We start from the raw sequence: 101,686 nt of genomic DNA, 5'->3' as shown, positions 1-101,686 counted from the left end.
CGGCGATCACACCCCACCCACAGAGTCGGCGGTCCGAAAATCACCCAGCCGCCGGAGCACCCCCCCCCGGAACCGCCCCCGGACCCACCCACCCTCCCGAAAGCCCCCCCGCCCCACCCCAGCCCCGCGCAGCGGCCCCCTCACCCCCACAACGGCACCCGCTAGGGTGCCGAGGTGGATCTGGATCTGGCACAGGTAAGAGCCTTCACCGCAACCGCCGAAGAACTCCACTTCGGCCGCGCCGCCGGCCGCCTGGGCATCACCCAGCAGGGCCTGTCGAAGCGGGTGGCCCGCCTGGAGGCCGCCCTCGGCGTCCGCCTGCTGGAACGCGGCGCCCGCGGGGTGACCCTGACCGCCCCGGGCACCCGGTTCCTGGAGCCCGCCCGCCGCCTGCTGTCCCAGGGAGAGCGGGCCGTGGCGGCGGTGGCAGGTGCCGGGCGGCCCCTGCGGATCGACGTGTGGGGCCACCTGTACGCCCCGATGCGCACCCTCGCCCAGGCGGTGGACGCGGCGCCGGGCCTGGAGGTGGAGCCGGTGCCGGGCCGCGACCTGCCCTCCGTGGCGGCCGCGGTGCTGCGTGGCGAGTCGGATGCCGGGTTCGGCCGGGTGCACGCCCTCCCCGGCGGCACCGATGCCGGTCTGACGCACCGCCTGGTCCGCCTGGAGCCGGTGGACGCCCTGCTGAGCGCCGACCATCCGCTGGCGGGCCGCGACGCCCTGGCCCCGACGGATCTGCGCGGCAGCGTGCTGCGCTACCCGGCGGCGGTGGACCGCCTGGACTTCCTGACCCGTTTCGCCACCCGGTTCGGCATCGACGGCCGGGTCGGTTCGACCAACCTCGGCCTGGAGCACTTCCTGGACCAGGTCGCCGCGGATCCGACCTGCTTCTCGCTGGTGCCGGCCGACGGCCCGCTGCCCGGCCGCCCGGGCGTGCGGACCGTTCCCCTGGCCGGCCCGACCCCCCTCTACGCCTGGTCGCTGCTCTGGCGCTCCGACCGGGACGCCGACCGGGGCCGCCAACTGGACTTCCTGCTGAGGGCGTTCACCGCGGAGGCGGCCCGCAGCCGGTGGCTGGAGTACGACCCGGCCCGGGACTGGCTCCCGGACGCCGACGAGGCCGCGCTCCAGCCCTGAGCTCCGGCCCCGCTCACCACCAGGCCTTCTGGGTCCGCAGCACCGATCCGTCGGCCGCGTAGGAGACGACGGTGTTGTTGCCGGGTGCCGGGATGCGGATGACGGCGTACCAGCGGACCGGGGAGTCGCCGACCGCCACCGGCTCCGTCTCGATGACCATGCCGCTCTCCCACTTGACCACGACCCTCTCGACCTCGGGCCGGGCCTTGACGACCACCATCTGCGGGCTGCCCCCCGTGTCGACGACGCGGTTGAGCCCGCGGCTGCCGATCACGGCACCCTGATCGTCCTGCGCCGTCCCGCCCGGGCCGGGAACCGGGTCGACGAAGTCGCCCGGCTGCCGTTTGCCGTCCACGGTCAGATAGACCTCGGCCCGGTCGGTGTTCGGGGTCCAGGGCTGGAGGCCGCCCCCCTGGGGGTCGTCCGGCAGGCGCGGGTCGACGGTTCTCCGCTCCTGCTGGATCAGCCGGGCCTGGGCCAGGCCGTCCGCCGCGGTGGGCGCGGCCGGCCACAGGGCGATCCAGGCTTCCAGGGCGTGGCCGCTCACCGTGCCTTCGTTGATCTTGACCCGCAGCGGCGAGAACGGGTCCCGGGCCGGCCGGGACGGCGAGGGCGTCGCGGAGGCCGTCGGGGCGGCTCCGGCCGAGGAGACCGTCGGGGACACCGGGGCCACCCCGGGCCCCGGCAGCTCCGGCGCCGACGGGGCGCCCGGAGCCGCCGGGGAGACGGCCGCCGGCGGGACCGCCGCCACCGAGGCGCTGCCGGCGCCCCGCCCGTACCCGCCGAACACCGTGCCCGGGCCGCCGATCAGCGTCCCCGCCCCGCCGACCGCGACGACCAGCCCGGCGACCGCCGCCCCGGTCAGCAGCCGGCGCCGCCGCAGCCGCCGCCGCCCGCCGGCCAGCAGCCGGTCGTACGGCACCGGCCCGGCCTCGACGCTGTCCGCCAGCTCGCCCAGCTCCCACGAGACCACGGCCTCGGCCGCCTCCACGTCCTCGTCCCCGGGCATGGACTCCGTGCTCATCTGCTGCTACCTCCGATGCTGGCCAGTCCGTTGAGTGAGGAGGACTCCCGCAGTTTGGCCAGCCCCCGGGCGGCCTGGCTCTTCACCGTGCCGACCGAGCAGTTCATCGCGGCCGCGGTCTGGGACTCGCTGAGGTCCTCCCAGTACCGCAGGACGACGGCCTCCCGCTGGCGCGGCGGCAGGGCGGCGAGGGCGCCGAGCAGCACGGCCCGGTCGTCCGGGTCGGGGCCGGCCGGGGCGGGCCGGTCGGGGAAGGCCTCGACCAGGTACTCGACCGGTCTGCGCCGGTACCGCCGGGCGTGCTCGTTGATCAGGATGCGGCGCACGTAGGCGTTCGGGTCGTCGGCAGCCCGGACCTTGTTCCAGTGCACGTAGGCCCGTTCCAGCGCCTGCTGGACCAGGTCCTCGGCGCCGTGCCGGTCCCCCGCCAGCAGGTAGGCCGTCCGCAGCAGCCGTGACCACGCACTGCCGGTGAACGCCCGGAACTCCTCGTCCCGTGCGGTCTCGTGGGCTCCCATGAGCACCTCCTCCCCCTCCAGAGTCCGGAACCGCCGTGGATCGTTGCCCGGCCCGTCGAACGCGTTCCGCCCGGCCCGTCGGACGCGTTCCGCGCGGCCCGCGCGACCGGGGCGCCCGGCGTTCGCGATTGGGCACCGGCGGCTGTGACACTGGAGGGGCTCGAAAACCGAGGTGCGCTCCGCCGTGCCTCCTTGCGAACCTAGAGGGATGCCCGCAGTGAGTTCTCCCGCAGTCCAGTCCGCCTCCGTTCCCGCCGAGGGTCCCGGAATCGGTGAGCTGGCCGCCCGCCTGCCCGAGCTGACCCTTCGCGACGAGGTGCGGATCGGGCGCCGGCTGGAGGGGGCCCGCCGGGTCCGCAAGCCGGAGGCCCGTCAGCAGGTCGCCGCCGAGATCGCCGCCGAGATCGACCGCGCCGAGCTGCTGGTCGAGCAGCGCCGGGCCGCCGTGCCGAAGATCACCTATCCCGCCGAGCTCCCGGTCAGCCAGAAGAAGGACGACATCCTGGCGGCGATCCGGGACCACCAGGTGGTGATCGTCGCCGGTGAGACCGGTTCCGGCAAGACCACCCAGATCCCGAAGATCTGCCTGGAGCTGGGCCGCGGCGTCCGCGGTCTGGTCGGCCACACCCAGCCGCGCCGGATCGCCGCCCGCACGGTGGCGGAGCGCGTCGCGGAGGAGCTGGACACCCCGCTCGGCGAGGCGGTCGGCTGGAAGGTCCGGTTCACCGACCAGGTCGGCCGGGACACCCTGGTCAAGCTGATGACGGACGGCATCCTGCTGGCGGAGATCCAGACCGACCGGGACCTGCGCCAGTACGACACCCTGATCATCGACGAGGCGCACGAACGCAGCCTCAACATCGACTTCCTGCTCGGCTACCTCAAGCAGCTGCTCCCCCGCCGCCCCGACCTCAAGGTCGTGATCACCTCCGCGACCATCGACCCGGAGCGCTTCGCCCGGCACTTCGGCGACGCCCCGGTGATCGAGGTGTCCGGCCGCACCTACCCGGTCGAGGTCCGCTACCGCCCCGTCCTGGACGACGGCGACGACGAGGCCGACGAGGCGGACCGCGACCGCGACCAGATCCAGGCGATCTGCGAGGCCGCCCAGGAGCTCCAGGACGAGGGCCCGGGCGACATCCTGGTCTTCCTCTCCGGCGAGCGCGAGATCCGCGACACCGCCGACGCCCTCACCAAGCTGAAACTGCGCGGCACCGAGATCCTCCCGCTGTACGCCCGGCTCAGTTCGGCCGAGCAGCACCGGGTGTTCCAGCGCTCCAGCAGCCGCCGGATCGTGCTGGCCACCAACGTGGCCGAGACCTCGCTGACCGTCCCCGGCATCAAGTACGTGATCGACCCGGGCAACGCCCGGATCTCCCGCTACAGCCACCGCACCAAGGTGCAGCGGCTGCCGATCGAGGCGATCAGCCAGGCCAGCGCCAACCAGCGCAAGGGCCGCTGCGGCCGCACCTCGGACGGCATCTGCATCCGGCTCTACTCGGAGGAGGACTTCCTCTCCCGCCCGGAGTTCACCGACGCCGAGATCCTGCGCACCAACCTGGCCTCGGTGATCCTGCAGATGACCGCGGCGGGCCTGGGCGACATCTCCGCCTTCCCGTTCCTGGACCCGCCGGACTCGCGCAACATCAAGGACGGCGTCCACCTGCTGCACGAACTGGGCGCGCTGGACCCGGAGGAGAAAAACCCGCGCAAGCGGCTGACCGCGCTCGGCCGCAAGCTGGCCCAGCTCCCGGTCGACCCGCGGATGGCCCGCATGGTGCTGGAGGCGGACCGGAACGGCTGCGTCCGGGACGTCATGGTGATCGCCGCCGCGCTGTCCATCCAGGACCCGCGCGAGCGCCCGGCCGAGAAGCGCCAGGCCGCCGACGAACGGCACCGCCGGTTCACCTCGGAGACCTCCGACTTCCTGTCCTACCTGGCGATGTGGCGCTACGTCCGGGAGCAGCAGAAGGAGCTCTCCTCCTCGGCCTTCCGCCGGATGTGCAAGTCCGAGTTCCTCAACTACCTGCGGATACGGGAGTGGCAGGACGTCTACACCCAGCTGCGCACCGTGGCGAAGCAGTTGGGCGTGACGATCGAGGAGCCGCATCCCGACGCCGAGCCGGACGCGGACCGGATCCACCAGTCGCTGCTGGCCGGACTGCTCTCCCACATCGGCCTGTTCGACGTGGAGAAGCGCGAGTACGGCGGCGCCCGCGGCGCCCGTTTCGCGGTCTTCCCGGGCTCCGGCCTGTTCAAGAAGCCGCCGCGCTGGCTGATGTCGGCCGAGCTGGTGGAGACCTCCCGGCTGTGGGCCCGGATCAACGCGAAGATCGAGCCCGAGTGGGTCGAGCCGCTGGCCGGGCACCTGATCAAGCGCAGCTACAGCGAGCCGCACTGGGAGAAGAAGTCCGGTGCCGTGCTGGCCTACGAGAAAGTGACCCTCTACGGGGTGCCGATCGTCGCCCAGCGGAAGATCAACTACGGCCGGATCGACCCGGAGCTCTGTCGCGAGCTGTTCATCCGCAACGCGCTGGTCGAGGGCGACTGGGAGACCCACCACAGGTTCTTCGCCGAGAACCGCAAGCTGCTCGGCGAGGTCGAGGAGCTGGAGAACCGGGCCCGCCGCCGGGACATCATGGTGGACGACCAGACCCTGTTCGACTTCTACGACGCCCGGCTGCCCGAGGAGGTCGTCTCCACCCGGCACTTCGACTCCTGGTGGAAGAAGGCCCGGCACGAGCAGCCGGACCTGCTGAACTTCGAGAAGTCGATGCTGATCAACGACGCCGCGGACGGCGTCACCGAGGCCGACTACCCGGACCACTGGCAGCAGGGCAAGCTGCGCTTCCGGCTGACCTACCAGTTCGAGCCGGGCAGCGACGCGGACGGCGTGACCGTCCACATCCCGCTGCCGGTGCTCAACCAGGTCACCGCGGAGGGCTTCGACTGGCAGATCCCCGGTCTGCGGGAGGAGCTGGTCACCGCGTACATCAAGTCGCTGCCGAAGGCGATCCGGCGCAACTTCGTGCCGGCCCCGGACTTCGCCCGGGCGGCGCTGCGCGCGGTGAAGGACCGCCAGGAACCGCTGCTGCCGTCCCTGGAGCACGCCCTCAAGCGCCTGACGGCCGTCACGGTGCCCCCGGAGGCCTGGGACGACGAGCGGGTCCCGGAGCACCTCAAGGTGACCTTCCGGGTGGTGGACGGGAAGCGCCGGCTGGCCGAGTCCAAGGACCTGGAGGAGCTGCGGCTGAGGCTCAAGCCCAAGCTCAAGGAGACGCTCTCCTCGGCCGCCTCCGGGCAGGGCATCGAGCAGAGTGGGCTGACCGCCTGGCCGGCCGGGCTGCCGGTGCTCCAGCGCACCTTCGAGCAGCGCTCCCGCGGCCACTCGCTGCGCGCCTACCCGGCGCTGGTGGACGAGGGCGCCACGGTCGGCGTGAAGCTGTTCGACACCCCGCCGGCGCAGGCGCAGGCGATGTGGGCGGGCACCCGCCGGCTGCTGATGCTGACCACCACCTCCCCGGCCAAGTCGATCCAGGGCCGGCTGGGCAACCAGGCCAAGCTGGCGCTCTCGCACAGCCCGCACGGCTCGATCGCCGCCCTGTTCGAGGACGTGGTCGCCGCCGCGACGGACCGGCTGATGACGCTGTCCGGCGGCCCGGCCTGGGACGAGGCGGCCTTCGCCAAGCTGCACGACAAGGTGCGGACGGACCTGTACGACCTGTCCGCGGACACCACGCTCAAGACGGCCACCGCGCTGATCGCCTTCCACAAGGCCTCGACCCGGTTGAAGTCGGTGAGCAGCCCGGTGCTGCTGAACGCGGTGAACGACGTCCGGCTGCACCTGGCCTCGCTGGTGCACCCGGGCTTCGTGACCGCCACCGGCTGGCAGCGGCTGCCCGACCTCAAGCGCTACCTGCTGGCGGTGGACCGCCGGCTGGAGGCGCTGCCCAACCACCCGCAGCGGGACGCCCAGCAGCTACTGAAGGTCCAGCAGGTGCAGCAGGCGTACGGGGAGCTGCTGGCCGCCGTGCCGGCCGGGCAGCAGCCCTCCGCGGAGGTGCTGGCGATCCGCTGGATGATCGAGGAGCTGCGGGTCAGCTTCTTCGCCCAGGGGCTGGGCACGCCGAGCCCGGTCTCGGAGAAGCGGATCACCAAGGCGATGGAGGCGGCCCGGGCCACGCTGTGACCCGGGCGGCACCGCTGAGCTGCGGGTGCGCCGTGGGGCCCTCAGGAGCCAGTTCGACCTGGGGGCCCACCATGGGCTACAGTCTGTCTTGTTCGCAGCGCGGCAAGCGGGTGAACGAGATCAGAACACTCTGGTCCTGTGGAGCAGTTGGTTAGCTCGCCACCCTGTCAAGGTGGAGGTCGCGGGTTCAAGTCCCGTCAGGATCGCCGCAGTGCGAGAGGCCCGGAATCGTCAAGGTTCCGGGCCTCTTGCGTTTGGCCGTACGGCCCTTACTCCGCACCGGATCCGGACCACAAGTGGTTGAACGCGTGACGGTCGTCACCCGCACCCCCGTGAAACCGCCCTCGAAACGACCCGTTCCGGACTCCACTAATTTAATATGTAAAATTGCACTGTTATTCACTGTAAATCCCCCCCGCACCATGCGCACCGAATCGTTATCCGGAGTTCAGCATTCCGACCGTTGGGGGGCCGTCGCCGGGTATGACAAAGGGGCCGCTTACCGGACCCGGCGGAGTCCGGTAAGCGGCCCCTTCGAAAGAGCCTTTGGCCTATCAGGCCTCAGTGCGCTGAGCGGGAATCCCCGCCAGCAGAGCGCGCACCTCCGCCTCACGGTAGCGGCGGTGACCGCCGAGCGTGCGGATCGACGTGAGCTTGCCGGCCTTGGCCCAGCGGGTGACCGTCTTCGGGTCCACGCGGAACATGGTGGCAACCTCTGCCGGCGTCAGCAGCGGCTCAGCATCAGGGGTACGAGCGGTCATGAGCGGCCTCCTCGGGAGAACCGAACCAGGGCGGTTCTATCCTTCAAATTCTGCACCTTGGCCCGCGATGCCCGAAATGGCATAGACGGGCCGAGTCGGTTATAGGACGAACGGCTTGTCCTGGTGTCTACAACTACACCATCCGTCCAGCCCTATCGACCAAACCGCCAAAATTGACCCCTCACGGGTTCAAGGCCGACGGATGGCGATGGACCACCCCATAACGGACAGTCACACGGCCGTGACATCCGGTTACGAGGGGACCAGACCCTCCGTTTCCCCGCAAAGCACGCATCGACTCCAGAACCACCCAAAAGTGGGCACGCTCACGTGAAGTTGGGCTGGTTGTCCCATTTTTGCACATAGGGGTTAGTTCGCGTCAACGGTGAGTAGTGTCACGTTCGACAGCTATTGACCCGAACCGGGACCTTGGTCGGCACCGTTGTGGACCAAAGACCTCTGACAGTCATACACGGGAGGTCCGACGTCAGTTCGCGTGCCGCAGCGCCAGCACCCGCTGCCACCGCCCCGTCAGCTCCCCGTACGCCCGCAGCGCCTCCGCGGTGTCCCCGGCCCGCAGCGCGCGCAGCCCGTCCTCCAGCTCCCCCGCCGAACGGTCCGCCAACAACCGCTCCGGCCCCAACAGATGCACCAGCCCCCCGTAGTCCAGCTCCACCAGCGAGCGCGGATGGAACTCCTCCAGCCACCGCCCGACCCGCTCCGCCCCGCGCACCAGCTCCCCGTCCGGCACCGCCTCGCGCAGCGCCCGGTAGGCCCGTGCCACCCGGCGCCGCGCCTGGGCCATCGGCACCAGGTAGAACAGCGCCGCCGGCCTCCCCCGCTCCCCCTCCTCCGTGCCCGCTCCCCCCGGAACGAAGCACCGGTCCTCGTCCCCGAACGGCAGGAACCAGCGCACCGGGACCTCCCACCGGCTGGTGAGGATCCACGGCCGGGCGTCCGGGTGCCCGGCCAGCCAGCGCTCCCGGTCCGCCTCGGCGGCCGCCCGGGTCACCGGCGGCACCGCGGTGTCCACCAGCGCCACCGGGGCCCCCGCCCGCAGCTCCTCCAGCGCCTGCCAACTGCGCAGCCTGGTCGCCCACGGGCACACGTACAGTACGCCGTCCACGGTCCGCAGGTACGCCCGGCCGCTCTCCTGCTCCGGCAGCGCCCGGGGCGTGCGGGCGGCCAGCTCCACCAGGGCGGCCCGCTGCTCCTCCAGCACCGCCGCCGCGACCGACTGCTCCGCCGCGGCGGCGTCCGGCCCGTGCTCCGCGGCGTAGGCCTGCCAGTGCGCCCGCTCGGGCTCCGGATAGGCCGCCAGCGGCTCGTAGACCCGCAGGTGGGCCGCGTAGGGCGGCAGTACGGAGGTGCGCACGACGGTCACGTCCTGCATGGTCGCACGCGCCGCCCGGCCCCGGGAGGGCGCGACCCCGAACCGTTCGCGCCCGGACTCCGGCCCCCTCGCGTCTCACTCCTCGGACAATGGGCACAAGCTCGGACAAGAGGGCCGGTCGGGCCCGCGCGCGCGACTACGCTTTCGCCCCAGACGCCCGCACCACAGCAGCGGGCCCTCGATACTGGAGTCACCACAGTGACCGACGTACAGACCCCCGCCACGCACCCCGCACCCGGTGTGCTCAGCAGGATCTTCCGGACCGAGCAGGACGGCGCCCCCGGCGACGGCCACGAGCAGGTCGTCCTCTGCCACGACCGCAGCTCCGGTCTCAAGGCGATCATCGCCATCCACTCCACCGCGCTCGGCCCCGCCCTCGGCGGCACCCGCTTCTTCCCGTACGCCTCCGAGGAGGCGGCCCTGGAGGACGCGCTGAACCTGTCCCGCGGCATGTCCTACAAGAACGCGCTGGCAGGGCTCGACCTCGGCGGCGGCAAGGCCGTCATCATCGGCGACCCGAACAAGGACAAGAACGAGGCGATGCTCCGCGCCTACGGCCGCTTCGTCGAGTCGCTGCGCGGCCGCTACATCACCGCCTGCGACGTGGGCACCTACGTCCAGGACATGGACGTCGTCGCGCGCGAGACCGAGTTCGTGACCGGCCGCTCGCCCGAGCACGGCGGCGCCGGCGACTCCTCCATCCTGACCGCCTTCGGCGTCTTCCAGGGCATGCGCGCCAGCGCCCAGGCCCGCTGGGGCCAGCCGACCCTGCGCGGCAAGCGGGTCGGCGTCGCGGGCGTCGGCAAGGTCGGCCACTACCTGGTCGGCCACCTGGTCGCGGACGGCGCCACCGTCGTCGTCACCGACCCGTTCGAGGCGGCCGTCAACCGGGTGCGCGCCGCCCACCCCGAGGTGGAGGTGGTCGCCGACACCGCCGCCCTGCTCCGGGCCGAGCTGGACGTCTACGCCCCGTGCGCCCTCGGCGGCGCGCTGACCGACGACGTGGTCGCCGCGCTCGGCGGGTTCGGCACCTCGATCGTCTGCGGTGCGGCCAACAACCAGCTGTCCCACCCGGGCGTCGAGAAGGACCTGGCCGACCGCGGCATCCTCTACGCCCCCGACTACCTGGTGAACTCCGGCGGCGTGATCCAGGTCGCCGACGAGATCGACGGCTTCAACTTCGAGCGGGCCAAGAACAAGGCCACCAAGATCTTCGACACCACCCTGGAGATCTTCACCCGGGCCGCCTCCGACGGCATCCCGCCGGCCGTCGCCGCGGACCGCCTGGCCGAGAAGCGGATGCGCGAGATCAGCGCGCTGCGCACGGTCCTGCTGCCGGGCTCGCGCCGCGGCTGATCCGGCGGGCCGGTCCGGCTCCGCCCGGACCCCCTCCGGACCCCTCCCGGGCGCCTGACGCGCGGGGGGCCGCCACCTCCGGCCCCCCGCGCATCACGATGTGGAACCGGATTCTCACTTCTGCGTCCGATCAGGTGATCCAACGCCCCCGTAGGGGGGATAATCAGTCCTGGAACGACGGACCCGAGACACCTCTGGACAGCGTGCAAATCGCCGCAAAACCTCCCCTGACCTGGGAAGACCTGGTCTCGGGTGCGGTCAGTGCGCGCCACGTCACAACCACGACGTACCGTCCAGCGGCGGAAACAGGTACCGTTAATGCTCCAAGGGACGGTCCTCCCATTCGGGCAGGCCGGTCCTGATCATGAACACGTGTCAGACTCGGGGCCGTGAGCCCCATCGTTGAGGGGGTCGACCCATGGGGCGCGGCCGGGCCAAGGCCAAGCAGACGAAGGTCGCCCGCGAGCTGAAGTACAACAGCGGCGGGTTCGATGCTAACCGTCTGTCCAACGAGCTGGGCGCATCGCCGTCCACCGCTCCGATCGACCCTGAGCCGATCGAGGAGGTGGAGGACGACGACCCGTACGCGGAGTACGCCGCCCGCTACGCCGACCTCGACGACGAGGACGACAGCGAGCCGGGCACCGGGCCGTCGCAGGCCTCCCGCCGCTCGTAACCGCAGCTTCGCCTGACCGGTCCTGACGCCCCTGGGCGCCGGACCGGTCTTCGGCGTTGCTGTGTTGGTCGCCCCTCGCCTCCGGGGCGCTCCGACCCGGTGCCGACGGTCGGCGCTCCCTCGCTCGTTCCTCGCTCCCTCGCTTCTCCCTTTCGGCACCGGCGCGCCCCTTCGGCTCGGGGCGGATGGGGGCACCGCTACGTGCGAGAGGGCCCCTCCGGTGCTCCGGAGGGGCCCTCTGCGCGTCCGACCGGCCGTCAGGCCGTCGTGAAGCCCTCGTAGGCGTTGTACAGGGCCGCACCGGCCTCGTGCTCGTCCGTGCGGTCGACCACGTCGCCGAGCAGCCAGGCCTCGACGCCCCGGTCCTCCAGGATCGACAGCACCACGTCCACCGAGTGCGGCGGGACGACGGCGACCATGCCGACGCCCATGTTGAGCGTCTTCTCGATCTCCAGGGTGGCCACCTTGCCGACCTCGGCGACGGTCCGGAAGACCGGCAGCGGGGTCCAGGTGCCGCGGTCCAGGCGGGCGTGCAGGCCCTCCGGGATCACCCGGGCCAGGTTGGCCGCCAGGCCGCCGCCGGTGACGTGCGAGAAGGCGTGCACCTCGGTGGCCCGGGTGAGCGCCAGGCAGTCCAGCGAGTAGATCCGGGTCGGCTCCAGCAGCTCCTCGCCGAGGGTGCGGCCGAACTCCTCGACCTTGCGGTCCAGCTTCCAGCCGGCCTCGTTCAGCAGCACGTGGCGGACCAGCGAGTAGCCGTTGGAGTGCAGGCCGGAGGCGGCCATCGCGATCACCACGTCGCCGGCCCGGACCCGCTCGGCGCCCAGCAGCGCGTCGGCCTCGACCACGCCGGTGCCGGCGCCCGCGACGTCGTACTCGTCCGGGCCGAGCAGGCCCGGGTGCTCGGCGGTCTCGCCGCCCACCAGGGCGCAGCCGGCCAGCGCGCAGCCCTCGGCGATGCCCTTGACGATCGAGGCGACCCGCTCGGGGACGACCTTGCCGACGCAGATGTAGTCGGTCATGAAGAGCGGCTCGGCGCCGCACACCACGAGGTCGTCCACGACCATGCCGACCAGGTCGTGGCCGATGGTGTCGTGCTTGTCCATGGCGGCCGCGATGGCCACCTTGGTCCCCACGCCGTCGGTGGCCGAGGCCAGCAGCGGCCGCTCGTAGTTCTTGAGGGCGGACACGTCGAAGAGGCCGGCGAAGCCGCCGAGACCGCCGACCACCTCGGGGCGGCTGGCCTTCTTCACCCACTGCTTCATGAGCTCGACGGCGCGGTCGCCCGCCTCGATGTCGACACCGGCGGCGGCGTAGGTGGCGCCGTTCTGGTTGCTGGTCACTGCGTGCGGCCCTTTCGGGTCAGGTGGGGGTGGTTCGGAAACAGCGGTGGGGCCCCGGTTCGCGGGACCCCACCGTGGATTCGCTACGGGCGGCGCAGCGCGTCGGCCGCGCCCGCCCCGCCGAGCAGCGACTGGACGCCGTCCAGGTCGCTGCCGCTGGTCGGCTTGCCGCGGACGGCCGGCTGCTGCTGGCCGCCCTTGATCTCGGCCTCCAGCAGGAGCTTGCCGAGCAGCGCCGGGTCCGGCAGCTCCATCGGGTACTCGCCGTCGAAGCAGGCCCGGCAGAGCCTGTCCTTGGGCTGCTTGGTGGCCTCGATCATGCCGTCGATCGAGATGTACGAGAGCGAGTCGGCGCCGAGCGTGCGGCCGATCTCCTCGATGGTCATGCCGTTGGCGATCAGCTCCGCGCGGGTGGCGAAGTCGATGCCGAAGAAGCAGGGCCACTTCACCGGGGGCGAGGAGATCCGGATGTGCACCTCGGCGGCGCCCGCCTCGCGCAGCATCTTCACCAGCGCGCGCTGGGTGTTGCCGCGGACGATCGAGTCGTCCACCACCACCAGGCGCTTGCCGGCGATGACCTCGCGCAGCGGGTTCAGCTTGAGCCGGATGCCGAGCTGGCGGATCGTCTGGCTGGGCTGGATGAAGGTGCGGCCCACGTAGGCGTTCTTCACCAGGCCGGAGCCGTACGGGATGCCGCTGGCCTCGGCGTAGCCGATCGCGGCGGGGGTGCCGGACTCGGGCGTCGCTATCACCAGGTCGGCCTCGACCGGGGCCTCCACGGCCAGCCGACGGCCCATCTCCACCCGGGAGAGGTGCACGTTGCGGCCGGCGATGGAGGTGTCGGGGCGGGCCAGGTAGACGTACTCGAAGACGCAGCCCTTGGGCTTGGCCTCGGCGAAGCGCGAGGTGCGCATGCCGTTCTCGTCGATGGCGATGAGCTCGCCGGGCTCGACCTCGCGGATGAAGGAGGCGCCGCAGATGTCCAGCGCCGCCGTCTCGGAGGCGACCACCCAGCCGCGCTCCAGCCGGCCGAGCACCAGCGGGCGGATGCCCTGCGGGTCGCGGGCGGCGTAGAGGGTGTGCTCGTCCATGAAGACGAGCGAGAAGGCGCCCTTGACCTTCGGCAGCACGACCTTGGCCGTCTCCTCGATGGAGAGGTCCGGGTGGCCGGCCAGCAGCGCGGTCACCAGGTCGGTGTCGTTGGTCGCGGCGGTCCGGCCGGAGCGCGAGACGTGCTCCTCGCCGGGCAGTTCGGCGACCATGGCCGCCAGTTCGGCGGTGTTCACCAGGTTTCCGTTGTGCCCGAGGGCCAGCGAACCGTGGACGGTCGCCCGGAAGGTCGGCTGGGCGTTCTCCCAGACCGAGGAACCGGTGGTCGAGTAGCGGGCGTGTCCGACGGCGATATGCCCGTGCAACGACCCCAGGGAGGCCTCGTCGAAGACCTGGGAGACGAGTCCCATGTCCTTGAAGACGAGAATCTGGGAGCCATTGCTCACTGCGATGCCCGCGGATTCCTGACCGCGGTGCTGCAGGGCGTAAAGGCCGAAGAACGTGAGCTTGGCGACCTCCTCGCCGGGAGCCCAGACACCGAAGACGCCGCAAGCGTCCTGGGGGCCTTTCTCACCGGGAAGAAGATCGTGGTTGAGTCTTCCGTCACCACGTGGCACGCCTTCGAGTCTAGGGCAGTTGACCAGGGCTTCCGGTACCCGGGAGGTCCGCTCCGGGCGGAGATCGCGGAGTAACGCGCGTAGACAAAACCCCTTACGGAGCCGGGAATTCGGGTGGGGGAATTCCGGCGGGCGGCGGTTGGCCTTGCGGTTCGCGCCCGTTGGGGCTTTCCGTGTGCGCAGCGGTGGTCGCCGGGCGGCTCCGAACGTGAGCCTGCTCACCCGGGGTTCACCCGGAGGTCACGCGGCGGGCAGCAACAGGCCCCAGGCGCCCGGGTGCACCGTCCAGGTCCGGGCCCGGACCGGGCCGACCGGATGGCCGTCCGCCTCGTAGCCGAAGCCGCGCCCGACCACCGAGACGCTGGCCGCCCGCGCCCGCACCAGCGCGCCGGGCGCGCGGACCACCACCTCCAGCACGCCGGCGCCGTCCGCGCCGGCGCCGGTGAGGGTCAGCTCGACCAGCCGGACCGGGCGGTGCACGTCGGCCAGCAGCCGGCCGTCCGCCTCGACCCGGACCCGGGGGCTGTGGTCGACCGCGTCGGAGGTGAGTGCGTTCGCCTGCTCGGCCGCAGCCAGTTTCGCCCATAGCGAACGCCAACCACCCGGACGGCCCTCCGAGCGGGGCGCTCCGCCGCCGGTGATCCGCACCCCGCCGAGCGCCACCCCGCCACCGTCGTCCACCAGCAGGTCGAAGGTGCGCGGCGACCCCGACAGCACCGCCCGCGCGGCCCGCACCGGCTCCTCCGGCACACCCAGTGCGCGGGCCGCCGCCAGCTCCTCCGCGCGGCCGACCGGAACCATGCCCACCGGATCCGCGCCCAGCTCACGCTGGCGGTGCAGGGCCTGGAGCACCCGCTGCAGGGCGAGGTCGGAACCGATCACCACCGGTCGCCGCCGACCCCGGTGCGAAAGCATCCGGTCGAGTTCGGTCGGGTTGTCCGGATAGGCCACCTTGACGTCCGCACCCCCGCAGAGCACGTCCCTCGCGATCCGCACCGACTCCCCGTCGGTCCGCCGGGCCACCGGGTCGAGCAGCAGCAGAAGGGGCTCGGGACCGCCGGTTCCAGGCGTGGACAGGGACGACACGACCGGTCCTTCCTCAGGTAATCTCTCGGTGCAAGAGCCCCTTGCGCCATTGCGCCAGGGGCTTCGTCTATCTCGGGGCAGACTGCGGCCTACGCAGGATGCCCCAACCGGAAGGGGTGTACGCCTGTGCCGGCACTCGTGCTCGTTGGCGCTCAGTGGGGGGACGAGGGCAAGGGGAAGGCCACCGACCTCCTCGGCGGCTCCGTCGACTACGTCGTCCGCTACCAGGGCGGCAACAACGCCGGTCACACGGTGGTCATCGGCGACCAGAAGTACGCCCTGCACCTGCTCCCCTCCGGCATCCTCAGCCCGAACGTGACCCCGGTCATCGGCAACGGCGTCGTCATCGACCCGGGCGTGCTGCTCTCCGAGCTGGCCGGCCTGAACGAGCGCGGCATCGACACCTCGAAGCTGCTGGTCTCGGGCAACGCCCACCTGATCACCCCGTACCACCGGACCATCGACAAGGTCACCGAGCGCTTCCTCGGCAAGCGCCGGATCGGCACCACCGGCCGCGGCATCGGCCCGACCTACGCGGACAAGATCAACCGCGTCGGCATCCGGGTCCAGGACCTGTTCGACGAGTCGATCCTGCGCCAGAAGATCGAGGCGGCGCTGCACGACAAGAACCAGATCCTGGTCAAGCTCTACAACCGCCGCGCCATCCCGGCCGACCTGGTGGTCGAGGAGTACCTGGGCTACGCGGACAAGATCCGGCCCTTCCTCGCCGACACCACCCTCGTCCTGGACGAGGCGCTCAAGGCGAACAAGGTCGTCCTGCTGGAGGGCGGCCAGGGCACCCTGCTCGACGTCGACCACGGCACGTACCCCTTCGTGACCTCGTCGAACCCGACCGCGGGCGGCGCCTGCACCGGCGCCGGCATCGGCCCCACCAAGATCGACCGGGTCATCGGCATCCTCAAGGCCTACACCACCCGCGTCGGCTCCGGCCCGTTCCCGACCGAGCTGCTCGACGAGGACGGCGAGGCGCTGCGCCGGATCGGTGGCGAGCGCGGTGTCACCACCGGCCGCGACCGCCGCTGCGGCTGGTTCGACGCCGTCATCGCGCGCTACGCGACCCGGGTCAACGGCCTCACCGACTTCTTCCTCACCAAGCTCGACGTGCTGACCGGCTGGGAGCAGATCCCGGTCTGCGTCGCGTACGAGATCGACGGCCGGCGGGTCGAGGAACTCCCCTACAACCAGTCGGACTTCCACCACGCCAAGCCGATCTACGAGACGCTGCCGGGCTGGACCGAGGACATCAGCAAGGCGAAGACCTTCGCCGAGCTGCCGAAGAACGCCCAGGCCTACGTGAAGGCGCTGGAGGAGATGTCCGGCGCGCCGATCTCCGCCATCGGCGTCGGCCCGGGCCGGGACGAGACGATCCAGATCAACTCGTTCATCTGAGCCCGTTCCTCCGGAGGGCCCCGCGGGACGCACCGTCCCGCGGGGCCCTCCGCTTTGCCCTCGACTCATTGCACTAGTACGTAAATCCATTGCATCTAGTGCAGAGGCGCGCTACGTTCGGGGGCATGACCGCGAAGCCGCCCACCGCCATCACCCTCACCGGCCGCCACATCCGCCTGGAGCCGCTGGGGCGCCACCACCTCGCCGACCTGTGGGCCGCCATCGGCTCCGACCCCGAGGTCTGGCGCTGGACCATGGACCTCCCGCCGGCCTCCGAGGAGGAGCTCGGCCGCATCCTGGACCTCCGCATCGCCGGGGCCGAGCGGGGCGACTCGGTCTGGTTCGCCGCCGTCGACCTCGCGGCCGGCACCGCCGTCGGCATCACCGGCTACCACGACATCAACCCCACGGACGAGTCCGTCGAGATCGGCGGCACCCTGTACGCCCGCTCCGTCTGGCGCACCGCGGTCAACAGCGAGGCCAAGCTGCTGCTGCTCACCCACGCCTTCGAGGACCTCGGCACCGGCCGCGTCTACTGGAAGACCGACGCCCTCAACGAGCGCTCCCGCAACGCCATCCTGCGCCTCGGCGCCCGGTTCGAGGGCGTCCTGCGCCGCCACCGCCTCCGCCCCACCGGCACCTGGCGCGACAGCGCCTACTTCTCGATGCTCGCCGACGAGTGGCCCCCCGCCAAGGCCCGCCTGACCGCCCGCCTCGCCCGCGGCTGACGGCGGGCCCCGGGCCGGGGCTATTCGTGCTCGGCACGGGTGGAATGACGGGGGATCAACTCCCGTTTTGTCGAGCGGAGTTCCCGGGGCTGCATGTTGACCAGCCAGACCAGCCAGCCGACGAAAAGGACGGCGAGGAGGAGGGCGGACAATCCGGCGACCAGAAGGGCATTCACCGGGGTACGGAAATGCGCTGGGGGAGGTGGGGGCGGTGGGGGCGCGGGTGCGGGGGGCCGGGAGGGGGAGGAAGGGGCACGGCTGTCTCCGGTCGGTGATGCCGAACGCCCTGACCGTGCATCTGGGTGTATTTACGGCTGATTGGCAGGGCCGATAGGCGACTTGGCGACTGTTTAGGGGACAACAAGTCAGCGAGTGACACGGACGACCATAGGGTCAGGGTGCCAGAGTTGCTACCGAGGGACTGGACGTTCACTCCATCGTGGGGTATCCCCCAATTCGCTAGCTAGGGCCCGGTGTGCACGTCACACTTCACCGGAAGCATCGACCGAAGCCGCGATCCGGAGAAGAGAGTCATGCCACCCCGCTTGTCGCCGACCGTCCGCCAGCAGCGCCTGGGGATCGAGCTGCGCAAGATGCGCGAACGCGTGGGCGTGACGCCCAAGAGCCTGGCCGCCACGATCGGCACCGACCTGCCCAAGATCTCCCAGATGGAGAACGGGAAGTCGGGCATCAGCGCCGAACGGCTCCGGACCTGGGCGCGCACCTGCGGCTGCCCCGACGGCCCGTACCTGGACGCGCTGCTCGCCATGACCCAGGACCGCCGCAAGTACTGGTGGGACGGCTACCGGGGCCGGATGCCCGGCGGGATCATCGACATCGCCGAGATGGAGCACCACGCCGCGTCGCTCTCCATCCTCAACAGCACCTTCATCCCCGGGCTGCTGCAGACCCCGGACTACGCGGCCGCGGTGTTCGAGCGGCTCCCCGCCCAGCACCGCCAGGAGGCGCAGGTCCGGAAGGAATTCCGGATTCGGCGCCAGCAGATCTTCGTCGACCGCCCGAAGCCGTACACCGCGATCCTGCACGAATCCGCGCTGCGGATGCAGTTCGGCGGCCCCGCCGTGCTGCGCGACCAGTTGCACAGCCTGCTGCTGAATTCCGAGCGGCCCGGACTGGAGATCCGGGTGATCCCGTTCAGTGTGCCCACGTACACCGGCTCCTCGGAGAGCCCGTATCTCGCGCGCGGGCCCGTCCCGGAGCTGGACACCGTCCAGATCGAGCTCGTGCACGGGCCGAAGTTCGTGCACTCCGAGGCGGAATTGTCGTCCTACCGACGGATCAAGGAGAAGACCGCGGCGATCGCGCTGGGGGCGGCGGAGTCCCGGGAGTTCATCCGGGCCTTACTGAAAGACTTCTCATGAGTACGTGGCGCAAGGCGTCGACCAGCGGCGAGAGCACCGACTGCGTGGAGGTCAGAACCTACGCCGGGCAGGTGGAGATCCGCGAGTCGGACCTGCCCGAGGTGGTCGTGCGGACCACGCCGCGCAAGTGGGCGGCGTTCGTCCGCGGGGTCAAGGCCGGGGAGTTCGACCGGTACGCCGACTTCACCCGTCCGTGAGGCCGCGCTGCCCCCGTCGCGGGCCGGTCGGCGGAGCGGCCGACGGTAGGCTTGGCAGCCCACAGTGGACCCCTGCGCCTGGCACCGCACTCCGGGTGGGGTGCGCGTGCGGGAGAAATCGGAGCATCCGAGGATGGCTCGGCACCTGATCACCAGCGCCCTTCCGTACATCAACGGGATCAAGCACCTGGGCAACCTGGTCGGGTCGATGCTCCCGGCGGACGTCCACGCCCGCTACCTGCGCCAACGCGGCCACGAGGTGCTGTACATCTGCGCCACCGACGAGCACGGCACGCCCGCCGAACTGGCGGCGCAGGAGGCCGGGTTGCCGGTCGCCGAGTTCTGCGCCCGGGCGCACGACGCCCAGCGGGCGGTGTACGACGGCTTCGGGCTGTCCTTCGACCACTTCGGCCGCAGCTCCTCGCCGCAGAACCGGGAGATCACCCAGGAGATCGCCCGCGAGCTCCAGCGCAACGGCTTCGTCGAGGAGCGCGCGGTCCGCCAGGTGTACTCCAACGCCGACGGCCGCTTCCTGCCGGACCGCTACATCGTCGGCACCTGCCCGCACTGCGGCTACGACAAGGCGCGCGGCGACCAGTGCGAGAACTGCACCCGGGTGCTGGACCCGACCGACCTGCTGGAGCCGCGCTCGGCGATCAGCGGCAGCGCCGACCTCGAAGTCCGGGAGACCAGGCACCTGTTCCTGCTCCAGTCGAAGCTGACCGAGGAGGTCGAGGCCTGGATCGCCGCGCACGGCGACGACTGGCCGGTGCTGGCCTCCTCGATCGCCCGCAAGTGGCTGACCGAGGGCCTCCAGGACCGCTCGATCACCCGCGACCTGGAGTGGGGCGTCCCGGTGCCGGCCGACGTGTGGCCCGAACTGGCCGCCGAGGGCAAGGTGTTCTACGTCTGGTTCGACGCCCCGATCGAGTACATCGGCGCCACCAAGGAGTGGGCGGACGCCGCCCCGGCCGGGCAGCCGCGGGACTGGAGGTCCTGGTGGTACGAGGCCGACGACACCGTCCGCTACACCGAGTTCATGGCCAAGGACAACGTCCCGTTCCACACCGTGATGTTCCCGGCGACGATCCTCGGCTCGCGCCGCCCGTGGAAGAAGGTCGACTACGTCAAGGCCTTCAACTGGCTGACGTACTACGGCGGGAAGTTCTCCACCAGCCAGAAGCGCGGCATCTTCACCGACGTCGCGCTGGAGCTGCTGCCCGCCGACTACTGGCGCTACTTCCTGATGGCGCACGCCCCCGAGTCGGACGACTCCAGCTTCACCTGGGACCTCTTCGCCTCGGTGGTCAACAAGGACCTCGCCGACACCCTCGGCAACTTCGTGAACCGGGTGCTCTCGTTCAGCCGCAAGCGCTTCGGCGACGAAGTCCCGGCCGGGGCCGCGCCGGGCGGGGCCGAGGAGCGGCTCGGCGAGCAGACCGCCGGCCTGCTGGCCGAGTACGAGGCCCAGCTGGAGGCGCTCAACTTCCGCAAGGCGGCGCAGGCGCTGCGCGCGCTGTGGAGCGCCGGAAACGCCTACCTGGACGAGAAGGCGCCCTGGCTCCAGGTGAAGACCGACCCGGAGGCGGCGGCGCTGACCCTGCGGACGGCGATGAACCTGATCCACCTGTACGCGGTGGTGTCCGAGCCGTTCGTCCCGACCGCGGCGGCCGCGATGCGCGGCGCCTTCGCGCTGCCCGGGGACACCCGGACCTGGATCGACGGGGACGCGGCCCGGGCGCTGGACCTCGTCCCGGCCGGGACGCCGTTCACCGTGCCGCCGGTGCTGTTCGCGAAGGTCACCGACGAGGACCTGGCGGCCTGGGCGGCGCGCTTCGGCGGCGCGCAGGCCTGAGCACGCCACGAGGGCCCCGACCGCGGTCACGGCGGTCGGGGCCCTCGTCGGTGGTGCCGGGCCCTTCGTGGGGGGGCGGGCCCGGGGTCGGCGGGCCCGGTGGGGCGGGCCCGGGGTGGGGCTACCAGCGGGTGGTCTCCGCGAAGAAGCCGGGGATCTCGGTCGCCCGGCCGGCCGCCACCGCCTCGTCGTGCACCAGCGCGCCGACCGCCAGGTCGAGCACGCCGAGGCCGAAGGGCGAGAAGACCACCGGGCGGTCGGTGCCGACGGCGACCTCGCCCTCGATCACCTGGGCCAGCGTGCCGGTGACGAACTCCCGGTTGCCGTAGAGCTGTTCGGCCAGGTGCGGAGAGGTGTTCGCCTTCATGCAGTGCTCCACGTCGTCGAGCACGTTGTACGCGCCGCCGATGATCTCCGGCGCGAGGTCGCGCAGCGAGATGTTGAGCACCAGCTGCCCGGGGGCGAAGGTCTCCGGGTCGAGGATGTACGGCTCGCCCGCGGTGGTGGCCAGCACCACCACGTCGGCGCCCTTGAGCGCCTCGTGCAGGTCCTCCACCACCTGGGCCGGGTAGCCGAGTTCGGCGTCGGCGTGGTCGACCAGCGCCCGGGCGTACTCGGCCTTGCGGTCGTGCACCACCAGCTCGTCGATCTCCCACTGCTGGGCGCCGAAGAACTCCAGGATGTTGCGGGCGATGATGCCGGCGCCGACCACCGCCAGCCGGCCCGCCGTACGGCCGCCGCTGAGCACCTCGGCGGCGAGCACGGCGGAGGCCGCGGTGCGGGCCGCGCTGATCTGCGAGGCCTCCAGGACGGCGAACGGGTAGCCGGTCTCGTAGTCGTTCAGCAGCAGGGCGGCCGAGGCGCGCGGGAAGCCCCGCTCGACGTTGGCCGGGAAGCTGCTGATCCACTTGATCCCGGCCAGTCCGACGCCGCCGCCGAGGTAGGCCGGCAGGGCGATGATCCGGGCGTCCGGCTTGGCCGGGAACCGCAGGAAGTAGCTGTCGGGGTTCACGGACTCGCCGGCGCCGTGGGTCAGGTAGGTCTCCCGGACCTCCTGGACGATCCTCGGGCGGGCTCCCGCGATGAGCTCGCGGGCGGTGGTGCCGTCGATGACTCTGAACTCGAACACGGTGGTGGCTCCAGTCGGGTCCGCCCGGTGCGGGCGGGGGTCGGGCGGTGCTGAGGGGCGGGCGGGGCCGGGTCAGCCGACGTAGGCGGTGCCGGCCGGCTCGTGCTGGCCGGCGGCGTGGTGCGCCCCGGCGGCGTGCGCGGCGCGGGTGGTGCGGCCGCCGCCCAGCCAGCGCGGCAGGTACCAGTTGGCGTCGCCGAGCAGGGCCATCACCGCGGGCAGCAGCACCGCGCGGACCAGGGTGGCGTCCAGCAGGACCGCGACCGCCAGGCCGATGCCGAGCTGCTTGAAGTCCTGCATGCCCAGGGTGCCGAAGACCGCGAACACCGCGACCATGATCAGACCGGCGCTGGTGACCACCCCGGCGGTGTTGCGGATACCGAGGCCGACCGCCTCCCGGCTGGACCTGCCCGAGAGGTAGGCCTCGCGGATCCGGGAGACCACGAACACGTGGTAGTCCATCGAGAGGCCGAAGAGCACCACGAAGACGAACAGCGGCATCCAGGACTCGATCGCCCCCGGCGCCTTGGTGCCCACCAGCGAGGCGCCCCAGCCGTGCTGGAACACCGCGGTCATCACGCCGTACGCGGCCGCCACCGAGAGCAGGTTGAGCAGGATCGAGGTGATCGAGATGGTCAGCGAGCGGAAGGAGACCAGCATCAGCAGGAAGGTGACGCCCATGACGAAGGCGAACACCGGGACGATGCTGCGGTCCAGCTGGTTGTTGTAGTCGACCGAGAAGGCGAGGTCACCGGCGACCAGCGCGGTGGTGCCCGGAACGGTCTTGAGGGTCTGCGGGACGATCTGCCCGCGCAGCGCCGACAGGGCCGCCTTGGAGGTGGCGTCGGTGCCGTTGCCCGCCAGCGGAACGCTGATCTGGGCGATGTTCTTGTCCTTCCAGTACCGCACGTCGATCTGGTTGCCGGTCTTCCCGGAGGCCAGGGCGGCCTGCTTGAAGTCCTCGATGCTCTTGGCGACCTGCGGCGAGTCGATGGAGTCGGCCTTGACCACCACGGTGGCGGGCGAGGGCGACCCCGGGAACTCGCGGTCGATCCGCTGCGAGACCGAGACCAGCGGGTTGTCCGAGGGCAGCAGCTTGTCCATGCCGAGCTTCTCGGTCTTCATGCCGAGCGCCGGCAGGGCCAGCACCAGCAGCACGGCGGCGGACAGCAGGGCGAAGATCCCCGGGCGGGCCAGCACGCCGCGCAGCAGCGCGTTGGCGGGCTTCGGGCTCGCCGCGGCGGTCTGACGGCGCTTGCTGATCCACGGGATCCGGCCGGCCGCGACCTTGTCGCCGAGCATCGACATCAGGGCCGGCAGCACGGTCATCGAACCGACCACCGCGACCGCGACGACCTCGATGGTGGCCATCGCGAAGCCCTCGAAGACGGTCAGCCCGGAGAGGAACATGCCGGCCATCGCGACCATCACGGTGAGGCCGGAGACCATCACCGAGTGGCCCGAGGTGTGGGCGGCGATCCGCAGCGCGGTCGCCTTGTCCCGGCCGGCCGCCCGCTCCTCGCGCTCGCGGCGCAGGTAGAACAGGCAGTAGTCGACGCCGACGGCGAGGCCCATCAGGAACATCACCGAGTTGGTCATGCCGTCCACCGGCACCGCCTGGCTGCTCAGCGCGAGCAGCCCGAGCGCGCCGATGCAGGCGGTGACCGCCAGGGCCACCGGCAGCACGGCCGCCACGAAGGCGCCGAAGACCACCAGCAGGATGCCCAACGCGACCGGCAGGGCGGTCAGTTCGGCGCGGGTGAAGTCGTCGCCGAGGCTGTCGTTGATGCCCTTGAGGGCGGTCGCGCCGCCGAACTCGCCGAGGGTCACCTGGGGGTGGGCCTTGGCGGTGTCCTGGACGGCGGTGATCACCGGGTCGATCCGGTCGGCCGCGGTGTCCGGGTCGCCGGTGACGGCGAACATGATCAGCGCCGAGTGCTTGTCGGCCGAGAAGGCCTGGGTGGTGTACGGGTCCCGCAGGTTCTCCGCGAGACCGGTCTTGTTGACCGCGTCGGCGGTGGCCTGGACGGCGCCGCGGAACTCCGCGGAGTCCGCGGTCAGCGCGTCGCTGTGGACCAGGATCAGCTCGTTGACCGGGTCGTTGATCCCGGCGTCCTTGAGGATCTGGGCGGCCTTGCCGGACTCCCCGGTCCCGTAGTCGGCCTGGGTCAGGCTCTTCTGCCCGACCATGCCACCGAGCACGGTGACCAGGATGACCAGGATGATCCAGCCGAAGACGGCTGTCTTGCGGTGCTGGGCACTCCACTCGCCCAGCCGGGCCGCGAAATTGCTTTGACGTGCCATTACCTCTCCTGCGATCGGCGGCAATGATCAAGCCGCGGTGGCGACAGACGGGTTGGATGTGTCCTGACCGGCTCGAGGGGGACCGGCGGAATAACCATGACCGTAGGCCCTCGCGAACGGCTTTGGAGCCCCTGGGAGTTGCAGCATCCTGCGGTGGCAAGCTGCTGCCAGCGGAGGCGGGCCGGAGCCCCTTACCGGCCTCGTTTCCCCGGTGCTACGGTCGGTCCCCGTTGAGGGACAACCATTCGAGCGGACCACATTCGAGTGACGCCGGGCCGATGATTCGGGAAAGTCGGCCGGCCGCCCCGAGCGACCGACCGGTCGTCGAGTGCGCGAGTACCCGACCGGGCCCGCGGGCCGACCCGAACGATTCCACCGAATTTCACGATTCCGCGCCGGAATGTGCTCCGGCGTCTGCTTTCCGAACGATCCACAGACCTCCGTGGAAGGGGGAATGAATGATGGACACCGCAATCAGGGCGACCGGACTCGGCAAGAGATACGGCGATCACCACGCGCTCAAGGGCGTGGACCTCGAGGTCGCGGCCGGCACCGTGCTCGGCCTGCTGGGCCCCAACGGCGCCGGCAAGACCACCACCGTCCGACTGCTCGCGACCCTGCTCGAACCGGACCAGGGGCGGGCCGAGGTGGCCGGCTTCGACGTCGTGCGCCAGCAGCGCCAGGTGCGCCGGCGGATCGGCCTGGCCGGTCAGTACGCCGCCGTCGACGGGCTGCTCACCGGTCGCGAGAACCTCGAACTCCTGGGCCGGCTCCTGCACCTGGGGCGCAAGGGCGCCCGGGAGCGGGCGGCCGAGCTGCTCGCCCGGTTCGAGCTGGAGGACGCCGCCGAGAAGCCGGCCCAGACCTACTCCGGCGGCATGCGCCGCCGGCTGGACCTGGCCGCCGCGCTGATCGGCCGGCCCGAGGTGCTGTTCCTGGACGAGCCGACCACCGGGCTGGACCCGGCGAGCCGGCTGGTGCTCTGGGAGATGGTCCGCGAACAGGTCGCCCAGGGGGTGACCGTGCTGCTCACCACCCAGTACCTGGAGGAGGCCGACTTCCTGGCCGACCGGATCCTGGTCATCGACACCGGCACGGTGATCGCCGAGGGCACCCCGGACGAGCTCAAGCGCAAGGTCGGCGAGGAGTGGCTGGAGGTGGGCGTCGGCACCGACGCGGCCATCGCCCAGGCCCTGGCCGTGCTCGCCCCGGTGGCCGCCGCCCAACCCGAGGTGGACCGCACCGGGCGCCGGATCACCGTCCAACTGGCCGACGGCATCGGCACCATCGCCGCCGCCGCGGTCGCCCTGGAGACGGCCCGGGTGCCGGTGACGGACTTCGCGCTGCGCCGTCCCTCGCTGGACGACGTGTTCTTCCACCTGACCGGGCGCGGCACCCAGATCGGCCGGGCCCCCGAGGAGGGCGCACCCGCGCTCGCACCGGGCGCACCGCAGCCGCGGACCGGGCAGGGCGAAGGGCCCGGGCAGGGCGAAGAGGCCGAGCAGGGCGAACGGGAACCGGTGGCGGCCGCCGCCGGACGGACGGGAGACGAGCAGTGAGCGACATCGGCGCCTCGGCCGGCCTCGGCACGGCCATCGGAGACACCGCCGCGCTGATCGGCCGCCACCTGCGGCACCTGCGGCGCACTCCGGAGAAGATCATCGCGATCACCCTGACCCCGGTGACCATGGTGGTCGTGCTCGGCTACCTGTTCGCCAGCGTGGTGACCGTGACCGGCTCCGGCGAGTACCACGACTACGTGATGGCCGGGGTGTTCGCCCAGGTCGGCCTGACCTGCGTCGGCGTCGCCGCGCTGGGCGTGGCCACCGACCTGCGCACCGGGCTGATCGACCGCTTCCGCTCGCTGCCGATGGGCCGCTCCGCCGTGCTGGTCAGCCACACCGCGGCCGACCTGCTGACCGCCGCGGCCGCCACCTTCGCCGTCACCCTGGCCGGCCTGGGCGTCGGCTGGCGGATCCACAAGGACGTCGGCTCGGCGGCCCTGGGCTTCGTCCTGGTGCTGGCCTTCGCCTACGCGATGCTCTGGCTGGGCGCGCTGGTCGGCATGCTGATGCGCAACGCCGAGGCGATCAACGGCATCTCGGCGCTGTTCCTGGTCGTGCTGTCGTTCCTGTCCAACTCGTTCATGCCGCTGTCCGGGCTGCCCGCCTGGCTGCGCGCGGTGGCCGAGTGGAACCCGGTCAGCCTGGTGGCCGCGGCCTGCCGGGAGCTGTGGGGCAACGCCCCGTCGGTGGTCGGCAGCAGCCTGCCGGACCGGCACCCGGTGCTGCTCGCGGTGATCGTGGTGGCGGCCCTGATCGCGGTGCTGATCCCGGTCAACCTGCGGGTCTACCGCACCGCGGTGACGCGTTGACGCACCACCCGGCCGGCCGGTTCGCACGGGACGGCAGTCGTCCCGTGCGAACCGGCCGGCCGCGTCCGCGCGCCGCCGGGCAGCTGCCCTCAGTCGCCCTCGCGCGGCGGCGCGCCGCCCTGGAGCAGGCCGCGCTCGCCGGCGATCACCCCGGCCTGGAAGCGGCTGCGGCCGCCGAGCCAGGCCATCAGTTCCGCGGTGATCCGGCGCGAGGTGCGCACCGAGACGCCGAGCTTGCGGGCCACCACCTCGTCGGTGTGGCCCTGGGCGAGCAGGCTGAGCACGGCCATCGCCTGCGGGTTGAGGCCCTCGGCCCCCTTGGCCGGGGCCTTCCCGTACGGGGCGGCGTTCTCCCAGACGTACTCGAACAGCGCGCAGAGCGCGGAGACCAGTCCCGGACCGGACAGCACCAGGGCCCCCACGCTGGTGTCGTCCGGATCGGTCGGGACGACCGCGACCTTGCGGTCGAAGATCACCAGGCGCATCGGCAGCGACGGCGCTATCCGCACCCGGGCGCCCCGCTCGGTGAGCCACTCCAGGTGGGCGATGGTGCCGCCGTCGTTGGCGGCGCTCTCCAGGTAGATGCTGCGCATCTGCACGCCCCGGTCGAAGACCTCCTGGTCGGCGACCTGGCCGGCTCTTCGGGCGGCCGGCGACTGTCCGCCGCCGGTCGCGAAGCCCATGATCTCGCTGGCGCAGGAGTGCGAGAGCTCCTCCAGTCGGAGCCGGATCTGGTCGACGCCCTCCAACTGCTCGACGCCCAGGCCCCGTTCGCCCTTGCGGCTCTCGGCGTACTGGGCGACCAGCTTGGCCGCCTCCAGCCGGCTGTGCGCTATCTGGCGCTGCCGCTCGGCGAGTTCGACCTCCTGGCGGCCGATCAGCATGGCCAGGCTGACCTCGGGGTTGACCAGGAGGAGGTGTCCGGGCTCCAGCTCGGAGTGCCTGATCAGGGTGAGCCGGGCCAGTCCGTCCAGGGCGTCCCGGACCCGTTGTTCGGGCCAGTCGAGGTCCTGTGCCACTCCTGGGATTCCGAGTTCAGGCCTGGCCAGCACCGTCCGGTACACGGCCTCGGCGTCGGGATCCAGTCCTAACACTGACAGCACCGCCTGCCCCCCCGATATTGCGAACCTGATGACGCCACGTCATTGCCGGATCTCGGGGGCATGCTACGACACCCTGCCCACAACCACCCACCGTTCGGGCCCAGGCCCTTTCCTGCGGACTTCGAGCGGGTCCACCCACGAGAGGATTTGACATGTATATCACTGTCGGACGTCTGGTTCGGGGTATCGTCGAACCGGAACAGGTCACGCCCGACAAACTCGTCGAACTGCTCCGGAACGCCGCCGAGCCGGCCGACGGACTGGAGCACGTTTACGTCGAGATCGACCCCCTCGGTGCCGATCTGGTCTTCTTTCTCGGCCCTCCGAAATCCGGAGAGTCGGATTCCGCCGCTCACCGGATCACCCGCCGTTGCCTGCGGGACGCGCCTGAACTGCGCGGATGGCGGCTGGCGACCGAATTCAGCGACGACCGGCTGCCGTTGTTGGAGGAGTGACCCGCGGGGCGGGCGCTCTGCAGGGTGCTGCCAGGGCAGGACCCTGACATGGAGAACTGTGGCACGGAACGTGTGTGCGAGACAGACTTGGTCATGCCGAAGGGGGCCGGAACCCCCTCCCGCAGGATTCGAGAGCCGGTCCCGCGCGGTCATTCACCGCGGGAATTGAACCAGGCACAGCACTCATCCGTTTCGTCTGTCTCGCCGCCGCCGATTTAACGGCCCGCGGCTCCATTGCCACCGGGGGTTCACCATGAGCAGCATCACCCTTGTCGCCGCCCGCACCGCCGCCGTCCTCGGCCTGCTGGTCGCCGGCGCCGCCCTCACCGCGCCGGTCGCCGGCGCCGCCACCTCGGTGGCCGCCCCGGTCGCCAAGGGCGCCGGCTCCGTGCACGGCGACGACATCATCTGGGACGGCCCGGCCGCCAAGGCCGCCCCGGTCCACGTGACCACCGCCTCCGCCTCCGTGCACGGCGACGACATCATCTGGGACTCCCCGGTCGCCCACGCCCCGGTCGCCAAGGGCACCGGCTCCGTGCACGGCGACGACATCATCTGGGACTGACCTCCCGGCGGTCCGGCACGGGGACCGGGCCCAGCAGCACACCCATCCGCCCACGCCGTTCCCGCCGCCGCCGATTCCACGGCCCGCGGCTCCATCGCCACCGGGGGTTCACCATGACCAGCACCACCGCCACCACCGCCCGCACCGCCACCGGCCCGGCCGGCCCGGGCACCGGCTCCGCGCACGGCGACGACATCATCTGGGACTGACGTCCCGTCACTCTCCTGACACCGAAGGGGAACGGGCGATGCCCATCATCAGAACGCCGCAGGAGTTCAACGAGGACGAACTCTTCGTCGACCTCCGGGCGATGTTCGACTACCCGCTGTACCTCAAGTGCGAGGGCTTCAACTTCGCCGGCTCCGTCAAGCTCAAGGCGGCCCTCAGCATGGTCGACGCGGCCGAACGGGACGGCCGGCTGAACCGGGACTCCGTCCTGGTGGAGTCCTCCTCGGGGAACCTGGGGATGGCACTGAGCATGATCGCCTCCGTCCGGGGCTACCAGTTCATCTGCGTCGTCGACCCACGGACGAACCTGTCCACCCGTCAGCTCATCGAAACACTCGGCGGCAAAGTCCACATGATCACCGAGCCGTCGCCGGAGACCGGCTTCCTCGGTGCCCGACTGGACTTCGTCCGCGAGCTGTGCGCCTCCTCGCCGCGGTACGTCTGGCTCAACCAGCACGCCAACCCGGACAACTGGCGCGCCCACTACCGCACCACCGCGCCCTCGATCCACCGCCAGTTCCCGGACCTGGACCTGCTGTTCATCGGCGCCGGGACCACCGGAACGCTGATGGGCTGCGCCCGCTACTTCAAGGAGCACCGGCCGGACACCCGGATCGTCGCGGTGGACAGCGTCGGCTCGGTCACCTTCGGCGGCGAGCCCGGCCCGCGGATGCTCCCCGGCCTGGGCGCCGGCGTCCGGCCGGCCCTGCTGGACGAGAGCTTCGTCGACGACGTGGTGCACGTGCCCGAACTGGACACCGTCCGCACCTGCCACCGACTGGCCCGCGGCGGCTTCCTGTTCGGCGGCTCCACCGGGACGGTGGTCAGCGGAGCGGCCGCCTGGCTGGCGGAGCACCGCCTCGGCCAGGACGTGGTCGCCGTCGCCGTCTCGCCGGACCTGGGCGACCGATACCTCGACACCATTTACCAGAGCGCCTGGGTGCGCGACATCTACGGGGCCGACGCGCTTGACGCCGTCGACCGCCTCACGCCGCCCAACGCCATTGCCACGGGGGTAAGATGACGATGCGTCATGCCGCGCCATTTTCCGATTTTCCTGAACCGGGGCGGCCCGGAGAACTGCCGCTGTCCGACGCCCAGCGCGAGATGTGGTTCGCCCAGCAGCTCGACCCGGGCAACCCGGTGTTCACCATGGCGGACCTCCTGGAGCTGACCGGCCCGCTGGACCACGAGCGGCTGCGGGCCGCCTGGCAGCGCGTGCTGAACCGCACCGAGTGCCTGCGGGTGCGCTTCGCCGAGCGCGACGGCCTGCCGGTGCAGATCGTCGAACCGCCCAGGGAGCGCCCCCTCCCGGTGCTCGACCTGACCGGCGAGGCCGACCCGCTCGCGGCTGCCGAAACGTTTCTGGAGTCCGAGGGACACCGTCCGTCCACCCTCGGCCCCGACGCCTTCGCCGCCACCCTCGTCCTGATCGGCCCCGAACTGGCCTGGCTGTACGTCCGGGCCAACCACATCCTGGTCGACGGGTTCAGCCGCGCCCTGGTCTACCGCCGCCTCGCCGCCGAGTACGACCTGCCCGACGCCGAACCCGCCCTCGACCCGACCCTCGCCGAACTGCTCGCCGAGGAGCGCGACTACCTCGCCTCCCCCGCCCACCAGCGCGACCGCGCCTACTGGACCGAGCGGCTGGCCGACGGCATCGAACCCACCGTGCTCTCCGGCCACCTCGGCTCGCCCGCCCGCGACACCCTGCGCAGCACCGGCCTGATCCCCGCCGCCACCGTCACCAGGCTGCAGGACACCGCCTGGGCCGAGCGGGTCACCTGGCAGACCCTGCTGATCGGCGCCACCGCCGGCTGCCTCGCCCAACTCTGCGGCACCGACCGGGTCGTGCTCACCCTCCCGGTCGCCGCCCGCACCACCCCGCTCGCCCAGTCCGTCCCCGGCATGCGCGCCAACTTCCTGCCGCTGCCGCTCACCGCCCACCCCGCGCTCGGCCGCGACGGCCTGCTCACCCAGGTCGCCACGGCTCTGCGCGGCACGCTGCGCCACCAGCGCCACCGGCACGACGCGATCCGCCGCGAGCTCGGACTCACCGGCGACGCCGGCCGCACCTTCGGCCCCACCGTCAACGTGCTGCAGACCGGTGGCGAGTTCGCCCTCGGCGACTGCCGCGCCCTGGTCCGCAACCTGTCCACCGGCCCCGTCCCGGACCTCCAGATCCTGTTCCTGGACAGCGGCGAGGACGGCTGCGAGCTGCGCGTCGACGGTGACGCCGACCGCTACCCCCAGGAGCGCCTCGACCTCTTCCGGGACGCCCTGCTCGGGTACCTGGAGGCGTTCGCCACCGTCTCCACCGCGCTGCCGGTCGGCCGGATCACCGCGCTGCCCGCCGCCGAGCGCGAGCGCGTCCTGGTCGAGTGGAACAGCTACCGGCAGCAGCCCGAGGTGTTCACCGACGTGCTGCCCCGGATCCGCGCCCTCGCCCAGGCCCGTCCCGGCGCCGTCGCCGTCCAGGACGACGCCGGCCGGCTCGACTACGCCGAGCTGGTCGCCCGGGCCAGCGCCCTCTCCCGCCGGCTGCTCGCCGCCGGGGCCGGACCGGACCGGCTGGTGGCGATCGCCGCCGCCCCCGGCACCGGCTTCGTCACCGCCGTCCTCGGCGTGCTCGGCGCCGGCGCGGCCTGGCTCCCGCTGGACGTCCAGGCCCCGGCCGCCCGAGGCGCGGCGCTGGTCGAGGCCGCGGGCGCCACCGTCCTGCTGCACGGCGAGGACCAGCGGCCGTACGCCGACACCCTGCTCGGCGCCCTGCCGCAGCGCCCCGCCGTCCTCGCCCTCGACGACGCCCGGGACGCGGACCTGCTGGCACCCGCCGGCGGCCCCGCCGAACTGGCCTACGTCATCTACACCTCGGGCTCCACCGGCCGCCCCAAGGGCGCCATGGTGCACCGCGACGGCATGGTCAACCACCTGCTCGCCAAGCACGCCGACCTGGAGCTGTCCGAGGCCGACACCGTGGTGCACAACGCCCCGGTCACCTTCGACATCTCGGTCTGGCAGATGCTCAGCCCGCTGGTCGCCGGCGGCCGGCTGCGGGTGGTCTCCCGCGAGCTCGCCGCCGACCCCGGCGCCCTGTTCGCGCTCGCCGACGCCGAGGGCGTCACCGTCCTGGAGGTCGTCCCCTCCCTGCTGCGCGCCGCCCTGGACTCCTGGGAGGCCGGCGCCCCGCTGCCCGCGCTGTCCGCGCTGCGCCGGCTGGTGGTCACCGGCGAGGCGATGCCCGCCGACCTGGCCCGCCGCTGGTTCGCGCTGCGTCCCGGCATCCCGCTGGTCAACGCCTTCGGGCCGACCGAGTGCTCGGACGACGTCACCCACGCCCTGATCGGCTCCCCCGCGGAGCTGGACTCGGTGCGCGCCCCGATCGGCCGCCCGGTCCGCGACACCCGGCTCTACGTGCTCGGCGACTCGCTCCAGCCCGTCCCGGCCGGCCAGCCCGGCGAACTGTACGTGGGCGGGCGCGGCGTCGGCCGCGGCTACCTGAACGACCCCCGGCGCACCGCCGGGGCCTTCGTCGCCGACCCGTACGCGGCCGCGCCCGGCTCCCGGATGTACCGCACCGGCGACCGGGTGGTGCACCGCGGCGACGGCCAGCTGGAGTTCCTGGAGCGGGTCGACCACCAGGTCAAGATCCGCGGCCACCGGATCGAGCCCGGCGAGGTCGAGGCCGCGCTGCGCGCCGTCCCCGGCGTCGCCGACGCGGTGGTCACCGTCGCCCGTGACCCCTCCGGCGGCACCCGGCTGGTCGCCCACCTGACCGGCGGCGCCGACCCGGCCGCCGTCCGCGCCGAACTCGCCCGGGTGCTGCCCGACTACATGGTCCCGGCGGCGCTGGTGCCGCTGGCGGCGCTGCCGCTGACCCCCAACGGCAAGGTGGACCGCAAGGCCCTGCCCGTCCCGGACTTCGGGGCGCTGCGCGGCGAGCGGCGGGCCCCGGCCACCGAGCGCGAGGCGCTGCTGTGCGCGCTGTTCGCCGAGGTGCTGGAGCTGGACGGGGTCGGCGCCGACGAGGACTTCTTCGCGCTCGGCGGGCACTCGCTGCTGGCCGGCCGGGTGGTCACCGGGCTGCGTGCCCGGCTCGGCGTCGAACTGCCGATCCGCACCCTGTTCGAGGCGCCCACCCCGGCCGCCCTGGCCCTCGCCCTGGACGGCGCCGCGCCGGCCCGGGAGGAGCTCACCGCCGGCCCCCGGCCGGAGCGGATCCCGCTCTCCCCCGGGCAGCAACGGCTCTGGTTCCTCAGCCAGTTGGACGCGGCCGGCGCCACCTACCACCTGTCCCACGCGGTCCGGCTGACCGGCCCGCTGGAGCGGGCGGCGCTCGCCGAGGCCCTGGCCGACGTGGTCGCCCGGCACGAGAGCCTGCGCACCGTCTTCCCCGCCGAGGACGGACGCCCGCACCAGCTGGTGCTGCCGGTCGGCGAGGCCTGCCCCGAGCTGCCCGTGGTGCCGTTCACCGGCCGCCCGGCCGAGGAGCTGGACGCCGAACTGGCCGCCCGGGCCGGCGCGCCCTTCGACCTGGCCGTCGAACCGCCGCTGCGCGCGGTGCTGTTCGAGACCGGCGTCCAGGAGCACGTGCTGCTGCTGGTGCAGCACCACATCGCGGCCGACGGCTGGTCGGTGCGCCCGCTGGTCGAGGGCCTGCAGACCGCCTACCGCGCCCGGCTGGCCGGGCGTACCCCGGCCTGGGCCGAACTGCCCGTCCAGTACGCGGACTACACCCTCTGGCAGCGCCGCCTGCTCGGCGAGCAGGACGACCCGACGAGCCTGATGAACCGTCAGCTCGACTACTGGGCAAACCAGTTGGCCGAGCTCCCGGAGGAGCTGGCGCTGCCGGCGGATTTCCCGCGGCCGGCCGTACCCAGCTACCGGGGCGCCACCGTGCCGCTGCGGCTGGACGCCGGGGCGCACCGCGCCCTGGCCGAGCTGGCCCGGTCCACCGGCGCCAGCCCGTTCATGGTGGTGCAGGCGGCCCTGGCCGTCCTGCTCGGCAAGCTCGGCGCCGGCACCGACATCCCGCTCGGCACCCCGGTCGCCGGACGCACCGACGACGCCCTGGACGACCTGGTCGGCTTCTTCGTCAACACCCTGGTGCTGCGCACCGACCTGTCCGGCGACCCGACCTTCCGGGAGCTGGTCGGCCGGGCCCGGGAGACCGTGCTGGCCGCCCTGGCCCACCAGGACGTGCCCTTCGAGAAGCTGGTCGACCGGCTCGGCGCCGGGCGCTCGCTGGCCCGCCAGCCGCTCTTCCAGGTGATGCTCGCCTTCCAGAACAACGCCGGGGCCCGCCCCGAGCTGCCCGGGATCACCGCCGAGGTCAGCCCGGTCGGCAACGGCACCGCCAAGTTCGACCTGGCCTTCGAGCTGGTCGAGCGGCACGGCGCCGCCGGCGAGCCGGACGGCCTCACCGGCACCCTGGAGTACAGCACCGACCTGTTCACCGAGCGGACGGCCCGGGGCCTGGCGGACCGCCTGACCCACCTGCTCGGCCTGCTGGCCGGCGCGCCCGACCGGCCGCTGAGCGGCGTGGACGCCCTGCTGCCCGAGGAGCGCGAGCGGCTGCTCGGCTCCTGGAGCGGGGCCGCCGCCCCGACCACCGTCGGCGCGGTCCAGCTCCCGGCGCTGTTCCAGGAGCGGGCGCACCGCGCGCCCGCCCGGCCCGCGCTGCGCTGGTTCGAGGACGGCGCCGTGCGCGCCGAGGTCGGCTACGGGGAGCTCAACGAGCGCGCCAACCGGCTCGCCCACCACCTGATCGCCCTGGGCGCGGGCCCCGGACGGATCGTCGCCCTGGCGCTGCCGCGCACGGTCGACGCGGTCGTCGCGGTGCTCGCGGTCCTCAAGACGGGCGCGGCCTACCTGCCGGTCGACCCGGCGTACCCGCGCGAGCGGATCGCCTACCTGCTGACCGACTCCGCCCCGCTGGCCGTCATCGGCCACGGCTCGGTGGCCGGACGGCTGCCGGAGCGGCAGGACGCACCGCTGCTGCTGCTGGACGACCCGGCGACCGCCGCCGCGATCGCCGCCGCCCCCGCGCACGACCCGACGGACGCCGAACGGACCACCCCGCTGGGGCCGGACCACCCGGCGTACGTGATCTACACCTCGGGCTCCACCGGCCGCCCCAAGGGCGTGCTGGTGCCGCACCGGGCGGTGGCCGCGCTGGCCGCCGAGCACGACCGCTTCGGCGTCGGCGAGGGCACCCGGCTGCTCCAGTTCGCCTCGTTCAGCTTCGACGCCGCGGCCTGGGAGCTGCTCACCGCGCTGCTGAACGGCGCCGTCCTGGTGCTGGCCGCGGAGGCCGACCGGGCGCCCGGCGAGCCGCTCGCCGAGCTGGTCAGGGTGGCCGGCATCGAGGTGGTCTGCCTGCCGCCGACGGTGCTCGCCGCCTGGCCCGCCCGGCTGCCGATGCCCGAGGGGCTGACCCTGATCACGGCCGGCGAGGCCTGCCCGCCCGAGCTGGTCGAGCGCTGGTCCGCGGGCCGGCGGATGCTCAACGCGTACGGCCCGACCGAGACCACGGTCTGCGCCACCGTCAGCGAGCCGCTGGCCGGCGCGGTCAAGCCGCCGATCGGCCGACCGCTGGCCGGCGCCCGGGTGTACGTGCTGGACGAGGCCCTGCGGCCGGTCCCGCCGGGCGTGATCGGCGAGCTGTACGTGGCCGGCGCCGGGGTGGCCCTGGGCTACCTGCACCGGCCCGAGCTCACCGCCCAGCGCTTCACCGCCGACCCGTACGCCGGCGCGTACGGCGACCCGAACGACCGGATGTACCGCACCGGGGACCTGGTCCGCTGGACGGCCGACGGCCAGCTGGACTACGTCGGCCGGGTCGACGAGCAGGTCAAGCTGCGCGGCTTCCGGATCGAGCTCGGCGAGATCGAGACCGCGCTGCTCGCGCGGCCCGGCGTCGAGCAGGCCGCCGCGATCGTCCGCGAGGACCGCCCCGGCGACAAGCGGCTGGTCGCCTACGTGACCCCGGCCGGCCTGCCGGTCGGCGAGCTGCGGGCCGCGCTCGCCGCGGAACTGCCCGACTACCTGGTGCCCTCCGCGTTCGTCCCGCTGGAGACCCTGCCGCTGACCGGCAACGGCAAGCTGGACCGCCGGGCACTGCCCGCGCCCGACTACGCCTCCGCCTCCACCGGCCGGGCCCCGGCCGGCGCCCGGGAGGCCGCGTTCTGCGCGGTCTTCGCCGAGGTGCTCGGACTGCCCGAGGTCGGCGCCGACGACGGGTTCTTCGACCTGGGCGGCGACAGCATCGTCTCCATCCAGCTGGTCAGCCGGGCCCGCGCGGCCGGGCTGGTGGTCACCGCGCAGGACGTCTTCACCCACCGGACCCCGGCGGCGCTGGCCGTGGTGGCCCGCGACGGCGAGGGCCCGGAGGCGGTCGCCACGGTCGGCACCGAGGACGGCGTCGGCCCGCTGGGCCAGCTGCCGATCGGGCACTGGCTGCGCGAACTCGGCGGACCGGTGGACGGCTTCCACCAGGCCGTGCTGGTCCGCACCCCGGCCGACGCCACCCGGGAGTCGCTCACCGCGGCCCTCCAGGCCCTGCTGGACCACCACGACGGGCTGCGGATGCGGCTGCTGCCGGACTGGTCGCTGCTGATCGGCGAGCCCGGCACGGTCGACGCGGGCACGCTGCTGTCCGTCCTGGACGGCCCGGCCGCCGACTGGCCCGCCGAGGCGGTCGCCAACCGCGAGCGGCTGGCACCGTACGAGGGCGGGATGGTCCGGGCGCTCTGGCACCCGGCCGGCGGCGAGCTGCTGCTCACCCTGCACCACCTGGTGGTCGACGGGGTGTCCTGGCGGGTGCTGCTGCCCGACCTGGCCCGCGCCCACGCGGCCGTACGGGCCGGCGAGCCGGTCCGGCTGCAGCCGGTCGGCACCTCGCTGCGGCACTGGTCCGCGCTGCTGGAGCGGACCGCGGGCACGCCCGAGCTGCGCGCCCAACTCGACTGGTGGCGCGCCGAGTCGGCCGGCGGGCAGGCCCCGCTCGGCCACCGGGCCGCCGACCCGGCGGTGGACACCGTCGCCACCGCCCGGACGCTGCACCGCGTCCTGGACACCGACACCACGGCGGCGCTGCTCACCGAGGTCACCGGGGCGTTCCACGCCGAGGTGAACGACGTGCTGCTGACCGCCCTGGCACTGGCCGTCGCCGACTGGCGGCGGCGCACCGGACGGCCCGAGGGCGCCGTCCCGGTGGAGCTGGAAGGCCACGGGCGCGAGGAGTTCGCCCCCGGCGTGGACCTGTCCCGCACGGTCGGCTGGTTCACCACCGCCTACCCGCTGCGGCTCGACCCGGGCCCGGTGGACCTGGCGGAGGCGCTGGCCGGCGGTCCGGCCGCCGGACACAGCCTCAAGCTGGTCAAGGAGCACCTGCGGATGGTGCCCGGACACGGGCTCGGCTGGGGCCTGCTGCGGTACCTGGCCGAGCACGGCCCGGACGGAGCGGGCACCGCGGAGCTGTCCGGCGCCGCCCGGCCGCAGCTCGGCTTCAACTACCTGGGCCGGCTGCCCGCGCCCACCGACGAGGACTGGTCGCTGACCGAGCGGTCCGCCGCACTGGCCGCCGGGTCCGACCCGGGGATGCCGCTGCCGCACGTCCTGGACGTCAACGCGGTGACCGAGGACGGCGCGGACGGACCGCGGCTGAACGCCCGCTGGACCTGGGCCGGCCGGGCCCTGGCGCAGGCCGACGCCGAGGCCGTGGCCGACGGCTGGTTCACCGCCCTGCGGGCCCTGGTGCGACACACCCGGGAACCCGGCGCGGGCGGCTGGACGCCGTCCGACCTCGACCTGGTGGCACTCAGCCAGGACGAGATCGACGAATTCGAGGACGAGATGGACGACTGGGGGGACGAGCTGTGACCACGGCCTCGGCCGAGCCCCGCACCGGGCGACGCCCCGGACGGAGCTCCAATCTGAGCGACATCCTGCCGGTGGCACCGCTGCAGGAAGGACTGATGTTCCACGCGCAGTACCACCGCGAGGAACTCGACGTCTACACCGTGCAGTTGGTGCTGGACCTGGCCGGCGACCTGGACCCGGCCCGGCTGCGCGGGGCGGTCACCGCCCTGCTGGAGCGGCACCCCAACCTGCGGGCCGCGTTCCGCTACCGCAAGAACGGCGACCCGGTCCAGGTCGTACCGCGCGAGGTCGCGCTGGACTGGCGCGAGGTCGACCTGCGCGGCCTGCCGTCCTCGGCCCCGCCCCGAGCGGAAGGGCGCGCCGGTGCCGAGAGCGACGAGCGACGGGCGACCGACGGAGGAGGGAGTGCCGGAGCGAGGAGTGTCGGCACCGGGTCCGAGCGCCCGGAGGCGAGCGGGCGAGCAACAGCCGAGGAGCTCGCCGAAGCCGACCGGCTGCGCCCCTTCGACCTGGCCCGCCCGCCGCTGCTGCGGTTCAGCCTGCTGCGGCTGGGCGAGCGCGAGCACCGGCTGGTGCTGACCTCCCACCAGATCCTGTTCGACGGCTGGTCCATGCCGGTCGTGGTGCGCGAACTGTTCGCCTGCTACGCCGACGGCGGCGTCTCGCTGCCCCGCCCCGCCCCGTACAAGTCCTACCTGGCCCACCTGGCCCGGCAGGACCGGGCGGCGGCCGAGGCGGCCTGGACGGCCGCGCTGGAGGGCTTCACCGAGCCCACCCGGCTGTCCGGCACGGCCGCCGCCGAACCCGGCCGGCCCGGCATGCCCGGCGAGCACGCCGTCGAGCTGGACGCGCCGGAGTTCGCCGCGCTCACCGGCTGGGCCCGCACCCGCGGGCTGACCGTCAACACCGTGGTGCAGGGCGCCTGGGCGACCGTGCTGGGCACCCTCACCGGGCTGCGCGACATCGTCTTCGGCGGCACCGTCTCCGGCCGCCCGCCGGAGCTGCCCGGCGTCGAGGGCATGGTCGGCCTGTTCATCAACACCCTGCCGGTCCGGGTCGACCTCGACCCGGCGCAGAGCTTCACCGAGCTGCTGTCCGCGCTCCAGGACCGCCAGTCGCTGCTGCTCCCGCACCAGCACCTCGGCCTCGACACCATCCAGCGCAACGCCGGGGTCGGCGACCTCTTCGACAGCGTGCTGGTCTTCGAGAACTACCCGCTCGACCCGCAGGCGCTGGCCGGCGAGGTCGCCGGACTGCGGCTGACCGGCCTCCGGGCCGGCGACGCCAACCACTACCCGCTCAGCCTGATGGCCCTGCCCGGCGAGCGGCTGCGCCTCCAGATCGGCTACGACACCGCCCGGTTCACCCCGGCCGAGGCCGCCCTCGTCGCCGAGCGGCTGCTGCACGTGCTGCGCACCGCCCAGGCCGAGCCGGACCGCCCGCTCGGGCGGCTGGACCTGCTGCTGCCCGGCGAGCGCGCCCGGCTCGCCGTCCCCGCCCCGGAGCCGGCCGAGACCGACCCGTGGACGGACGTGGTGGCACGGGTGCAGCGGTTCGCCCGGACCCGCCCGGACGCCGTCGCCGTCGCCGACGGCACCGAGCGGCTCGGCTACCGCGAACTGGCCACCCGGGCCGGCGCCGTGTCCCGGGCCCTGGCCCGGGCGGGCGCCGCGACCGGACCGGTCGGGGTGCTGGCCCCGCCCGGCTGCGGCTTCGTCACCGCCGTCCTCGGCGTGCTCGGCGCGGGCGCGGCCTGGCTGCCGCTGGACGTCGCCGCGCCGGTCGCGCGCGCCGCCGTGCTGGCCGCCGAGGCCCGGATCGGCGCCCTGCTGGTCGGCCCCGACGAGCACGCCGCGGCCGCCGAACTGCTGGCCGCGGCCGGCCTGGACGTCCCGGTGCTGGACATCACGGCCCTCGCCACCGGCACCGGGACCGCCAAGCGGCTGCCCGCCCCGCGCGGGGCCGGCGACGACCTGGCGTACGTCATCTTCACCTCGGGCTCCACCGGCCGCCCCAAGGGCGCCATGGTGCACCGGGCGGGCATGGTCAACCACCTGCTCGCCAAGGTCGCCGACCTGGAGCTGGACGGGGACACCGTGCTGGTCCACAACGCCCCGGTCACCTTCGACATCTCGGTCTGGCAGATGCTCGCCGCGCTGGTCGTCGGCGGGCGGCTGCGGGTCACCGGCCGCGACCTCGCCGCCGACCCGCAGGCCCTGTTCGGCCTGGTCGCCCCCGAGGGCGTCACCGTGCTGGAGGTCGTCCCCTCGCTGCTGCGCACCGCCCTGGACAGCTGGGACGACGGCGCCGAGCCGCCCGTCCTGGACGGGCTGCGCAAGCTGGTCGTCACCGGCGAGGCGCTGCCCGCCGACCTGGCGCACCGCTGGTTCGCCCGTTACCCGGCGATCCCGCTGGTCAACGCGTACGGGCCGACCGAGTGCTCGGACGACGTCACCCACGCCGTGATCGGCTCCCCGGCCGAGCTGGACTCGGTGCGCGCCCCGATCGGCCGCGCCGTGCGCGGCACCGGACTGTACGTCCTGGACGACGCCCTGCGCCCGGTCCCGGACGGCGTCCCCGGCGAGCTGTACGTGGGCGGGCGCGGCGTCGGCCGCGGCTACCTCGACCAGCCCGGCCGCACCGCCGCGGTGTTCGTCGCCGACCCGTTCAGCCCGCTGCCGGGCGCCCGGATGTACCGCACCGGCGACCGGGTGATCCGGCGGCCGGACGGCCAGCTGGAGTTCCTGGAGCGGGTCGACCACCAGGTCAAGATCCGCGGCCACCGGATCGAGCCCGGCGAGGTCGAGGCCGCGCTGCGCTCGATCGAGCAGGTCGGCGACGCCGTGGTGGTGGTCCGCCGCGGCGGGGCCGGCGACGCCCGGCTGGTCGGCTACCTGACCGGCCCGGTCGACCCGGCCCGCTGCCGGGCCGCGGCCGCCGCGCTGCTGCCCGAGTACATGGTGCCCTCCGCCCTGGTGGTGCTGGACGCCCTGCCGCTGACCCCCAACGGCAAGGTGGACCGCAAGGCGCTGCCCGAGGTCGACCTCACCGCCGCGACCGGCCGCGGCCCGCGCACCCCGCAGGAGGAGGTGCTCTGCGCCGCCTTCGCCGAGGTGCTCGACCGGCCCGCGGTCGGCATCGACGAGGACTTCTTCCAGCTCGGCGGCCACTCGCTGCTGGCCACCCGGCTGGTCAGCCGGGTGCGTACGCTGCTCGGCGCCGAACTGGCGCTGCGCACCGTCTTCGAGGCGCCCACCGTGGCCGCCCTGGCCGGCCGGCTCACCCAGGACGCCGTCCGTCCCGCGCTGACCGCCGGGGCCCGACCTGACCGGCTGCCGCTGTCGTACGCCCAGCAGCGGCTCTGGTTCCTGGACCGGCTGGAGGGCCCCTCCGCCACCTACAACCTGCCGTGGACGCTGCGGCTGCGCGGCCCGCTGGACCGCGCCGCGCTGGCCGCCGCGCTGACCGACGTGGTCGGCCGGCACGAGAGCCTGCGCACCGTCTTCCCGGACCGCGACGGCCTGCCGTACCAGCTGGTCCTCCCGGTCGAGCGGGCCGCCGTCGAGCTGCCCGTCCGCGAGCTGCCCCTCGGCGACCGGTCCGAGGCCGAACTCACCAAGGCAGCAGCGGAGTTCGCCACCGGAACCTTCGACCTGGCGCACCGGCCGCCGATCCGGGCCACCCTGCTCGCGGCCGGCCCCGAGGACCACCTGCTGGTCGTGGTGATCCACCACATCGCCGGGGACGGCTGGTCCAACGGGCCGCTCGCCCGCGACCTCTCCACCGCCTACGCCGCCCGGCTGGCCGGCCGCGCGCCCGCCTGGACGCCGCTGCCGGTGCAGTACGCCGACTACGCGCTCTGGCAGCGCGAACTGCTCGGCGCGGAGGACGACGAGGAGTCCCTCCTCACCCGCCAGACCACCTATTGGAAGGAGCAGTTGGCCGGGCTGCCGGAGGAGCTCCAGCTGCCGGTGGAGAGCGCCCGCCGGGTCACCGCCGGCTACCGCGGCGCCGCCGTCCGCTTCGCCGTCCCCGCCGCACTGCACCACCGGGCCCTCGCCCTGGCCCGGCAGAGCGGGGCGAGCCTGTTCATGGTGCTCCAGGCCGCGCTGGCCACGCTGTACGGCAAGCTCGGCGCGGGCGAGGACATCCCGCTCGGCACCCCGATCGCGGGCCGCACCGACGACGCCCTGGACGACCTGGTCGGCATGTTCGTCAACACCCTGGTGCTGCGCACCGACCTGTCCGGCGACCCGACCTTCCGCGAGCTGCTGGACCGGGTGAAGGCCGTCGACCTGGCCGCCTACGCCCACCAGGACCTGCCGTTCGAGAAGCTGGTCGACGCCCTCGGCCCCGAGCGCGCCCACGGCCGCAACCCGCTGTTCCAGACCCTGCTGGCCCTGCACAACAACGCCGCCGCCCGGCTGGAGCTGCCCGGCGTCACCGCCGAGGCGGGCGCGGCCGAGCTCGGCGTGGCCCGGCTCGACCTCTGCTTCGAACTCGCGGAGCTCAGCGGCCCGGACGGCCCCGGCGGCCTGGAAGGGCGGCTGGAGTACAGCACCGACCTGTTCGGCGCGGCCGGCGCCCAGCGGCTGGCCGACCGGCTGGTGCACCTGCTGGGCGTGCTGGTCGACCGGCCGGACAAGCCGATCGGCACCGCCCCGGTGCTGCTGCCCGGCGAGCGGGAGGAGCTGCTCGCCCTCGGCGACGGCGCCGCCGCCCGCGGCGACGGCCAGCCGCTGGCCGCCCTGCTGGAGGCCACCGCGGACGCCCACCCGGACGCGGTCGCGCTCGAATTCGCCGGCCTGGAGCTCGACTTCGCCGAGCTGCACCGGCGGGCCAACCGGCTCGCCCGCACCCTGGTCGCCCAGGGCGCGGAGCCGGACCGGCTGGTGGCGATCGCGCTGCCGCGCTCGGTCGACCTGGTGGTCGCCGCGCTCGCGACGGTCAAGAGCGGCGCCGTCTACCTGCCGATCGACCCCTCCTACCCGGCCGACCGGATCGCCGGGATGCTCAAGGACGCCCAGCCGGTGCTGACCCTCAGCACCGCCGCGGTGGCCGCCGCCGTCCCCGGCCTGGAGGCCGGCCGGCTGCTGCTGCTGGACGACCCGGCCACCCGCGCCCGGGTCGACGAGCAGCCCTCCGAGCACCTGCGCCCGGCCGAACTGGCCGGCCCGGTACGGCCCGAGCACGGCGGGTACGTCATCTACACCTCGGGCTCCACCGGCCGCCCCAAGGGCGTCGTGGTGCCGCGCGGCGCCCTGGTCAACCACCTGCTGGACCTCACCGAACGGGTCGCCCTGACCCCCGGACGGACCCTGCTGGCGGTCACCACCTTCGGGTTCGACATCGCCAACCTGGAACTGTTCGGCCCGCTGCTCGGCGGCGCCCGGCTGGTGCTCGCCCCGCACGACACCGTCCGCGACCCGGAGCTGCTCGCCGACCTCGCCCTGGCCACCGGGGCGGACGTCATGCAGGCCACCCCGACGCTGTGGCACGCCCTGGTCACCGCCCGGCCCGAATCGCTCGCCCGGGTGCACGTGCTCACCGGCGGCGAGGCCCTCAGCCCGGCCCTGGCCGCCGCGCTGACCGGCGCCGCGGCGAAGGTCAGCAACCTGTACGGCCCGACCGAGACCACGATCTACTCGCTCGGCGTCGACCTGCCGCCCGACCACACCGGCACCCCGCCGATCGGCCGCGCGCTGGCCGGCAACCAGGCCCGGCTGCTGGACGCCGCGCTGCGCCCGGTACCACCGGGGGTGGTCGGCGAGCTGTACCTGGCCGGCACCGGCCTCGCCCGCGGCTACCTGGACCGCCCCGGCCTGACCGCCGAACGCTTCACCGCCGACCCGTACGGCCCGCCCGGCTCCCGGATGTACCGCACCGGGGACCTCGCCCGCTGGCGGCCGGACGGCTCGCTCGACTACCTCGGCCGGGTCGACCACCAGGTGAAGATCCGCGGCTTCCGGATCGAACTCGGCGAGATCGAAGCCGTGCTGACGGACCATCCGCTGGTCGAACGGGCCTCGGTGACCGACCGGGAGGACCCGCCCGGTGTCCGCCGGCTGGTCGCCCACGTGGTGCCGGCCGGCCCGGAACGGCCCGAACCGGCGGCGCTACGGGCCCACTTGGCCGCCGTGCTGCCGGAGTACATGCTCCCGGCCGCCTACGTCCAGCTGGACGCCCTGCCGCTCACCCCGAACGGCAAGGTGGACCGCAAGGCGCTGCCCGCGCCCGCGGCCGACGACCGGGCGGTGGCCCGCTCGGACGGCCGCGCGCCCGACGGACCGGTCGAACGCGCCCTCGCCCGGGTCTTCGCCGAGGTGCTCGGCCTGGACCGGGTCGGGGCCGAGGACGGCTTCTTCGAGCTGGGCGGCGACAGCCTGAAATCGATCCAACTGGTCAGCCGCGCCCGCGCGGCCGGGCTCTCGCTCACCCCCGCCGACGTCTTCGCCCACCGCACCGTGGCCGGCCTGGCCCTGGTGACCGGCACGGCCGACGGCACCGGTGCGCCCGAGGACCCGTTCGCGCCCGTCCTGGCCGTCCGGCCGACCGGCGGCAGCCGTCCGCTGTTCTGCGTGCACGGCGCGGTCGGGCTCGGCTGGCCTTTCCTGACGCTCGCCGCGGAAATTGACACGGACATTCCCGTGTACGCTTTCCAGACCGGTGGGGTACGCTCCCCGGAAAAGACCCCGGAGTCCGTCCGGGAAATCGCCGGAAAATATCTCGGCGAAATGCTGGAAATCCAGCCGGTGGGGCCCTATCGTATTCTCGGCTGGTCGTTCGGAGGGCTCGTCGCCCACGAGATCGCGGTCCAGCTGCAGGCCCGCGGCGAGCAGGTCGAACTGCTCGCCGACCTGGACGGCTACCCCGGGACCGGCGCGCCGGCCGAGGAGCTGCCGGACGACCGGGCCGTCCTCGCCGAACTGCTCGAACGGGCCGGCCTCCCCGGCGACGGCCCGCTCGACCCCGGCACCGCACGCCGGCGCCTGGCCGAGGCCGGCAACGCGCTCGCGGAGCTGGACGAGACCGAGCTGGTCCGACTGCTCGGGGTGATCCGCACCCACAGCGCACTGGGCGAGGCCCACCGCCCCGGCCGCTTCCAGGGGGACCTCCTCCTGTTCGCGGCCACCCGGGGCCGGGCCCCGGGCGACCCGGACGAGGAGTCCTGGCAGGCCCACGTGACCGGCCGGATCCTCCGGCACCCGGTCGACAGCGACCACGACTCGATGCTCGAACCGGCGCCGGCCGAATCCATCGGAAAAACCCTCTCCGCCGTCCTCCGCAAGGAATCCTGAAACACCGCACCGAAATACCGGTGGCCGCCCCGGAAATTCCATCCCGGGGGCACTGCGCCCGAGAACCGGACGATTTCCGGGATTTCCGAAAGGACCGAGAAATCATGAGCAACCCGTTCGACGACGAGCAAGGCACCTTCCTCGTCCTCGCCAACCACGAGAACCAGCACAGCCTCTGGCCCGCCTTCGCCGAGGTCCCGGCCGGCTGGCGGACCGTCAAGGGCGCGAGCACCCGGCAGGAGGCGCTGGACCACATCGAGCGCAGCTGGACCGACCTGCGCCCGCAGAGCCTGATCGACGCCACCGCCTGACCCCCGGACACCGCCCGACCGGAAAGCACCACCCGACCAGAGCACCACCGCCCGACCAGAGCACCACCGATCCGACACCACCTGAGGAGCACCCCATGAGCACCGTCGCCATCGACGAGTCCAAGGTCCGCGAGATCGTCGCCGACTGCCTCGACCTGGAGCTGGACGAACTGACCCTCACCGACCACTTCATCGACCACTACGGCGCCGACTCGCTGAACGCCATCGAGGTGCTCGCCCGCCTGGAGAAGGAGTTCCACGTCACCATCCCGCAGGAGGAGCTGCCCAACATGGTCAACCTGGGCGCCGTGCTGGAGGTCCTGTCCCGGGCGACCGCCCGATGACCGCGCCGCAGCGCGTGGTGGTGACCGGCATCGGCGTCCTGTCGAGCATCGGCAACGGGGTCGAGGACTTCACCTCGGCCCTGCGCGAGGGCCGCTGCGGTGCCGGTCCGATCACCAGCTTCGACACCGACGGGTTCCTGCGCACCTCCGGCCACGAGGTCGACGGCTTCGAGCCGGAGCAGTGGATCCACCGCCTCCCGGTCGAGGAGCTCGGCCGCGCCACCCAGTTCGCCGTCGCGGCGGCCCGGATGGCCGTCCGGGACGCCGGGCTCGACGAGCAGGAGCTCGCCGGGCTCCGCGCCCAGATCACCATCGGCACCACCGACGGCGAGGCGCCCGAGCTGGACAAGCTGATCGCGGAGTCGGTCGCCAACGGGCCGGAGCACCCGGTCGACCAGCTGGTGGCCGACCGCCTGCCGGCCCACCAGCTGGCCCTGGCGATCGCCCGGGAGCTGCGGCTCCCGCGGGTCGTCCCGGCCGTCCTCGGCACCGCCTGCGCGGCCGGGAACTACGCGATCGGCGACGGCTTCGACGCCGTGCGCACCGGCGAGGCGGACATCGCCGTCGTCGGCGGCGCGGACGCGATCTGCCGCCGCACCTTCGCCGGGTTCAGCCGGCTCGGCCTGGTCTCCTCCGACTACTGCCGTCCGTTCGACGCCGACCGCGAGGGGCTCCTCACGGCCGAGGGCGCGGGGGTCCTCGTCCTGGAGACCCTCGACTCGGCCCGGCGCCGCGGCGCCCGGATCTACGCCGAGCTGCTCGGCTACGGGCTCAACTGCGACGCCCACCACCCCACCGCCCCCGACCAGTCGAGCGTCGCCCGCTGCATGGAACTGGCGCTCAACGACGCCGGGGTCAAGGCGGCCGAGGTGGACCTGGTATCCGCCCACGGCACCGGCACCCCCACCAACGACATCACCGAGACCCGCGCGATCCGCGAGGTCTTCGGCGACACCCCGCCGCGCACCGTCGCCCTCAAGGCGATGCTCGGCCACTCGATGGGCGCGGCGAGCGCGCTCGGCGCGGCCGCCTCGGCGCTCGCGCTGGCCCACGGCTTCGTCCCGCCCACCGTCAACCACCGCACCACCGACCCCCAGTGCCAGATCGACTGCGTACCCAACCACTCCGTCCCCGCGGACCTCCGGGTGGTGGTCAACAACGGACTGGCCTTCGGCGGCAACAACGCCTCCGTCGTCCTGGGGCGCCACGAGGAGGAGCCCAGCCGATGAGCGAGCGCACGAGCTCGACCACGATCCATCGGGACCGGCCGCTGATCACCGCATGGTCCGCGGTCTCCCCCTTCGGCCTCGGCCGCGACGCGTTCGCGGCCGGGGTCGGCCGGGGGGAACCGGCCCACCAGGTACCCGACTTCGAGACCCGCAAGGTGCTCGGCAAGGCCGGCACCCGCACCTTCGACCGGGCCACCGGCCTGGCCGTCACCGCCGTCCGCGAACTGCTCGGCGAGGCCGAGGCCGCGCAGAGCCCGATCGCCACCGGCGGCGGCACCGCCCTCGTCCTCGGCACCACCCTCGGCAGCGCCCACAGCGCCGCCGGGTTCAGCCGGGCCTCCTTCGAGGGCGACAAGCCCTACGACGTGCCCGCCCAGCTGATGCCGAACGTGCTGATGAACGGCCCGGCCGCGGCCACCGCCATCCGCTTCGACCTCAAGGGCCCCAACACCACCCTGGCCGGCGGCGCCGCGGGCGGCCTGCTCGCCCTCGGCTACGCCCGCCGCCTGCTGGCGGCCGGCCGCGCCGAACGCGCCCTGGTCGGCGCGGTGGAGGAGCAGTCCGAGACCCGCGAGTGGCTGGCCGGGGAGAACGACCGGCCCAGCGGCGAGGGCAGCGCCGTCCTGCTGGTGGAGACCGGGCGGACCCTGCCGCCCGGCCGCCGGGTGCTGGCCGAACTGCTGTCCCTGGACGTCCGGTTGGACGTCGACGACGACCCGCAGGCGGCGCTGGCCGCCACCGTCCTCGACGCCCTCGCCCAGGCCGACGCGACCGCCGACCAGGTCTGGGCCGCGGCCGTCACCGGGCAGCCGGCCCGCGACCGGCTCGCCGAGCTGGTCGGCTCCGAGGCCGTCGACCGGGTCCCCGACCTGCTCGGCGACACCGGATCCGCCGCGACCGTCTTCTCCCTCACCACCGTCCTGTCCCTGGCCGAGCAGGATCCCGCGGCCGCCGGCCGCCTCGCCGTGATCGCCTCGCTCGACCACCAGGGCCTGGCCGCCTGCGCCGTCCTGCGCCTCACCGGCGGTGACCGATGAGCACTCCCGGCACCGTCCTGATCAGCGGCGGCTCCCGCGGCATCGGCAAGGCCGCCGCCCTGCGGCTCGCCGCCGAGGGGCACCCGATCAGCTTCTGCTACCAGTCCGACCGGCAGGCCGCCGACGTCCTGGCCAAGGAGCTCGACGCCCTCGGCGTCGCCGCCTTGGCCGAGAAGGTCGACGTCACCGACGCCGCCGCCGTCCGCGCCTGGGTCACCCGCACCGAGGAGGAGCTCGGCCCGATCACCGTCGCCGTCGCGAGTGCCGGAATCACCCGCGACAAGCCGCTCCTCCTGATGTCCGACGACGACTGGCGGTCCGTCACCGACACCAACCTGACCGGCACCGCGAACCTCTGCCGCGCGGTGGCCTTCCCGATGGTCAAGCGCCGCGCCGGTTCGATCATCACCCTCAGCTCCGTCTCCGGCGTCTACGGCAACCCCGGCCAGAGCAACTACGCGGCCTCCAAGGCCGGGATCATCGCGCTCACCCGGGCGCTGGCCAAGGAGGTCGGCCGCTACGGGGTCCGGGTCAACGCGGTCGCCCCCGGCATGATCGAGACCGACATGACCTCGGTGCTCACCGACGCCCAACGCACCGACGCCCTCAAGCACATCCCGCTCGGCCGCTTCGGCACGGCGGACGAGGTGGCCGAATCGGTCGCCTTCCTGGCGGGCCCCCAGTCCGCCTACCTCACCGGTTCGGTCCTGCAGATCGACGGCGGAATCGTCCTGTGACCAGACGCACCAGACGCACCGTCCACCTCGACTAGGAGAAACGACCATGACCATCCCCGCCGTGCGCACCTTCGACAACCACACCCCGCTCGTCGACACCGAGCTGCTCCCCGGCCGCGGCACCGGCGTCAACGCCGCCCACCGGATGTACGAGCACCTCATCGGCATCTGGGCCACCGGCGTCATCGAGGCCGCCCACGACCTCGGCGCCTTCACCGCCCTGATCGCCGCCCCGGCCACCGCCGGGGAGCTCTCCAGCCGGCTCGGCACCGACCTGCGCGCCACCCGCGTCCTGCTGGACGGCCTGGCCGCCTACGACGTGGTCGAGCGCAGCCGCGCGGCGGACGGCCAGGCCGTCTACACCCTGCCACCGGAGATGCACGACGTCTTCGCCCCCGAGGGCCTGTACAGCCTGGTCGGCAAGATCCGGCACGACCGCAACGTCGCCTGGGGCGCCTGGCGCAACCTGGCCGGCAACGTCCGCTCCGGCGCCCGCAACTCCGAGGGCTCGCAGCAGCTCAACCAGATCTCCGAGGAGGACTACACCTCCCTCGTCCGCGGCATCAACTTCTGGGCCCCGCCGATCGCCGCCACCCTCGCCGACGCCCTGCGCGAGCAGGGCTGGACCGACGGCGCCGGCCGCACCCTGCTCGACGTCGGCTGCGGCACCGGCATCTACAGCCAGCTGCTGCTCCAGGAGTTCAGCGGCCTCAACGCCCGGGCCCTGGACGCCGAGCGGATCGTCCCGATCGCCAACGCCCAGGCCCACCGCCTCGGTGTCGCCGACCGCTTCAACCCGGAGATCGCCGACTTCTGGTCCGACGACTGGGGCACCGGCGTCGACGTCGCCCTCTTCGTCAACATCTTCCACCTCCAGACCCCCGAGTCGGCCCGCGAGCTCCTCCTCCGCTCCGCCAAGTCCCTCACCGAGGACGGCGTCATCGCCATCGCCGACCACATCGTCGACGAGGACAGCACCGACGGGAACACCCAGAACCGCTTCTTCCGCCTCTTCGCCGCCTCCATGCTCGCCACCGGCGGCGGCGACGCCTTCACCGTCCAGGACTACGACCAGTGGCTCGCCGACGCCGGGCTGCGCCGCGTCGCCCTGCTCGACACCCCCATGCACCGTCTCCTCCTGGTCAAGCACGCCTGATCCGACGACCCCCCTCGACGGCCCCGACGCCCCGCGTCGGGGCCGTCGGGGTTCCCCCACCCGGAGGCTCCCGTGACCGACCGCCCCGCCCTCTTCCGCACCGACCTCTTCCGTCCCGCCCTCTTCCGCACCGACCAGGACCTCACCCCCGAGGAGATCGCCGCCCTCACCGTGCTCCTGCTCCAGCACAGGGCCACCCGCGCCGCGGCGGCCGCCGCCACCCCGTCCACCCGCCGCACCGTCCGCTGGCACGACGTCTCGCTCCGGCCGCCGGTCCCCACCACCTCCTGGCAGATCGTCGCCTGACACCCGACGGCCCCCGGCGTCACCGCCGGGGGCCGTGGCCGTCCCCTTCCGTCCGCCCCGCCCCGCCTCACCCGATCAGATCCAAGGAGCCCGCCAAGTGCCCGGTCCCGATGAGGTCGTAGCCCCCGGCCAGCACCAGGAACAGCACCGCCGCCACGGCCAGCACCGTGTAGTGCAGCCGACCGAACACCCCCCACCAGCCCCGCACCCAGGCGAGGACCGCGCAGAGCACCGTCAGCAGGGTCAGCCCCAGGGCCCCGAGGTACATCGCCGGCACCACCGTCAGCAGCGGCGAATCCCCCAGGAACAGCGTCTGGTTGAGGGCGTTGGAGTCCGAGGTCAGCAGCGCGAAGCACCCGGTCGCCACGACCAGCAGCAGTCCCGTCACCCACCCCAGCAGCCGGGCCGCCGGCGCCCCGGCCCGCCCCTTGCCCCGCACCGACCGCACCACCGCGGCGACCAGCCACCCGATCACCGTGAGACCCAGCACCACCAGGCTCCCGAGGGCCACCCGCTGGTGCAGTTCCGGGGCCTGGTACCAGGCCAGCGGCTGGTACGCGACGGTCGGGTCGCCGTCCGTCAGCATCGAGACCACGTCCCCGTCGCCGTTCAGCTCGAAGGCGATCCGGGCGCTCCCGCCCACCTGCTGGAAGAGCCCCGGTTCCACCTGCTGCCACCGGGTCTCGCCCGCCTGCGGGTCCCGGACGACCGGCCCGCTCACGACGAGCTCCGCGCCCCGCGCCGCCACGTGCACGGACCCCATCAGTGCCGACGCCCTGGTCAGGTTGGACTGGCTGACCCGGGTCGACCGGTAGTCGCCGGTGAACTTCCCCAGGTCCCCGCCCACCACCGCCGGGGCGGCGGCGGCCGGAGCCGGGTAGAACCGGTCCACGAAGGCGTTGAGCACCTGCTGGGTCGCCCACCCGCCGGTGGAGTCCTCGCCGTCCCCGTTGACGGTCACGTACAGTCCGACCCCCCGCTCCGGCAGCAGCGCCAGGTTGCTGTGGAAGCCGGGCACGTCGCCGTCCTTGACCAGCAGCTGCTGCCCGTTGCGGTCGCGCTGTTCGAGCAGGTAGGCCATCCCGGGCATCCGCCGGTCGGGCCCGAAGTGCCGGGCGAGCAGCTGCGCGGTGCCGTCCCGGTCCAGGACCGGACGGCCCTCCAGGGAGCCGCCGTTCAGCAGGGCCAGCATCAGCCGTCCCATGTCGGTGACGGTGGTGACGGCGGCCGCGCCGGTCGGGGTGAGCGGCCCGTACAGCCCCTCGGTCTCGGTCTGGCCGTCGCCCTCGGGCCGGTAGCCGTGGGCGAGTTCGGCGTCGATGGCAGCCGGGTGGGGCTGGGTGAAGGTGGTGCGCTCCATCCCGAGCGGTTGCAGCACGTGCTGCGCGACGTACTGGTCGAAGGGCTGTCCGGAGACCACCTCGACCAGGTAACCGGCCAGCGCGACACCGTAGTTGTCGTACGCGGCGACCACCCCCGGCGCCCGGACCCGGTCCGGCTGGTGGGCGGCCAGCGCGTCGCCGAGGCTCCCGACGTGCTGCGGCCCGGCCTGGGCCAGCCCCATGAAGGTGTCGTCGAAGCCGCCGGTGTGGGTCAGCAGGTTCTCGACGGTGACCGGGTGTCCCGGGTAGCTGTCCCTGACCTTGAACGTGCTCAGGTAGGTGTTGACGTCCGCGTGCAGGTCCAACTTCCCGGCCCGGACCTGCTGGAGGACGGCGACGGCGGTGAACACCTTGGCGTCGGAGCCCGTGAAGAACGCGGTCCGGTCGGGGTCGACGGCCTTGTGCCCGGGCACGTCGGAGACGCCGTAGCCGCCGGCGAAGACCTGCCGGCCGCCGGCCACCACGCTGACCGCCGCGCCGGGGATCCGGTGCTCGGCGAGCAGCTTCGGCACGATCTCGTCGAAGAGCCGCTTCACCGATCCGGGGTCGGGTGGTGCCGAGCCGCCGGCCGCCGCCGAACTCCCGCTGCCCGCCGTCGCGGTGGCCGCGTGGGCCCGGTCCGGCGTGAGCCCGTACAGGAACAGGCCGATCGCCGCGAGCACCAGGACCAGTCGCACCCAACCCCGCCGGGCCAGCGGCCGGTTCGCCTCGCCACGTCGCGCGCTCATGATGAACTCCCGTTCGATACAAGTGATTTACGGAAGCTCCGGCGCCCTTGCGGCGGGTCGCTCCCCGACACCCGCAACACTAGGCCGGGCACCGTTTCCGGGACATGGCCTCTGGGCGTCGATCGGGGGGTGTACCCAGGTACCACCAACAGGGGTCCAGGGCCCAGTGATCGGAACGGCGGCGGACGGCAGTCTGGATGTCGTCAGCAAGCAACGGGTAGGGATACCGGCCGCGAGGCCGTCACGGAAAGGGCCGAGCGGTCATGACCAGCAGCATCACCACGGGAGTTGTGAACAACGTGCAGAACACCGACACCACGGGCGGCCGCAGCCGGCGCAACCCGCTCGGCATGCTGGGCAACGCCGTCCGGTCCCTGCTGCGGGGCCCCGCGCTGGCCGCGTTCGCCGTGCCGCAGCTGCTGCTGCTCACCGCCGCCTCGGTCACCGCCTCGCTGATGGGCCTCGCGGTCGGCGCGCTGCTGGTGCCGCCCACGCTCCTCGCGGTCCGCGGCCTGGCCGGCCTGCGGCGCCGGCTCGCCGCCCGCTGGAACGGCGTCGAGATCCGTGACCCCTACCAGCCGCTGCCGGAGGCCGCACCCGGCCTCCAGGGGGCCTGGAAGCGCTGCCAGGCGATGCTGGCGGACCAGGCCACCTGGCGCGACCTGCTCTGGCTGGTGGTCGACCCGGTGGTCGGCTTCACGGTGGCGCTGTTCCCGCTCCTGGTGGTCGCCTACGGCGCCTTCGGCCTGGTGCTGCCGCAGGTCTGGCAGTCGATCGCCGACAACGGCGGCAACACCTGGTACCTGTGGATCCACGTCACCGACTCGGGTGCCGCCGGCACCGCCGCCCTGTTCGGCGTCCCGGTGATGCTGGCCGGCCTGGCGATCGCCCCCGCCGCGCTGCGCGGCCACACCGCGCTCGCCAAGGCGCTGCTGGGCCCGACCGCCCGGGCCGAGGCGCTGGCCGCCGAGCGCAAGGTCGCCCACCTCACCGAGACCCGGCGCGACGCGCTGACCACCCAGGCCGCCGAACTGCGCCGGATCGAGCGGGACCTGCACGACGGTGCGCAGGCCCGGCTGGTGGCCATGGGCATGAACCTGGGCGTCGCCGAGCGGCTGGTCGAGCGTGACCCGGAGGCCGCCAAGCAGCTGCTCGCCGAGACCCGCCAGGCCTCCGCCTCCGCCCTGAACGAGCTGCGCGACCTGGTCCGCGGCATCCACCCGCCGGTGCTGGCCGACCGCGGCCTGGCCGACGCCGTCCGGGCCCTGGGCATGGACAGCCCGCTGAACGTGACGGTCTCCGCCGAACTGCCCGGCCGCCCCGAGGCCCCGGTCGAGTCCGCCGTCTACTTCGCCGTCTCCGAGGCGCTCACCAACGCCGCCAAGCACTCCGGCGCGAGCCACGTCGACGTCCAACTCTGGTACGAGAACGGCACCCTGAAGGCCCAGATCACGGACGACGGCACCGGCGGCGCCGACCCCTCCCGCGGCACCGGCCTGCGCGGCCTGGAGCGCCGACTTGCTACCTTCGACGGAGTCCTGGCCGTCCGCAGCCCGCTCGGCGGCCCCACGACCCTGACGATGGAGCTGCCGTGCGAGTTGTACTCGCGGAGGACCTCTTCCTCCTGAGGGACGGCCTGGTCCGGATGCTGCAGGCCTACGACTTCGAGGTCGTGGCCGCGGTGGACACCGGACCGGACCTGTTGCAGGCCCTCCTCACCGAACGGCCGGACGTGGCAGTCGTCGACGTACGACTGCCCCCGACGTTCACCGACGAGGGCCTGCAGGCGGCTCTGGAAGCGCGCCGGCAGATCCCCGGTCTGCCGGTGCTCGTGCTTTCCCAGTACGTGGAGCAGCTCTACGCCAAGGAGTTGCTCGCCGACGGCACCGGCGCGATCGGCTACCTGCTCAAGGACCGGGTCTTCGACCCCGACGAGTTCGTGGCGACGGTCCACCGGGTGGCGGCGGGCGGCACCGCGCTGGACCCGCAGGTGATCGCGATGCTGGTCAACAACACCGGCCGCAGCAAGCCGCTGGAGCGCCTGACGCCGCGTGAGCGCGAAGTCCTGGAGCTCATGGCGGAGGGACGCTCGAACGGGGCCATCGCCGAGCGGATGGTGATCACCGAGCGGGCCGTGAAGAAGCACACCGCGAACATCTTCCTCAAGCTCGACCTGCCGCCCTCCGAGGAGGACCACCGCCGGGTGCTGGCCGTCCTGGCCTTCCTCCAGGTCGCTCCCTGAGCCACCCCGGCAGGGCGCGGCGACCCCCTCAGGCCTTGCGCCCGGTGTGCACCGTCATCGCCGACAGGTAGAACGCGTCCGGCCGCCGCAGGATCCCGGTCGGCGCGTCCTCGTCGATCAGCGCCTCCAGGGTCGCCCGGTCCCGCGGGTCGATCGCCTCGGCCAACTGGTCGTGGCGCCGGACCAGTTGGGTGTGCAGGTACTCGCGGACCGGGCGGGCCAGCGGTGCCGGGTGGTCGACCAGGAAGGTCCGGGTGCCGCTGGGCTCCAGTCCGGCCCGCCGGAGCATGGCCGGCCAGTCCTCGACCTCCTCGGTGGCGTCGGGCAGTTCGGCCCGCATGGCGGCGAAGCCGTCCTCGTGGGCGGCGTCCAGCCGGGCCTGGAAGCCGGGCCGGCCGAGGCCGAAGTCGCGGGGCAGGAAGCGCGGCGGCAGGCCGCTCTCCGCGACGGCGAGCAGGCCGCCGGGGCGCAGCCGGCCGGCCAGCGCGGTGAGCGCGGCCTGCTGGTCGCCGAGGTGGTGGATCGCGTTGCCGGACCAGATCAGGTCGGCCTCGCCGAGCTTGTCGAACTCGGCGGGCAGGTCGGCCTGTTGGATGCCGAGCCGGCCGCCGGAGCGGGTCCGGGCGCGCTCCAGCAGGGCGGCCGACCGGTCGACGGCGACCACCTCGGCGGCCGGGAGGACCGCCGCGAGCTGCTGGGCGATCACCCCGGGCCCGGCGCCGACGTCGAGGACCCGGCGGACCGTGCCGTCCCCGGCGAGGCCGGACAGCCACTGCCCGGCCGCGGTGACGGCGTCGGCCCGCAGCTCGGCCTCCCGCTCCAGGTGTGCCGCGAGCGCGTCCCAGTCGAGGTCGGCGGCCGGGACCTGCCCGGGGCCGTGCTGGTGCTGGTGCCCGTGCTGGTGCTGACCGTGCTGGTGTGCGGACATGGTGGTGCCTCTCCGGTGGTGGGTGCGTGGGTGGGTGGCTGGGTGCGTGGCTGGGTGCGTGGGTCGGTCGGCCGGTCGGTCGCTGGTAGCTTCCCCGCTCAGACCGGCAGGGCCGGCCCGGACGCGCGGCACAGGGCGACCGCCCGTCCGATCTCCTCGTCCACCAGGTCGTGGTCGAGGACGAAGGCGGCGGCCGCGCCCGCCCCGGCGGCGACGACCACCTGGGCGCGCGGGTCGGCGACGTTGCCGACGGCCCAGACGCCGGGGACGCTGGTGCGGCCGGTCCGGTCGGTGGTGACCCAGCCGTCGTCGTCCCGGGCGCAGTCCAGTCCGAGGAGCAGCGCGTCCCGGGGCACCGGCCGGGGGGCGACGAAGACGGCCTCCCGGGTGACCACCCGCCCGGTGTCGAGTTCGACGCCGCGCAGCCGCCCGTCGTCGGCGACCACCCGGACGATCCGGCCCTCGACGACCCGGACGCCGCGCGCCGCGAGCCGTTCCCGCTCGGCGGCGGTGGGCTCCAGGGTGTGGGCGAGCAGCACCACGTCGTCCGACCACTGCCGCAGCAGCAGCGCCTGGTTGACGGCCCCGGGCCGGTGCCGAGCACCCCGAGCGGGCGGTCGCGGACCTCCCAGCCGTGGCAGTACGGGCAGTGCAGGACGTCCCGGCCCCAGCGTTCGGCGAGGCCGGGCAGGTCGGGCAGGCCGTCCCGCAGCCCGGTGGCGACGACGAGCCGGCGCGCGTGCAGCACCGGCCCGCCGGCCAGTCGGACCACGAAGCCGGGTTCGGCCGGTCCGGCCCGCTCGACGTGTTCGACCCGGCCGTCGATCAGGTGCACCCCGTACCGGGCGACCTCCTCGCGGCCGACCGCGAGCAGTGCGGCCGGGGGCATGCCCTCCCGGCTGAGGAAGCCGTGCATGTGGGCGGCGGGGGCGTTGCGCGGTTCACCCGCGTCCACCACCGCGACCCGGCGCCGGGCCCGGCCCAGCACCAGGGCGGCGTTCAGTCCCGCCGCACCGGCGCCGACCACCACCGCGTCGTAGCCCTCCGCCGTGCCGTTCGCGCCGTTCTTCCCGGTCGTCGTCTTCTCGGTCATCGTCGCTCACCTCCACCGCCAGGCTGCGACCGACCATCCCGTATCGGCAAGCTTTGTTGCCGCCTCAGCAAACACTTCCCTGCCCTCCCCGCCCCCGCCCCCGCTCACGCCCCGGTCCGGTCCGGTCCGGTCCGCCGCCAGTACGAGCGGGTGGCCACCGCCAGCGCCACCCCGTACCCGGCGAAGGCGCCCATCCCGACCCACCCGATCTGCATCGCCTGCTCCGGCGTCCCCAGCGCGCCCACCCGCATCCCGGTCACCCCGGCGGCGCACAGCGACAGGTAGCCGATCCCGAGCAGCCCGTACGGCGCCAGCGTGACCGCGCCGATCAGCGCCGGGGCGAGCGGCAGCCAGCGCGGTACGGGCCGGCCGCGCAGCGGCAGGGTCCAGCGCGGGAACACCTGCCCCCACGGCCGCACCAGCCCCCACAGCAGGAACACCCCGAGCGCCGCCAGCAGCACGGTGCCGTCCAGCCCCCGGCGCTCCAGGGCCAGCCAGATCCCGGAGGAGCCGTTGCGCACGTAGTCGGCGTACATCCGGTCGCCGCTGATCCCCGCGAAGCTGCCGCCGAAGGCCCAGACCAGCTTCATCACCACGTACGGCACGAAGGCCAAGGTCCCCGCCCAGGCCGCGAGTTGGACGGTGGCCGGGGCCGCCGAGGGCGCCGCCCGGAAGGCCGTCCGCGCCGCGACCGGCCCCCGGGCCCGCGCGGTGCCCGCCAGCAGCAGCGCCCCGGCCGCGGCCAGCACCTTGTGCACCGCGTCCGGGACGCTGTCCACGCCCTGCCCGAACAGCAGCGTCACCACGTCCATCAGCAGGCTCCAGGACGCCACCGCGGCCAACCCGCACAGCAGCCACAACCCCCGGGTCAGCCCCCGCCCCGGCCGCCCCCGGGCCGCCGCCCACCCGGCCCTGACCGCCACCGCCCCGACCCCGGCGACCGCCCACCCGACCCAGCCGGCCCCCCACAGCGCCGTCCCGCCCAACCCGCAGCCCGCCCCGAACCCCGCGTACCCGAGGCCCCAGCCGGCCACCGCCCGACCGTCCCGCACCCACTCCCCGATCACCATGGCCCCAGGCTCACCCGCCCGCCCCGGCCCCGGCCTCCCCCGGCGTGACCATCCCCCTCCCCCACCGGGGGATCCCCGCGTCCCTGACCCGCCGCCCTCGTGGAGCCCCGGACCGCCCCGCATCCCGACCGGCCCGGGGCTCCACGCAAACTGCTACACGGCGCATTACAGCGCGATACAATGGCTCCATGAAGACCATCACGCAGCGCGAGCTCGCGGCGCGGTCCAAGGCCGTGCTCGACGACGTCGAAGCCGGAGAGATCTACCACATCACCCGGAACGGCACCGAGATCGCCGAGGTCCGGCCGATCAGCAGTCGCCGCCGGTTCGTCCCCGTCGAAGAGCTCCAGCGGAAGTGGCAGAACGCACCCGTGATCGACGCAGCGGAGATGCGTGCCGAAGCCGATGCCTTCTACGGTGACGAGGACCGGGTCGGCGGCGACGACCCGTGGGAGCAGGCGTGACCGGGCGACACCAACGCGGACTGCTCGACACCTGCGTCGTGATCGACCTGCCGCGGATCGACCCACAGCTCCTGCCGGTCGAGGCCGCGGTGGCATCCATCGTGCTGGCCGAACTCGCCCAGGGCGTCGCGATGGCCAAGGATCCCGTGCAGGTGCTGGCCAGGGCACAGCGGCTCGCGGACGTGGAGGCGGAGTTCACCGCGCTCCCGTTCGACCGCGAGGCAGCCCGGAGGTTCGGCACACTGACGGCGCTCACCATCCAGGCCAAGCGTGATCCCCGGCCCCGCCGCATGGCTCTGATGATCGCGGCGACGGCGGCCGCCCACGGCCTGCCGCTCTACACCCGGAACGCCGCCGACTTCATCGGCCTGGAAGCGGGCGTCCAGGTCGTTCCGCTCTGACGTCCGGCGGCCCGGGCGCCGGGCCGCCGGAGCCACCCGCGCGCTACCCCCGCGGCGCGGCGAAGCAGTGCACGTCGACCGTGCGGCCGGAGGCCCAGCGCTGTTCGCCGCTGCCGAGCAGGGTCCAGCCGAGGCGCCGGTAGAGGGCCAGGGCGGCGGTGTCGGTGGCGAGCACGTCGAGCACGGGGTGCAGGCCGAGGGTCCGGGCGTGCACCACGGCGTGGGCGAGCAGCCCGGTGCCGGCCCCGCGGCCGCGGGCGGCCGGGGCGACGTACAGGCGGCCGATCAGGGCGGTGAGTTCCGGTCTGCCGCCGGTGCGCAGGCTCCACAGCCCGGGGGCGAGGTCGCCGGGGCCGCAGCGGACCAGGCCGACGTGGCCGACGATCCGGCCGTCCGCCTCGGCGACCCAGGCGGCCAGCAGGCCGTCCGGGCTGAGCCAGGCGGCGGGCCGCTCGGGCCACTCGGCGGGGTAGCCGTCGATGGTGTGGACGTCGCCCAGGGCCCGTACGCAGTCGGCGAGATCGGCGGCGCGGCGCCGTCGGACGCCCACCCCCGCACCGGTCTGCCGAGGTCCGGACGCGACGACATTGGCGCGTTCTTCAAGGTCAGCCATGCCGGTACGTTACCGGCCGGCCCTCACCGCCGCAGCAGGTCGACCACCCCGGTGAGGTCCTCGGCGCCGCTGCCGAGCGCCAACCGGTGTTCCATCAACCGGAAGTACGGGGCCAGCAGTTCGACGCTCACCCCCTGTTCCTCGGCGGTGCGCAGCAGCGTCCCCCGGCCCGCGACCTGCATCGCCAGGTTGGAGACCACGCCGGTGGTGAGGTCCCCGCTCTCCAGCTGCGCCGCCGTCCGTTCGACCGATCCGGCCATCGCGGTGAGCCAGTCCCGCAGCAGCGGCGCGAGGTCACCCGGCGCCACCGCCTCGCCCCGGACCAGCGCGAAGGCGTGGGCGACCCCGGCGAACATCCCGTACATCGCGCTGAGCAGCGCCACGTCGTGCAGCGCCGCGTACCCGGCGTCCGCGCCCACGTACCGGGCCCCCGCCGGCACGCCCAACGCCTCCCGGTGCTCCTCGAAGACCGCCGCCGAACCGCTGTAGAAGACATACGCCCCGGCCGCCGGTACGCCGATCATCGGCGGCACGGCCATGATCCCGCCGTCCAGGTAGCGGGCGCCACGCGCCTCGGCCCAGGCCGCCCGGGCGCGGGCCTGCCCCGGGGTGCTGGTGACCAGGTCGACCAGGTCCTTCCCGGCCAGCTCCACCCCCTCCAACGCCCGCTCCACCGAGTCGTCGTCGAGCAGGCAGACCACCACCAGCCGCCCGGCCGCGACGGCCTCACCGACGGTGGCCGCCACCACCGCGCCCTCGGCGGCGAGCGGTTCGGCGCGGGCGGCGGTGCGGTTCCAGACGGTGAGCGGGTGCCCGGCGGCGAGCCAGGCGCGGGCCAGCGCGGTGCCCATCGCGCCGAGGCCGAGCAGGGTGACGTGGGTCTCGGGTGAGGTCTCAACTGTCTTCTGTGCCATGCCGATCAGCCTCGTCCCGGCCCCACCCGTGATCAAGTACGCACTTCGGAGTGGGTGGTTACCCTGGGGTGAGCGACGAGGTCGGAAGGGGTGGGCATGGCGACCGTGCCGAGGCCGGGGGCGCACGTCTGCGGGATCGACGCCGCGATGGACGTGATCGGCGGCAAGTGGAAGGTACTGATCCTCTGGGCCCTCGGCGAGCGCCCGCACTGCCGCTTCGGCGAGCTGCGCCGGCTGGTGCCGGGGATCACCGAGAAGGTGCTGGCCGCCCACCTGCGCGAACTGGAGGCGGACGGCATCGTGCGCCGGGAGGCCTACGACGAGGTGCCGCCCCGGGTCGAGTACGCGCTGACCGACGCCGGGCGGCAGCTGAACGCGGCCCTGGCCCCGCTGGGCGCCTGGGGCCGGGACCACGTCCTGAACCGCTGACTCAGTGCTCCTCCGCCACCAGGTGGTCGACGCAGGCCGCGATCGCGAGCAGCAGCCCGGTGTCCGCCCCGTCGGCGACCTCCACCCCGTAGGTGTCGCGGACCCGGAACCACTTGCGGGAGATCCGGGCCAGCCGGTCCCCGTGCTGGTTCTCGACCCGGTAGTCCTTGTCGACCAGGTCACCGTGGATCCTGAGCTCACCACCGCCGGCCAGCTCCACCAGGTACTTGTCCCGGAACGGCGTGAACAGCTTCTCCCTGACGGTCGCGACGACCTCGCCCTCGGCGTCCTCGATCTTCATCGCGTCCCGGACGGTGAGCATCTTCTCCTTCACCACCGCGACCACGTGCCCGTGCGCGTCCTTGAGCTCGAAGGTGTGCCGCAGCCGCAGCACCTTGCCGTCCACCAGGTAGGCCTTGTGCCCCCGGTCGTCCTCGATCCAGTAGTCGTCGCCGACCGCGAACAGCTTCTCCCTGACCAGGTACCGCACGTGGGCCTCCTCCGTCGTCCGACTCGAACCACCCATTCGACCCTCCCCCGCGCCCACCGGAAAGGACGCCGCGCCGAGGCCGCCACCCCCACCCGCTTGAATACCGCCATGCTGATCACCACCCTCCACAGCGAGCGCCTCGACCTCCTCCCCCTCGCCCCCGAGCACGCCGACGACCTCGCCGCCGCCCTCGCCGACCCGGCCCTGCACACCTTCACCGGCGGCAGCCCGGCCACCCCCGCGCAGTGGCGCGCCCGCTGCACCCGGCTCGCCGCCGGCTCCCCGGACCCGGCCGAGATCTGGGGCAACTGGGTCCTCCGTCTCCGCCCCGACGACACCCTGACCGGCTACGTCCAGGCCACCGTCCACCCCGCGGCCGCCGAGGCCGAACTCGCCTGGGTGGTCGGCACCCCCTGGCAGGGCCGCGGCCTGGCCACCGAGGCGGCCCGCACCCTGCTCGCCCACCTCACCGCCGCCGGCATCACCACCGCCGTCGCCCACGTCCACCCCGACCACCACGCCTCCGCCCGCATCGCCCGCACCCTCGGCCTGCACCCCACCCCGCACACCGTGGACGGCGAAATCCGCTGGCAGGCCGATCTTCCGCACCCGTAGCATCCGAGCACCCCGCCCCCGCCCGGCAGCCCAGGAGCACCCCGTGTCCGTCGACGCCGACCTCCACCTGCGCTGGCCCGACGGCCTCGCCCCCACCACCGGCGAACTGGCCGCCCTGCTCGGCCTCCGGTACGGGGCGGACGGCGGCCCCTGGGGCGAGGCCACCGCCCCGGACGGCCGCAGCACCATGCGGGTCCGCATCTCCACCGACCCCGCCGACCTCCTCGGCCCCCGCCCCGGCCGGGCCGCGGAGCACCGCTACGACCACTGCCTGCTGCTCACCCCCGCCCGCCGCGAGCCGTACCCTCTGGACACCTACGCGGTGCTCCGCGCCCACGCCCGCGAGACCATCACCCTGCTCCGCCCCCACGGCCTGATCGAGGCCGCCTTCGGCATCGACTCCCCCGGCGCCGACGACTACTGGACGGCCGCCCGCACCCTGCTCGCCCCGGAGCCCGCAGACATCGACCTGACCCTCTGCTGGGGCACCGAAACCCCCACCCAGCACACCACCCGCTACACCGGCCGCCAGATCACCCCCGACCAGCTCGACACCTTCGCCGACCACCTCACCGCCACCCTCACCCGCCCCGGCGAACAACTCGACCTCACCCTCCGGCTCGGCCCCCACCTCCTCCGCCACCAGACCGCCACCCAACCCCCCACCGACCTCCGCCTCCTCCCCTGACCCCACCCCGCACCCACCCCACCCACAGCACCCCCTCCCCCTCCCCACCCCCCACGGGCGCGCGGGCCACCGCCCCGCGCGCCCGCACCCACCCACAGCACCCACCCACCCACCCACCTCCCCACCCGCCCAAGGCGAGAGGGACGCGCTGCGGGAGGGGGCGGTGGAGGGGGTGGGTGCGGAGAGCGGCGTAACGGGTGATTTTCAGACCGCCCACGGCGCCCAGCCACGTGCCCACAGGGTCGGCGGTCCGAAAATCACCCAGCCGCCGGAGCACCCACCCCCGGAACCGCCCCCGGACCCACCCACCCTCCCGAAAGCCCCCCACCCACCAACAGCCCCGCGCAGCGGCCCTCACACCACCGGCGGCGACGCACCCCCCGCCAACGCCACCGCCGCCAAAGCCCGCAACGCACAAGCCACCTGCCCCAACGGCAACGTCGCATCGTCCGCGAAGAGCTCGACCAACCAGCCCCCCGCCGCGTTCTGCCCGCCCGCCGCGACCATCCCGCGGTACCCGGAGACCACGAGCATCGCCTCCTCCGCCGGATCGTTCCCCGCCGCCCCCGCGCGGAGCGCGAACGCCCCGCCGCGAACGGCCCGCCGGGTCATCGGGTAGTGACGGAGGTCGAACACCGCGTCGGGCGCCTCGATCTGGGCCCGCTGGGTCTCGGCCCGGGTGCTGCTGGGCCCGCTGGTCATCCGGTAGACGGCGTGCTGGGCGGTGCGCATCAGCTGGGAGCCGGGCGGCACGTACGAGACCCACCAGCCGACCGCGTCGAGCAGCCGGGCGGAGGTCTCGGCGACGACGGCCAGCTTGGCGAGGGTGTCGGCCGGGTGGACGGCCCGGGCGGCCGCGGCCTGGTCGAGGGCGGAGAGGACCGCGGTGAGCAGCTGTCCGGGGTCGGCGCTGTGGGCGGCGCCGCGGAACCGCCGCCGGTCGGCGGTGCCGGCCCGGCCGCCGGGCCCGCGGCGTCCGTCGGCGCGGTGGTGGGGGTCGGCGGCGTCGGCGAGCAGCACGGTGGGGTCGGGCGAGAAGCCGGGGCCGTGGCTGCGGCCGGCGACGACGGGGTGGGCGGCGCGGGCGGCCTTGGCCCGGTACTGGGCGGCGTCGGCGAGCCGGAAGAGCCGGTCGGGGGTGGTGACCGGTCCGATGGAGTCCCCGGTGGAGGCGACGCCGCAGGCGACCCCCTCGCCCTCGGCGAGGGCGAGGGCCCGGGCACAGAGCTCCTCGGCGACGGCGACCACCTCGTCGGCCTTCTGTCCTTCGGCGAGCAGGCAGAACTCGTCCCCGCCGAGCCGGGCGGCCAGGCTGCCGGGCAGTTTGGCGGCGGCCAGCGAGAGCTGGTGGGCGAAGCGTTCGAGCAGCCGGTCGCCCATCTCGTGGCCGAGCTGGTCGTTGACCCGTTTGAGTCCGTTGACGTCGCAGACCACCAGCGAGACCACGGTGTTGTCCCGGTTGTGGGCCTCCAGCGCGCTCTCCAGCCGGGCGTCGACGGCCCGCCGGTTGGCGAGGCCGGTGAGCGGGTCGGAGAAGGCGAGTCTGCGCAGGTCGGCGAGGCGTTCGGTCTGGGCGAGGCCGGCCGAGATCTGGGCGGCGAGCAGGGTCGCGTAGTCGGCGTCGGCCTCGGTGAAGACCGGCAGGCCGACGGACCGGGCGAGGTAGAGCTCGCCCCAGGCCTGTCCGTGCAGCACGATCGGCGCGACCACGCAGCAGGCCCGGCCGCGCCGGCGCAGCGCGGCGGCGCGCTCCTGGCAGTACGCGCCGGCGGTCGGGTGTGCGTGCCCGGCGTGCGGCTCGTCGTTCTCGGCGGTCTGCAGCCAGGCGCGCGGCAGCCGCCCGGTGGTCCAGCGTTCCTCCAGGTAGGTGACGATCTCCGGGAAGTCCGCGACCGGGTAGGACTCGTCCTGCGGCAGTTCCTCCTCTCCGGGCGCGAGCCGGCCGTGGTTGACCAGCACGCGCAGCCGGCCGGACTCGCGGTCCCAGACCGAGACGGCGGCCATGGTGGCGCCGAGCGCCTCGGTGGCCCGGGCGGCGGCGGCCCGGACGGCCTCCAGCGGGGTGAGCGCCCCGGCCATGTCCTGGGCGAGTTCGACCACCGACTGGAGCCGCAGGTCGGGCAGCGGGTCGGCGCGGTGCGGGCCCTCGCAGTCGCAGCCGCGGTCCGTCATGATCGCCTCACTGCTCACCGGCTCGCCTCGCTCCCTGTGCTCGGTCCTCCCGGACCCCCACCGGTCGGCCGCACCCGTGGCCGCTTGCACCAAGACTAGGGCGATTTCGTTCGGTTTTGCCCCGTTTGCCCGGATGGAACCGCAGCAGGCGGTACGACCTTCAACCGTTCGGCCACCGAAACACCACCGACCGGCCCCATCGAACGCCCCGACCGGCCCACTCCCACCGGTCCGGCTACTCCGACCGGTCCGGCTACTCCGCCTTCATCCGCCGAGACAGCAGCCACGGCTCCACCAGCCCCAGCCCCCGCACCGGCCGCCGCCACATCGGCTGGAGGTGGAACCGCGCCCCCGCGTCCGGCCCCGGCACCGGCAGCCCGGAGGCGGGCATCCCGGCCGCCACCGACAGCGCCTCGGCCAGGCCCGGCCCCTCCGAGTCGGCGGGGGCGACGCTGCCGTTCTGCTCCAGGGCGGCGGCGAACTCGCCGTCGATGAGCACCGCGTCCTTGGGGGCGATGGAGGTGAGCCGGCTGGCCAGGTTCACGGTGGTGCCGAAGACGTCGCCCATCCGCTGGGTGACCGTCCCGAAGGCCATGCCGACCCGCAGCGCCGGGATGGTCTCGTCCTCGGCGAGGGCGTCGATCAGGCTGAGCGCGATCTCGGCGGCGGTGGCCGGGTCCTCGGAGACGTAGAGGATCTCGTCGCCCAGGGTCTTGATCACCCGGCCGCCCTGCCCGGCGATCAGGTCGGAGCAGGTGTTCTCGAAGGTCTCGACGAGTTCGCCGAGTTCCTCCTCCTCCAGCCGCCGGGACAGCCGGGTGAAGCCGACCAGGTCCGCGAAGCCCACCGCGAGCCGGCCGCTGGTGATCTCGTTGTCCTCGGCGGCCTGCACCACCCGGCCGGTGACGGCGGCCAGTTGGCGCCGCCAGACGTACACCAGGAACTGCTCCAGTTCCGGCAGCAGCAGTTCGACCAGCGGGTACGCGACGTCGGCGCGGGTCAGTCCGGGCTCGACGGCCTGGGTGAGGTTCTCCAGGAAGGTGTCCATCTGCCAACCGGCCAGCCGGGCCGTGGTCTGGCCGGTGGAGCGGGCCACCTGGATCGCCATCGACTCGCTGAGCAGCCCGGACTCGACCAGTCCGGCGAGGCGCCGCAGCGCGATCACGTCGCCGTCGGTGAGGGCCCGGGACTGGCCGATGTCGGGGAAGCCCATGGCCCGCCAGAAGCGGGTGGCCAGCTCCATCGGGACGTCGGCGGCACGCGCGGCCTGGTACGGGGTGTAGCGGCGTGGTGCGTCCAGGATCAGGCGTTCCAGTTCGAGCGCGACCGTGGGGTCGTGGCTGCCCGCCGTCCCGCCGTTGCCGTCCTCTGCCACCGGTCCGTCCCCGTGCGGTCGCCGCACTCGCCTCGTGTCCTACCCGTCCGGGCACGCCGTCCGCCACCCGGGCGGACAGTGGCGCGCCTCACACCGCTGCCAGGTGGAATGTTCGCACGGAATCGCGTGATCCGGGGCATCCGCCCGAGTCAAGGAGAGGTGAAGACTGCCGCTCAGCGCGGCTCGGGGCGCGGTTCGGGGCGGACGTGGACCACGTCCCCCGCGCCGACCGCCCGGCGTGCGCCGTCCGCGGTGCGGACCACCAGGCGGCCGTCCCCGTCGATCGCGACCGCCTCGCCGACCAGCTCGTGGTCGCCCGGCAGGTGCACCTTGACCTGCCGGCCGAGGGTGCTGCAGCGGTCCGCGTACGCCCGCAGCAGGTCGCTGGCGTGCGGGTCCCCGGCAGCGGCCGTCCACTCCCGGTAGAGCCCGGCGAACTCGCGCAGCAGGGCGCGCAGCAGGACCGAGCGGTCGGTGGTGGCGGCTCCGGCCAGCGCCAGCGAGGCGGCGGTGGGGACGGGCAGCTCCGCGGTGCGCAGCGAGACGTTGAGGCCCATCCCGACCACCACCGCGCCGCCGCTCAGCTCGGTGAGGATGCCGCCGAGCTTGCGCTCCGCGCCGTCGATCCCGGTCTGGAGGTCGTTGGGCCACTTCAACCCGACCTCGACCCCGGCCACCCGGTCCAGGGCGCTGGCGGCGGCCACCCCGACCAGGATCGGCAGCCAGCCGTACCGCTCGACCGGTACCTCCTCCGGGCGCAGCAGGAAGGACAGGAACAGTCCGGAGCGGGCCGGGGCGGTCCACTGCCGGTCCAGCCGCCCGCGCGCGGCGCTCTGCGCCTCGGCGACCAGCACCGCGCCCTGCGGGGCGCCCGCGCGGGCCCGCTCGGCGAGGTCGCTGTTGGTCGAGCCGGTCTCGGTGACGACGTCCAGCGAGGTCCACAGCCCACCCGGGACGACCAGGTCGCGGCGCAGCACCTCCTGGTCCAGCGGCGGCCGGTCCAGGTCGGTCCAGGGGGACGGTCCGGTGCGGCCGAAGCCGCGCAGTCCGCTGCGGCGGGGGGTCTCGGGTGCGGTCATGGTGGCCACCCTAGGACGTGCACCGGCCCGCGGCAGGACGGGCCGCAGAGGCGCAGTCCGCCCCATCGTCCCGCAGAACGCTCGTTGACACACTGTGTCGATGGCCATAACGCCAGGACGTGCCGCATCGCCCTGCGCGCTGGTTACGCTACGCAGCGGTAGTTCGCAGCGCCGCCCTGCCCTCGTGCGCGAGCCCCCGATCCCGGCCCGCGCGATCGAACAGGTCGCGGCCCATGATCAGGGAGAGCCACCGGATGACCGAGGCGCCGTACGACCCCCACACCACCGCCGGGAAACTGGCCGACCTGCGGCGCAGGCTGGACGAGGCGGTGCACTCCGGCTCGTCCAAGGCCGTGGAGAAGCAGCACGCCAAGGGCAAGCAGACGGCCCGGGAGCGGGTCCTGGAGCTGCTCGACGAGGACTCCTTCGTCGAGTTCGACGAGTTCGCCCGGCACCGCTCGACCAACTTCGGCCAGGAGAAGAACCGCCCGTACGGCGACGGCGTGGTGACCGGCTACGGCACCGTCGACGGCCGCCAGGTCGCCGTCTTCGCCCAGGACTTCACCGTCTTCGGCGGTTCGCTCGGCGAGGTCTTCGGCGAGAAGATCGTCAAGGTGATGGACTTCGCGCTGAAGACCGGCTGCCCGGTCATCGGCATCAACGACTCCGGCGGCGCCCGGATCCAGGAGGGCGTGGTCTCGCTCGGCCTGTACGGCGAGATCTTCCGCCGCAACGTGCACGCCTCCGGCGTCATCCCGCAGATCTCGCTGATCATGGGCCCCTGCGCCGGCGGCGCGGTCTACTCCCCCGCGATCACCGACTTCGTGGTGATGGCCGACCAGACCTCGCACATGTTCATCACCGGCCCGGACGTCATCAAGACGGTGACCGGCGAGGACGTCGGCATGGAGGAGCTGGGCGGCGCCCGCACCCACAACACCAAGTCCGGCAACGCCCACTACCTGGCCTCGGACGAGAAGGAGGCGATCGAGTACGTCAAGAACCTGCTGTCGTACCTGCCCTCCAACAACCTGAGCGACCCGCCGTCCTACCCGGAGCAGGCCGACCTCTCGGTCACCGACGAGGACCTCGAACTCGACGCCATCGTGCCGGACTCGGCGAACCAGCCGTACGACATGCGCAAGGTGATCGAGCACGTCGTCGACGACGGCGAGTTCCTGGAGACCCAGCCGCTGTACGCGGGCAACATCATCACCGGCTTCGGCCGGGTCGAGGGCCACCCGGTCGGCATCGTCGGCAACCAGCCGATGGACCTGGCCGGCTGCCTGGACATCAACGCCAGCGAGAAGGCCGCGCGGTTCATCCGCACCTGCGACTCCTTCAACATCCCGGTGCTGACCTTCGTGGACGTGCCCGGCTTCCTGCCCGGCACCGAGCAGGAGTGGGACGGCATCATCCGCCGCGGCGCCAAGCTGATCTACGCCTACGCCGAGGCGACCGTCCCGCTGATCACCGTGATCACCCGCAAGGCCTTCGGCGGCGCGTACGACGTCATGGGCTCCAAGCACCTGGGCGCCGACCTCAACCTGGCCTGGCCGACCGCGCAGATCGCGGTGATGGGCGCCCAGGGCGCGGTCAACATCCTGCACCGCCGGGAGATCGCCGAGGCCGCGGCCACCGGCACCGTCGAGGAGAAGCGGGCCGAGCTGATCGCCTCGTACGAGGACACCCTGCTGAACCCGTACCTGGCCGCCGAGCGCGGCTACGTCGACGCGGTGATCGCCCCGAGCGAGACCCGCCGGCACATCGTCCGGGGCCTGCGGGCGCTGCGCGGCAAGCGCGAGGTGCTGCCGCCCAAGAAGCACGGCAACATCCCCCTGTAGGCACCACCCCTCTCGGGAGAGAACCAGCCATGTCCCCGATCCACGTGCTGCACGGGCAGCCGACCCCCGAGGAGCTCGCCACCGTCCTGGCGGTGGTCCAGGCCCGGGCCGCCGCCGCGCAGGCCGCCGCGGAGGCGGCGCGCCTGGCCGGTGTCGGCCCGGCCTCCCCCTGGAACGACCGCTCCCGGCTGCTCCGCCCCGCCGTCCACCCGGGCGTCAACGCCTGGCGCACCTCGGGCTGGGCGCACTGAGTTGACCACGCGGAGCAGGAAGTCGGCCGGACCGACTTCCTGCTCCCCGACTCGCCCGGTCGCTCGCCCGCTTTGCCCGAAACCTGAGTACGGATACTCAGGCGGCCGGGCCCACCCGCACCGCACTCTGGACGGGTGCTCTGGTCAGACCCCGAGGACGGGCCCTCGCCCGAGGCCCGTCGCATGCAGGAGCGGATGCAGCGGGCCGGCAAGGTGCTCGCCGCGATCGTGCTGGTGGGCGCCGTCCTGATCATGGTCAGCCGGTACTTCACCTGAGTCGTTCACCAGAACGGCTCAACCACCCACCCCCTACCCTGGTGGGCATGACCGACCAGCGCTCCCTCGTCCTCGCTTCCGCCTCCCCCGCCCGCCTCGGGCTGCTGCGCCAGGCGGGGCTCGACCCGCGCGTGGTGGTCAGCGGCGTCGACGAGGACGCGATCACCGCCGCCACCCCCGGCGAGCTCGCCCTCGTCCTGGCCGAGGCCAAGGCGAAGGCCGTCGCCGCCGAACTGACCGGCGGCGAGCTGGTGATCGGCTGCGACTCCGTCCTGGAACTGGACGGCCTGGCCCTCGGCAAGCCGGCCGACGCCACCGAGGCGCTGGCCCGCTGGCAGTCCATGCGCGGCCGCGCCGGGGTGCTGCGCACCGGCCACTGCGTGATCGACACCGCGACCGGCCGGCAGTCCTCGGCGACCGCCTCCACCACCGTCCGCTTCGGCACCCCGGACGACGCGGAGGTGGCCGCCTACGTCGCCTCCGGCGAACCGCTGCACGTGGCCGGGGCGTTCACCCTGGACGGCCGCTCGGCGCCGTTCGTCGACGGCATCGACGGCGACCCGGGCAACGTCATCGGCCTGTCCCTGCCGCTGCTGCGCCGGCTGCTCGCCGACCTGGACGTCCGCATCACCGATCTGTGGGCCAACTGACCTGCCAGTCCGCCTGCTTGTGCCTCTAAGCTGACCGGCGTCCGAACGGGGAGGGGAACGCGGGCGATGACCGACAACGTGCTCAACGTGGTGCTCGGCCTGGTGGCCAGCGCCATCAGCGCCGGGCTCGGCTGGCTGGCCCAGGCCCTGCGGCGGCGCCGGAAGGTCGAGCGGGTACGGGAGTTCTTCGGGCTCCCGGCCGGCAGCGACTGCCTGATCGTGGTGCCCCGCAGCGTCGGGACGGGCTCGCACGCCAACACCGTGACCCGCCGGGACGCCTACGCCCTGATGTGGCTGGCCGGGCTGGTCGAGGAGTGCGGCGCCCGGCCCGAACTGGTCGCCCACGACGCCGCGCACCGCGGCCTGGGCGCCAAGACCGAGCTGTGCCTGGGCGGTCCGGTCAGCAACGAGCGGATGGCCGCCCACCTGGCCTGGGGCCTGCCGGGCGTGCTGGTCACCTCCGGTCCGGGCCCGGGCAGCAACGTGATCGTGGTCGGCGACCGGGACTTCACCGTCGAAGCCGACCGGACCCACGTCCTACTGGCCCGGATCGCCACCCCGGAGGGCGGCCGCCCGGTGTTCCTGATCTCCGGCCAGACCGGCACGGCCAACCAGGCGGGCGTGCGCTACCTGGTCGCGCACCACCGCGAACTGGCCCGCGAGCACGGCCGGAACGGCACCTTCGCCCTCGTCCTGAGGGTGGTCAACCCGGACGCGTACGGGCCGGACATGGTCGAGCCGGTCGCCGACGTGACGGCCGAGGCGCTCCGTCGCCCCACCGCCACGGCACCGGCCGGAAGCACCGCGGCATGAGCGGGCCGCGGAAGGTGTGTCCCATCCCACCGACCCGCCACGCCGCCCCGCGGTCACCCACCGTCGACCACCCCCGCGCGAGCACACCCGCCACCACCTGCGCAGTCGTTCTCAACCCCGTCCCGGCGGCGGGGAATCCCATCACCGAGCGTGTGGGATAGTTCACAACCCGGGGCTACTCGCCGGTACCGCCCAGGAATCCATAAACTCATCGAGGTTCAAGAAGGGAGCCACAGTGCGCAAGGTGCTCATCGCCAACCGCGGGGAAATCGCCGTCCGCGTCGCCAGGGCCTGCTCGGACGCCGGTATCGCCAGCGTCGCCGTCTACGCCGAGCCGGACCGGGATGCGCTGCACGTCCGCGCGGCCGACGAGGCTTACGCGCTGGGCGGTGACACCCCCGGCACCAGTTACCTGGACATCGCCAAGGTCCTCAAGGCCGCCGAGGACTCCGGCGCCGACGCCGTCCACCCCGGCTACGGGTTCCTGTCGGAGAACGCCGAGTTCGCCCAGGCCGTCCTCGACGCGGGCCTGACCTGGATCGGCCCGCCGCCGCAGGCCATCCGCGACCTCGGTGACAAGGTCACCGCCCGTCACGTCGCCCAGCGCGCCGGCGCCCCCCTGGTGGCCGGCACCCCGGACCCGGTCTCGGGTGCCGACGAGGTCGTCGCGTTCGCCCGGGAGCACGGCCTGCCGGTCGCCATCAAGGCGGCCTTCGGCGGCGGCGGCCGCGGCCTCAAGGTCGCCCGCAACCTGGAGGAGATCCCGGAGCTGTACGAGTCCGCGGTGCGCGAGGCGGTCGCCGCCTTCGGTCGCGGCGAGTGCTTCGTGGAGCGCTACCTGGACAACCCGCGGCACGTGGAGACCCAGTGCCTCGCGGACAAGCACGGCAACGTGGTGGTCGTCTCCACCCGTGACTGCTCGCTGCAGCGCCGGCACCAGAAGCTGGTCGAGGAGGCGCCCGCGCCGTTCCTGACCGAGGCCCAGAACGCCGAGCTGTACCGCGCCTCCAAGGCCATCCTCAAGGAGGCCGGCTACGAGGGCGCCGGGACCTGCGAGTTCCTGGTCGCGCTGGACGGCACGATCTCCTTCCTGGAGGTCAACACCCGTCTGCAGGTGGAGCACCCGGTCACCGAGGAGGTCACCGGGATCGACCTGGTCCGCGAGATGTTCCGGATCGCCGACGGCGAGGAGCTCGGCTACGGCGACCCGGAGGTGCGCGGTCACTCCTTCGAGTTCCGCATCAACGGCGAGGACCCGGGCCGCAACTTCCTGCCCGCGCCCGGCACCGTGACGCTGTTCGCCCCGCCGTCCGGCCCGGGCGTGCGCCTGGACTCCGGCGTGGAGTCCGGCTCGGTCATCGGCCCGGCCTGGGACTCGCTGCTGGCCAAGCTGGTCGTCTCCGGCCGGGACCGCAAGCAGGCCCTGGAGCGGGCCAGGCGCGCGCTGAACGAGTTCAAGGTCGAGGGCATGGCCACCGCCATCCCGTTCCACCAGGCGGTCGTCACCGACCCGGCGTTCGCGCCGGAGGTGCACGGCGGCGAGGGCCCGTTCACGATCTACACCCGCTGGATCGAGACCGAGTTCGAGAACACCATCCCGGCCTTCACCGGCGGCGCCGGCGAGGGCGAGGAGGCGGAGACCCGGGAGACCGTGGTCGTCGAGGTCGGCGGCAAGCGGATCGAGGTCTCGCTGCCGTCCTCGCTGGGCGTCGCGGCGGCCCCGGCCGCCGGTGCGACCGGTGCCGCCAAGGCCAAGCGCCGGGTGGGCGCCAAGAAGGCCGGCTCGTCCGTCAGCGGTGACACCCTGGCCTCGCCGATGCAGGGCACCATCGTCAAGGTCGCCGTCGAGGAGGGCCAGGTCGTCGCCGAGGGCGAGCTGATCGTGGTCCTGGAGGCGATGAAGATGGAGCAGCCGCTGAACGCCCACAAGGCGGGCACCGTGGTCGGCCTCAAGGCCGAGGTCGGCGCGAGCGTCAGCAGCGGCGCCGCGCTCTGCGAGATCAAGGACTGACGACGGGTTCGTCAGTCTTCGACCGGTCCGTACTCCCTTCGGGGGTGCGGACCGGTCGCGTTTACTCGCCCGCCCGCCTCCGGGGCGGGTAGGCCCGCGCGACGGCACGGCCGGGCTCAGCGCCCGCGCGGCAGGCCCATCTCGGCCAGCCGGACCGGCAGCCCGCCGGGGCCGACCGGGCCGCCGCCGTGCGCCCCGGGGCGGCGCTGGCCGGGCAGCGGGGCGCCGCCGGGCGGCGGGACCGGACGGCGGCCCAGCGGGCCCGGCTGGGTCTGGTGGACCGGGCCGCTGCCGGTGCCGTGCACAGGGGCGTCGCCGCTCGGCGCGGCCCCGAGCGGAGCCAGGTCGATCTGCACCCCGCAGTCGGCGAGCGCGTCCAGTTCGCGGGCGCAGGCGTCGTCGGCGGTGGCCTGCTCGTCGGTGACCAGCCGGGTGATGGTCTCGGTGGAGACGGTCTGGAACATGCCGGCCGCGCCGAGCTTGGTGTGGTCGGCGAGGACGATGACCTCGGCGGCCGCCAGCACCATGGCCCGGTCCACGCTCGCGGACAGCATGTTCGCGGTCGACAGCCCCCGCTCGGCGGTCAGCCCGCTGCCGGAGATGAAGGCCTTGGTGACCCGCAGCCCCTGCAGGGACTGCTCGGCGCCGCTGCCCACCAGGGCGTAGTTGGAGCCGCGCAAGGTCCCGCCGGTCATCACCACCTCGACCCGGTTGGCGTGCGCCAGCGCCTGGGCGACCAGCAGCGAGTTGGTGACCACCGTCAGCCCGGGCACCCGGGCCAGCCGGCGGGCCAGCTCCTGGGTGGTGGTGCCGGCGCCGACCACCACCGCGTCGCCCTCCTCCACCAGCCCGGCGGCGAGGTCCGCGATGGCGCTCTTCTCCGCCGCGGACAGGTGGGTCTTCTGCGGGTATCCGGGTTCGCGGCTGAAGCCGCCGGGGAGCACCGCGCCGCCGTGCCGGCGGTCGAGGAGCCCTTCTGCCTCCAGCGCCCGCACGTCACGGCGCACGGTCACTTCGGAGGTCTGGACGACGCGGGCCAACTCCCGGAGCGAGACCGCTCCGTTGGCGCGCACCATTTCGAGGATCAACTGGCGACGTTCTGCTGCAAACACAGAACCGACGGTAACCTGCGTGACCGTCTGCTTTCAGGCGTTTGCAGCTGGTAGCGGGAATTGCTCACGCAAGAGCGGCGCGTGACCGTACAATACGCGCCGTCAACAACCCGGAACTGCGCCCGCCGTCCGGGTGACGATCATGCCTGCGCGAAGGGCGGCCGCCGACCGGCAGCCGCCCCAACTGTGCGCCTTGAGCTCAGGATTCGCCGCCGGCCCGCTTCCGGACGTGCAGCTGCCGGGCGGCCTCGGCGGTCGAGCCGGAGACCGACGGGTAGACGGTGAAGGCGCTGGCCACCTGTTCGACCGTCAGATTGGCGTCCACCGCGAGCGCGATCGGGTGGATCAGCTCGCTGGCCCGCGGGGCGACCACGACGCCGCCGACCACGATGCCGGTGCCCGGGCGGCAGAACAGCTTCACGAAGCCGTCCCGGATGCCCTGCATCTTCGCCCGCGGGTTGCCGCGCAGCGGCAGCTTGACCACGACGGCGTCCATCTTCCCGCACTCCACGTCGGCGGCGGTGTAGCCGACGGTGGCGATCTCCGGGTCGGTGAAGACGTTGGAGGCCACGGTCTTGAGGTTCAACGGCTGCACCGCGTCGCCCAGCGCGTGGTACATCGCGATCCGGCCCTGCATCGCCGCCACCGAGGCGAGCATGAAGACGCCGGTGCAGTCGCCGGCCGCGTACACGCCCGGGGCGCTGGTGCGGGAGACCCGGTCGACCTGGATCTGGCCCCAGTCGTTGAGCTTGACCCCGGCCTCCTCCAGGCCCATCTCGGCCGTGTTGGGGATCGAGCCGACCGCCATCAGGCAGTGGGTGCCCTCGATCACCTTGCCGTCGGAGAGGGTCACCTCGACCCGGTCGCCGATCCGCTTGGCGCTCTCGGCGCGCGAACGGCTCATCACGTTCATGCCGCGGCGGCGGAAGACCTCCTCCAGCACCTCGGCGGCGTCCGGGTCCTCGCCCGGCAGCACCCGGTCGCGGCTGGACACCAGGGTGACCTTCGAGCCGAGCGCCTGGTACGCGCCGGCGAACTCGGCACCGGTCACACCGGAACCGACCACGATCAGCTCGCGGGGCAGCTCCTCCAGGTCGTACACCTGGGTCCAGGTGAGGATCCGCTCGCCGTCCGGCTCGGCGTCCGGCACCTCGCGCGGGTGGGCGCCGGTGGCGATCAGCACCGCGTCGGCGCGCAGCGACTGCACGCTGCCGTCGGGGCCGTCCACCAGCACCTCGCGGGAGCCGTCCACGGCCTGCCCGCCGGCGCCGAGCCGGCCGCGCCCGCGCAGCACGGTGACCCCGGCGCGGGTGACGGACTGGGTGATGTCGTGGGACTGCGCGATCGCCAGGCGCTTCACACGGCGGTTGACCTTGCCCAGGTCGACGCCGATGACCTTGGACTCCCGCCCCTCGGCGGCGCCCTGGTCGACGGTGATGCCCAGCTCCTCGTACGAGCTGTCGAAGGTGGTCATCACCTCCGCGGTCGCGATCAGGGTCTTCGACGGCACGCAGTCCGTGAGCACCGCCGATCCGCCCAGACCGTCGCGGTCGACGACGGTCACCTCCGCGCCGAGCTGAGAGGCCACCAGGGCCGCCTCGTAGCCGCCGGGTCCGCCACCGATGATCACGATCCGAGTCACGTACCCCATTGTCCCGCACGCCGGGAGCGGCGCCACAAGGGGGTCCGCGCTCGATCTCTTCATCCACTCGCCCCGCCCCGTGGGCCGACCGGGCTACGCTGCACCCATGCCCCTTTACGCCGCGTATGCCACCAACCTCGATGCCCGGCAGATGACCCGCCGAGCCCCGCACTCCCCGCTGCGCGGCACGGGGTGGCTGGACGGCTGGCGGCTCACCTTCGGCGGCGAGCAGCTCGGCTGGGAGGGCTCGCTGGCCACCGTCGTGGAGGACGAGAAGGACCAGGTCTTCGTCTCCCTCTACGACATCGCGCCGATGGACGAGGAGGGCCTGGACCGCTGGGAGGGCGTCCAGCTCGGCATCTACCGCAAGATCAAGCTGCGGGCGCAGACCCTGGACGGCGACATCCCGGTCTGGACGTACGTGCTCAACGACTACGAGGGCGGCCTGCCCGCGGCCCGCTACCTCGGTCTGATCGCCGACGCCGCGGAGAGCGCCGGGGCCCCGCACGACTACGTGATGGAGCTGCGCCGGCGGCCGTGCTGACCGCCGGTCCTCTTTCCGTACGAATCGACGAACCCGGTCACCCGAAAGCGCCACCGAGCTGTGTTTTCGGGCCAACCGGGTAACGATCCGGCATGCCGCGGGCGAATTTCTACGCGCGTAGCCGAAAGCCGTCTATCCTCGGACCCGTGAACGCTTCTCCTCAGTCGGTCGTCTCCGCCGACCCCTACGCCGCCGCCCAGGCCGCCGCCGAGCGCCTGCGCGAGCTGACCGGTGCCGAGCGGCACGACGTCGCCCTGGTGATGGGCTCCGGCTGGGTGCCGGCCGCCGACGCCCTGGGCGAGACCGTGGCCGAGTTCCCGGTCACCGACCTCCCGGGCTTCCCCGCCCCCGCCGTGGCCGGCCACGCCGGCAAGATCCGCTCGGTGAAGATCGGCGACAAGCGCGCCCTGATCTTCCTGGGCCGCAACCACTACTACGAGGGCCACGGCGTCGCCACCGTCGTCCACGGCGTGCGCACCGCCGCCGCGGCCGGCTGCGGGATCATCGTGCTGACCAACGGCTGTGGCGGTCTGCGCCAGGGCTGGACCCCGGGTCAGCCGGTCCTGATCAGCGACCACATCAACCTGACCGCGGACTCCCCGATCGTCGGCGCCAACTTCGTCGACCTCACCGACCTGTACTCCAAGCGCCTGCGCGCCCTGTGCCACGAGGTCGACCCGAGCCTGGACGAGGCCGTCTACGTCCAGTTCCGCGGCCCGCACTACGAGACCCCGGCCGAGGTCAACATGGCCCGGGTGATCGGCGGCGAGCTGGTCGGCATGTCCACCACGCTGGAGGCCATCGCCGCCCGCGAGGCCGGCTCCGAGGTGCTCGGCATCTCCCTGGTCACCAACCTGGCCGCCGGCATCACCGGCGAGCCGCTCAACCACGAAGAGGTCCTGGAGGCCGGCAAGGCCTCGGCCGAGCGCATGGGCGAGCTGCTGGCGAAGGTCCTGGAGCGGATCTGACGCCTGCCGGGCGCAGAATCATGAACGACGGGGCCCACGGGCGGCGTGATCCGCTGATCACGCCATCCCGGGGGCCCCGTCCGCATGTGCACACCTCTTCTACTCCCCTTTGCGTGGAACCCTCCGGCCGTCACCCGACGCACTTCCCGATGGAGCAGGCAAGAACATGACGCAGGCACCTACCACCGACCTCCTCGCCCGGGCCCGCACCTGGCTGGCCGAGGACCCCGACCCGCAGACCCGCGAGGAGCTCGCCGCCCTGCTCGCCCGGGCCGAGGGCGCGGAGGCCCAGGAGGACAACACGCTCGCCTGGGCCGAGCTCGCCGAGCGCTTCTCCGACCGCCTCCAGTTCGGCACCGCCGGCCTGCGCGGCGAGCTCGGCGCCGGCCCGATGCGGATGAACCGCGCCGTGGTGATCCGGGCCGCCGCCGGCCTGGTCGCGTACGTGAAGCAGCAGGGCCTCGGCGACCTCGTGGTGATCGGCTACGACGCCCGGCACAAGTCGTACGACTTCGCCCGGGACACCGCCGCCGTGGTGGTCGGGGCCGGTCTGCGCGCCGCGCTGCTGCCGCGCCCGCTGCCGACCCCGGTGCTCGCCTTCGCCGTCCGCCACCTGGGCGCGGCCGCCGGCGTGACCGTCACCGCCAGCCACAACCCGCCGCAGGACAACGGCTACAAGGTCTACCTGGGCGACGGTTCGCAGATCGTCCCGCCGGCCGACGCCGGGATCGCCGCCGAGATCGACGCGATCGGCTCGCTGGACGACGTCCCGCGCGCCGGGGAGGGCTGGGAGGTGCTCGGCGAGGACGTCGTCGACGCCTACCTGACCCGGGCCGTCTCGATCGTCGACGAGCACAGCCCGCGCGAGCTGGACGTGGTCTACACCCCGATGCACGGCGTCGGCCGCGACACCCTGGTCGCCGCCTTCCGCCGGGCCGGCTTCCCCGCGCCGACCGTGGTCGCCGAGCAGGCCGAGCCCGACCCGGACTTCCCGACCGTGGCCTTCCCCAACCCGGAGGAGCCGGGGGCGATGGACCTCGCCTTCCGCACCGCCGCCGCGGTCGGCCCGGACATCGTGATCGCCAACGACCCGGACGCCGACCGCTGCGCGGTGGCCGTCCCGGTCAACGGCAACGCCGTGGGCGGCGGCAACGGCACCTCCGGCTGGCGGATGCTGCGCGGCGACGAGGTCGGCGCGCTGCTGGGCTCCGCGCTGGTCGCGAAGAAGGCCGAGGGCACCTTCGCCACCACCATCGTCTCCGCCACCCTGCTCGGCCGGATCGCCGAGGCCGCCGGCCTGGGCTACGCCGAGACGCTGACCGGCTTCAAGTGGATCTCCCGTGCCGAGGGCCTGCGCTACGGCTACGAGGAGGCGCTCGGCTACTGCGTCGACCCGCAGGGCGTCCGGGACAAGGACGGCATCACCGCCGCCCTGCTGGTCGCCGAGCTGGCCGCGACGCTCAAGCGGTCCGGCCGCACGCTGACCGACCTGCTGGACGACCTGGCGCTGGAGCACGGCCTGCACGCCACCGACCAGCTGTCCGTCCGGGTGCAGGACCTCTCGCTGATCGCCGACGCCATGCGCCGGCTGCGCGAGCAGCCGCCGACCGTCCTGGCCGGACTGACCGTCACCCGCGCCGACGACCTCTCGGCCGGCTCCGCCGAGCTGCCGCCCACCGACGGCCTGCGCTACTACCTGGCCGGCGAGACCGTGCGCTCGGCCCGGATCGTGGTCCGCCCCTCCGGCACCGAGCCCAAGCTCAAGTGCTACCTGGAGGTCGTCCTCCCGGTCGGCAGCGCGGCCGACCTGGCCGCCGCCCGGGAGCGGGCCGCCGGGCTGCTCGCCGACATCAAGCGGGACCTCGGCGCCGCCGCCGGCATCTCCGCCTGACCCCGTCGCGCGTGTGCCTCCCCGCCCCGGTCCGGGGTGGGGAGGCACACGCGCGTCCGGGGGAGGTCAGCGGTCGCCGGCCGCTCCCGCGCCGAACCGGTCGCCCGCGAAGGGCGCCAGGTCGACCGGCGCGGGCTCGCCCAGCGCCAGGGCGGCCGCGCACTCGCCCACCGCGGGGGCGAACTTGAACCCGTGCCCCGAGCAGGCCGAGGTGTGGACGATCCGCGGGTCCGCCGGCGAGCGGTCGATGATGAAGCTGCCGTCCGGGGTCAGGGTGTAGTAGCAGTAGCGCGCCCGGGGTGCCTCCGGCTGGACGCCGGTGAAGATCCGGGCCACCATCCGGGCCATCTCCTCCCGCTCCTGCGCCGAGACCTCGCGGCGCGCCAGGTCGGTCGGGTCCCCGGGCGTCTGCTGGCGGTTGTGGAAGCCGATCTTGACCTCGCGGCCGCCCTCGCCCCACTCGGGCACGCCGTAGACGACCTGTCCGTCGGCGCTCTCGTACAGGAAGGCCGGGAAGCCCTCGGTGCCCAGCTTCGGGTCCGCCCGGAACCAGTAGACCGGGACCCGCATCGGGCTCAGGTGCCGCGCCGTGGACGGTGCGAGCGGTCCCTTCATCCAGGGGCCGGTCGCGACGACGACGGCGTCGCAGGAGAGCGTCCCGCCGGAGCGCAGCCGTACGGTCACGCCGCTGGCGGCCGACCGCAGGTCCACCACCTCCTCGCCGAAGCGGATCGAGGCGCCCCGGCGGACCGCCTCGTCGATCATGGCCAGCCGGGCGCGGTTGGCCAGGACGGTGTAGGCGCCGGGTTCGTACAGCGCCTTCATGTCGGCGCCGACGCCGAACCACGGGAAGCGCCCGTTGAGCTGCTCGGCGTTCCAGACCTCGTGCGCGATGCCGCCGGTCTCCGCGGTCTGCCGGCTGAGGTCCACCACGCCGCTGGACTCGGCCCCGACGAAGACCCCTCCGGTGCGCATCAGCAGGGTGTCCCCGTACGCGGCCTCCAGGTCCGTCCACCGCTCGTGGGCGCGCTCCAGCAGCGGGAGGTAGTCGGTCCCCTCCCAGTAGGCCCGCCGGAAGATGCGGGTCTCGCCGTGGGAGGAGCCGAAGCGGTGCGTCGGGCCGTGGGCGTCGACGGCGAGCACCCGCGCGCCCCGTTCGGCCAGTGCCTGGGCCGCCGCCGCGCCGAACACCCCGAGGCCGATGACCAGTACGTCGCCCGTTCTCACAGCCGTACCCCCTTCTCGACCGGTGCCGCGACCGGCCCGGACTGCGGACGCGCCCGGCGGACGCGCAGCGCCGATTCGATGACGATGGAGACCAGTGACAGCCAGACCACGGCGAAGCAGATCAGCGTGTTGGCGGACGGCCGCTGGTGGTACCAGACCAGCGCGACGACGAGCTGGGTCGTCGGCAGCACGTACTGGATGAACCCCGTCGCAGTCAGGCTGACCTTCTTCGCGCCGAAGGCGATCAGCCACAGCGGTGTGACGGAGACCAGGCCGCACACCGCGAGCAGCACGAAGTCCGTGTGCCCGGCGGACGGCCCCGGGTCGAGCGAGTAGCCCGTGGTGAGGACGGCGATCCCGATGCCGAGCGCCAGCAGGGCCGTCTCCAGGGTCAGCCCGGTGACCGGGTCGGCGGTGGTGAGCTTCTTGAGGAAGGTGTACACCCCCCACGTCAGGCCGATCGTGACGTACACCCACCAGTCGAGCTCGGTGCTGCGCACGATGAGCAGCACGACGCCCAGCAGGCACAGGCCGAGCGCGACGCGGCGCAGCCGCCCGAGCGGTTCGCCCATCACCAGCGTCCCGAGGACGACGGTGACCGCCGGGGCGATGAGGTAGCCGAGGCCGGTCTCGATGACCCGCCCGTGGATCGAACCCCAGATGAACGTGAGCCAGTTGATGCAGACCAGCACCGCCGCGGTCAGGTGCACCAGCACCAGCCTCGGGGTGGCCGCCGTGCGGGCGGCGGCCCGGAACCGCCCCAGCAGCGCGAGCGCACCGCACAGCGTCACCAGCGACACCAGGATGCGGTAGCCGAGCAGCGTCTCCGGCGGCACGTGCGCCAGGGCCCGCCAGAACAGCGAGGACGAGCCGAGGATGACGTTGGCGACCGCGATCGCGGCCAGGCCCGCCGGAGCGCCCCGGCCGCGTACGCTACCCATCCGCCCGCCTCTCCCCCCGGCGGGCCAGGCGGCATTCGACGATCTCGTACGACCAGTAGAGGGTCCCGTCGCCGGCGATGCTGAAGGCCGCGCCGTGGTGCTCCTTCCAGTGGTGGAACTCCCTGGTCAGCACCTGTCTGGAGGCGTGCCACTCCCTGGTGTACAGGAACAGCGGGAAGCTGTGCCGCTCGATCAGCCGGAACTCCAGAGGGCCGGCGCTGCCCGCCGGCCCGCCGAGTCGGCGGAGCACGTCCTGGATGCCCGTCATGGAGTTGAGGCCGATGACGGCGCGCCCGGTGTCGGTCAGGTGGTGCGGGAGGTCGCGCAGGAAGCCGAGGAGGACCTCCTCCCCGGAGAACATGGCCGACAGTTCGAGGTCGGCGAGCCCCTGCTGCCGCAGTTCGCGCCGGCAGTCCGCGGACGGGGTGCGCCAGCCGGGCGGGTTGAAGACGACGAGGTCGAACCTGCGGTCCGCGGCCGGGCTCTGGAACAGGCTGCCCGCGTCGTACCGGACGATCCGGTCGCCGAAGTTGAGCTGCTCGTTCTCCGCGGCGGTCTTCAACGCGGGGATCGACACGTCCGTCGCCACGATGTCGCGGGCGCCCAGGCTGCGCATCAGCAGGGCCAGGGCCCCGCTGCCGGTGCCCATGTCGAGGACCGAACCGCCCAGGACGGACCGGTCGAGGGTGCGCACCAGGACGTCGCCGAGGCTCAGCCCGGCGGGGCTGACCTTGAAGACGCCTTGGCGGTCCTGGAGTCGGAGGCTGTGCCCGAGGCCGAAGTACACCTCGTAGTGCTCCTCGGAATGCACCGCCGCGGTTCTGTCGCCGGGATTGTGCTGCCGGATCACGCCCAGCATGATTCCCCCTCCAATGGAATTCTCGGTCGAGTTCTCGGCCGGTTCCCCGGCCGCACCGCATTCACCGGGGCGGCGGCCGCCGTGGCACGCGCATTCACCGGCCGATTCCGCCCAGTTCACGCGAACGGTCGGCGGAGCGGGTCAAACCCCCCACGAGCACGCCTTGCAGCCCCAGCTCCTGGAAATGGAAGATTCCCTGTTCGGTCGTTCCCCCCGGGGTCATGACCTGTCGGCAGAGCTCCTCGGGAGAGTGCTCGGTCGCATCCAGGAGTTCCGCGGTGCCGCGCAGTACCTGGGTGGTCATCGACCGGGCCTGGGCCCGGTCGAACCCGGCGGTGACGGCGAAGTCGATGAACGCCCCGGCGATGTGGGCGACGAAGGCCGGTCCACCGCCGCAGAGCGCGGTGGCGTCGTCGATGAGGGCCTCGTCGCGCACGGTGAGGGCCCGGCCGATCGAGGACAGCAGCCGTTCGGCGGTCCGCACGTCGGCCACCGGCACGGTGGCGCCGGGGCACAGCACGGTCATGCCCTGCGCGACCTCGGACGGCGTGTTGGGAATCGCCCGGACGACCCGGTCGGTGCGCAGCAGTGCCGTCGTGGCCGCGATGCTCACCCCGGCCATCACGGAGATGACCAGGGCCCCCTCGAACGCCCCCGCCTCCTGGTCGGCCGCGAACCCCTCGAAGGCCTGCGGCTGGATGGCGAGGACCACGGCGTCGCCGGGCTGCGGGCGGTACCGGACGACGGGTTCCAGGCCGAATTCCGCGTGCACCAGGCGCGCCCGGGGTTCGGCCGTCTCCACGATTTCGAGCGGAAGGTCCGGATTTCTCTTCAGGAGTCCGGAAATGATGGCGGTGCCCATGTGCCCGGCACCGATGACGACGACCCGGTCCACGCCGGTTGTCAGACTTTCCCCACTGGTCACATTTCCCCCACTGTCAACGGGCGTCACTCTGGACGCACCAAGCGACGGTCATCACGAATGTGCCTTTTCGGAAGCTTTACAACACCCGCGCCAGCCTATTTATGTGATCATGGACCGACAAGGGACCAAAGGCGGATGGACCGGACAGTTTTTACGACCGTATAAAAACCCATTCGACGGTCGGGCCGCACCACCGCGCCGCCCCTCGCCGCACTTCCGCCTCGCCCCTCGCCGCACCTCCCCCGACGCGAAGGAGCCCGCCGTTTCCGGCGGGCTCCTTCGTGGTGCGGTCGTCGTCAGACCGCGATCACCGTGATCAGCGCGACCAGGCCGAGCAGCGCCGGGACGATCACCCACCAGCACCAGCGGACGACCACCGGGCCGGCGGCGTCGGGCCGGCGGCCGTTGCGCTCGGCCATCCCCTGGAGGACGTCGGTCACCTGGTCGGACCAGGCCCGGGTCGGGTCCGAGGACCCCTGGACGACCGGGTTGGTCCGGGCGGCGAGGCCCAGCCCCAGGCCCGTCCGGGAGGCGTGCTCGGCGTTGCCGCGGCTCAGCGCCCGGTTGGCCCGCTTGCGCTGGCGCAGCGACACCGGGACGGCCCACACCTGGTACTTCTTCTCGCCGGACAGCAGCTCGACCGAGTACCCGGCCCGCAGCGCGTCGACCGAGGCCCAGGGGACGGTGATGGTGCGCCAGGGGTTGCGGACCACCAGGCGCCGACTGTCGGCGAACACCGCCGGACGCAGCGTGTAGGCGATCACCGGGAGGGCGAACACCGGCAGCGCCGCGAGCGCGACGTACGGGGTCCTGCCGGTGCCGGTCACCGCCGCGTCGCCGATCAGCCAGGCGGCGACGGCGAGCAGGAACACTCCGGAGATCACGCCGGGGACGGAGCGGTACACGCGGTCCGCGTACTCGGGGTCCCCGTCGGGGGCGGCCGGGCCCTGGTGGGGCTTGCCGTCGGATTCGGTCATGGCGTCGATTCTGCCCCATGCACCCCTCACCAGCGGGTCTCGGTCCGGCCACGAATGGCGCCCCGACCCCGGCCGGGGCGCACCCCGGTCGGCACCCCGATCGGCACCCCGGGCCCGGCCGGGCGGCCCCGTTCGGCCGAGGTCTCGGTCCGGCCACGAAAGGCCACCGGAAAGGTGGGCGCTCTAGCGGTCGGCTACGCGCGTAGATATGCTGGTCTGGTGACTATGTCCACTGTTGCAGCCAATGCCCCCGGCGTTGCGGGCAGCGGCCTCGCGGACGTTGCGGCGTCCGAGGCCTCGCTCCGCCGCTTCCTGCACGGCCTGCCCGGCGTCGACCAGGTCGGCCTCGAAGCCCGCGCCGCGTCCCTCGGGACCCGCTCGATCAAGACCACGGCGAAGGCCCGCGCCATCGACCTGGCGATCTCCATGATCGACCTGACCACGCTCGAGGGCGCGGACACGGTCGGCAAGGTGCGCGCCCTGTGCGCCAAGGGCAGGACCCCCGACCCGACCGACCCGACCACCCCGCGCGTCGCCGCCATCTGTGTCTACCCGGACATGGTCGCCACCGCGAAGGACGCCCTGCGGGGCACCGACATCCAGGTCGCCTCCGTGGCCACCGCCTTCCCGGCCGGCCGCGCCGCCCTCCCGGTCAAGCTCGCCGACACCGCCGACGCGGTGGCCGCGGGCGCCGACGAGATCGACATGGTGATCGACCGGGGCGCCTTCCTCTCCGGCCGCTACTTCGACGTCTTCAACGAGATCGTCGCCGTCAAGGAGGCGTGCAAGCGCGCCGACGGCAGCTACGCCCACCTCAAGGTGATCTTCGAGACCGGCGAGCTGCAGACCTACGACAACGTCCGCCGGGTCTCCTGGCTGGCGATGCTGGCCGGCGCCGACTTCATCAAGACCTCCACCGGCAAGGTCGCCGTCAACGCGACCCCGCCGGTCACCCTGCTGATGCTGGAGGCGGTCCGCGACTTCCGCGCCGCCACCGGCGTCCAGGTCGGCGTGAAGCCGGCCGGTGGCATCAAGACCACCAAGGACGCCATGAAGTACCTGGTGATGGTCAACGAGACCCTCGGCGACGACTGGCTGAGCCCGCACTGGTTCCGCTTCGGCGCCTCCAGCCTGCTCAACGACCTGCTGATGCAGCGCCAGAAGCTCGCCACCGGCCGCTACTCCGGCCCCGACTACGTGACGGTGGACTGATCACCATGGCCAAGAAGAAGAACATCGAGGAGCCCGCGGCCCAGCCGGCCGGAGGCCTCTTCACCTACGCCCCGGCCCCGGAGTCCCCCGCCGCCGCCGGCGACATCGCGACCTCGTACGGCCACTTCATCGGCGGCGAGTTCGTCGACTCCTCCGGCAGCGAGGCCCTCAAGACGGTCAACCCGGCCACCGAGCAGGTGCTCGCCGAGTTCGCCCAGGGCACCGACGAGGACATGGACCGCGCCGTCGCCGCCGCCCGCAAGGCCTTCGCCGACTGGTCGGCGCTGCCGGGCAGCGAGCGCGCCAAGTACCTGTTCCGGATCGCCCGGATCATCCAGGAGCGCGCCCGCGAGCTGGCCGTGCTGGAGTCGATGGACAACGGCAAGCCGATCCGCGAGACCCGCGACTTCGACATCCCGACCGTCGCCGCCTGGTTCTTCTACTACGCGGGCTGGGCGGACAAGCTCGACTACGCCGGCTACGGCGCCAACCCGCGCCCGCTGGGCGTGGCCGGCCAGGTCATCCCGTGGAACTTCCCGCTGATGATGCTGGCGTGGAAGATCGCGCCCGCCCTGGCGACCGGCAACACCGTCGTCCTCAAGCCGGCCGAGACCACCCCGCTGACCGCGCTGCGCTTCGCCGAGATCTGCCGCCAGGCCGGTCTGCCGAAGGGCGTCGTCAACATCGTCACCGGTGACGGCCGCACCGGCGCCGCGCTCACCGCGCACCCGGACGTCAACAAGGTCGCCTTCACCGGCTCCACCCCGGTCGGCCGGGCGATCGCCAAGCAGCTGGCCGGCAGCCGCAAGAAGCTGTCGCTGGAGCTGGGCGGCAAGGCCGCCAACATCGTCTTCGACGACGCGCCGATCGACCAGGCGGTCGAGGGCATCGTCAACGGCATCTTCTTCAACCAGGGCCACGTCTGCTGCGCCGGCTCCCGCCTGCTGGTCCAGGAGTCGATCCAGGACGAGCTGCTGGACGCCCTCAAGCGCCGGATGGGCACCCTGCGGGTCGGCGACCCGCTGGACAAGAACACCGACATCGGCGCGATCAACTCGGCCGCCCAGCTGGCCCGGATCACCGAGCTGACCGCGGCCGGCGAGGCCGAGGGCGCCGAGCGCTGGTCGCCGGAGTGCGAGCTCCCGGGCACCGGCTTCTGGTTCAGGCCGACCCTGTTCACCGGCGTCAGCCAGGCCCACCGGATCGCCCAGGAGGAGATCTTCGGCCCGGTCCTGTCGGTGCTGACCTTCCGCACCCCCGACGAGGCGGTCCAGAAGGCCAACAACACCCCGTACGGCCTCTCCGCCGGCATCTGGACGGAGAAGGGCTCGCGCATCCTCTGGACGGCCAACCGGCTCAAGGCGGGTGTGGTCTGGGCCAACACCTTCAACAAGTTCGACCCGACCTCGCCGTTCGGCGGTTTCAAGGAGTCGGGTTACGGCCGCGAGGGTGGCCGCCACGGTCTGGAGGCCTACCTCGATGTCTGACACGACCTTCGCGCGTCTTGACGTCCTCAAGACCTACAAGCTGTACGTCGGCGGGAAGTTCCCGCGCTCCGAGAGCGGGCGGGTGTACGAGGTGACCGACGCAAAGGGCGAGTGGCTCGCCAACGCCCCGCTGGGTACCCGCAAGGACACCCGCGACGCCGTCCTGGCCGCCCGCGCGGCGGTCAAGGGCTGGGCCGGCACCACCGCGTACAACCGCGGCCAGGTGCTCTACCGGGTGGCCGAGATGCTGCAGGGCCGGCGCGAGCAGTTCGCCGCCGAGGTGGCCGTCTCCGAGGGCATCGGCCCGAAGAAGGCCGCCGCGCTGGTGGACGCCGCGATCGACCGCTGGGTCTGGTACGCGGGCTGGACGGACAAGGTCGCCCAGATCGCGGGCGGCGCCAACCCGGTCGCCGGGCCGTACTTCAACCTCTCCACCCCGGAGCCGACCGGCGTGGTCGGGATCGTCGCCCCGCAGGCCGGGTACGGGCACTCGCTGCTCGGCCTGGTCTCGGTGATCGCCCCGGCGATCGCCACCGGCAACACGGTCGTGGTCGCGGCCGCCGCGGACGCCCCGCTGCCCGCGCTGTCGCTGGGCGAGGTGCTGGCCACCTCGGACCTCCCGGGCGGCGTGGTCAACATCATCTCGGGCCGGACCGCGGACATCGCCCCCACCCTGGCCTCGCACCAGGACGTCAACGCGCTGGACCTCACCGGCGCCGTCGCCGCCGACGGCCCCGGCGCGGCGACCGCGCTGGAGGCCGCCGCCGCCGATACCCTGAAGCGGGTGGTCCGTCCGGAGCTGGACCCGTTCGCCCAGGACTGGACGGATGCGCCCGGTACCGACCGGCTACTCTCCTTCCTGGAGACGAAGACGGTCTGGCACCCGATGGGGATCTGACCCTCCGTCGGTTCCGCATCACAACTCCACAGACTGGCCGTCCCCAGCGCCCTCTCCCCCCCAGGGCCCGGACGGTCATTGGACGGACCCGCACCTCTCCCCCCCTGGTGCGGGTCCGTCGACTTTCGTCACCGCCCGCGCGACTTTCGGCGCTCGCCGTGCGTGTGCGTCCGGACCAGAATCCCCGGTACCGACACCACCGAGGAGGCGCCGTGGGAGAGTTGATCGCCGAGCTGATGCCGCTGCTGACGGACGGGTTCGTCCGCCGCTGGCACGTCGCGCGGGTCCGCCGCCGCCTAGCCGCCGGGAAGCCCGCCCGACTGCCCTGCTCCGCCCGGTCCGACCGGCCGGGCTGGCAACACCGCTACACCAACGGCAGGTTAGACGTCACCCCGGGTGCCGCCGCGGTCACCTTCCGCGCCCGCGGGGCCCGCCCGCTCGAACTGCCCACCGGGGGTACCTTCCACGAGCCCGAGCCCGACACCTGGCACTCCCAGGACTGGGCCGCCACCGGCTACCAGCCGCCCGGCGGCGGGCGCCAGGTGTACCTCCAGCTCGACAGCCGCTACCTGCCGGCGCTCCACCTCGCCCTCGCCGGCCCCGACTTCCGGACGGCGTGACGGAGGGCGAGGCCGGAGGGCGCGACCGGAGGGCGCCGGCCGGAAGGTGTGATGCAGAACGGTTTCGGCAACCGGCCGGGATGCGTCAGACTGGTGTCCCGTGAGTGACTCCCCCATGAATCCCGTCCCGACGGCCCACGCCCGGGTGATCCTGCTCTCCGGGCCCTCCGGATCGGGGAAGTCCTCGCTGGCCGAACGCAGCGGCCTCCCGGTGCTCCAGCTGGACGACTTCTACAAGGACGGGGACGACCCCACCCTCCCCCGGCTGCCCGACGGCGCCGTGGACTGGGACTCCCCGCTCGCCTGGCACCGCGACCAGGCCGTCGCCGCCATCCGCGCGCTGTACGAGCGCGGGCGCACCGAGGTGCCGGTGTACTCGATCCCGGACAACGGTCGGATCTCCACCCGCGCCCTGGACCTGGACGGCGCCACCGCGTTCATCGCCGAGGGCATCTTCGCCGCCGAGATCGTCACCGAGTGCACCGCCGAGGGCCTGCTCGGCGACGCCCTGTGCCTGCGCAACGGCGCGCTCACCACGGCCTGGCGCCGACTGCGCCGGGACGTCCGGGAGGGCCGCAAGTCGCTGCCGGTGCTGCTGCGCCGGGGCTTGCGACTGATGCGGGCCGAGCGGGCCATCGTCGGACGGCAGGTCGAGCTGGGCTCGTACCCGTGCGCCGGGCCGGAGGCGGAGCGGCGGGTCCGCGCCGCCTCGGGGCGGCGGGAGCTGTCGGCGGTCTGAGCCGCGCCGGGCGGGACCGCCCGAGGACGTACGACGACGGGCCCGGTGCGTCTCCCCCGCACCGGGCCCGTCGCCCACCGAACGGCTTGGGCTCCCCACGAGCGCCGCTCCCCCGAGCTGGCGCCCCCGAACCGCAACCGTCCGCTACCCGTCCCCCGACGGGAGTCCTGTCCCCTGCTCCCCGCTCGCCGCCGTCAGGCGACCAGCTCGCCGAACGCCCGGACGGTGTCGCCCGACTTGTTCAGGTGCTCGTCGTCGCGCAGCCGGCGCAGCGCGCGCCAGATGCTGCTCTTGACCGTGCCGACGCTGATCCCCAGCACGTCGGCGATCTCCGGGTCGGTCTTGCCCTCGTAGTACCGCAGCACCAGCATGGTCCGCTGGTTCTCCGGCAGCTTCGCCAGCGCCTGCCAGAGCACGGTGCGCAGCTCGGTGCCGCCCATCGCGTCGGTGTCGCCGGCCGTCTCCGGCAGCTCCTCGGTCGGGTACTCGTTGACCTTGCGGCGCCGCCAGGCGGAGATGTGCAGGTTGGTCATGGTGCGGCGGAGGTAGCCCCCGACCGCGGCCTTGTCGGTGATCCGGCCCCAGGCCCGGTAGGTACTGAAGAGCGCGCTCTGCAGCAGGTCCTCGGCCTCGTAGCGGTCACCGGTGAGGTGGTACGCCGTGGCGTACAGGGAGGCGCGGCGCTCGCGCACGTACGCGGTGAACTCCGTGATGTGGTCCTCCGCGACGGCCGGGTGCTCCCCCTGCGCGTCTCCCTGTCCCGCCTCGGTGGTGCGGGCCGGCGCGGGGTTCAGCCGCAGCAGCGTCGCACCGGCGGCCCCGCGACCGGCCGGCTCCCCCGAGCCGACCGTCCGCAGACCGTTCTTCCTCTGGTCGCCCCCCCGGGCGTCCGTGCCCTCGACGCGGACGGGGAGGATCCCCCGCAGCGTGAGGGTGTTGCCGGAGTCGGCCGTACTCCCCAGTCGGCCGATCCCGTACAGCTCCCCCGTCCTGCCGCCGCCGCTCACCCGGCGGGCGACAGGGTTTCCACCGGTGCTGTGCGCGCACCCCCGTACGGTCACGGCACCGGAGTTCTCGTCGGTCCTGATCTCGTACCGGGTCCGGTGGGTGGTCGCTGAGGAACGCGCGGTGCGGACAGCCGGGTTGGTCCGGGTCTGAAGCATGGCGTTCATCGTGCGCCCCCTTGGTTCGGTACGAGCGGTTCCTGTTGCCGCCCTCCAGCCGGCCCTTGCGGCCCGCTGTCCTGCGGCGACATGGAAAATCCTGCCCGCCGGTTGTGATGGCGCTGTCCGCCGACTGTCACAGGGGTGTCACAGGGCCGGGCCCTTCGACCCGTTCCTCCTCCCGCCGTTCCGGACGCCGGCGGCCGTCCTTCCGGTTCCCGTACGGGCGGTGACCGGTCCGGGGGGTGATTCGGCGCTCCCGGTGGGCCAAAATGGGGCCGTGCCTTTCCTCCTACTGATCGAGGACGACGACGCCATCCGGACCGGCCTCGAACTCGCTCTCACCCGCCAGGGCCACCGTGTGGCCACCGCCGCCTCCGGCGAGGACGGTCTGAGGCTCTTCAAGGAGCAGCGGCCCGACCTGATCGTGCTGGACGTGATGCTGCCCGGAATCGACGGCTTCGAGGTCTGCCGTCGGATCCGCCGCACCGACCAGCTGCCGATCATCCTGCTCACCGCCCGCTCGGACGACATCGACGTGGTCGTGGGTCTGGAGTCCGGCGCGGACGACTACGTGGTGAAACCGGTCCAGCCGCGCGTGCTGGACGCCAGGATCCGCGCCGTGCTGCGGCGCGGTGAGCGGGAGAGCTCCGACTCCTCCGCGTACGGCACCGTCGTGATCGACCGGGCCGCGATGACCGTCACCAAGGACGGGCAGGACCTCCAGCTCACCCCGACCGAGCTGCGGCTGCTCCTGGAGCTCAGCCGCCGCCCCGGCCAGGCGCTCTCCCGCCAGCAGCTGCTGCGGCTGGTCTGGGAACACGACTACCTCGGCGACTCCCGCCTGGTGGACGCCTGCGTCCAGCGGCTGCGGGCCAAGGTCGAGGACGTGCCGTCCGCGCCGACCCTGATCCGCACCGTGCGCGGGGTGGGCTACCGACTGGACCCGCCTGCCTGAGCCCCTCGCCCCCTTCCTGAACTCCCGTACGACGACAGGCTCTTGTGACTGACCATCAGCAGACTGCCCGACGGTTCTCGTCCGGCCCGTGGCGACGGCTGCGCTCCTTGCGGGTGCGGCTGATCGCGGTGTTCGCGGCCGTCGCGCTGCTCGCCGCCGTCTCGGCCTCCGGCATCGCGTACTGGCTGAACCGCGACGCGGTGCTCAAGCGCGCCCAGGACACCGCGCTGAACGACTTCCGGGTCTCGCTCAGCCGCAACGTCTCCGACCTGCCGCTGAACGCCAGTTGCCCGGACCTCGCCACGCTGGCCTCCAACGTGGCGAGCTCCGGCCTGTCCTACGACGTGGTCGTGGTCGACCCGGCGCACCCCGAGTGCCCGGCGGTCTCCTCCGCCCCGACGCGCTTCACCCTGGCCGACGTCCCGGCGGCGCTGCAGTCCACCGTCGCCAAGCCGCGCGAGGTCACCGAGAGCAACCCGTACCCGTACCACCTGTACTGGCAGCGGCAGAACCTGGACGGCCGCCCGTTCGTGATCGGCGGCACCAAGGTGCTGCCGAACGGCCCGACGGCGTACATGTTCAAGTCGCTGGAGAACGAACGGGCCGACCTCAACACCCTGGGCTGGTCACTGGCCATCGCGACCCTGCTCGCGCTGATCGGTTCGGCCCTGCTCGCCCAGGCCGCCTCCTCGACCGTGCTGCGGCCGGTCAAGCGGCTCGGGGAGGCCGCCAAGCGGCTCGGCGAGGGCCACCTGGACACCCGGCTGGAGGTCGAGGGCTCCGACGAACTCGCCGACCTGGCCCGGACCTTCAACCGGGCCGCGGAGTCGCTGCACGAGCAGGTCGAGGAGCTGAGCGCGCGCGAGGCGCAGAGCCGGCGGTTCGTCGCCGACATGTCGCACGAGCTGCGCACCCCGCTGACCGCGATGACCGCGGTGACCGACATCCTGGAGGACGAGGCCGAGTCGCTGGACCCGATGATCGAGCCCGCCGTCCGACTCGTGGTGAGCGAGACCAGGCGGCTGTCCGACCTGGTCGAGAACCTGATGGAGGTCACCCGCTTCGACGCCGGCACCGCCAGGCTGGTCGCCGACGAGGTCGACGTCGCCGACCTGATCATGTCCTGCATCGACGGCCGGGCCTGGTACGACGCGGTCGAACTGGACGCCCCGCGCGGCATCCTGGCCGTGGTCGACCCGCGCCGGCTCGACGTGGTCTTCGCCAACCTGATCGGCAACGCGCTCAAGCACGGCGGCTCGCCGGTGCGGGTCAAGGTCCGGCAGTCCGCGGACTCGGTCGTGGTCGAGGTCTCCGACAGCGGCCCCGGCATCCCCGAGGACGTGCTGCCGCACGTCTTCGACCGCTTCTACAAGGCCGACCGCGGCCGGGCCCGCTCGGAGGGCAGCGGCCTGGGGCTGTCCATCGCGATGGCCAACGCCCAGATCCACGGGGGGACCATCACGGCGGCGAACGGGGAGGTCGGCGCGGTGTTCACCCTGACGCTGCCGCTGACCCAACCGCCGTCGCCGTCCGCGGGCGGGACCGAGCTCGGCCCCGCCGGCGACGCCGAGCTCAAGGACGCCACGTGACCGCCCCCACCCGCACCGCCCTGCGCCGCACCGCCGGCGTCCTGCTCCTGCTCGCGCTGGCCTCCGGCTGCGGCATCCGGCCGACCGCCGTACCGGTCGACGCCGGCGCGCCCGCCAGCCGGACGGCCTGCCCGAGCGCCCCGCACATACCGACCGCGCTGGCCACCCCGACCCCGCCCGCCCCGGCCGTCACCCCGTCCCGCGGCGCGGCCAAGGCGAGCCCGAGCCCCTCGCCCACCCCGGTGGTGCCGGGCTCGCCGCCGCCCGACAACGTGTTCGGCGCGGTGCCCACGGCGGCGCCCTGCCGGTAGGGCCCGTCCTCGGGCGAGGCGCCCCCGTCGACTCCGTCGACCCCGTGTGACGGGAAACGGGGGCGCGCCCCGGAATGTTCACGCCCGGCGTGGAACCGCCGCGCCACCGGCCCACGTCCTTCCCCCCGTGCAGCGAGATGGCACCAGGACACGCGACGAGCGTTCCGGCGCACGGACCGAGAACAGGCCGGCGGCGGGCGTCCACCGACCCCTCCGGCACGCCGGACTGGCGGGCCTGGCCCTCCACCTGACGCTGGTGCTCTGGCTGGTGCTCAGACCCCTGCCGGTGGCCTGGGTGTACGACGCCAACCTGACGCCGCTGGCCTCGCTCCGCTCCTCCACCCCGTGGCAGGTGGTCGGCGAGTTCCTGCTGCTCGCCCCGCTCGGCGTCCTGCTGCCGCTGGCCGGCGGCCGGGTCCGGGCCCCCTGGCTGCCGTCCTTCCTGCGCACCACCGGTGTGTCCGCCCTGCTGGCGACCGGCCTGGAGTTCCTCTCCTCCTGGACGCCCGGGCACGTGCTCAACGTGGACCACATACTGTTCGCCGTGCTCGGTGTGATGATCGCCCACCTCGCCCTCGTCCCCGGCCTGCGCCGCCTGCTGCGGGAGCACCGGACCGCGGCCCGGGCCCGGCGGGCCGCCGTCCTGGCCGCCCCGCCGGTGGCCGCCGCCGTCACCCCGAAGGTGACCATGGCACCCGCGGCCCGTCCGCGTGCCTACGCGGGCCCCACCCCGCCGGCCGGCTAGGCCCTGTCCGGTCGATCTTGTCGGATCAGCCCGCGGCGGTGGGCGCCCGGCTGGGCGTGCGCCCGGATCGTCCTCGTACTGGGTGTACTCGGGCGATTCGGGCGTGCGGGCAGGCGGGATGCCCGGCGTCGCGGGCCCGGCAAGATCGGCCGGACAGGGCCTAGGCACGCACCACCCGGCCGCCGACCTCGACCAGCCCGCCCGGCCGCGGACCGGCCAGCAGCTGCGAACCCCGGCCCTGGGTGACGGTCAGCGCCCGCCCGAGCCGGCCGGCCAGCAGCAGGGCCGCCGCACCGGTCGCCTCGTCCTCGTCGATGCCGTCACCCCGGCCCGGGAAGGCCCGCGCCCGGACCGTACCGGCCGCCTCGTCCTGCCAGGCCCAGGCGTACACCCACTCCCCCGGCGGCGGCACCTCCAGCGCCTCCACCTCGGCGGCCGAGCCGTACTGCCGCAAGGTCCGCCCCGGGGCCCACTCCGGCCGGGCCTCGATCCGGGTCAGCCCGCCCTCGCGCCGCACCGGCACCTCCCCGGCGGCGGTCACCAGCCGGTCCACCCCGAGCAGCCAGGCGGCGCCCACGCACGGGTGGCCGGCGAAGGGCAGCCGCACGCTCGGGGTGTAGATGTCGATCTCCCCGCGCTCCGCGTCGTCGACGAACACCGTCTCGCTGAAACCGAGTTCACCGGCGAAGGCCTGCCGCGCCGCCCGCCCCGGAACGGCGGCGCCGTCCCGCACCACACCGAGCGCGTTGCCGTACTGCCCGTCCGGCCCGCAAAAGACCCGCAGCACCTCATAAACAGTCATTTCCCACCTCGTCAATTACCGCTCCGGCGCAGCCGCGACCCGGCGCAACGACACCGTGATGAAAAGGCGACGACGGATGTCGGCCCCCTCCAGTACTGTGCGCTGTCGTCCCCGGACGGTTCCCGTCGTCATTCTCCTCCCACAGGAAATTCCCTTGAACAATCTCGACTTCACCAACGAACCCGGTTTCTCCTGGTACGTCGTTCTGCTGGCGCTCAGCGGCGCCATCATGCTGGTCCTCGGCGTCCTGCCGCTGCGCGGGCTCAAGGTCGGCATGCGGATCCTCAACATCGTGATTGGCCTCGGGTTCGCGGGCTACGCCTACTACCTGGCGTTCGTCTTCGAGGGCGGCACCTACCGGATCTTCTTCCAGGCGCTGATCCTGCCGATCGCGATGATCGTCGCCACGGTGAAGGCCGTCGTCGAGCGCAGCAACGCCAAGAACGCGCCGCCCCAGCCGGTCACGCCGTACACCCCGCACGCGCCGTACAACCCGAACGCCCCGCACGACCCCAACGCCGCCGCCCAGCAGGCCGCGTTCAACCCGAACGCCCCGTACGCCCAGCCGGCCGGGCAGCCGGGCCAGCCGGTGCCGCCGCAGGGCGCCGTGCCGCCTCAGCCGGGCGCGCCGGCGCAGCCGGTGGCGGACAACCCGTACGCCCAGCCGCAGCCTCCGCAGCAGCCGGCCGGCTGAGCCCCGGAACGCCGCAAGGCCCGTCCGTCCCCGCCTTCGAGCGGGGACGGACGGGCCTCGTGCTGTCCGGGGTCAGTTCCCGGCGCCCTGGGCGCGCTGGCGGCGGCGGGCGACGACCAGGGTTCCGATGCCGAGGGCGATCGCGGTCGCGCCGGTGATCGCCATCGGGGCGGAAGAGGACCCGCCGCCGGTGGAGGCCAGCCGGGTGGCCTCCACGGCCGCCGGGGCCGGGGCGGCGGCGGCCGCCACCTGCACGGGCTCGGCCGCGGGGCTCGGGGCGCCGGTGGTGACCTGCGCGGCCGGGACAGCGGCGGCAACGGTGGCCGGGGCGGCCGGAACGGAGGTGACCGGGGTGGTGGGAGCCGGGGTGCCGGTGGCGGCCTGGATGGTGAAGTCCGCCCTCGGGCTGAACGACTCGGCGCCGCTCTCACCCGCGCCGGGCAGGCTGCCCACCCTGGCGAGCAGGGACTCGGCGACGACCGGCGCGTCCTTGGTGAAGGCCAGCCGGAGGTTGAACGTCCTCGTCCCGCCCTTCGGCAGGACGACGACGTCGGCGTCCTTGCTCCCCGCCCGCAGGCCCATGCAGAGCCAGGCCGGGTGGTCCGAGTCACCGCCGGGGGTGCCCTCCAGCCAGTCCCCGTTCGGCGCCTGGAACTCGAACCTGACCGTCCCGGAGGGGAGCAGGTCCTTCCCCTGGAACACGATCGCGGGCACCAGCCGGAGGTCCTTGCCACTGGTGTTGCCGAGGACGAGCTTGAACGGCTTCGACTCCGTGCCCGCCGTGAAGACGGCGGGCACCCCGTCGAGCCGGACGTCCGCCGTGGCAGCGGGCGTGGTCGCCGGCGTGGTCGGCGTGACCGCCGGGGCGACCACCAGGTTCGGGGAGGTGCTGAGCGCGGTCGAGATGCGCTGCTCGGGGGGCAGGGTGGGGTCCGACACGATGGCGTTGAAGCCCGGGCCCACCCGACCCGCCGGGGCATCGGCGGAGACGGTGAGCCGCAGCCGGTAGACGGCCTCGGCACCGGCCGCCACGTGCCGGCCGCCGTTGCGGTCGACGTCCCAGACAGCGGCACCGCGTTCCTCGGCGGCCTGCCACCCGGTCGTGCCGGGGGCCTGGTACTCCAGCTTGAACTGGCCCGGCTTGATGCCGAGGCCGGGGTCCGCGAGGGTGAGGACCGACCCCAGCACGTCCATCTGGTGGTCGACGGTGTTCTTGAGGGTCACGGAGAACTCGATCGGCGCGCCGCCCGCCTTGACCGAGTCGGGCAGTCCGCCGAAAGCGGCGGTGACCGGCGAGGTGGCCTGGGTGCCCTGGGGCGCGGCAGTGGCCGTCGGGGCCGCCAGTGCCGCCGGGGCCGAGGTCAGGGCGGCGCCGGAGGCCAGCGCGGCAGCGGCGGCCACGGCGAGGATTCTGCGGGACTGATTGCGCAAGGGGACCTCACGGGAGAATTCGGGCGCAGCCCGAGAGAAGTGCGAAATCGCAGGCGTGAGGGGCCTCTTGAGGCCGTGACGGCGCCGCCGGATTTCCCCCCACCATCAGCGACCGCGGAATCATATCCCTCCGCCCCGACACCTTCGCGAACGGGTTTTTCCGTACCCGCACCTCCGGGTCATCCCTGAGGCGGACCCCGATCCGGGTCTCCGTCTTCCCGGTGACCTACCGGGGTCGAGGATCGCCTGGTGGGTGGAGGTTTCCGGGCCGGCGGCGGCGGAGTATGGAGGTACGCCCGCCGGACCACCCGGCACCGGCAGCCAGCCAGCCAAGGAGTTCCCATGAGCGCCCGCCTCGCCCGCCCCCGCCACAACCGCGTCATCGCCGGCGTCTGCGCCGGGATCGCCGAGCGCTTCGGCCTCACCCCGTGGACCGTCCGACTGATCTTCCTGCTGTCGTGCCTGCTGCCCGGCCCGCAGTTCCTGATCTACCTCGCGCTGTGGGTGCTGCTCCCCCAGGAGCCGTGAGGCCGTACCGGCGGGCACGACGACGGGCCGCCCGCCCCCGGAGGAGTTCCGGGGGCGGGCGGCCCGTCGTCGTGCGGGTGGCCGGATCAGCCGCCCAGGCCGCCCAGCGCGCCGGCAACCCCGCCGATCGGGGTCTTGTCCAGGCCGGGGACGTTCGGCAGGCCGCCGACGCGCTGCTGGGTGAGGCCGGCGACCGGGGCGGCGGGCGCGGCCTCGGCGGCCGGAGCGGCGGCGGGCTGGCCGGCGCTCGGGGTCAGGGTGCCGAGGGTGCCGGCGACCTTGTCGCCGCCGGGCAGCTTGGCCGCGGTGTCGGTGACCGCACCGGTCACCGCGGGGTTCGTCACCGCGCCGGTGGGCAGCCCGAGGCCGCCGGCCGCCTGGCCGGCCGCCGCGGAGGCGGTGCCGGCGCCGACCGCCGCGATGGCGATGCCGAGCGCCGCGGTACCGGCGGCCTTGAGAGCCTGCTTCATGGTTCGTCCCCTTGGGTCCTCGTCGGTGGCCGACATCGCACGGGGCGACGGACGGGCGAGTGCCGCCACGGCCTGTCAGCATTGACTGGCACACCGTAGTGACAGGGTCGCGCGAGAACCAAAGGGCGTTCACTCACCCGAGTGAGTAGTCGGATGAACGCCAACTTCCGTACCCGGAAGCCGCGTTCATCCGACCGCAAGGACGGGCCGTCGGCTCAGCTGCCGGCGGTGCCCGCGCTGAACAGCCACTCCGCCTTGAGCTCGGCGTAGCCCGGCTTGATCACGTCGTTGATCATCGCCAGCCGCTCGTCGAAGGGCAGGAACGCGGACTTCATCGCGTTCACCGTGAACCACTCCATGTCGCCCAGGGTGTAGCCGAAGGCGTCCACCAGGTGGCCGAACTCCTGGCTCATGCTGGTGCCGCTCATCAGCCGGTTGTCGGTGTTCACGGTGACCCGGAACTTGAGCCGGCTGAGCAGCCCGATCGGGTGCTCGGCGTACGAAGCGGCGGCCGCCGTCTGGAGGTTGGAGGTCGGGCACATCTCCAGCGGGACGCGCTTGTCGCGCACGTACGCGGCCAGTCGGCCCAGCTCGACGCTGCCGTCCTCGTTCAGGGTGATGTCGTCGACGATCCGCACGCCGTGGCCGAGCCGGTCGGCGCCGCAGCACTGCAGGGCCTCCCAGATCGACGGCAGGCCGAAGGCCTCGCCCGCGTGGATGGTGAAGTGGTTGTTCTCGCCCTTGAGGTAGTCGAAGGCGGCCTGGTGGCGGGTGGGGGGGTAGCCCGCCTCCGCGCCCGCGATGTCGAAGCCGACGACGCCCGAGTCCCGGTGGCGGTTGGCCAGTTCGGCGATCTCCTGCGAGCGGGCGGCGTGCCGCATCGCGGTGATCAGGGTGCCGATGCGGATCCGGTGGCCGGCCGCGCGGGCGTTGGCCTCGCCCAGGCGGAAGCCCTCCTGGACGGCCTCGACGACCTCGTCCAGGCTCAGGCCGCCCTCCAGGTGCTGCTCGGGGGCGTAGCGGACCTCGGCGTAGACGACGCCGTCGGCGGCCAGGTCCTCGGCGCAGTCGGCGGCGACCTTGACCAGGGCCTCGCGGGTCTGCATGACGGCGCAGGTGTGCGCGAAGGTCTCCAGGTAGCGGACCAGCGAGCCGGAGTCGGCGGCCTCGCGGAACCACTCGCCGAGTTCCTTGGCGTCGGTGGTGGGGAGCCCCTCGTAGCCGGTCGCGGCGGCGAGCTCGACGACGGTCTCCGGGCGCAGCCCGCCGTCGAGGTGGTCGTGCAGCAGGACCTTCGGCGCGCGGCGGATCTGGTCGGGGGTGGGAATGCGCGGGCCGGTGCCCGCGGTGGTGACGGGGATCTGCTTCTCCATTGCGGAAATATAGCCCCTACGCGCGTAGACCTACCACCGGGAACACCACCGGATGGTCCAAAGCAGGACCGGAATTCCACCGCCCGGTCCATAGGATCCGCCAAACAGGCCGCATCGCGCCGACCACCTCAGTCGTGGTGCAGCAGCCGCCCCCGCCGGGACAGCACGAAGTCCCGGAACGCCGCCACCGGCGGCGTCAGCGGCCGCCCCGCCGCCCAGGCCAGGCCGATCGCCCGCCGGGTCCGCGGCGCGGTCACCTCCAGCTCCACCACCCCGGGCCGCGGCACCAGCGCCGGCGGCAGCAGCGCCACCCCCAGCCCGGCCGCCACCAGCCCCCGCAGGGTCTCGGCCTCCTCCCCCTCGAAGGCCAGCCGGGGCACGAAGCCGGCCTGCGCGCAGAAGCCGTCCGTGATCATGCGCAGCCCGTACCCCTGCTCCAGCCCGACGAACGGCTCCTCGGCCACCTCCGCCAGCCGGATCCGCCGCCGCCCCGCCAGCCGGTGGTCCGCCGGGACGGCCAGGTGCAGCCGCTGCTCGTCCAGCGGGCGGGCCGTGAAGGCCGGGTCGTCCGGCAGCGGCGCGACCAGGCACAGGTCCAACTCGCCCGCCCGCAACCGCTCCAGCATCGCCGTGCCGTAGTCCTGCACCAGCTGGAACCGCACCTGCGGGTGCGCCGCCCGGAAGCCCCGCAGCAGCGCCGGGACGGCGTCCGGGCCCATCGTGTGCAGGAAGCCGAAGGCCACCCGCCCCACCGCCGGGTCCGCCTCCGCCCGGGCCGCCTCCGCGCCGCGCTCCAGCTCCGCCAGCGCCCGCTCCACCGAGGCCAGCAGCAGCCGGCCCGCCCTGGTCAGCCGGACCGTCCGGCCCTGCCGGGCCAGCAGGCCCACCCCCAGCTCCGCCTCCAGCCGGGACACCGCGCGCGACAGCGTCGGCTGCGGCACCCCGAGCAGCGCGGCCGCCTGGGTCACGTGCTCCAGCCGGGCCACCGCGGCGAACCTCGCCAACCTGGGCGCCAGCAGCACGGCCGGCTCCTCCGGCCCCAACTCGGCCACCCGGTAGGGCTGCTCCGTTCCGTCCGACGCGTCCGCCACGGCCATCCCCGTCCCACCTCGACTCATACACCGGCGCATCGATCATCCACTCTTCATGCATTGGACGCATCAGCCGCGCCAGGCCTAGCGTCGGAGCCATGCAGCCCTCCGATACCAGGGCATCCGCGGCCACCCCGGATGCCTCCACCGAGCACACCCTCGACCGGGACGACCGCCACCGCCCGGGCGGGCGCGGCTTCCGCCGCGCCAACCTCGCCCTGTTCGCCGCCGGTGTCGCGACCTTCGTCCTGCTCTACTCCACCCAGGGCCTGCTGCCGGTCCTCTCGGCCGACCTCGACCTCACCCCCGGCCAGGCCAGCTGGACGGCCTCCGCCGCCACCCTCGGCCTCGCCCTCGGGCTGCTCCCGGCCAGTGCGCTGGCCGACCGGTACGGCCGCACCGCGGTGATGACGGCCTCCGTCCTCGCGGCCTGCGCCCTCGCCGTCGCCCTGCCCCTCGCGCCCGACCTCACCACCCTGGTCGTGCTGCGCGTCCTCCAGGGCACCGCCCTCGCCGGGCTCCCCGCCACCGCCATGGCCTACCTCGCCGAGGAGGTCCACCCCAGCGCGCTGCCCTCCGCGATGGGCCTGTACGTGGCCGGCAACAGCATCGGCGGCATGGGCGGCCGACTGATCTCCGGCTGGACCGCTGCCGCCCTCGGCTGGCGCTGGGGCCTCGCCGCCTCCGCCGCCCTCGCCCTGCTCGCCGCGCTCGCCTTCCGGCTGCTGATCCCCGCCGCCCGGCACTTCACCCCGGCCCCGGTGGACCCGCGCGCCCTCGCCCGCACCGTCGGCCGGCACCTGCGCAACCCGCTGCTGGTACGGCTGTACGCGCTCGGCATGCTGTTCATGGCGGTGTTCGGCGCGGTCTACAACACCGTCGGCTACCGGCTGATCGCCGCGCCCTTCCACCTGCCCGAGTCGATCGCCGCCTCGATCTTCGTCGTCTACCTGGTCGGCACCGGCACCTCCGCCGCGGTCGGCCGCCTCTCCGCCCGGCTCGGCCGGCGCGGCACCCTCTACGTCGCCGTCGGCGTGACCGCCGCCGGGCTGCTGCTCTCGCTCGCCGACTCCCTGGTCTGCGCCCTGCTCGGCCTGGTGCTGATCACCGCCGGCTTCTTCGCCGGCCACACCACCGCCTCCGCCGCCGTCGGCCGCACCGCCACCGGAGGCCGCGCCCAGGCCTCCGCCCTCTACCTGATCGCCTACTACCTGGGCAACAGCCTCGGCGGCACCCTCGGTGCCGACGCCTACCACTCCACCGGCTGGCCCGGCGCCGCCACCGTCGGCCTCACCGCCATGACCCTCGCCGCCGCCGTCACCCTCCACGCCACCCACCAGGCCCGTACCACGAGGCGAGCGGTCGCGGACGCTTGACAGCGGGCGCGGATACACTCCGGAGTGTGAGCGTCGATCCTGCAGTGTTCGCCCGGCTGCTTGAGATCGCGGATCAGTTGCCGAAGGTGCCGGGGATAGGGAAGGTCGAGATCGCCGAGGGCGAGATCGTCATGATGACGTCACCGGTCATGCGACACGAACTCGCTGCACTGCACATCGCCAGGCAGCTCAATGCGCAGTTGTCGACGACCCACCCGGGCCATATCGCGTACCACGGTGCGGACCTAGTGTCCTGAGTCCTTGATCCGTCGGATGTATCCAGCGAGGGATTCGAGGATCTGGTCAGCGGTCTTGGTCCAGACGTAGGGCCGGGGGTCGGTGTTCCAGTCGGCGACCCAGGCGCGGATGTCGCGTTCGAGGGCCTGGACGGAGCGGTGGACGCCGCG

The 101,686-nt window shown here is 73.4% G+C and carries 84 protein-coding genes, 1 tRNA gene and 3 pseudogenes; 53 read left to right on the top strand and 35 right to left on the bottom strand.

The window, feature by feature from the left end:
• Positions 1-174: 174 nt before the first annotated feature.
• Positions 175-1,134 carry a LysR family transcriptional regulator gene (locus tag ACFY2K_RS31545; protein WP_380594177.1) on the top strand — a complete coding sequence of 320 codons (960 nt, stop codon included), beginning with the start codon at positions 175-177 and terminating at the stop codon, positions 1,132-1,134.
• A 13-nt stretch (positions 1,135-1,147) separates the two neighbouring features.
• On the opposite strand, the gene ACFY2K_RS31540 is transcribed toward ACFY2K_RS31545, so the two are convergent.
• Both ACFY2K_RS31540 and ACFY2K_RS31535 read right to left on the bottom strand, forming a co-directional pair.
• Positions 1,148-2,158 (bottom strand): hypothetical protein, encoded by a 1,011-nt coding sequence (locus tag ACFY2K_RS31540; RefSeq protein WP_375896317.1) that lies wholly within the window; start codon positions 2,156-2,158, stop codon positions 1,148-1,150.
• A complete protein-coding gene (locus ACFY2K_RS31535; RefSeq protein ID WP_375896314.1) occupies positions 2,155-2,676 on the bottom strand; it encodes a SigE family RNA polymerase sigma factor in 522 nt (173 codons plus the stop codon). The genes ACFY2K_RS31540 and ACFY2K_RS31535 overlap by 4 nt, the downstream gene beginning before the upstream one ends.
• A 208-nt stretch (positions 2,677-2,884) precedes the next feature.
• Between ACFY2K_RS31535 and hrpA the strand changes: the two genes are divergently transcribed.
• On the top strand, positions 2,885-6,865 hold the full coding sequence (hrpA, locus tag ACFY2K_RS31530) for an ATP-dependent RNA helicase HrpA (RefSeq protein ID WP_387716078.1): 3,981 nt from the start codon (positions 2,885-2,887) through the stop codon (positions 6,863-6,865).
• Between the two features lie 132 nt (positions 6,866-6,997).
• Positions 6,998-7,071, top strand: a tRNA-Asp gene (locus ACFY2K_RS31525).
• 348 nt (positions 7,072-7,419) lie between these two features.
• On the opposite strand, the gene bldC is transcribed toward ACFY2K_RS31525, so the two are convergent.
• Together bldC and ACFY2K_RS31515 are read right to left on the bottom strand one after the other, a co-directional pair.
• The gene (bldC, locus tag ACFY2K_RS31520) at positions 7,420-7,626 is read right to left on the bottom strand and encodes a developmental transcriptional regulator BldC (protein WP_014137253.1); all 207 of its coding nucleotides are present in this window, start codon (positions 7,624-7,626) and stop codon (positions 7,420-7,422) included.
• Positions 7,627-8,113: 487 nt separating this feature from the next.
• Entirely contained in the window at positions 8,114-9,010 is an 897-nt protein-coding gene (locus tag ACFY2K_RS31515; protein ID WP_375896309.1) for a hypothetical protein, read from the bottom strand.
• Between the two features lie 207 nt (positions 9,011-9,217).
• On the opposite strand from ACFY2K_RS31515, the gene ACFY2K_RS31510 reads away from it, so the two are divergent.
• Both ACFY2K_RS31510 and ACFY2K_RS31505 read left to right on the top strand, forming a co-directional pair.
• Positions 9,218-10,375, top strand: a complete 1,158-nt coding sequence (locus ACFY2K_RS31510) for a Glu/Leu/Phe/Val dehydrogenase dimerization domain-containing protein (RefSeq protein WP_380525579.1) — start codon at positions 9,218-9,220, stop codon at positions 10,373-10,375.
• A gap of 418 nt (positions 10,376-10,793) precedes the next feature.
• Complete coding sequence (locus tag ACFY2K_RS31505; protein WP_375896303.1) at positions 10,794-11,051, top strand: DUF3073 domain-containing protein; 258 nt, start codon at positions 10,794-10,796, stop codon at positions 11,049-11,051.
• 257 nt (positions 11,052-11,308) lie between these two features.
• Here the strand turns inward: ACFY2K_RS31505 and purM are convergent, their stop codons facing one another.
• The 3 genes from purM to ACFY2K_RS31490 form a co-directional block, all read right to left on the bottom strand.
• On the bottom strand, positions 11,309-12,394 hold the full coding sequence (gene purM / locus ACFY2K_RS31500) for a phosphoribosylformylglycinamidine cyclo-ligase (protein ID WP_375896300.1): 1,086 nt from the start codon (positions 12,392-12,394) through the stop codon (positions 11,309-11,311).
• Positions 12,395-12,477: 83 nt separating this feature from the next.
• On the bottom strand, positions 12,478-14,061 hold the full coding sequence (gene purF / locus ACFY2K_RS31495) for an amidophosphoribosyltransferase (protein WP_380525580.1): 1,584 nt from the start codon (positions 14,059-14,061) through the stop codon (positions 12,478-12,480).
• 240 nt (positions 14,062-14,301) lie between these two features.
• The gene (locus ACFY2K_RS31490; RefSeq protein WP_375896295.1) at positions 14,302-15,147 is read right to left on the bottom strand and encodes a diacylglycerol kinase; all 846 of its coding nucleotides are present in this window, start codon (positions 15,145-15,147) and stop codon (positions 14,302-14,304) included.
• Positions 15,148-15,273: 126 nt separating this feature from the next.
• Here ACFY2K_RS31490 and ACFY2K_RS31485 point away from each other — a divergent pair, with 126 nt between their 5' ends.
• Both ACFY2K_RS31485 and ACFY2K_RS31480 read left to right on the top strand, forming a co-directional pair.
• Entirely contained in the window at positions 15,274-16,557 is a 1,284-nt protein-coding gene (locus tag ACFY2K_RS31485; RefSeq protein WP_375896292.1) for an adenylosuccinate synthase, read from the top strand.
• A gap of 125 nt (positions 16,558-16,682) precedes the next feature.
• Positions 16,683-17,285 (top strand): GNAT family N-acetyltransferase, encoded by a 603-nt coding sequence (locus ACFY2K_RS31480; protein ID WP_375896291.1) that lies wholly within the window; start codon positions 16,683-16,685, stop codon positions 17,283-17,285.
• Positions 17,286-17,305: 20 nt separating this feature from the next.
• Here the strand turns inward: ACFY2K_RS31480 and ACFY2K_RS31475 are convergent, their stop codons facing one another.
• Positions 17,306-17,461 (bottom strand): hypothetical protein, encoded by a 156-nt coding sequence (locus ACFY2K_RS31475; RefSeq protein ID WP_380525581.1) that lies wholly within the window; start codon positions 17,459-17,461, stop codon positions 17,306-17,308.
• Positions 17,462-17,818: 357 nt separating this feature from the next.
• Here ACFY2K_RS31475 and ACFY2K_RS31470 point away from each other — a divergent pair, with 357 nt between their 5' ends.
• The 3 genes from ACFY2K_RS31470 to metG all read left to right on the top strand — a co-directional run bounded on the left by ACFY2K_RS31470 (position 17,819) and on the right by metG (position 20,719).
• Positions 17,819-18,667 (top strand): helix-turn-helix domain-containing protein, encoded by an 849-nt coding sequence (locus ACFY2K_RS31470; RefSeq protein WP_387716073.1) that lies wholly within the window; start codon positions 17,819-17,821, stop codon positions 18,665-18,667.
• Positions 18,664-18,864 carry a DUF397 domain-containing protein gene (locus ACFY2K_RS31465; RefSeq protein WP_387716071.1) on the top strand — a complete coding sequence of 67 codons (201 nt, stop codon included), beginning with the start codon at positions 18,664-18,666 and terminating at the stop codon, positions 18,862-18,864. Before ACFY2K_RS31470 ends, ACFY2K_RS31465 begins: the two co-directional genes overlap by 4 nt.
• A gap of 133 nt (positions 18,865-18,997) precedes the next feature.
• Positions 18,998-20,719 (top strand): methionine--tRNA ligase, encoded by a 1,722-nt coding sequence (gene metG, locus ACFY2K_RS31460; RefSeq protein WP_380594171.1) that lies wholly within the window; start codon positions 18,998-19,000, stop codon positions 20,717-20,719.
• Positions 20,720-20,840: 121 nt separating this feature from the next.
• Here metG and sbnB read toward each other — a convergent pair whose 3' ends face one another.
• Complete coding sequence (gene sbnB, locus ACFY2K_RS31455; protein WP_375896278.1) at positions 20,841-21,848, bottom strand: 2,3-diaminopropionate biosynthesis protein SbnB; 1,008 nt, start codon at positions 21,846-21,848, stop codon at positions 20,841-20,843.
• A gap of 72 nt (positions 21,849-21,920) precedes the next feature.
• A complete protein-coding gene (locus tag ACFY2K_RS31450; RefSeq protein ID WP_375896276.1) occupies positions 21,921-24,152 on the bottom strand; it encodes an MMPL family transporter in 2,232 nt (743 codons plus the stop codon).
• Between the two features lie 461 nt (positions 24,153-24,613).
• Here ACFY2K_RS31450 and ACFY2K_RS31445 point away from each other — a divergent pair, with 461 nt between their 5' ends.
• Together ACFY2K_RS31445 and ACFY2K_RS31440 are read left to right on the top strand one after the other, a co-directional pair.
• Positions 24,614-25,711, top strand: a complete 1,098-nt coding sequence (locus ACFY2K_RS31445; protein ID WP_387716081.1) for an ATP-binding cassette domain-containing protein — start codon at positions 24,614-24,616, stop codon at positions 25,709-25,711.
• Positions 25,708-26,526: an ABC transporter permease gene (locus ACFY2K_RS31440; protein ID WP_380525583.1), complete on the top strand. Its 819-nt coding sequence runs from the start codon at positions 25,708-25,710 to the stop codon at positions 26,524-26,526. The genes ACFY2K_RS31445 and ACFY2K_RS31440 overlap by 4 nt, the downstream gene beginning before the upstream one ends.
• Positions 26,527-26,615: 89 nt before the next feature.
• On the opposite strand, the gene ACFY2K_RS31435 is transcribed toward ACFY2K_RS31440, so the two are convergent.
• On the bottom strand, positions 26,616-27,545 hold the full coding sequence (locus tag ACFY2K_RS31435; RefSeq protein WP_375895648.1) for a LuxR family transcriptional regulator: 930 nt from the start codon (positions 27,543-27,545) through the stop codon (positions 26,616-26,618).
• A 236-nt stretch (positions 27,546-27,781) separates the two neighbouring features.
• On the opposite strand from ACFY2K_RS31435, the gene ACFY2K_RS31430 reads away from it, so the two are divergent.
• The 12 genes from ACFY2K_RS31430 to ACFY2K_RS31375 all read left to right on the top strand — a co-directional run bounded on the left by ACFY2K_RS31430 (position 27,782) and on the right by ACFY2K_RS31375 (position 50,178).
• Positions 27,782-28,084 (top strand): hypothetical protein, encoded by a 303-nt coding sequence (locus ACFY2K_RS31430; RefSeq protein WP_375895646.1) that lies wholly within the window; start codon positions 27,782-27,784, stop codon positions 28,082-28,084.
• Positions 28,085-28,337: 253 nt separating this feature from the next.
• A complete protein-coding gene (locus ACFY2K_RS31425; RefSeq protein WP_387716067.1) occupies positions 28,338-28,649 on the top strand; it encodes a hypothetical protein in 312 nt (103 codons plus the stop codon).
• A gap of 247 nt (positions 28,650-28,896) precedes the next feature.
• Positions 28,897-29,901, top strand: coding sequence for a 2,3-diaminopropionate biosynthesis protein SbnA (sbnA, locus tag ACFY2K_RS31420; protein ID WP_380525585.1), 1,005 nt, complete (start codon positions 28,897-28,899; stop codon positions 29,899-29,901).
• On the top strand, positions 29,898-37,760 hold the full coding sequence (locus tag ACFY2K_RS31415) for an amino acid adenylation domain-containing protein (protein WP_387716064.1): 7,863 nt from the start codon (positions 29,898-29,900) through the stop codon (positions 37,758-37,760). Before sbnA ends, ACFY2K_RS31415 begins: the two co-directional genes overlap by 4 nt.
• On the top strand, positions 37,757-45,058 hold the full coding sequence (locus ACFY2K_RS31410; RefSeq protein WP_387716062.1) for an amino acid adenylation domain-containing protein: 7,302 nt from the start codon (positions 37,757-37,759) through the stop codon (positions 45,056-45,058). Before ACFY2K_RS31415 ends, ACFY2K_RS31410 begins: the two co-directional genes overlap by 4 nt.
• Positions 45,059-45,162: 104 nt before the next feature.
• Complete coding sequence (locus ACFY2K_RS31405) at positions 45,163-45,369, top strand: MbtH family protein (RefSeq protein WP_380594357.1); 207 nt, start codon at positions 45,163-45,165, stop codon at positions 45,367-45,369.
• A gap of 95 nt (positions 45,370-45,464) precedes the next feature.
• Positions 45,465-45,713: an acyl carrier protein gene (locus ACFY2K_RS31400; protein ID WP_375895633.1), complete on the top strand. Its 249-nt coding sequence runs from the start codon at positions 45,465-45,467 to the stop codon at positions 45,711-45,713.
• Entirely contained in the window at positions 45,710-46,942 is a 1,233-nt protein-coding gene (locus tag ACFY2K_RS31395; RefSeq protein WP_387716058.1) for a beta-ketoacyl-[acyl-carrier-protein] synthase family protein, read from the top strand. The genes ACFY2K_RS31400 and ACFY2K_RS31395 overlap by 4 nt, the downstream gene beginning before the upstream one ends.
• Positions 46,939-47,979, top strand: a complete 1,041-nt coding sequence (locus tag ACFY2K_RS31390; protein ID WP_380644205.1) for a beta-ketoacyl synthase N-terminal-like domain-containing protein — start codon at positions 46,939-46,941, stop codon at positions 47,977-47,979. The genes ACFY2K_RS31395 and ACFY2K_RS31390 overlap by 4 nt, the downstream gene beginning before the upstream one ends.
• On the top strand, positions 47,976-48,716 hold the full coding sequence (gene fabG, locus ACFY2K_RS31385) for a 3-oxoacyl-ACP reductase FabG (protein ID WP_387716055.1): 741 nt from the start codon (positions 47,976-47,978) through the stop codon (positions 48,714-48,716). The genes ACFY2K_RS31390 and fabG overlap by 4 nt, the downstream gene beginning before the upstream one ends.
• A 46-nt stretch (positions 48,717-48,762) precedes the next feature.
• Positions 48,763-49,872 carry a methyltransferase gene (locus ACFY2K_RS31380; protein ID WP_375895624.1) on the top strand — a complete coding sequence of 370 codons (1,110 nt, stop codon included), beginning with the start codon at positions 48,763-48,765 and terminating at the stop codon, positions 49,870-49,872.
• A 72-nt stretch (positions 49,873-49,944) separates the two neighbouring features.
• Positions 49,945-50,178 carry an acyl-CoA carboxylase epsilon subunit gene (locus ACFY2K_RS31375; RefSeq protein ID WP_387716052.1) on the top strand — a complete coding sequence of 78 codons (234 nt, stop codon included), beginning with the start codon at positions 49,945-49,947 and terminating at the stop codon, positions 50,176-50,178.
• Positions 50,179-50,245: 67 nt separating this feature from the next.
• On the opposite strand, the gene ACFY2K_RS31370 is transcribed toward ACFY2K_RS31375, so the two are convergent.
• The gene (locus ACFY2K_RS31370; RefSeq protein ID WP_387716049.1) at positions 50,246-52,288 is read right to left on the bottom strand and encodes a serine hydrolase domain-containing protein; all 2,043 of its coding nucleotides are present in this window, start codon (positions 52,286-52,288) and stop codon (positions 50,246-50,248) included.
• A gap of 263 nt (positions 52,289-52,551) precedes the next feature.
• On the opposite strand from ACFY2K_RS31370, the gene ACFY2K_RS31365 reads away from it, so the two are divergent.
• Complete coding sequence (locus ACFY2K_RS31365; RefSeq protein ID WP_375895616.1) at positions 52,552-53,916, top strand: sensor histidine kinase; 1,365 nt, start codon at positions 52,552-52,554, stop codon at positions 53,914-53,916.
• Positions 53,880-54,530 (top strand): LuxR C-terminal-related transcriptional regulator, encoded by a 651-nt coding sequence (locus tag ACFY2K_RS31360; RefSeq protein WP_375895613.1) that lies wholly within the window; start codon positions 53,880-53,882, stop codon positions 54,528-54,530. Before ACFY2K_RS31365 ends, ACFY2K_RS31360 begins: the two co-directional genes overlap by 37 nt.
• 28 nt (positions 54,531-54,558) lie before the next feature.
• On the opposite strand, the gene ACFY2K_RS31355 is transcribed toward ACFY2K_RS31360, so the two are convergent.
• From ACFY2K_RS31355 to ACFY2K_RS31345, 3 genes and pseudogenes are all read right to left on the bottom strand, one after another.
• Positions 54,559-55,458, bottom strand: coding sequence for a class I SAM-dependent methyltransferase (locus ACFY2K_RS31355; protein WP_387716046.1), 900 nt, complete (start codon positions 55,456-55,458; stop codon positions 54,559-54,561).
• Positions 55,459-55,556: 98 nt separating this feature from the next.
• Positions 55,557-56,551 (bottom strand): annotated as a pseudogene (locus ACFY2K_RS31350) (NAD(P)/FAD-dependent oxidoreductase).
• A gap of 104 nt (positions 56,552-56,655) precedes the next feature.
• Positions 56,656-57,621 carry a hypothetical protein gene (locus ACFY2K_RS31345; RefSeq protein WP_387716044.1) on the bottom strand — a complete coding sequence of 322 codons (966 nt, stop codon included), beginning with the start codon at positions 57,619-57,621 and terminating at the stop codon, positions 56,656-56,658.
• Positions 57,622-57,809: 188 nt separating this feature from the next.
• Between ACFY2K_RS31345 and ACFY2K_RS31340 the strand changes: the two genes are divergently transcribed.
• Both ACFY2K_RS31340 and ACFY2K_RS31335 read left to right on the top strand, forming a co-directional pair.
• Positions 57,810-58,085, top strand: coding sequence for a type II toxin-antitoxin system Phd/YefM family antitoxin (locus tag ACFY2K_RS31340; RefSeq protein WP_375895603.1), 276 nt, complete (start codon positions 57,810-57,812; stop codon positions 58,083-58,085).
• Positions 58,082-58,486: a type II toxin-antitoxin system VapC family toxin gene (locus ACFY2K_RS31335; RefSeq protein ID WP_387716041.1), complete on the top strand. Its 405-nt coding sequence runs from the start codon at positions 58,082-58,084 to the stop codon at positions 58,484-58,486. Before ACFY2K_RS31340 ends, ACFY2K_RS31335 begins: the two co-directional genes overlap by 4 nt.
• A 43-nt stretch (positions 58,487-58,529) precedes the next feature.
• On the opposite strand, the gene ACFY2K_RS31330 is transcribed toward ACFY2K_RS31335, so the two are convergent.
• Together ACFY2K_RS31330 and ACFY2K_RS31325 are read right to left on the bottom strand one after the other, a co-directional pair.
• Positions 58,530-59,099 carry a GNAT family N-acetyltransferase gene (locus ACFY2K_RS31330; protein ID WP_380525593.1) on the bottom strand — a complete coding sequence of 190 codons (570 nt, stop codon included), beginning with the start codon at positions 59,097-59,099 and terminating at the stop codon, positions 58,530-58,532.
• A 23-nt stretch (positions 59,100-59,122) separates the two neighbouring features.
• Positions 59,123-60,013, bottom strand: coding sequence for an NAD(P)-dependent oxidoreductase (locus tag ACFY2K_RS31325; protein ID WP_380525594.1), 891 nt, complete (start codon positions 60,011-60,013; stop codon positions 59,123-59,125).
• Positions 60,014-60,109: 96 nt separating this feature from the next.
• On the opposite strand from ACFY2K_RS31325, the gene ACFY2K_RS31320 reads away from it, so the two are divergent.
• Positions 60,110-60,442 carry a winged helix-turn-helix transcriptional regulator gene (locus ACFY2K_RS31320; protein ID WP_375895592.1) on the top strand — a complete coding sequence of 111 codons (333 nt, stop codon included), beginning with the start codon at positions 60,110-60,112 and terminating at the stop codon, positions 60,440-60,442.
• A gap of 1 nt (position 60,443) precedes the next feature.
• On the opposite strand, the gene ACFY2K_RS31315 is transcribed toward ACFY2K_RS31320, so the two are convergent.
• Entirely contained in the window at positions 60,444-60,932 is a 489-nt protein-coding gene (locus ACFY2K_RS31315) for an LURP-one-related/scramblase family protein (protein ID WP_375895590.1), read from the bottom strand.
• A 108-nt stretch (positions 60,933-61,040) separates the two neighbouring features.
• Between ACFY2K_RS31315 and ACFY2K_RS31310 the strand changes: the two genes are divergently transcribed.
• Positions 61,041-61,547, top strand: coding sequence for a GNAT family N-acetyltransferase (locus tag ACFY2K_RS31310; protein WP_387716036.1), 507 nt, complete (start codon positions 61,041-61,043; stop codon positions 61,545-61,547).
• A gap of 43 nt (positions 61,548-61,590) precedes the next feature.
• Entirely contained in the window at positions 61,591-62,235 is a 645-nt protein-coding gene (locus ACFY2K_RS31305) for a hypothetical protein (protein ID WP_387716033.1), read from the top strand.
• Positions 62,236-63,183: 948 nt separating this feature from the next.
• Here ACFY2K_RS31305 and ACFY2K_RS31300 read toward each other — a convergent pair.
• The 3 genes and pseudogenes from ACFY2K_RS31300 to ACFY2K_RS31290 all read right to left on the bottom strand — a co-directional run.
• Positions 63,184-64,407: pseudogene (locus tag ACFY2K_RS31300) on the bottom strand (diguanylate cyclase domain-containing protein); the annotation flags it as partial.
• Positions 64,408-64,660: 253 nt separating this feature from the next.
• Entirely contained in the window at positions 64,661-65,782 is a 1,122-nt protein-coding gene (locus ACFY2K_RS31295; protein WP_375894733.1) for an adenylate/guanylate cyclase domain-containing protein, read from the bottom strand.
• A gap of 173 nt (positions 65,783-65,955) precedes the next feature.
• The gene (locus ACFY2K_RS31290; protein ID WP_380397237.1) at positions 65,956-66,861 is read right to left on the bottom strand and encodes a biotin--[acetyl-CoA-carboxylase] ligase; all 906 of its coding nucleotides are present in this window, start codon (positions 66,859-66,861) and stop codon (positions 65,956-65,958) included.
• Positions 66,862-67,094: 233 nt separating this feature from the next.
• On the opposite strand from ACFY2K_RS31290, the gene ACFY2K_RS31285 reads away from it, so the two are divergent.
• The 6 genes from ACFY2K_RS31285 to ACFY2K_RS31260 all read left to right on the top strand — a co-directional run bounded on the left by ACFY2K_RS31285 (position 67,095) and on the right by ACFY2K_RS31260 (position 72,706).
• Positions 67,095-68,705 carry an acyl-CoA carboxylase subunit beta gene (locus tag ACFY2K_RS31285; RefSeq protein WP_380531324.1) on the top strand — a complete coding sequence of 537 codons (1,611 nt, stop codon included), beginning with the start codon at positions 67,095-67,097 and terminating at the stop codon, positions 68,703-68,705.
• 29 nt (positions 68,706-68,734) lie between these two features.
• Positions 68,735-68,956, top strand: a complete 222-nt coding sequence (locus ACFY2K_RS31280) for an acyl-CoA carboxylase subunit epsilon (protein ID WP_375894726.1) — start codon at positions 68,735-68,737, stop codon at positions 68,954-68,956.
• Between the two features lie 135 nt (positions 68,957-69,091).
• The gene (gene mmpB / locus ACFY2K_RS31275; protein ID WP_375894723.1) at positions 69,092-69,232 is read left to right on the top strand and encodes a morphogenic membrane protein MmpB; all 141 of its coding nucleotides are present in this window, start codon (positions 69,092-69,094) and stop codon (positions 69,230-69,232) included.
• Positions 69,233-69,279: 47 nt separating this feature from the next.
• Positions 69,280-69,882, top strand: coding sequence for a nucleoside triphosphate pyrophosphatase (locus tag ACFY2K_RS31270; RefSeq protein WP_375894721.1), 603 nt, complete (start codon positions 69,280-69,282; stop codon positions 69,880-69,882).
• 66 nt (positions 69,883-69,948) lie between these two features.
• Positions 69,949-70,695 (top strand): hypothetical protein, encoded by a 747-nt coding sequence (locus ACFY2K_RS31265; protein ID WP_387716027.1) that lies wholly within the window; start codon positions 69,949-69,951, stop codon positions 70,693-70,695.
• A 235-nt stretch (positions 70,696-70,930) separates the two neighbouring features.
• A complete protein-coding gene (locus tag ACFY2K_RS31260; RefSeq protein WP_375894716.1) occupies positions 70,931-72,706 on the top strand; it encodes an acetyl/propionyl/methylcrotonyl-CoA carboxylase subunit alpha in 1,776 nt (591 codons plus the stop codon).
• A gap of 116 nt (positions 72,707-72,822) precedes the next feature.
• Here the strand turns inward: ACFY2K_RS31260 and ACFY2K_RS31255 are convergent, their stop codons facing one another.
• The gene (locus ACFY2K_RS31255; RefSeq protein ID WP_375894812.1) at positions 72,823-73,782 is read right to left on the bottom strand and encodes a DeoR/GlpR family DNA-binding transcription regulator; all 960 of its coding nucleotides are present in this window, start codon (positions 73,780-73,782) and stop codon (positions 72,823-72,825) included.
• 235 nt (positions 73,783-74,017) lie between these two features.
• Positions 74,018-75,469 carry an NAD(P)H-quinone dehydrogenase gene (locus ACFY2K_RS31250; RefSeq protein WP_380531313.1) on the bottom strand — a complete coding sequence of 484 codons (1,452 nt, stop codon included), beginning with the start codon at positions 75,467-75,469 and terminating at the stop codon, positions 74,018-74,020.
• Positions 75,470-75,566: 97 nt separating this feature from the next.
• On the opposite strand from ACFY2K_RS31250, the gene ACFY2K_RS31245 reads away from it, so the two are divergent.
• From ACFY2K_RS31245 to ACFY2K_RS31235, 3 genes are all read left to right on the top strand, one after another.
• On the top strand, positions 75,567-76,004 hold the full coding sequence (locus tag ACFY2K_RS31245) for a gamma-glutamylcyclotransferase (RefSeq protein WP_350503464.1): 438 nt from the start codon (positions 75,567-75,569) through the stop codon (positions 76,002-76,004).
• 146 nt (positions 76,005-76,150) lie between these two features.
• Positions 76,151-76,972, top strand: a complete 822-nt coding sequence (locus tag ACFY2K_RS31240) for a purine-nucleoside phosphorylase (protein WP_375894710.1) — start codon at positions 76,151-76,153, stop codon at positions 76,970-76,972.
• A gap of 166 nt (positions 76,973-77,138) precedes the next feature.
• Positions 77,139-78,863 (top strand): phospho-sugar mutase, encoded by a 1,725-nt coding sequence (locus ACFY2K_RS31235; protein ID WP_380644842.1) that lies wholly within the window; start codon positions 77,139-77,141, stop codon positions 78,861-78,863.
• Between the two features lie 66 nt (positions 78,864-78,929).
• Here the strand turns inward: ACFY2K_RS31235 and solA are convergent, their stop codons facing one another.
• The 5 genes from solA to ACFY2K_RS31210 form a co-directional block, all read right to left on the bottom strand.
• Positions 78,930-80,090 carry an N-methyl-L-tryptophan oxidase gene (gene solA, locus ACFY2K_RS31230; RefSeq protein WP_380531383.1) on the bottom strand — a complete coding sequence of 387 codons (1,161 nt, stop codon included), beginning with the start codon at positions 80,088-80,090 and terminating at the stop codon, positions 78,930-78,932.
• Positions 80,087-81,031: an EamA family transporter gene (locus tag ACFY2K_RS31225; RefSeq protein WP_375894703.1), complete on the bottom strand. Its 945-nt coding sequence runs from the start codon at positions 81,029-81,031 to the stop codon at positions 80,087-80,089. Before ACFY2K_RS31225 ends, solA begins: the two co-directional genes overlap by 4 nt.
• The gene (locus ACFY2K_RS31220) at positions 81,024-81,890 is read right to left on the bottom strand and encodes a methyltransferase (protein ID WP_375894701.1); all 867 of its coding nucleotides are present in this window, start codon (positions 81,888-81,890) and stop codon (positions 81,024-81,026) included. Before ACFY2K_RS31220 ends, ACFY2K_RS31225 begins: the two co-directional genes overlap by 8 nt.
• A 94-nt stretch (positions 81,891-81,984) precedes the next feature.
• Entirely contained in the window at positions 81,985-82,785 is an 801-nt protein-coding gene (gene proC / locus ACFY2K_RS31215; RefSeq protein ID WP_387716020.1) for a pyrroline-5-carboxylate reductase, read from the bottom strand.
• 326 nt (positions 82,786-83,111) lie between these two features.
• Entirely contained in the window at positions 83,112-83,792 is a 681-nt protein-coding gene (locus tag ACFY2K_RS31210) for a PH domain-containing protein (RefSeq protein ID WP_375894695.1), read from the bottom strand.
• A gap of 225 nt (positions 83,793-84,017) precedes the next feature.
• Here ACFY2K_RS31210 and deoC point away from each other — a divergent pair, with 225 nt between their 5' ends.
• The 5 genes from deoC to ACFY2K_RS31185 all read left to right on the top strand — a co-directional run bounded on the left by deoC (position 84,018) and on the right by ACFY2K_RS31185 (position 88,748).
• Positions 84,018-85,004, top strand: a complete 987-nt coding sequence (gene deoC, locus ACFY2K_RS31205) for a deoxyribose-phosphate aldolase (protein ID WP_375894692.1) — start codon at positions 84,018-84,020, stop codon at positions 85,002-85,004.
• A gap of 5 nt (positions 85,005-85,009) precedes the next feature.
• Positions 85,010-86,491, top strand: a complete 1,482-nt coding sequence (locus ACFY2K_RS31200; protein WP_387716017.1) for an aldehyde dehydrogenase family protein — start codon at positions 85,010-85,012, stop codon at positions 86,489-86,491.
• A complete protein-coding gene (locus tag ACFY2K_RS31195; protein WP_380531374.1) occupies positions 86,484-87,389 on the top strand; it encodes an aldehyde dehydrogenase family protein in 906 nt (301 codons plus the stop codon). The genes ACFY2K_RS31200 and ACFY2K_RS31195 overlap by 8 nt, the downstream gene beginning before the upstream one ends.
• Positions 87,390-87,601: 212 nt before the next feature.
• Positions 87,602-88,009, top strand: coding sequence for a hypothetical protein (locus ACFY2K_RS31190; RefSeq protein WP_380531372.1), 408 nt, complete (start codon positions 87,602-87,604; stop codon positions 88,007-88,009).
• A gap of 100 nt (positions 88,010-88,109) precedes the next feature.
• Positions 88,110-88,748, top strand: a complete 639-nt coding sequence (locus ACFY2K_RS31185) for an ATP-binding protein (protein ID WP_380531369.1) — start codon at positions 88,110-88,112, stop codon at positions 88,746-88,748.
• A 194-nt stretch (positions 88,749-88,942) separates the two neighbouring features.
• Here ACFY2K_RS31185 and ACFY2K_RS31180 read toward each other — a convergent pair whose 3' ends face one another.
• Positions 88,943-89,605, bottom strand: a complete 663-nt coding sequence (locus ACFY2K_RS31180) for a SigE family RNA polymerase sigma factor (protein WP_375894809.1) — start codon at positions 89,603-89,605, stop codon at positions 88,943-88,945.
• 586 nt (positions 89,606-90,191) lie between these two features.
• Between ACFY2K_RS31180 and ACFY2K_RS31175 the strand changes: the two genes are divergently transcribed.
• From ACFY2K_RS31175 to ACFY2K_RS31160, 4 genes are all read left to right on the top strand, one after another.
• Complete coding sequence (locus tag ACFY2K_RS31175) at positions 90,192-90,869, top strand: response regulator transcription factor (RefSeq protein WP_063349065.1); 678 nt, start codon at positions 90,192-90,194, stop codon at positions 90,867-90,869.
• Between the two features lie 44 nt (positions 90,870-90,913).
• Positions 90,914-92,458 carry an ATP-binding protein gene (locus ACFY2K_RS31170; protein ID WP_375894681.1) on the top strand — a complete coding sequence of 515 codons (1,545 nt, stop codon included), beginning with the start codon at positions 90,914-90,916 and terminating at the stop codon, positions 92,456-92,458.
• Entirely contained in the window at positions 92,455-92,769 is a 315-nt protein-coding gene (locus ACFY2K_RS31165) for a hypothetical protein (RefSeq protein ID WP_375894678.1), read from the top strand. Before ACFY2K_RS31170 ends, ACFY2K_RS31165 begins: the two co-directional genes overlap by 4 nt.
• Before the next feature lie 127 nt (positions 92,770-92,896).
• A complete protein-coding gene (locus ACFY2K_RS31160; RefSeq protein ID WP_375894675.1) occupies positions 92,897-93,514 on the top strand; it encodes a VanZ family protein in 618 nt (205 codons plus the stop codon).
• 160 nt (positions 93,515-93,674) lie between these two features.
• Here the strand turns inward: ACFY2K_RS31160 and ACFY2K_RS31155 are convergent, their stop codons facing one another.
• Entirely contained in the window at positions 93,675-94,316 is a 642-nt protein-coding gene (locus ACFY2K_RS31155; RefSeq protein WP_375894672.1) for a PhzF family phenazine biosynthesis protein, read from the bottom strand.
• A gap of 154 nt (positions 94,317-94,470) precedes the next feature.
• Between ACFY2K_RS31155 and ACFY2K_RS31150 the strand changes: the two genes are divergently transcribed.
• Entirely contained in the window at positions 94,471-95,010 is a 540-nt protein-coding gene (locus ACFY2K_RS31150; protein WP_375894670.1) for a hypothetical protein, read from the top strand.
• 72 nt (positions 95,011-95,082) lie between these two features.
• On the opposite strand, the gene ACFY2K_RS31145 is transcribed toward ACFY2K_RS31150, so the two are convergent.
• Complete coding sequence (locus ACFY2K_RS31145; RefSeq protein WP_387716009.1) at positions 95,083-96,411, bottom strand: hypothetical protein; 1,329 nt, start codon at positions 96,409-96,411, stop codon at positions 95,083-95,085.
• A 372-nt stretch (positions 96,412-96,783) separates the two neighbouring features.
• Between ACFY2K_RS31145 and ACFY2K_RS31140 the strand changes: the two genes are divergently transcribed.
• A complete protein-coding gene (locus ACFY2K_RS31140) occupies positions 96,784-96,969 on the top strand; it encodes a PspC domain-containing protein (protein WP_207813471.1) in 186 nt (61 codons plus the stop codon).
• An 86-nt stretch (positions 96,970-97,055) separates the two neighbouring features.
• On the opposite strand, the gene ACFY2K_RS31135 is transcribed toward ACFY2K_RS31140, so the two are convergent.
• From ACFY2K_RS31135 to ACFY2K_RS31125, 3 genes are all read right to left on the bottom strand, one after another.
• Positions 97,056-97,439 (bottom strand): ATP-binding protein, encoded by a 384-nt coding sequence (locus ACFY2K_RS31135; RefSeq protein ID WP_375882306.1) that lies wholly within the window; start codon positions 97,437-97,439, stop codon positions 97,056-97,058.
• 215 nt (positions 97,440-97,654) lie between these two features.
• On the bottom strand, positions 97,655-98,812 hold the full coding sequence (locus ACFY2K_RS31130; RefSeq protein WP_375882303.1) for an adenosine deaminase: 1,158 nt from the start codon (positions 98,810-98,812) through the stop codon (positions 97,655-97,657).
• Between the two features lie 128 nt (positions 98,813-98,940).
• Positions 98,941-99,909: a LysR family transcriptional regulator gene (locus tag ACFY2K_RS31125; RefSeq protein WP_387716006.1), complete on the bottom strand. Its 969-nt coding sequence runs from the start codon at positions 99,907-99,909 to the stop codon at positions 98,941-98,943.
• A gap of 92 nt (positions 99,910-100,001) precedes the next feature.
• Between ACFY2K_RS31125 and ACFY2K_RS31120 the strand changes: the two genes are divergently transcribed.
• Positions 100,002-101,279, top strand: a complete 1,278-nt coding sequence (locus ACFY2K_RS31120) for an MFS transporter (RefSeq protein WP_387716003.1) — start codon at positions 100,002-100,004, stop codon at positions 101,277-101,279.
• A 26-nt stretch (positions 101,280-101,305) separates the two neighbouring features.
• On the top strand, positions 101,306-101,536 hold the full coding sequence (locus ACFY2K_RS31115) for a hypothetical protein (protein ID WP_387716000.1): 231 nt from the start codon (positions 101,306-101,308) through the stop codon (positions 101,534-101,536).
• Here ACFY2K_RS31115 and ACFY2K_RS31110 read toward each other — a convergent pair.
• Positions 101,525-101,686 (bottom strand): annotated as a pseudogene (locus ACFY2K_RS31110) (IS630 family transposase); the annotation flags it as partial. The gene ACFY2K_RS31115 and the pseudogene ACFY2K_RS31110 overlap by 12 nt on opposite strands.

This window comes from Kitasatospora sp. NPDC001309, assembly GCF_042896295.1.
Classification (GTDB): Bacteria; Actinomycetota; Actinomycetes; order Streptomycetales; family Streptomycetaceae; genus Kitasatospora.
This window is presented reverse-complemented; position numbering and strand designations above follow the sequence as displayed.

What these genes read in the sequence shown, in the direction of transcription:
- ACFY2K_RS31540 (WP_375896317.1), bottom strand. Translation starts at nt 2,158, where the DNA reads ATGAGCACGGAGTCCATGCCCGGGGACGAGGACGTGGAGGCGGCCGAG.
- ACFY2K_RS31535 (WP_375896314.1), bottom strand. Translation starts at nt 2,676, where the DNA reads ATGGGAGCCCACGAGACCGCACGGGACGAGGAGTTCCGGGCGTTCACC.
- hrpA (WP_387716078.1), top strand. Translation starts at nt 2,885, where the DNA reads ATGCCCGCAGTGAGTTCTCCCGCAGTCCAGTCCGCCTCCGTTCCCGCC.
- bldC (WP_014137253.1), bottom strand. Translation starts at nt 7,626, where the DNA reads ATGACCGCTCGTACCCCTGATGCTGAGCCGCTGCTGACGCCGGCAGAG.
- ACFY2K_RS31505 (WP_375896303.1), top strand. Translation starts at nt 10,794, where the DNA reads ATGGGGCGCGGCCGGGCCAAGGCCAAGCAGACGAAGGTCGCCCGCGAG.
- ACFY2K_RS31480 (WP_375896291.1), top strand. Translation starts at nt 16,683, where the DNA reads ATGACCGCGAAGCCGCCCACCGCCATCACCCTCACCGGCCGCCACATC.
- ACFY2K_RS31470 (WP_387716073.1), top strand. Translation starts at nt 17,819, where the DNA reads ATGCCACCCCGCTTGTCGCCGACCGTCCGCCAGCAGCGCCTGGGGATC.
- ACFY2K_RS31465 (WP_387716071.1), top strand. Translation starts at nt 18,664, where the DNA reads ATGAGTACGTGGCGCAAGGCGTCGACCAGCGGCGAGAGCACCGACTGC.
- metG (WP_380594171.1), top strand. Translation starts at nt 18,998, where the DNA reads ATGGCTCGGCACCTGATCACCAGCGCCCTTCCGTACATCAACGGGATC.
- ACFY2K_RS31450 (WP_375896276.1), bottom strand. Translation starts at nt 24,152, where the DNA reads ATGGCACGTCAAAGCAATTTCGCGGCCCGGCTGGGCGAGTGGAGTGCC.
- ACFY2K_RS31445 (WP_387716081.1), top strand. Translation starts at nt 24,614, where the DNA reads ATGGACACCGCAATCAGGGCGACCGGACTCGGCAAGAGATACGGCGAT.
- ACFY2K_RS31430 (WP_375895646.1), top strand. Translation starts at nt 27,782, where the DNA reads ATGTATATCACTGTCGGACGTCTGGTTCGGGGTATCGTCGAACCGGAA.
- ACFY2K_RS31425 (WP_387716067.1), top strand. Translation starts at nt 28,338, where the DNA reads ATGAGCAGCATCACCCTTGTCGCCGCCCGCACCGCCGCCGTCCTCGGC.
- sbnA (WP_380525585.1), top strand. Translation starts at nt 28,897, where the DNA reads ATGCCCATCATCAGAACGCCGCAGGAGTTCAACGAGGACGAACTCTTC.
- ACFY2K_RS31415 (WP_387716064.1), top strand. Translation starts at nt 29,898, where the DNA reads ATGACGATGCGTCATGCCGCGCCATTTTCCGATTTTCCTGAACCGGGG.
- ACFY2K_RS31405 (WP_380594357.1), top strand. Translation starts at nt 45,163, where the DNA reads ATGAGCAACCCGTTCGACGACGAGCAAGGCACCTTCCTCGTCCTCGCC.
- ACFY2K_RS31400 (WP_375895633.1), top strand. Translation starts at nt 45,465, where the DNA reads ATGAGCACCGTCGCCATCGACGAGTCCAAGGTCCGCGAGATCGTCGCC.
- ACFY2K_RS31395 (WP_387716058.1), top strand. Translation starts at nt 45,710, where the DNA reads ATGACCGCGCCGCAGCGCGTGGTGGTGACCGGCATCGGCGTCCTGTCG.
- ACFY2K_RS31390 (WP_380644205.1), top strand. Translation starts at nt 46,939, where the DNA reads ATGAGCGAGCGCACGAGCTCGACCACGATCCATCGGGACCGGCCGCTG.
- fabG (WP_387716055.1), top strand. Translation starts at nt 47,976, where the DNA reads ATGAGCACTCCCGGCACCGTCCTGATCAGCGGCGGCTCCCGCGGCATC.
- ACFY2K_RS31380 (WP_375895624.1), top strand. Translation starts at nt 48,763, where the DNA reads ATGACCATCCCCGCCGTGCGCACCTTCGACAACCACACCCCGCTCGTC.
- ACFY2K_RS31370 (WP_387716049.1), bottom strand. Translation starts at nt 52,288, where the DNA reads ATGAGCGCGCGACGTGGCGAGGCGAACCGGCCGCTGGCCCGGCGGGGT.
- ACFY2K_RS31365 (WP_375895616.1), top strand. Translation starts at nt 52,552, where the DNA reads ATGACCAGCAGCATCACCACGGGAGTTGTGAACAACGTGCAGAACACC.
- ACFY2K_RS31355 (WP_387716046.1), bottom strand. Translation starts at nt 55,458, where the DNA reads ATGTCCGCACACCAGCACGGTCAGCACCAGCACGGGCACCAGCACCAG.
- ACFY2K_RS31345 (WP_387716044.1), bottom strand. Translation starts at nt 57,621, where the DNA reads ATGGTGATCGGGGAGTGGGTGCGGGACGGTCGGGCGGTGGCCGGCTGG.
- ACFY2K_RS31340 (WP_375895603.1), top strand. Translation starts at nt 57,810, where the DNA reads ATGAAGACCATCACGCAGCGCGAGCTCGCGGCGCGGTCCAAGGCCGTG.
- ACFY2K_RS31330 (WP_380525593.1), bottom strand. Translation starts at nt 59,099, where the DNA reads ATGGCTGACCTTGAAGAACGCGCCAATGTCGTCGCGTCCGGACCTCGG.
- ACFY2K_RS31325 (WP_380525594.1), bottom strand. Translation starts at nt 60,013, where the DNA reads ATGGCACAGAAGACAGTTGAGACCTCACCCGAGACCCACGTCACCCTG.
- ACFY2K_RS31320 (WP_375895592.1), top strand. Translation starts at nt 60,110, where the DNA reads ATGGCGACCGTGCCGAGGCCGGGGGCGCACGTCTGCGGGATCGACGCC.
- ACFY2K_RS31310 (WP_387716036.1), top strand. Translation starts at nt 61,041, where the DNA reads ATGCTGATCACCACCCTCCACAGCGAGCGCCTCGACCTCCTCCCCCTC.
- ACFY2K_RS31290 (WP_380397237.1), bottom strand. Translation starts at nt 66,861, where the DNA reads ATGACCGCACCCGAGACCCCCCGCCGCAGCGGACTGCGCGGCTTCGGC.
- ACFY2K_RS31285 (WP_380531324.1), top strand. Translation starts at nt 67,095, where the DNA reads ATGATCAGGGAGAGCCACCGGATGACCGAGGCGCCGTACGACCCCCAC.
- ACFY2K_RS31280 (WP_375894726.1), top strand. Translation starts at nt 68,735, where the DNA reads ATGTCCCCGATCCACGTGCTGCACGGGCAGCCGACCCCCGAGGAGCTC.
- ACFY2K_RS31270 (WP_375894721.1), top strand. Translation starts at nt 69,280, where the DNA reads ATGACCGACCAGCGCTCCCTCGTCCTCGCTTCCGCCTCCCCCGCCCGC.
- ACFY2K_RS31265 (WP_387716027.1), top strand. Translation starts at nt 69,949, where the DNA reads ATGACCGACAACGTGCTCAACGTGGTGCTCGGCCTGGTGGCCAGCGCC.
- ACFY2K_RS31255 (WP_375894812.1), bottom strand. Translation starts at nt 73,782, where the DNA reads ATGGTGCGCGCCAACGGAGCGGTCTCGCTCCGGGAGTTGGCCCGCGTC.
- ACFY2K_RS31250 (WP_380531313.1), bottom strand. Translation starts at nt 75,469, where the DNA reads ATGGGGTACGTGACTCGGATCGTGATCATCGGTGGCGGACCCGGCGGC.
- ACFY2K_RS31245 (WP_350503464.1), top strand. Translation starts at nt 75,567, where the DNA reads ATGCCCCTTTACGCCGCGTATGCCACCAACCTCGATGCCCGGCAGATG.
- ACFY2K_RS31235 (WP_380644842.1), top strand. Translation starts at nt 77,139, where the DNA reads ATGACGCAGGCACCTACCACCGACCTCCTCGCCCGGGCCCGCACCTGG.
- ACFY2K_RS31225 (WP_375894703.1), bottom strand. Translation starts at nt 81,031, where the DNA reads ATGGGTAGCGTACGCGGCCGGGGCGCTCCGGCGGGCCTGGCCGCGATC.
- ACFY2K_RS31220 (WP_375894701.1), bottom strand. Translation starts at nt 81,890, where the DNA reads ATGCTGGGCGTGATCCGGCAGCACAATCCCGGCGACAGAACCGCGGCG.
- ACFY2K_RS31210 (WP_375894695.1), bottom strand. Translation starts at nt 83,792, where the DNA reads ATGACCGAATCCGACGGCAAGCCCCACCAGGGCCCGGCCGCCCCCGAC.
- deoC (WP_375894692.1), top strand. Translation starts at nt 84,018, where the DNA reads ATGTCCACTGTTGCAGCCAATGCCCCCGGCGTTGCGGGCAGCGGCCTC.
- ACFY2K_RS31200 (WP_387716017.1), top strand. Translation starts at nt 85,010, where the DNA reads ATGGCCAAGAAGAAGAACATCGAGGAGCCCGCGGCCCAGCCGGCCGGA.
- ACFY2K_RS31195 (WP_380531374.1), top strand. Translation starts at nt 86,484, where the DNA reads ATGTCTGACACGACCTTCGCGCGTCTTGACGTCCTCAAGACCTACAAG.
- ACFY2K_RS31155 (WP_375894672.1), bottom strand. Translation starts at nt 94,316, where the DNA reads ATGACTGTTTATGAGGTGCTGCGGGTCTTTTGCGGGCCGGACGGGCAG.
- ACFY2K_RS31140 (WP_207813471.1), top strand. Translation starts at nt 96,784, where the DNA reads ATGAGCGCCCGCCTCGCCCGCCCCCGCCACAACCGCGTCATCGCCGGC.
- ACFY2K_RS31135 (WP_375882306.1), bottom strand. Translation starts at nt 97,439, where the DNA reads ATGAAGCAGGCTCTCAAGGCCGCCGGTACCGCGGCGCTCGGCATCGCC.
- ACFY2K_RS31130 (WP_375882303.1), bottom strand. Translation starts at nt 98,812, where the DNA reads ATGGAGAAGCAGATCCCCGTCACCACCGCGGGCACCGGCCCGCGCATT.
- ACFY2K_RS31125 (WP_387716006.1), bottom strand. Translation starts at nt 99,909, where the DNA reads ATGGCCGTGGCGGACGCGTCGGACGGAACGGAGCAGCCCTACCGGGTG.
- ACFY2K_RS31120 (WP_387716003.1), top strand. Translation starts at nt 100,002, where the DNA reads ATGCAGCCCTCCGATACCAGGGCATCCGCGGCCACCCCGGATGCCTCC.